The 110,108-nt window shown below is 69.8% G+C and carries 123 protein-coding genes, 2 tRNA genes and 1 pseudogene (1 of these 126 running past the window's edge); 89 read left to right on the forward strand and 37 right to left on the reverse strand.

Annotated features, from left to right (window positions below; genetic code table 11):
• Positions 1-178: 178 nt before the first annotated feature.
• A complete protein-coding gene (locus tag N803_RS13065; RefSeq protein ID WP_035906049.1) occupies positions 179-568 on the forward strand; it encodes a nuclear transport factor 2 family protein in 390 nt (129 codons plus the stop codon).
• Here N803_RS13065 and N803_RS13070 read toward each other — a convergent pair.
• Positions 532-1,446, reverse strand: a complete 915-nt coding sequence (locus tag N803_RS13070) for a hypothetical protein (RefSeq protein WP_052112275.1) — start codon at positions 1,444-1,446, stop codon at positions 532-534. The two genes, N803_RS13065 and N803_RS13070, sit on opposite strands and share 37 nt — an antisense overlap.
• A gap of 117 nt (positions 1,447-1,563) precedes the next feature.
• On the opposite strand from N803_RS13070, the gene N803_RS13075 reads away from it, so the two are divergent.
• From N803_RS13075 to N803_RS13095, 5 genes are read left to right on the forward strand one after another with little or no spacing between them, the layout of a single operon-like run.
• Positions 1,564-2,412 carry an SGNH/GDSL hydrolase family protein gene (locus tag N803_RS13075; RefSeq protein ID WP_052112276.1) on the forward strand — a complete coding sequence of 283 codons (849 nt, stop codon included), beginning with the start codon at positions 1,564-1,566 and terminating at the stop codon, positions 2,410-2,412.
• A 39-nt stretch (positions 2,413-2,451) separates the two neighbouring features.
• A complete protein-coding gene (locus N803_RS13080; RefSeq protein WP_035906050.1) occupies positions 2,452-2,847 on the forward strand; it encodes a nitroreductase family deazaflavin-dependent oxidoreductase in 396 nt (131 codons plus the stop codon).
• Entirely contained in the window at positions 2,844-3,278 is a 435-nt protein-coding gene (locus N803_RS13085; protein ID WP_035906051.1) for a group II truncated hemoglobin, read from the forward strand. The genes N803_RS13080 and N803_RS13085 overlap by 4 nt, the downstream gene beginning before the upstream one ends.
• A gap of 4 nt (positions 3,279-3,282) precedes the next feature.
• Entirely contained in the window at positions 3,283-4,056 is a 774-nt protein-coding gene (locus tag N803_RS13090; RefSeq protein WP_035906053.1) for a fumarylacetoacetate hydrolase family protein, read from the forward strand.
• A gap of 10 nt (positions 4,057-4,066) precedes the next feature.
• Positions 4,067-4,264: a hypothetical protein gene (locus N803_RS13095; protein ID WP_035906055.1), complete on the forward strand. Its 198-nt coding sequence runs from the start codon at positions 4,067-4,069 to the stop codon at positions 4,262-4,264.
• Here N803_RS13095 and N803_RS13100 read toward each other — a convergent pair whose 3' ends face one another.
• Positions 4,265-4,828 (reverse strand): GNAT family N-acetyltransferase, encoded by a 564-nt coding sequence (locus N803_RS13100; RefSeq protein ID WP_035906056.1) that lies wholly within the window; start codon positions 4,826-4,828, stop codon positions 4,265-4,267. It abuts the gene before it with no gap.
• A 117-nt stretch (positions 4,829-4,945) separates the two neighbouring features.
• Here N803_RS13100 and N803_RS13105 point away from each other — a divergent pair, with 117 nt between their 5' ends.
• Entirely contained in the window at positions 4,946-5,302 is a 357-nt protein-coding gene (locus N803_RS13105) for a YciI family protein (RefSeq protein WP_035906058.1), read from the forward strand.
• Complete coding sequence (locus N803_RS13110; protein ID WP_035906060.1) at positions 5,299-6,549, forward strand: RNA polymerase sigma factor; 1,251 nt, start codon at positions 5,299-5,301, stop codon at positions 6,547-6,549. The genes N803_RS13105 and N803_RS13110 overlap by 4 nt, the downstream gene beginning before the upstream one ends.
• Positions 6,550-6,561: 12 nt before the next feature.
• Here N803_RS13110 and N803_RS13115 read toward each other — a convergent pair whose 3' ends face one another.
• Positions 6,562-6,774, reverse strand: a complete 213-nt coding sequence (locus tag N803_RS13115; RefSeq protein ID WP_035906260.1) for a dodecin — start codon at positions 6,772-6,774, stop codon at positions 6,562-6,564.
• Between the two features lie 128 nt (positions 6,775-6,902).
• Between N803_RS13115 and N803_RS13120 the strand changes: the two genes are divergently transcribed.
• The 5 genes from N803_RS13120 to N803_RS13140 all read left to right on the forward strand — a co-directional run bounded on the left by N803_RS13120 (position 6,903) and on the right by N803_RS13140 (position 10,365).
• Positions 6,903-7,787, forward strand: coding sequence for a bile acid:sodium symporter family protein (locus N803_RS13120; protein WP_035906061.1), 885 nt, complete (start codon positions 6,903-6,905; stop codon positions 7,785-7,787).
• Positions 7,788-7,805: 18 nt separating this feature from the next.
• Positions 7,806-9,338 (forward strand): glutamate--tRNA ligase, encoded by a 1,533-nt coding sequence (gene gltX / locus N803_RS13125; RefSeq protein WP_035906062.1) that lies wholly within the window; start codon positions 7,806-7,808, stop codon positions 9,336-9,338.
• Entirely contained in the window at positions 9,335-10,066 is a 732-nt protein-coding gene (locus tag N803_RS13130) for an HAD family hydrolase (protein WP_035906063.1), read from the forward strand. The genes gltX and N803_RS13130 overlap by 4 nt, the downstream gene beginning before the upstream one ends.
• Positions 10,067-10,116: 50 nt before the next feature.
• Positions 10,117-10,191 (forward strand) — tRNA-Gln (locus tag N803_RS13135).
• 101 nt (positions 10,192-10,292) lie between these two features.
• Positions 10,293-10,365 (forward strand) — tRNA-Glu (locus tag N803_RS13140).
• Positions 10,366-10,433: 68 nt separating this feature from the next.
• On the opposite strand, the gene N803_RS13145 is transcribed toward N803_RS13140, so the two are convergent.
• Positions 10,434-10,796 carry a hypothetical protein gene (locus N803_RS13145; protein WP_035906064.1) on the reverse strand — a complete coding sequence of 121 codons (363 nt, stop codon included), beginning with the start codon at positions 10,794-10,796 and terminating at the stop codon, positions 10,434-10,436.
• A 125-nt stretch (positions 10,797-10,921) separates the two neighbouring features.
• A complete protein-coding gene (locus N803_RS13150) occupies positions 10,922-11,665 on the reverse strand; it encodes an IclR family transcriptional regulator (protein WP_035906065.1) in 744 nt (247 codons plus the stop codon).
• Between the two features lie 132 nt (positions 11,666-11,797).
• Between N803_RS13150 and leuC the strand changes: the two genes are divergently transcribed.
• From leuC to N803_RS13165, 3 genes are all read left to right on the forward strand, one after another.
• Positions 11,798-13,228, forward strand: coding sequence for a 3-isopropylmalate dehydratase large subunit (gene leuC / locus N803_RS13155; RefSeq protein WP_035906262.1), 1,431 nt, complete (start codon positions 11,798-11,800; stop codon positions 13,226-13,228).
• Position 13,229: 1 nt separating this feature from the next.
• Positions 13,230-13,817, forward strand: a complete 588-nt coding sequence (gene leuD / locus N803_RS13160; protein ID WP_035906066.1) for a 3-isopropylmalate dehydratase small subunit — start codon at positions 13,230-13,232, stop codon at positions 13,815-13,817.
• A gap of 395 nt (positions 13,818-14,212) precedes the next feature.
• Positions 14,213-14,884, forward strand: coding sequence for an HU family DNA-binding protein (locus N803_RS13165; RefSeq protein WP_035906067.1), 672 nt, complete (start codon positions 14,213-14,215; stop codon positions 14,882-14,884).
• Positions 14,885-14,968: 84 nt separating this feature from the next.
• Here the strand turns inward: N803_RS13165 and N803_RS13170 are convergent, their stop codons facing one another.
• Positions 14,969-15,178, reverse strand: a complete 210-nt coding sequence (locus N803_RS13170) for a hypothetical protein (RefSeq protein WP_035906068.1) — start codon at positions 15,176-15,178, stop codon at positions 14,969-14,971.
• A gap of 9 nt (positions 15,179-15,187) precedes the next feature.
• The gene (gene cofC, locus N803_RS13175; RefSeq protein ID WP_035906069.1) at positions 15,188-15,811 is read right to left on the reverse strand and encodes a 2-phospho-L-lactate guanylyltransferase; all 624 of its coding nucleotides are present in this window, start codon (positions 15,809-15,811) and stop codon (positions 15,188-15,190) included.
• A gap of 15 nt (positions 15,812-15,826) precedes the next feature.
• Here cofC and N803_RS13180 point away from each other — a divergent pair, with 15 nt between their 5' ends.
• Positions 15,827-16,657, forward strand: coding sequence for a lysophospholipid acyltransferase family protein (locus N803_RS13180; protein ID WP_245617262.1), 831 nt, complete (start codon positions 15,827-15,829; stop codon positions 16,655-16,657).
• Positions 16,654-17,652: an NAD(P)H-dependent glycerol-3-phosphate dehydrogenase gene (locus tag N803_RS13185; RefSeq protein WP_035906070.1), complete on the forward strand. Its 999-nt coding sequence runs from the start codon at positions 16,654-16,656 to the stop codon at positions 17,650-17,652. Before N803_RS13180 ends, N803_RS13185 begins: the two co-directional genes overlap by 4 nt.
• A 1-nt stretch (position 17,653) precedes the next feature.
• Here the strand turns inward: N803_RS13185 and N803_RS13190 are convergent, their stop codons facing one another.
• A complete protein-coding gene (locus N803_RS13190; RefSeq protein WP_035906071.1) occupies positions 17,654-18,730 on the reverse strand; it encodes a trans-sulfuration enzyme family protein in 1,077 nt (358 codons plus the stop codon).
• A 65-nt stretch (positions 18,731-18,795) separates the two neighbouring features.
• Between N803_RS13190 and N803_RS13195 the strand changes: the two genes are divergently transcribed.
• Positions 18,796-19,917, forward strand: a complete 1,122-nt coding sequence (locus N803_RS13195; RefSeq protein ID WP_035906072.1) for a D-alanine--D-alanine ligase family protein — start codon at positions 18,796-18,798, stop codon at positions 19,915-19,917.
• A gap of 1 nt (position 19,918) precedes the next feature.
• On the opposite strand, the gene N803_RS13200 is transcribed toward N803_RS13195, so the two are convergent.
• Both N803_RS13200 and N803_RS13205 read right to left on the reverse strand, forming a co-directional pair.
• The gene (locus N803_RS13200; RefSeq protein ID WP_245617264.1) at positions 19,919-20,371 is read right to left on the reverse strand and encodes a DUF3515 family protein; all 453 of its coding nucleotides are present in this window, start codon (positions 20,369-20,371) and stop codon (positions 19,919-19,921) included.
• 1 nt (position 20,372) lies between these two features.
• Complete coding sequence (locus N803_RS13205) at positions 20,373-20,606, reverse strand: Lrp/AsnC ligand binding domain-containing protein (protein ID WP_035906073.1); 234 nt, start codon at positions 20,604-20,606, stop codon at positions 20,373-20,375.
• A gap of 131 nt (positions 20,607-20,737) precedes the next feature.
• Here N803_RS13205 and thiL point away from each other — a divergent pair, with 131 nt between their 5' ends.
• Positions 20,738-21,748 (forward strand): thiamine-phosphate kinase, encoded by a 1,011-nt coding sequence (gene thiL / locus N803_RS13210; protein ID WP_245617265.1) that lies wholly within the window; start codon positions 20,738-20,740, stop codon positions 21,746-21,748.
• 81 nt (positions 21,749-21,829) lie between these two features.
• Here thiL and rpmB read toward each other — a convergent pair whose 3' ends face one another.
• Complete coding sequence (gene rpmB / locus N803_RS13215; RefSeq protein WP_009778186.1) at positions 21,830-22,024, reverse strand: 50S ribosomal protein L28; 195 nt, start codon at positions 22,022-22,024, stop codon at positions 21,830-21,832.
• Between the two features lie 170 nt (positions 22,025-22,194).
• On the opposite strand from rpmB, the gene N803_RS13220 reads away from it, so the two are divergent.
• From N803_RS13220 to mutM, 10 genes are read left to right on the forward strand one after another with little or no spacing between them, the layout of a single operon-like run.
• Entirely contained in the window at positions 22,195-23,853 is a 1,659-nt protein-coding gene (locus tag N803_RS13220) for a DAK2 domain-containing protein (RefSeq protein WP_035906076.1), read from the forward strand.
• A 4-nt stretch (positions 23,854-23,857) separates the two neighbouring features.
• A complete protein-coding gene (locus tag N803_RS13225) occupies positions 23,858-26,065 on the forward strand; it encodes an ATP-dependent DNA helicase RecG (protein ID WP_035906077.1) in 2,208 nt (735 codons plus the stop codon).
• Between the two features lies 1 nt (position 26,066).
• Positions 26,067-26,624 carry a 16S rRNA (guanine(966)-N(2))-methyltransferase RsmD gene (gene rsmD / locus N803_RS13230; protein ID WP_035906078.1) on the forward strand — a complete coding sequence of 186 codons (558 nt, stop codon included), beginning with the start codon at positions 26,067-26,069 and terminating at the stop codon, positions 26,622-26,624.
• 17 nt (positions 26,625-26,641) lie between these two features.
• Complete coding sequence (locus tag N803_RS13235; protein WP_035906079.1) at positions 26,642-27,280, forward strand: hemerythrin domain-containing protein; 639 nt, start codon at positions 26,642-26,644, stop codon at positions 27,278-27,280.
• A 15-nt stretch (positions 27,281-27,295) separates the two neighbouring features.
• Complete coding sequence (coaD, locus tag N803_RS13240; protein WP_035906080.1) at positions 27,296-27,802, forward strand: pantetheine-phosphate adenylyltransferase; 507 nt, start codon at positions 27,296-27,298, stop codon at positions 27,800-27,802.
• Positions 27,765-29,921: an acyltransferase family protein gene (locus tag N803_RS13245; protein ID WP_052112278.1), complete on the forward strand. Its 2,157-nt coding sequence runs from the start codon at positions 27,765-27,767 to the stop codon at positions 29,919-29,921. The genes coaD and N803_RS13245 overlap by 38 nt, the downstream gene beginning before the upstream one ends.
• Positions 29,922-29,980: 59 nt before the next feature.
• On the forward strand, positions 29,981-30,535 hold the full coding sequence (locus N803_RS13250) for a YceD family protein (RefSeq protein WP_425402413.1): 555 nt from the start codon (positions 29,981-29,983) through the stop codon (positions 30,533-30,535).
• Position 30,536: 1 nt separating this feature from the next.
• Complete coding sequence (gene rpmF / locus N803_RS13255; RefSeq protein WP_035906082.1) at positions 30,537-30,731, forward strand: 50S ribosomal protein L32; 195 nt, start codon at positions 30,537-30,539, stop codon at positions 30,729-30,731.
• 11 nt (positions 30,732-30,742) lie between these two features.
• Positions 30,743-31,516, forward strand: coding sequence for a ribonuclease III (gene rnc / locus N803_RS13260; RefSeq protein ID WP_035906083.1), 774 nt, complete (start codon positions 30,743-30,745; stop codon positions 31,514-31,516).
• Between the two features lie 15 nt (positions 31,517-31,531).
• Positions 31,532-32,410, forward strand: a complete 879-nt coding sequence (gene mutM, locus N803_RS13265) for a bifunctional DNA-formamidopyrimidine glycosylase/DNA-(apurinic or apyrimidinic site) lyase (protein WP_035906084.1) — start codon at positions 31,532-31,534, stop codon at positions 32,408-32,410.
• Here mutM and N803_RS13270 read toward each other — a convergent pair.
• Together N803_RS13270 and N803_RS13275 are read right to left on the reverse strand one after the other, a co-directional pair.
• A complete protein-coding gene (locus tag N803_RS13270) occupies positions 32,355-32,801 on the reverse strand; it encodes a DUF1801 domain-containing protein (protein ID WP_035906085.1) in 447 nt (148 codons plus the stop codon). The two genes, mutM and N803_RS13270, sit on opposite strands and share 56 nt — an antisense overlap.
• Positions 32,798-34,777: an acyltransferase family protein gene (locus N803_RS13275; RefSeq protein WP_052112279.1), complete on the reverse strand. Its 1,980-nt coding sequence runs from the start codon at positions 34,775-34,777 to the stop codon at positions 32,798-32,800. Before N803_RS13275 ends, N803_RS13270 begins: the two co-directional genes overlap by 4 nt.
• Positions 34,778-34,852: 75 nt before the next feature.
• Between N803_RS13275 and N803_RS13280 the strand changes: the two genes are divergently transcribed.
• The 3 genes from N803_RS13280 to smc all read left to right on the forward strand — a co-directional run bounded on the left by N803_RS13280 (position 34,853) and on the right by smc (position 39,236).
• Complete coding sequence (locus N803_RS13280; protein ID WP_052112280.1) at positions 34,853-35,176, forward strand: acylphosphatase; 324 nt, start codon at positions 34,853-34,855, stop codon at positions 35,174-35,176.
• Between the two features lie 65 nt (positions 35,177-35,241).
• Positions 35,242-35,529, forward strand: coding sequence for a chorismate mutase (locus tag N803_RS13285; protein WP_035906086.1), 288 nt, complete (start codon positions 35,242-35,244; stop codon positions 35,527-35,529).
• A gap of 125 nt (positions 35,530-35,654) precedes the next feature.
• Entirely contained in the window at positions 35,655-39,236 is a 3,582-nt protein-coding gene (smc, locus tag N803_RS13290; protein ID WP_035906089.1) for a chromosome segregation protein SMC, read from the forward strand.
• Between the two features lie 22 nt (positions 39,237-39,258).
• On the opposite strand, the gene lepB (N803_RS13295) is transcribed toward smc, so the two are convergent.
• Positions 39,259-39,969: a signal peptidase I gene (lepB, locus tag N803_RS13295; RefSeq protein ID WP_035906090.1), complete on the reverse strand. Its 711-nt coding sequence runs from the start codon at positions 39,967-39,969 to the stop codon at positions 39,259-39,261.
• 98 nt (positions 39,970-40,067) lie between these two features.
• Here lepB (N803_RS13295) and N803_RS13300 point away from each other — a divergent pair, with 98 nt between their 5' ends.
• The 5 genes from N803_RS13300 to N803_RS13320 all read left to right on the forward strand — a co-directional run bounded on the left by N803_RS13300 (position 40,068) and on the right by N803_RS13320 (position 44,987).
• Positions 40,068-40,283, forward strand: a complete 216-nt coding sequence (locus N803_RS13300; RefSeq protein WP_035906271.1) for a hypothetical protein — start codon at positions 40,068-40,070, stop codon at positions 40,281-40,283.
• Positions 40,283-42,244 carry a M13 family metallopeptidase gene (locus N803_RS13305; protein WP_035906091.1) on the forward strand — a complete coding sequence of 654 codons (1,962 nt, stop codon included), beginning with the start codon at positions 40,283-40,285 and terminating at the stop codon, positions 42,242-42,244. Before N803_RS13300 ends, N803_RS13305 begins: the two co-directional genes overlap by 1 nt.
• 22 nt (positions 42,245-42,266) lie before the next feature.
• Complete coding sequence (gene ftsY / locus N803_RS13310) at positions 42,267-43,487, forward strand: signal recognition particle-docking protein FtsY (protein ID WP_035906092.1); 1,221 nt, start codon at positions 42,267-42,269, stop codon at positions 43,485-43,487.
• Between the two features lie 82 nt (positions 43,488-43,569).
• A complete protein-coding gene (locus tag N803_RS13315; RefSeq protein WP_156969786.1) occupies positions 43,570-44,046 on the forward strand; it encodes a hypothetical protein in 477 nt (158 codons plus the stop codon).
• Entirely contained in the window at positions 44,043-44,987 is a 945-nt protein-coding gene (locus tag N803_RS13320) for an HTTM domain-containing protein (protein WP_169743094.1), read from the forward strand. Before N803_RS13315 ends, N803_RS13320 begins: the two co-directional genes overlap by 4 nt.
• Here N803_RS13320 and N803_RS18030 read toward each other — a convergent pair.
• Complete coding sequence (locus N803_RS18030; RefSeq protein WP_084764507.1) at positions 44,881-45,273, reverse strand: thiol-disulfide oxidoreductase DCC family protein; 393 nt, start codon at positions 45,271-45,273, stop codon at positions 44,881-44,883. The two genes, N803_RS13320 and N803_RS18030, sit on opposite strands and share 107 nt — an antisense overlap.
• A gap of 170 nt (positions 45,274-45,443) precedes the next feature.
• Between N803_RS18030 and N803_RS13325 the strand changes: the two genes are divergently transcribed.
• The 7 genes from N803_RS13325 to N803_RS13355 all read left to right on the forward strand — a co-directional run bounded on the left by N803_RS13325 (position 45,444) and on the right by N803_RS13355 (position 53,788).
• Entirely contained in the window at positions 45,444-46,880 is a 1,437-nt protein-coding gene (locus N803_RS13325; protein WP_052112283.1) for an ammonium transporter, read from the forward strand.
• Positions 46,877-47,215: a P-II family nitrogen regulator gene (locus N803_RS13330; RefSeq protein WP_035906093.1), complete on the forward strand. Its 339-nt coding sequence runs from the start codon at positions 46,877-46,879 to the stop codon at positions 47,213-47,215. The genes N803_RS13325 and N803_RS13330 overlap by 4 nt, the downstream gene beginning before the upstream one ends.
• Before the next feature lie 91 nt (positions 47,216-47,306).
• On the forward strand, positions 47,307-49,685 hold the full coding sequence (locus N803_RS13335) for a [protein-PII] uridylyltransferase (RefSeq protein ID WP_035906094.1): 2,379 nt from the start codon (positions 47,307-47,309) through the stop codon (positions 49,683-49,685).
• A 22-nt stretch (positions 49,686-49,707) separates the two neighbouring features.
• Positions 49,708-51,306 carry a signal recognition particle protein gene (ffh, locus tag N803_RS13340; RefSeq protein WP_035906097.1) on the forward strand — a complete coding sequence of 533 codons (1,599 nt, stop codon included), beginning with the start codon at positions 49,708-49,710 and terminating at the stop codon, positions 51,304-51,306.
• On the forward strand, positions 51,303-52,133 hold the full coding sequence (locus N803_RS13345; RefSeq protein ID WP_035906100.1) for an alpha/beta fold hydrolase: 831 nt from the start codon (positions 51,303-51,305) through the stop codon (positions 52,131-52,133). The genes ffh and N803_RS13345 overlap by 4 nt, the downstream gene beginning before the upstream one ends.
• A gap of 101 nt (positions 52,134-52,234) precedes the next feature.
• Positions 52,235-52,657 (forward strand): SRPBCC domain-containing protein, encoded by a 423-nt coding sequence (locus N803_RS13350; RefSeq protein ID WP_035906103.1) that lies wholly within the window; start codon positions 52,235-52,237, stop codon positions 52,655-52,657.
• Between the two features lie 42 nt (positions 52,658-52,699).
• Complete coding sequence (locus N803_RS13355; RefSeq protein ID WP_035906106.1) at positions 52,700-53,788, forward strand: amidohydrolase family protein; 1,089 nt, start codon at positions 52,700-52,702, stop codon at positions 53,786-53,788.
• A 24-nt stretch (positions 53,789-53,812) separates the two neighbouring features.
• Here the strand turns inward: N803_RS13355 and N803_RS13360 are convergent, their stop codons facing one another.
• The gene (locus N803_RS13360; RefSeq protein ID WP_035906109.1) at positions 53,813-54,745 is read right to left on the reverse strand and encodes a sulfite exporter TauE/SafE family protein; all 933 of its coding nucleotides are present in this window, start codon (positions 54,743-54,745) and stop codon (positions 53,813-53,815) included.
• Between the two features lie 123 nt (positions 54,746-54,868).
• Between N803_RS13360 and N803_RS13365 the strand changes: the two genes are divergently transcribed.
• The 3 genes from N803_RS13365 to N803_RS13375 are packed head-to-tail and all read left to right on the forward strand — an operon-like array spanning position 54,869 to position 57,900.
• On the forward strand, positions 54,869-55,336 hold the full coding sequence (locus tag N803_RS13365) for an RrF2 family transcriptional regulator (protein ID WP_035906280.1): 468 nt from the start codon (positions 54,869-54,871) through the stop codon (positions 55,334-55,336).
• Positions 55,333-56,904 (forward strand): SDR family NAD(P)-dependent oxidoreductase, encoded by a 1,572-nt coding sequence (locus tag N803_RS13370; RefSeq protein WP_084764509.1) that lies wholly within the window; start codon positions 55,333-55,335, stop codon positions 56,902-56,904. Before N803_RS13365 ends, N803_RS13370 begins: the two co-directional genes overlap by 4 nt.
• A 15-nt stretch (positions 56,905-56,919) precedes the next feature.
• Positions 56,920-57,900: an aminoglycoside phosphotransferase family protein gene (locus tag N803_RS13375; RefSeq protein WP_035906112.1), complete on the forward strand. Its 981-nt coding sequence runs from the start codon at positions 56,920-56,922 to the stop codon at positions 57,898-57,900.
• Here the strand turns inward: N803_RS13375 and N803_RS13380 are convergent.
• Positions 57,846-58,316, reverse strand: coding sequence for a hypothetical protein (locus N803_RS13380; protein WP_035906114.1), 471 nt, complete (start codon positions 58,314-58,316; stop codon positions 57,846-57,848). The genes N803_RS13375 and N803_RS13380 overlap by 55 nt on opposite strands.
• Before the next feature lie 142 nt (positions 58,317-58,458).
• Here N803_RS13380 and rpsP point away from each other — a divergent pair.
• The 7 genes and pseudogenes from rpsP to N803_RS13410 form a co-directional block, all read left to right on the forward strand.
• A pseudogene (gene rpsP / locus N803_RS13385) lies at positions 58,459-58,974 on the forward strand (30S ribosomal protein S16); the annotation flags it as partial.
• 9 nt (positions 58,975-58,983) lie between these two features.
• Positions 58,984-59,115: a sunset domain-containing protein gene (locus N803_RS19225; RefSeq protein ID WP_483790089.1), complete on the forward strand. Its 132-nt coding sequence runs from the start codon at positions 58,984-58,986 to the stop codon at positions 59,113-59,115.
• A 2-nt stretch (positions 59,116-59,117) separates the two neighbouring features.
• Entirely contained in the window at positions 59,118-59,360 is a 243-nt protein-coding gene (locus tag N803_RS13390) for an RNA-binding protein (RefSeq protein ID WP_035906116.1), read from the forward strand.
• 90 nt (positions 59,361-59,450) lie between these two features.
• Positions 59,451-60,005 (forward strand): ribosome maturation factor RimM, encoded by a 555-nt coding sequence (gene rimM, locus N803_RS13395; RefSeq protein WP_035906118.1) that lies wholly within the window; start codon positions 59,451-59,453, stop codon positions 60,003-60,005.
• A 14-nt stretch (positions 60,006-60,019) separates the two neighbouring features.
• On the forward strand, positions 60,020-61,225 hold the full coding sequence (gene trmD / locus N803_RS13400) for a tRNA (guanosine(37)-N1)-methyltransferase TrmD (protein ID WP_035906293.1): 1,206 nt from the start codon (positions 60,020-60,022) through the stop codon (positions 61,223-61,225).
• A 303-nt stretch (positions 61,226-61,528) separates the two neighbouring features.
• Positions 61,529-65,041, forward strand: a complete 3,513-nt coding sequence (locus N803_RS13405; RefSeq protein ID WP_245617267.1) for a hypothetical protein — start codon at positions 61,529-61,531, stop codon at positions 65,039-65,041.
• Between the two features lie 144 nt (positions 65,042-65,185).
• Positions 65,186-65,494: a hypothetical protein gene (locus tag N803_RS13410; RefSeq protein WP_035906119.1), complete on the forward strand. Its 309-nt coding sequence runs from the start codon at positions 65,186-65,188 to the stop codon at positions 65,492-65,494.
• 77 nt (positions 65,495-65,571) lie between these two features.
• On the opposite strand, the gene N803_RS13415 is transcribed toward N803_RS13410, so the two are convergent.
• On the reverse strand, positions 65,572-66,330 hold the full coding sequence (locus N803_RS13415) for an ABC transporter permease (RefSeq protein ID WP_052112284.1): 759 nt from the start codon (positions 66,328-66,330) through the stop codon (positions 65,572-65,574).
• A 70-nt stretch (positions 66,331-66,400) separates the two neighbouring features.
• Here N803_RS13415 and N803_RS13420 point away from each other — a divergent pair, with 70 nt between their 5' ends.
• The 11 genes from N803_RS13420 to N803_RS13465 all read left to right on the forward strand — a co-directional run bounded on the left by N803_RS13420 (position 66,401) and on the right by N803_RS13465 (position 74,618).
• Positions 66,401-66,820 (forward strand): hypothetical protein, encoded by a 420-nt coding sequence (locus N803_RS13420; RefSeq protein WP_035906121.1) that lies wholly within the window; start codon positions 66,401-66,403, stop codon positions 66,818-66,820.
• The gene (locus tag N803_RS18395) at positions 66,817-66,972 is read left to right on the forward strand and encodes a hypothetical protein (protein WP_156969787.1); all 156 of its coding nucleotides are present in this window, start codon (positions 66,817-66,819) and stop codon (positions 66,970-66,972) included. Before N803_RS13420 ends, N803_RS18395 begins: the two co-directional genes overlap by 4 nt.
• A gap of 233 nt (positions 66,973-67,205) precedes the next feature.
• Positions 67,206-67,565, forward strand: a complete 360-nt coding sequence (rplS, locus tag N803_RS13425; RefSeq protein WP_035906122.1) for a 50S ribosomal protein L19 — start codon at positions 67,206-67,208, stop codon at positions 67,563-67,565.
• Positions 67,566-67,620: 55 nt separating this feature from the next.
• Positions 67,621-68,313: a signal peptidase I gene (lepB, locus tag N803_RS13430; protein ID WP_035906123.1), complete on the forward strand. Its 693-nt coding sequence runs from the start codon at positions 67,621-67,623 to the stop codon at positions 68,311-68,313.
• Positions 68,314-68,330: 17 nt separating this feature from the next.
• Entirely contained in the window at positions 68,331-69,209 is an 879-nt protein-coding gene (gene lepB / locus N803_RS13435) for a signal peptidase I (RefSeq protein WP_052112285.1), read from the forward strand.
• A 47-nt stretch (positions 69,210-69,256) separates the two neighbouring features.
• Positions 69,257-70,057: a ribonuclease HII gene (locus N803_RS13440; protein ID WP_035906126.1), complete on the forward strand. Its 801-nt coding sequence runs from the start codon at positions 69,257-69,259 to the stop codon at positions 70,055-70,057.
• Positions 70,054-70,368, forward strand: coding sequence for a DUF2469 domain-containing protein (locus tag N803_RS13445; RefSeq protein WP_035906130.1), 315 nt, complete (start codon positions 70,054-70,056; stop codon positions 70,366-70,368). The genes N803_RS13440 and N803_RS13445 overlap by 4 nt, the downstream gene beginning before the upstream one ends.
• 109 nt (positions 70,369-70,477) lie before the next feature.
• Positions 70,478-70,837, forward strand: coding sequence for a YraN family protein (locus tag N803_RS13450; protein WP_035906132.1), 360 nt, complete (start codon positions 70,478-70,480; stop codon positions 70,835-70,837).
• Positions 70,834-72,381: a YifB family Mg chelatase-like AAA ATPase gene (locus N803_RS13455; RefSeq protein ID WP_084764512.1), complete on the forward strand. Its 1,548-nt coding sequence runs from the start codon at positions 70,834-70,836 to the stop codon at positions 72,379-72,381. Before N803_RS13450 ends, N803_RS13455 begins: the two co-directional genes overlap by 4 nt.
• Complete coding sequence (dprA, locus tag N803_RS13460) at positions 72,378-73,514, forward strand: DNA-processing protein DprA (protein ID WP_169743095.1); 1,137 nt, start codon at positions 72,378-72,380, stop codon at positions 73,512-73,514. The genes N803_RS13455 and dprA overlap by 4 nt, the downstream gene beginning before the upstream one ends.
• A 132-nt stretch (positions 73,515-73,646) precedes the next feature.
• Positions 73,647-74,618, forward strand: a complete 972-nt coding sequence (locus N803_RS13465) for a tyrosine recombinase XerC (protein ID WP_035906298.1) — start codon at positions 73,647-73,649, stop codon at positions 74,616-74,618.
• Positions 74,619-74,628: 10 nt separating this feature from the next.
• Here N803_RS13465 and N803_RS18400 read toward each other — a convergent pair whose 3' ends face one another.
• The gene (locus N803_RS18400; RefSeq protein WP_035906139.1) at positions 74,629-74,847 is read right to left on the reverse strand and encodes a hypothetical protein; all 219 of its coding nucleotides are present in this window, start codon (positions 74,845-74,847) and stop codon (positions 74,629-74,631) included.
• A gap of 138 nt (positions 74,848-74,985) precedes the next feature.
• Between N803_RS18400 and N803_RS18035 the strand changes: the two genes are divergently transcribed.
• Positions 74,986-75,834 carry a DUF3152 domain-containing protein gene (locus N803_RS18035; protein WP_245617283.1) on the forward strand — a complete coding sequence of 283 codons (849 nt, stop codon included), beginning with the start codon at positions 74,986-74,988 and terminating at the stop codon, positions 75,832-75,834.
• 3 nt (positions 75,835-75,837) lie between these two features.
• On the opposite strand, the gene N803_RS13480 is transcribed toward N803_RS18035, so the two are convergent.
• Together N803_RS13480 and N803_RS13485 are read right to left on the reverse strand one after the other, a co-directional pair.
• On the reverse strand, positions 75,838-76,443 hold the full coding sequence (locus tag N803_RS13480) for a murein hydrolase activator EnvC family protein (protein WP_245617269.1): 606 nt from the start codon (positions 76,441-76,443) through the stop codon (positions 75,838-75,840).
• Positions 76,444-76,534: 91 nt separating this feature from the next.
• Positions 76,535-77,695, reverse strand: a complete 1,161-nt coding sequence (locus tag N803_RS13485) for a pyridoxal phosphate-dependent aminotransferase (RefSeq protein ID WP_035906142.1) — start codon at positions 77,693-77,695, stop codon at positions 76,535-76,537.
• On the opposite strand from N803_RS13485, the gene N803_RS13490 reads away from it, so the two are divergent.
• On the forward strand, positions 77,694-78,395 hold the full coding sequence (locus N803_RS13490) for a DNA alkylation repair protein (protein WP_035906144.1): 702 nt from the start codon (positions 77,694-77,696) through the stop codon (positions 78,393-78,395). The genes N803_RS13485 and N803_RS13490 overlap by 2 nt on opposite strands.
• Positions 78,396-78,411: 16 nt before the next feature.
• Here N803_RS13490 and N803_RS13495 read toward each other — a convergent pair whose 3' ends face one another.
• Positions 78,412-79,143: an alpha/beta hydrolase gene (locus N803_RS13495; RefSeq protein WP_084764517.1), complete on the reverse strand. Its 732-nt coding sequence runs from the start codon at positions 79,141-79,143 to the stop codon at positions 78,412-78,414.
• An 87-nt stretch (positions 79,144-79,230) separates the two neighbouring features.
• On the opposite strand from N803_RS13495, the gene N803_RS18040 reads away from it, so the two are divergent.
• Positions 79,231-79,392, forward strand: coding sequence for a DNA alkylation repair protein (locus N803_RS18040; protein ID WP_084764519.1), 162 nt, complete (start codon positions 79,231-79,233; stop codon positions 79,390-79,392).
• Here the strand turns inward: N803_RS18040 and N803_RS13500 are convergent.
• Both N803_RS13500 and N803_RS13505 read right to left on the reverse strand, forming a co-directional pair.
• A complete protein-coding gene (locus N803_RS13500) occupies positions 79,373-79,675 on the reverse strand; it encodes a DUF1232 domain-containing protein (RefSeq protein WP_052112287.1) in 303 nt (100 codons plus the stop codon). The genes N803_RS18040 and N803_RS13500 overlap by 20 nt on opposite strands.
• 18 nt (positions 79,676-79,693) lie before the next feature.
• Complete coding sequence (locus tag N803_RS13505; RefSeq protein ID WP_035906147.1) at positions 79,694-80,959, reverse strand: MFS transporter; 1,266 nt, start codon at positions 80,957-80,959, stop codon at positions 79,694-79,696.
• A gap of 372 nt (positions 80,960-81,331) precedes the next feature.
• On the opposite strand from N803_RS13505, the gene rpsB reads away from it, so the two are divergent.
• Together rpsB and tsf are read left to right on the forward strand one after the other, a co-directional pair.
• The gene (gene rpsB / locus N803_RS13510; protein WP_035906148.1) at positions 81,332-82,231 is read left to right on the forward strand and encodes a 30S ribosomal protein S2; all 900 of its coding nucleotides are present in this window, start codon (positions 81,332-81,334) and stop codon (positions 82,229-82,231) included.
• A gap of 60 nt (positions 82,232-82,291) precedes the next feature.
• Entirely contained in the window at positions 82,292-83,122 is an 831-nt protein-coding gene (gene tsf, locus N803_RS13515) for a translation elongation factor Ts (protein ID WP_035906151.1), read from the forward strand.
• 98 nt (positions 83,123-83,220) lie between these two features.
• Here tsf and N803_RS13520 read toward each other — a convergent pair whose 3' ends face one another.
• Positions 83,221-83,838, reverse strand: a complete 618-nt coding sequence (locus N803_RS13520) for an antibiotic biosynthesis monooxygenase (RefSeq protein ID WP_035906154.1) — start codon at positions 83,836-83,838, stop codon at positions 83,221-83,223.
• Positions 83,839-83,929: 91 nt separating this feature from the next.
• Between N803_RS13520 and pyrH the strand changes: the two genes are divergently transcribed.
• The 3 genes from pyrH (at position 83,930) to N803_RS13535 (ending at position 86,288) form a co-directional block, all read left to right on the forward strand.
• Positions 83,930-84,682 carry a UMP kinase gene (pyrH, locus tag N803_RS13525; protein WP_052112288.1) on the forward strand — a complete coding sequence of 251 codons (753 nt, stop codon included), beginning with the start codon at positions 83,930-83,932 and terminating at the stop codon, positions 84,680-84,682.
• 135 nt (positions 84,683-84,817) lie between these two features.
• A complete protein-coding gene (gene frr / locus N803_RS13530) occupies positions 84,818-85,375 on the forward strand; it encodes a ribosome recycling factor (protein WP_035906156.1) in 558 nt (185 codons plus the stop codon).
• Positions 85,376-85,400: 25 nt separating this feature from the next.
• A complete protein-coding gene (locus tag N803_RS13535) occupies positions 85,401-86,288 on the forward strand; it encodes a phosphatidate cytidylyltransferase (RefSeq protein WP_035906157.1) in 888 nt (295 codons plus the stop codon).
• On the opposite strand, the gene N803_RS13540 is transcribed toward N803_RS13535, so the two are convergent.
• Complete coding sequence (locus N803_RS13540) at positions 86,289-87,137, reverse strand: DUF3626 domain-containing protein (RefSeq protein ID WP_035906158.1); 849 nt, start codon at positions 87,135-87,137, stop codon at positions 86,289-86,291.
• Between the two features lie 52 nt (positions 87,138-87,189).
• Between N803_RS13540 and rlmN the strand changes: the two genes are divergently transcribed.
• Entirely contained in the window at positions 87,190-88,419 is a 1,230-nt protein-coding gene (gene rlmN, locus N803_RS13545; RefSeq protein ID WP_035906159.1) for a 23S rRNA (adenine(2503)-C(2))-methyltransferase RlmN, read from the forward strand.
• A gap of 66 nt (positions 88,420-88,485) precedes the next feature.
• On the opposite strand, the gene N803_RS13550 is transcribed toward rlmN, so the two are convergent.
• Complete coding sequence (locus N803_RS13550) at positions 88,486-88,932, reverse strand: hypothetical protein (RefSeq protein ID WP_035906160.1); 447 nt, start codon at positions 88,930-88,932, stop codon at positions 88,486-88,488.
• 97 nt (positions 88,933-89,029) lie between these two features.
• Between N803_RS13550 and N803_RS13555 the strand changes: the two genes are divergently transcribed.
• Entirely contained in the window at positions 89,030-90,214 is a 1,185-nt protein-coding gene (locus tag N803_RS13555; RefSeq protein WP_035906162.1) for a monooxygenase, read from the forward strand.
• Positions 90,215-90,216: 2 nt separating this feature from the next.
• On the opposite strand, the gene N803_RS13560 is transcribed toward N803_RS13555, so the two are convergent.
• Together N803_RS13560 and N803_RS13565 are read right to left on the reverse strand one after the other, a co-directional pair.
• On the reverse strand, positions 90,217-90,705 hold the full coding sequence (locus tag N803_RS13560; RefSeq protein ID WP_035906164.1) for a GNAT family N-acetyltransferase: 489 nt from the start codon (positions 90,703-90,705) through the stop codon (positions 90,217-90,219).
• Entirely contained in the window at positions 90,702-91,814 is a 1,113-nt protein-coding gene (locus N803_RS13565) for an LOG family protein (RefSeq protein WP_052112289.1), read from the reverse strand. The genes N803_RS13560 and N803_RS13565 overlap by 4 nt, the downstream gene beginning before the upstream one ends.
• Positions 91,815-91,851: 37 nt before the next feature.
• On the opposite strand from N803_RS13565, the gene N803_RS13570 reads away from it, so the two are divergent.
• The 3 genes from N803_RS13570 to N803_RS13580 all read left to right on the forward strand — a co-directional run bounded on the left by N803_RS13570 (position 91,852) and on the right by N803_RS13580 (position 96,504).
• Positions 91,852-93,594 (forward strand): phospholipase D-like domain-containing protein, encoded by a 1,743-nt coding sequence (locus tag N803_RS13570; RefSeq protein ID WP_052112290.1) that lies wholly within the window; start codon positions 91,852-91,854, stop codon positions 93,592-93,594.
• 9 nt (positions 93,595-93,603) lie between these two features.
• Positions 93,604-95,067 (forward strand): NAD-dependent succinate-semialdehyde dehydrogenase, encoded by a 1,464-nt coding sequence (locus N803_RS13575; RefSeq protein ID WP_035906168.1) that lies wholly within the window; start codon positions 93,604-93,606, stop codon positions 95,065-95,067.
• A 141-nt stretch (positions 95,068-95,208) separates the two neighbouring features.
• A complete protein-coding gene (locus N803_RS13580; RefSeq protein WP_245617271.1) occupies positions 95,209-96,504 on the forward strand; it encodes a carboxylate--amine ligase in 1,296 nt (431 codons plus the stop codon).
• A 1-nt stretch (position 96,505) separates the two neighbouring features.
• Here the strand turns inward: N803_RS13580 and N803_RS13585 are convergent, their stop codons facing one another.
• Positions 96,506-97,906: an FtsX-like permease family protein gene (locus N803_RS13585; RefSeq protein ID WP_035906170.1), complete on the reverse strand. Its 1,401-nt coding sequence runs from the start codon at positions 97,904-97,906 to the stop codon at positions 96,506-96,508.
• Complete coding sequence (locus N803_RS13590) at positions 97,903-98,676, reverse strand: ABC transporter ATP-binding protein (RefSeq protein WP_035906317.1); 774 nt, start codon at positions 98,674-98,676, stop codon at positions 97,903-97,905. Before N803_RS13590 ends, N803_RS13585 begins: the two co-directional genes overlap by 4 nt.
• Positions 98,677-98,799: 123 nt before the next feature.
• On the opposite strand from N803_RS13590, the gene N803_RS13595 reads away from it, so the two are divergent.
• Positions 98,800-99,225 (forward strand): hypothetical protein, encoded by a 426-nt coding sequence (locus N803_RS13595; RefSeq protein WP_052112291.1) that lies wholly within the window; start codon positions 98,800-98,802, stop codon positions 99,223-99,225.
• On the opposite strand, the gene N803_RS13600 is transcribed toward N803_RS13595, so the two are convergent.
• The gene (locus N803_RS13600) at positions 99,222-99,869 is read right to left on the reverse strand and encodes a response regulator (RefSeq protein ID WP_035906171.1); all 648 of its coding nucleotides are present in this window, start codon (positions 99,867-99,869) and stop codon (positions 99,222-99,224) included. The genes N803_RS13595 and N803_RS13600 overlap by 4 nt on opposite strands.
• Positions 99,866-101,104, reverse strand: coding sequence for a sensor histidine kinase (locus N803_RS13605; RefSeq protein ID WP_035906173.1), 1,239 nt, complete (start codon positions 101,102-101,104; stop codon positions 99,866-99,868). Before N803_RS13605 ends, N803_RS13600 begins: the two co-directional genes overlap by 4 nt.
• A gap of 218 nt (positions 101,105-101,322) precedes the next feature.
• On the opposite strand from N803_RS13605, the gene N803_RS13610 reads away from it, so the two are divergent.
• Positions 101,323-101,808: a guanyl-specific ribonuclease gene (locus tag N803_RS13610; protein WP_425402414.1), complete on the forward strand. Its 486-nt coding sequence runs from the start codon at positions 101,323-101,325 to the stop codon at positions 101,806-101,808.
• Complete coding sequence (locus tag N803_RS13615; RefSeq protein WP_035906322.1) at positions 101,808-102,152, forward strand: barstar family protein; 345 nt, start codon at positions 101,808-101,810, stop codon at positions 102,150-102,152. The genes N803_RS13610 and N803_RS13615 overlap by 1 nt, the downstream gene beginning before the upstream one ends.
• On the opposite strand, the gene N803_RS13620 is transcribed toward N803_RS13615, so the two are convergent.
• Complete coding sequence (locus N803_RS13620; RefSeq protein ID WP_035906175.1) at positions 102,142-102,558, reverse strand: PIN domain nuclease; 417 nt, start codon at positions 102,556-102,558, stop codon at positions 102,142-102,144. The genes N803_RS13615 and N803_RS13620 overlap by 11 nt on opposite strands.
• A complete protein-coding gene (gene vapB / locus N803_RS13625; RefSeq protein WP_035906176.1) occupies positions 102,549-102,770 on the reverse strand; it encodes a type II toxin-antitoxin system VapB family antitoxin in 222 nt (73 codons plus the stop codon). The genes N803_RS13620 and vapB overlap by 10 nt, the downstream gene beginning before the upstream one ends.
• 108 nt (positions 102,771-102,878) lie before the next feature.
• Here vapB and N803_RS13630 point away from each other — a divergent pair, with 108 nt between their 5' ends.
• The 4 genes from N803_RS13630 to N803_RS13645 all read left to right on the forward strand — a co-directional run bounded on the left by N803_RS13630 (position 102,879) and on the right by N803_RS13645 (position 106,624).
• The gene (locus N803_RS13630) at positions 102,879-103,472 is read left to right on the forward strand and encodes a TIGR03086 family metal-binding protein (protein WP_035906178.1); all 594 of its coding nucleotides are present in this window, start codon (positions 102,879-102,881) and stop codon (positions 103,470-103,472) included.
• Between the two features lie 20 nt (positions 103,473-103,492).
• A complete protein-coding gene (locus N803_RS13635) occupies positions 103,493-103,990 on the forward strand; it encodes an acyl-CoA thioesterase (RefSeq protein ID WP_035906180.1) in 498 nt (165 codons plus the stop codon).
• Positions 103,987-105,177 carry a 1-deoxy-D-xylulose-5-phosphate reductoisomerase gene (gene dxr, locus N803_RS13640; RefSeq protein WP_035906183.1) on the forward strand — a complete coding sequence of 397 codons (1,191 nt, stop codon included), beginning with the start codon at positions 103,987-103,989 and terminating at the stop codon, positions 105,175-105,177. Before N803_RS13635 ends, dxr begins: the two co-directional genes overlap by 4 nt.
• A gap of 82 nt (positions 105,178-105,259) precedes the next feature.
• A complete protein-coding gene (locus N803_RS13645; protein WP_035906187.1) occupies positions 105,260-106,624 on the forward strand; it encodes a M50 family metallopeptidase in 1,365 nt (454 codons plus the stop codon).
• 157 nt (positions 106,625-106,781) lie between these two features.
• Here N803_RS13645 and N803_RS13650 read toward each other — a convergent pair whose 3' ends face one another.
• Positions 106,782-108,527 carry a sensor histidine kinase gene (locus N803_RS13650; RefSeq protein ID WP_052112292.1) on the reverse strand — a complete coding sequence of 582 codons (1,746 nt, stop codon included), beginning with the start codon at positions 108,525-108,527 and terminating at the stop codon, positions 106,782-106,784.
• The gene (locus N803_RS13655) at positions 108,524-109,174 is read right to left on the reverse strand and encodes a response regulator (protein WP_035906190.1); all 651 of its coding nucleotides are present in this window, start codon (positions 109,172-109,174) and stop codon (positions 108,524-108,526) included. Before N803_RS13655 ends, N803_RS13650 begins: the two co-directional genes overlap by 4 nt.
• Before the next feature lie 155 nt (positions 109,175-109,329).
• Between N803_RS13655 and N803_RS13660 the strand changes: the two genes are divergently transcribed.
• The 3 genes in view from N803_RS13660 to ispG are tightly spaced (at most 14 nt apart) and all read left to right on the forward strand, a layout consistent with a single transcriptional unit that may run on beyond the window.
• Positions 109,330-109,716 (forward strand): hypothetical protein, encoded by a 387-nt coding sequence (locus tag N803_RS13660; protein WP_052112293.1) that lies wholly within the window; start codon positions 109,330-109,332, stop codon positions 109,714-109,716.
• On the forward strand, positions 109,713-110,006 hold the full coding sequence (locus N803_RS13665; RefSeq protein ID WP_035906196.1) for a hypothetical protein: 294 nt from the start codon (positions 109,713-109,715) through the stop codon (positions 110,004-110,006). The genes N803_RS13660 and N803_RS13665 overlap by 4 nt, the downstream gene beginning before the upstream one ends.
• Positions 110,007-110,020: 14 nt before the next feature.
• A protein-coding gene (ispG, locus tag N803_RS13670; RefSeq protein WP_035906199.1) for a flavodoxin-dependent (E)-4-hydroxy-3-methylbut-2-enyl-diphosphate synthase crosses the window boundary here: on the forward strand, positions 110,021-110,108 show its beginning. Its footprint extends 1,073 nt past the window's final position; 88 of the gene's 1,161 nt are visible here — the first part of the coding sequence; its start codon is at positions 110,021-110,023; the stop codon falls past the right edge of the window.

Consider the following 110,108-nt stretch of genomic DNA (forward strand, 5'->3'; position numbering starts at 1 on the left):
CCTGGCACGACGATTGGCACGACGCCTGGGCTGACGACACCCACCTCGAAGACCGACCGCTCCCGCAGGATCCGCTGAACGGCTGGATCCCGGACCCACCCGAACACTGGTTCGCCGAACACGACGACGACCATGACTACGACACCGACAACGCCTACGCGGCCTGAGGACGTGACACATGAATGCCATCGAGCAGAACACCGCCGGGGAGCTGTTGGTTCGGTTCGCGACCCACATCGACGACGCGAACTGGGACGGGCTCGCGGACCTGCTGGCGGACGACTTCCGGGCGAGGTACTCCACGACCGGTGAAGAGTTCGACAAACAGGGTTTCGTGGCGCTCAACCGGGACTATCCGGGGAGGTGGCGATTCGAACGCGAGGACGTCGTGGACGCCGGTGACCGTGCAGTGCTGCGCGCACGTGTCTCCGACGCCACCGGAACAAGCGACGAGACCCACTTCGTCGCGACCTTCGCCACGGCGCGAGCCGGCCAGTTGACCGAGATCGTCGAGGTCTGGGCCGAAGTCGCTCAGGTCCCGCTCGATCGACGGCCGACGCCCTCCTGAGCCACGGGGAGAGCGTCGAGGACCTTCAGGAGGCGTGCGCGCAGAACGTTCGAGCGCTCGGAGAAGGCGCGCTGGCGCTCCATGTACTCGGCCTTGCCCGACGCGGTCTCGATCCTGACGGGCGCCACGGCATAGTCCGACAGGTCGTAGGGCGAGGCCTCCATGTCGAGGAGGCGGATCTCCCGAGCGAGGTCGAAGCAGTCCATCGTCAACTCACTGGGAACCACCGGGGCCAGTTTCGTCGCCCACTTGTAGACGTCCATGCCGGCATGCAGGCATCCCGGCTGCTCCATCGCGACCTGTGACTCACGCGTCGGCTGAAGGGCATTGCGCGACACCGCTTCTGGCGTGAAGAAGCGGAACGCGTCGAAGTGGCTGCACGTGATCTGGTGGCGTTCGACGACGGCGTCGGTCTCGGCCTGGCTGAGGCGCAACGGCACCTGCTCGTGGCGCACCTCGCCCTCGCGGGCGCGGTAGACCATCGCCCATTCGTGGAGTCCGAAGCAGCCCAGTCGCGCAGGTCGTGCAGAGGTGGCGGTCAAGAGGGCGCGCACGAAGTCGATGGTGCGTCCCCGAGCCGCGACGAACGAGTCCAGGTCGACCACGACATCGCCGTTCACGACGCGGTAGTGCTTCCACCCGGCCCGATCGAGGTCGCCCGCCCCTGCGAGCCGCACGCCCACTCCCGGATGCCACCGACGCAGCTGCGCCGGCTTGGTCGAGTAGTACGTGAAGAGGAAGTCCTCGATCGGGTGCGGCACGCCCGCACCGCGACGGGCCCGGTGGCCGGCGGTCGCCGCATCGACTCGTTCGGCGTGTGCGGCCTCGCGTGCAGTCCACGTGGCGCGATCGAGGACGGCGGCAACAGCATCAGACATGGCCCCTCAAGGGTAGGCGAGTCCGATCTCCCAACCTGACCCCCAAACGCGCGGCGGCGTGCGACGATCCGGTGAGGTCCGCAGCGTCGCGGGCCGTGACACCTTGGAGCTGGTCCCATGCGTCGATTCCTCACCGTCATCTCCGCAGCGCTGCTCGTCCTCGTCGCGCCTTCGGCCGCGTTCGCCGGGCCGGGCAAGGGCGCGGACAAGCGCGCCGACAAGGCGACGAGCTGGTACCTCGCGCTCGGCGACTCCCTCGCCGCCGGCTACCAGCCGGGTGCGGGCGATGACCGTGCTGGCGGCTATGTCGGGGGAGTGCTCGATGCCCTCCAGGCGTCGGCTCCCAAGGCCAAACTGCGCAACATCTCCTGCTCGGGCGCGACGACGACCTCGATGCTCGGCACGGACCGCTGCACCTACGAGGCCGGATCCCAGGTCGCTGCGGGCGTCGAGTTCCTCAAGGCCCACAAGGACAAGGTCGACCTCGTGACCATCGACATCGGCGCCAACGACGTCACGCCATGCGTCCGCGCCGCCGACCAGGTGACCTGCGCCCTCACGGTGCTCGGGACCATCCAGACCAACCTCACGTCGATCCTCGGCCAGTTGCGTGCCGCGACCGGGCCCGACACCCAGATCATCGTCCTCAACTACTACAACCCGTTCCTCGCGTCGTGGCTCCAGGGGCCCGAAGGTCAGCAGCTCGCCGGATTGACGAGCTTCCTCCAAACCCTCCTGAACAACACCGTCTCCGCAGCTGCAGCCACCGTCCAGGCCGATGTCGCGGACGTCGCCACGGCGTTCCGGTCGACGGACACGACTCCAGTCTCGACGGCATACGGCACGATCCCGACGAACGTCGCGACGATCTGCGCGTGGACCTGGATGTGCACGAAGCAGGACATTCACGCGAACGACGCAGGGTATGCCGTCCTCGCGGCGACCGTGTCCGCTCGCCTTTCCTGACCGGTCGCCTGCGCCGCATCGCCGTCCTACGCTGGCAGCGTGCCGATCCCACACGCCGTCACGAAGTTCAACAAGGCCGTCGGCAACCGGCTGCTCATCCACCTTGCCGGGCACGGCCCCTTCGTCGAGCTCGAGCACGTCGGGCGCCGCTCCGGCCGGACGTATCGGATCCCGCTCAACGCCTTCCGCCACAGCGATGTCGTCACGCTCGCGCTGACCTACGGGTCGCGCACCGACTGGTACCGCAACGTCGTCGCGGCGAAGGGGTGTCGCGTCCGCATGAGTGGGCACTGGCTCACCCTCGGCGCACCCCGTCCCGTCAGCACGGAGGAGGGCATGCGCCGGATGCCGTTGATCGCGCGACCGATCCTCCGCACCGCCCAGGTGACCGAGTTCGTCGAACTGCCCGTCCTGTCGGAGGAGCCCGCGCCATGACCACTGTCTACGAAGCCGCCGGTGGAGCCGACGGCATGCTGCGTCTCGCCGACGCGTGGCATCGCCGGGTCATGGCCGATCCCGTTGTCTCACATGCCTTTTCGCACGGATTCCGGGCGGACCACACCGAACGTCTGGCCGCCTATCTGGGCGAGGCGCTCGGCGGCCCGCAGACCTACACAAAGTCGATGGGCACCGAGTCCGACGTCGTGCGCATGCACTCGGGCAACGGGGTCCACGAGGAGATGGACCGTCTCGCCCTCGTGGCCTGGGACCGGGCGATCGAGGACTGTGGCCTCGATGCCGACCCGGCACTCCGGGCGACGCTGCACGACTACTGGGCGGACGGCATACGGAGAATGGCCGAGCACCACGAAACACCGGACACCGTCCCCGACGGTCTGCCGCTGCAGCGCTGGGTTCTAGGGTGATCCCGTGCGCATCGCGAGATTCACGACAGGTGACGACCCCGTCTACGGGCTCGTCGACGGGGCCGGCGAGAAGATCGCCGAGATCACCGGCGACCCGCTCTACACAAAGATCGAGCTGACGGGGGCGACGCACCTCGTCGAAGATGTGCGCCTGCTCGCGCCGGTCATCCCGCGCAGCAAGGTCATCGGCATCGGCAAGAATTACGCCGAACACGCCAAGGAGATGGGCGGCGAGGCTCCCGAGACCCCGCTCATGTTCCTCATCCCGAACACCGCCGTCATCGGCCCCGGCGACCCCGTCGTCATCCCGCGCATCACCGAAGAGGTGAGCTACGAGGGCGAGCTCGCCGTCGTCATCGGCCGCCTCGCCAAGGACGTGCCGGTCGACCAGGCGCTCTCGACGGTCTTCGGCTACACCGTCGCCAACGACGTCACGGCCCGCGACCTCCAGCGGGGCGACGGCCAGTGGGCACGCGCCAAGGGCATGGACACGTTCTGCCCGCTCGGACCCTGGATCGAGACGCAGCTCGACCCAGCGGCCTGCCGGATCCGCACGACCCTCGACGGGGACGTCGTCCAGGACGGGCCGACGTCGGACATGATCCACGGCGTCGCCGAGCTCATCGCCCACGCCTCGCAGGCGTTCACGCTGCTGCCGGGCGACGTCATCCTCACCGGCACCCCGGCTGGCGTCGGTCCGGTCGTCTCGGGTCAGCGTGTCGACGTCGAGATCGACCAGATCGGCACCCTGAGCAACCCCTTCGTCAGCGCGGAGTGAGGAGTCAGGGATGACCAGGTCGTTCGTCGTGGGACTCAGCATGTCGTGGGGCTTCGGGCTCTTCCTGGCTGGCTTCGCGCTGGCCAACTTCGGTCCGGCGAGCGCGCTGGGGCTTCTCGGCGTCACGGTCATGCTCGGCACCTATGTCTGTCACACCATCGCCGGCTGGGAAGAGCGCGCGGCCGAGGCGTCGCGGGCCGAGTCCTGATCAGCTCTCGGCTCGCCAGGTCGCTCCGTCGAGGTGGTAGCCGACGGTCTCGCTGAGGCGGTGCCCCGCCGGCACCTTGGGGTTCGGCCCTTCCCACCGCAGCGTCATCCCGAGTCGTTTCATCACAGCGGTCGACGCGGTGTTGGACGCAACGGCCCACGACCAGACGTCGGAAAGACCAAGGCGTCGTATGCCGTCCGCGAGGCTTGCGCTCGCGGCTTCCGTCGCGAAGCCGCGCCCCCATGCAGACGGGGCGAGGCGCCAGCCCACCTCGACGCCGCCCGGTGAGGGTGAGCCCTCGGGCAGCGTCCACAGACCGGTGAAGCCGATGAACTCGCCGGTGTCGAGACGTTCGAGAGCCCAAAGGCCGTAGCCGCGCTCGGCGAAGCTCACTCCAATCCGTTCGACGAAGGTCGCCGTCGCAGCGGCGTCCTGGGCATCGGCGAAGAACTCCGTGACCCGTGGATCAGCGTTCATCGCGGCAAACGGAGCCACATCTGACTCGCGCCACCCGCGCAGCAGGAGGCGGTCGGTGTGGAGCAGCGGCGGGGGAGCGGACGGCATACAAAAAATTCTCGTCGACCCTGTCGTATCCCGTCGAGTCCATTCGTGGAGAGGATGAGACGACGTCACAGGGCGCCAGCAGAGGCGGCCCGTCGCTCATCCGACAGGAGAACCACCATGACGCAGTACATGCTTTCGGTCCCCGGCAGCGTTGACGACGAGATGCCCTCCGACGAGGTCATCCAGAAGATGTACGCGGACGTCGACGCCTTCAACCAGAAGGTGCGCGAAGCCGGCAAGTGGGTCTTCGCCGGCGGTCTCGAGCCGATCGAGACCGCGACGACGGTCGACGCCACGGGGGACAAGCCAACCTTCACCGACGGCCCCTTCTCGGAGGCCAAGGAGTTCCTCGGCGGCTTCTGGATCCTCGAGTGCGCCGACCTCGACGAGGCCCTGCAGTGGGCCAAGGAGGGTTCCGCCGCGTGCGGTGGAGCGGTGGAGGTTCGTCCGTTCCAGGCCGAACCGTCCGCGTGACCTCACCCGATTCCGCTGCCGCTCTCGGTGCGGACGCCGTCGCCGACGTCGTCCGCACCGAGTACGGCAAGGTCGTCGCCGGGCTCATCCGACGCTTCGGCGACATCGGCCTGGCCGAGGACTCCCTCGGCGAAGCCGTCCTCATCGCGCTCGAGCGGTGGCCGCAGGACGGTGTCCCACCCAACCCCGCCGGGTGGCTCACGACGACGGCCAGCCGCAAGGCGCTGGACCACCTGCGTCGCGAGAAGGTGCGCGACGAGAAGTACGCCGAGGCAGCCATGCTCACCGACGACACACCCCCGGAAGCCACCGGACCCGTCACCGACGACCGGCTCCGCCTGATCTTCACCTGCTGCCACCCGGCCCTCGCCGAACCGGCCCGGGTCGCGCTGACGCTGCGGCTGCTCGGCGGCCTCACGGTCGGCGAGATCGCGAGCGCTTTCCTCGTGCCCGAGACGACGATGGCGCAGCGCATCACTCGGGCGAAGGCCAAGATCGCCAAGGCCCGCATTCCCTATCGGGTCCCGGAACAGCAGGACCTCGCCGAGCGCCTCGCCGGCGTGCTCGCGGTCCTCTACCTCGTCTACAACGAGGGCTACCTCAGCTCGAGCGCCGACAACGCCGACCGGCAGGACCTCGCCGACGAGGCCATCCGCCTGACGCGTGCCGTCCGCGGCATCAGCGAGGGCATCGGATCGCCGCCCGAGGTCGACGGGCTCCTCGCCCTCATGCTTCTGTCCCAGGCCCGCCGCCCCGCGCGGTTCGCCGACGACGGCACGCTCGTCACTCTGGACAATCAGGACCGCACGCAATGGGACAGCGTGCTCATCGACGAGGGCCACGCCATCGTGCGGGAATGCCTGCGCCGCAACGCTCCCGGGCCCTACCAGTTGCAGGCAGCCATCCAGGCGGTGCACACGGACGCCCTCGAAGCCTCGCTCACCGACTGGGACCAGATCGTGGCGCTCTACGACCAGCTCATGGCGGTGCAGCCAACCCCGATCGTCGCCCTCAACCGCGCCGTCGCCGTCGCCGAGCTCGACGGGCCGCAGGTGGCCCTGGCGGCGGTCGACGGACTGGGCCTCACGGCATACGCACCGTGGCACGCAACCCGAGCGGACCTGCTGGGCCGTCTGGGACGTGACGACGACGCACGACGCGCGTATGCCGCCGCGATCGCGACCACGGACAACCCCGCCGAGCGTGCGTGGCTGGCGACGCGGCGCGAGTCGCTCGGTGGTCGCTGAGCGAGCGCGCTCCTACTTCTCGACGCGGAAGCCGAGCTTGATCCCGACCTGCCAGTCGGCGACCGCGCCGTCGTCGCCGAGGTGGCCGCGGATCTCGGTCACCTCGAACCAGTCGAGGTTGCGCACCGTCGAGCTCGCCGAGGCGAGGGCGTTGGACACGGCGGCCTCGACGCCCTCGGGGGAACTGCCGACGAGCTCGGAGATCGCGTAGACGTGATTGGCCATGAGGGTGCCTCCGGACATCGAGCCGGACGCCGGTCGCCCGGTCCTTGGGCACCAACGTAGACCCAGTACCGGCCCTCAACCTCGCCGAACGTGTGTGGTTGACGATCCGGGGACGCTAGGTTCACGCCATGAATGACAGCGCCCTCATCACGGTCGGACTCCCCATCGCCCTCGCGATCATCATGTTCGGCCTGGGGCTGTCACTGACACCGGGAGACTTCCGTCGCGTGGCCCGGGCACCGCGCGCCGTTGTCGTGGCGCTCGTGGTGCAGGTTGTCATCCTGCCCCTGGTGGCGTTCGGGTTGATCAAGGGATTCGGCCTCGCGCCCCTGCTCGCGGTGGGTGTCATGCTGCTCGCCGCCTCGCCGGGAGGGACGACGGCCAACCTGTTCAGCCACCTCTTTCGCGGAGACGTCGCGCTCAACATCAGCCTGACCGCGATCAACTCGGTCCTCGCCGCCTTCACCATCCCGCTCATCACGAACTTCGCCATCGGCCACTTCGACGCCGAGGGTGACCTCGGCCTGCAGTTCGGCAAGGTCGTCCAGGTCATCGCGATCGTGCTCGTGCCGGTGGCCATCGGCATGTTCGTCCGCAGCCGTGCCTCCGACTTCGCTGCTCGTGCCGACAAGCCGGTCCGCATCTTCTCGATCGTCGTCCTCGTCATCGTCGCCGTCGGTGCCCTGCTCGGGGAGCGTGAGAACCTCGCCGACTACATCCGTCAGGTCGGTCTCGTCACGGGGCTGTTCTGCCTCGCCAGCCTGACCATCGGGTACGTCGCGGCCCGACTGCTCAAGCTCGACGAACCGCAGGCCATCGCCACCTCGATGGAGGTGGGCATCCACAACACGACGATCGCCCTGACCATCGCCCTGAGCGTCCTGGACAGCACCGAGGTCGCGATCCCGAGTGCGATCTACTCGATCCTCATGTACGTCCTCGCCACGGCCTTCGGTTTCGTCATCACCCGGGGTCGCAAGCCGGCGACCGAGAGCGCACGCGCCAGCGTCTGAATCTAGAATCGGGGGACCATGACTGAGCACCCCACCCCCGCAGCCAGCAGCCCTCGACTTCGCGTCGCCCCGTCCCCGACGGGTGACCCGCACGTCGGCACGGCATACATGTCGTTGTTCAACCTCGCGTTCGCGCGACAGCAGGGTGGGCGCTTCCTCCTGCGCATCGAGGACACCGACCGGGCGCGCTTCCGCGAGGACAGCGAGCAGCAGGTCTTCGACACGCTCCACTGGCTCGGGCTCACCTGGGACGAGGGCCCGGACATCGGCGGTCCCTACGCGCCCTACAAGCAGAGCGAGCGCCTCGACACCTACCGTCCCTACGTCGAGCGGTTGCTGGAGGACGGCAAGGCCTATTACTGCTGGTGCTCCGGCGAGCGCCTCGCCCAGATGCGCGAGATGCAGCAGAAGACGAAGCAGCCGACCGGCTACGACCGGCTCTGCCACGGCAAGACGCGCGAGGAGCGCGCCGCCCTGCCCGGGTTCACCGACAAGGACCCGGTCGTCCGCATGCTCATCCCGGACGACGCCCCGCTGACCTTCGACGACCTGATCCGTGGCACAGTCGCCGCGCCCCGCCCGGACGACCAGGTCATCCTCAAGGCCGACGGCTTCCCGACCTACCACCTGGCCGTCGTCGTCGACGACCACGAGATGGGCATCACCCACGTCGTCCGCGGCGAGGAGTGGATCAGCTCGACGCCGAAGCACGTCCTGCTCTACCAGTGGCTCGGTCTCGAGCCGCCGAAGTTCGCGCACATGCCGCTGCTGCGCAACGCCGACAAGTCGAAGATCTCCAAGCGCAAGAACCCGGCCGCGCGCCTCACGTGGTTCAAGGAGGAGGGCTACCTCCCCGAGGCGCTCGTGAACTTCCTTGCGCTGCTTGCGTATCCGCCGGTGCTCGAGGTGGACGGCACGGAGCGCGAGGTCTTCACGTTCCGCGAGTTCAGCGACGGCTTCGACTGGAAGAAGGTCAACCCGGTCGGCCCGATCTTCGACCTCAAGAAGCTCGACTGGCTCAACGGTGTCTACATCCGCGAGCTCGATCTGGGCGACTTCACCTCGCGCCTCCTGCCGTTCCTCGAGCGTGACGAGGTGCTCTCCGGCAACCCGTCGCTCGGGGAGCTCGGTCGGCTCAAGGCCGTGGCCGAGCTCATCCAGACGCGCATCGCCCACCTCACCGAGGCCTCGGCTCTCGTCCGGCCGTTCTTCGTCGCCGATGACGCGCTGGAGATCGCCGAGGATGCCCGCGGTCAGCTCAAGGAGGACGCGGGTCAGGTCCTCGACGCGGCCATCGCGGCGCTCGGCGACATCGACGACGCCGGCACGGGCCCACTCGGGTCGGACAGCGGCTTCAACGCCGCGGCGATCGAGGCATCCCTGCGCGAGTCCATCGTCGAGGGCCTCGGCATCAAGCCGAAGTTCGCGTTCGGGCCGCTGCGCACCGCCGTCTCCGGTCAGCGGATCAGCCCGCCGCTCTTCGAGTCGATGGAGATCCTCGGCAAGACCTCGACGCTCGCACGCCTCCAGGGGCTGCGCGACTCGCTGTGACCTTCGCTGGCGTCCTGCTCGACGCCGACGACACGCTCTACGACACCCGCGCGGCGATGCACCGCGCGGGTGCCGAGGTCGCGCACCGGCTCTGGCCGCACGCCGATCCGGCGCGCCTGGAGTTCGTCGGCGTCCGCTTCCGCGACGACCCGGAGGGGTGGTTCGCGGCCTACACGCGCGGCGAGCTCGACTTCGACGACATGCGCACCCGCCGCATCGACGAGATCGGGCGCTGGCTCGGGTCCGAGGAGGTCGTCGAACCGGCGCGCTTCTTCGCGCTCTACGAGCCGGCTTTCCACGAGGCGCTGGAGGCTTTTGACGACGTCCACCCAACAGTGGCGGCGTTGCGTGAGAGCGGCCGCGCGGTCGGCATCCTGACGAACTCCTCGGCCGACTACACCGACACGAAGCTGGCGGCCTCGGGTCTCGATGGCGTCTTCGACGTCATCTGCTCACGCGACACGCTCGGCTTCGGCAAGCCCGACCCCCGGGCCTTCCATGAGGCGTGTCGTCGTCTCGGCACGGATCCCTCGGAGACGCTCTACGTCGGCGACGACCTGCACACGGATCCGTTGGGAGCCAACGGCGCCGGTATGCCGGCCGCCTGGCTCGTGCGCGACGGTCACGTCGCTGAGGCGGACCGGAAGGTGGTCTCGGCACACGGCATACCGGTCGTCTCCGGCCTCGCAGAGGTGGCCGATTTGGGCGCGGGGGAGGGACGCAGGTAGTATCGCTCCTCGGTTCACCGGCTTGTGAAAACAGGCCAGTGATACCCCCTTGGGGTATGGTGTAATTGGCAACACAGCTGATTCTGGTTCAGTCGTTCTAGGTTCGAGTCCTGGTACCCCAGCCAATCGAGAAGGTCCGCCTCCTCGATTCGGAGAAATCCACACCAGCAGGTATGGTTCATCTCCGTTGCCAGAGCGGCGAAAGTCGCTCGAGGCACGCGCTAGAGGCCCCGTTGTGTAGCGGCCTAGCACGCCGCCCTCTCAAGGCGGTAGCGCGGGTTCGAATCCCGTCGGGGCTACAAGCAGAAGTCCCCGTCACCCTTCAGGGTGACGGGGACTTCTTCATTCTGTGTGCCGGGCGGCCGACTCAGCTCCAGAAGTAGCCGCTCGCCGCGCCGCCAGCGATCTGGCCCATGTAGGACGTTGCGCGGAAGCGGTAGCGGGAGTCCTCGTAGGCGTACTTGAGGCCGTCCTTGCACGTCCAGGTCCTGCCGCCGGCAGCGTCCGTGACCCGGACCGTCGGGCCGACGCCGTTCACTGGCGAGACGACGACGGTGGCCGCGTAGCCGCCCGAGCCGCTGACGCAGATCTTGTCCTCGCCGTCGACGTACTTGACCGCGCCGTGGCGGAACGAGGTCGTGAACGTGTTGGCCTGCGCCGGTGCCGCGGCCGCGACCCCTCCGGCGACGACCGCCGCGATGGCGACTCCGCGAGCGAGTGTCTTCTTCATGGTGGTTCCCCCTTGGTGATTTCCGAGGTGGGCGTGTGCCCACATGAGGAAGTTAGGCAGGGGAGCCAGAAGTGGTCAAGCGCATCGGATGGGGAGAACTCCCCTGTCCCGCAACAGTATTCGGCTCAGGCCGAGTGCTGCTCCTCGGCGGTCTTCGCGTGGCGGGCCAGCACCTCGGTGAGCTTGTTGGCGCCGGCGATGACCGTCGCGGCGTGGAGTCGACCGGGCTGGCGCGACAGTCGCTCGATCGGTCCCGAGATCGAGACCGCAGCGATGACGCGGCCGGAGGGGGAGCGCACCGGTGCCGAGACGGAGGCCACTCCGGCCTCGCGCTCGCCGACGCTCTGAGCCCAGCCGCGCCGGCGCACGCCGGAGAGGGTCGTTGCGTTGAAGGCCGCACCCTGGAGGCCGCGGTGGAGCCGGTCGGGTTCCTCCCAGGCGAGGAGGATCTGGGCGGCCGAGCCGGCGAGCATCGACAGGCTCGCGCCGATCGGGATGGAGTCGCGCAGGCCGACCGGACGCTCGGCGGCGGACACGCAGATCCGGTGGTCGCCCTGTCGCCGGAAGAGCTGGGCGCTCTCGTTCGTGTGGTCGCGCAGCGCGCCCAGGACCGGGCCGGCGGCGGCCAGGAGGCGGTCCTCGCCCGCGGCGGCGGCGAGCTCACCCAGTCGCGGACCGAGGACGAAGCGCCCCTGCATGTCACGGCCCACCAGGCGGTGGTGCTCGAGCGCGACCGCAAGGCGGTGCGCCGTCGGGCGCGCCAGGCCGGTGGCCGTGACGAGCTGGGCGAGGGTCGAAGGTCCGGCTTCGAGGGCGCTCAAGACGATGGCGGCCTTGTCCAGAACGCCGACGCCACTGGTGTTGTCCATGACTTGATACTGCCGTCCCAAGCGGTGAGACGCAAGTCCCGCGTTTCGGACCGCGTGCCAACCTCGTCACAGAGCGAGGTCGCCGACGATTCCGTGGGGCCTCTCCGACCGGGTTTCGTGGAGGTGGTGGCCGTGGGCAAGACCCTGGCAGAGAAGGTGTGGGACGCACATGTGGTGCGACGAGGCGAGGGTGAACCCGACCTCCTCTACATCGACCTCCACCTCCTCCACGAGGTGACCAGCCCGCAGGCCTTCGACGGTCTGCGGCTGTCCGACCGCCCTGTGCGCCGTCCCGATCTCACCCTGGCGACCGAGGACCACAACGTTCCCACCACGCCGGGACCCATCACGGACCCGGTGAGCCTCACGCAGGTCCAGACGCTGCGCCGCAACTGCGACGAGTTCGGCATCAAGCTCTATCCGATGGGTGACGCCGAGCAGGGCATCGTCCACGTCGTCGGACCGCAGCTCGGTCTCACGCAGCCCGGCATGACCGTCGTCTGCGGCGACAGCCACACCTCGACCCACGGCGCCTTCGGCGCCCTCGCGTTCGGCATCGGCACGTCCGAGGTCGAGCACGTCCTCGCGACGCAGACGTTGCCGCTCAAGCCGTTCCGCACGATGGCCGTCACCGTCGACGGGGAGCTGCCCGCCGGGGTCACGTCCAAGGACATCGTCCTCGCGGTCATCGCCAGGATCGGCACGGGCGGCGGGCAGGGTTACGTGCTCGAATACCGCGGCAGCGCCATCCGCAACCTCTCGATGGAGGCGCGGATGACGGTCTGCAACATGTCCATCGAGGCCGGTGCCCGCGCCGGCATGATCGCTCCGGACGAGACGACGTTCGCCTACCTCGAGGGCCGCGACCACGCACCCAAGGGGGAGGAGTGGGATGCCGCCCTCGCCGCGTGGCGGGAGCTGCGCACCGACGACGACGCGGAGTTCGACGCCGAGGTGGTCATCGACGCAGCCTCGGTCACGCCCTTCGTCACGTGGGGCACGAACCCGGGTCAGGGCGCGCCCCTGGGCGATGCGGTTCCGGACCCTGCCCAGATGGAGGACTCCGAGCGGCAGGCCGCCGAGCGCGCTCTCGAATACATGGGCCTCGTCGCGGGCACCCCGCTGCGCAATATCTCCGTCGACACCGTCTTCGTTGGCTCCTGCACCAATGGCCGCATCGAGGACATGCGTGCCGCCGCTGAGGTCGTCAAGGGGCGCAGGGTCGCCGAGGGCGTGCGGATGCTCGTGGTCCCCGGTTCGGCCCGGGTGCGCCTGCAGGCCGAGGCCGAAGGGCTCGACCGCATCTTCACCGAGGCGGGAGCCGAATGGCGCCTGCCCGGCTGTTCGATGTGCCTTGCCATGAACCCCGACAAGCTCGCGCCGGGGGAGCGCAGTGCCTCGACCTCCAACCGCAACTTCGAGGGCCGCCAGGGCAAGGGCGGTCGCACTCACCTCGTCAGCCCGCTCGTCGCGGCTGCCACCGCGATCCGCGGCACACTGTCCAGCCCGTCCGACCTCGAGCCGGTCGCGGCTCCTGCCGAGTTCGCCACCCAGGAGGCCTGAGATGGAAGCCTTCATCACCCACACCGGCATCGGCGTTCCCCTGCGCCGCAGCAACGTCGACACCGACCAGATCATCCCGGCCGAATACCTCAAGCGCGTCACGAAGTCCGGCTTCGAGGACGGACTCTTCGCTGCGTGGCGCTCGGATGAGACGTTCATCCTCAACGACCCGGCGTATGCCGCAGGCTCGGTTCTCGTCGCCGGTCCCGATTTCGGCACCGGGAGTTCGCGAGAGCACGCGGTGTGGGCGCTCATGAACTACGGCTTCCGGGTCGTCATCTCCTCCCGGTTCGCCGACATCTTCCGGGGCAACAGCAGCAAGTCGGGGCTCCTCGCGGCGCAGTGCAGCCAGGACGACGTCGAGCTCCTCTGGAAGCTCCTCGAGAACGAGCCGGGCACGTCGGTCACGGTCGACCTCGAGTCGCGCACCGTGACCGCCGGAGATCTCACGGCCGCGTTCCAGGTCGACGACTACGCCCGCTGGCGCCTGCTCGAAGGCCTCGACGACATCTCCCTGACGCTGCGTCACGAAGGTGACATCACGGCATACGAGTCCGGCCGCCCGGCCTGGAAGCCCGTCACGATCTGAGGCTCTCGCACGGCGACACGCCGTGTGGCAGTGGGGAATTCGCGCGCCGGCGGCGCCACCACTTCTGTGACTCATGTGACTGGTGGGATTGAGCGTGGTTGCGTTCGTGTGCGGCGCCCATGCTTGGTCTGATGTCTCGGGTTCGGTGAATTCGCCTGTTGCACAACCGAATTCGCCTGATACGCCGCGACGTCGGGCTCGCTTGAACCGTCCCGCTGAGCACCAGTCGCGATCCTCGACATGTCTCGAAAGCCCTTGTGGGACAACGGAAACCGGCTCAACGGTGATGGACTCCGCACTCCCACCGTCCTACCGTCGTAACTGGATCAGGCGCCTGCCTGGTCGCCCAACACCTCGTCGGGTCGACCCGACGGCGACACCCTGATGGAGAGACAGTGAACAAGGGAGAACTCGTCCGGGAGCTCGAGAAGCGACTCGGTAGCCGCAAGGCAGCGACCGAGGCCCTCGATGCGGTCCTCGACACGATCGTCCGCGAGGTCGCCAAGGGTGGCAGCGTCGGGATCACCGGCTTCGGCACCTTCGACCGAGTCGAGCGGGCCGCCCGCACCGGCCGCAATCCACGCTCCGGCGAGAGCGTCCGGATCCCCAAGTCCAAGGCCCCGCGCTTCCGCGCCGGTGCCGCGTTCAAGGCCTACGTCAAGAAGCCCTCGACGCTGCCCAAGGCCGCACCCGCGGCCCAGCGCGCCAGCGCCGGAACGGCGGCGGCCGCCGCCAAGACCGCAGCTCCTGCCAAGAAGGCCGCCGCGAAGAAGACCGCCACCAAGGCAGTCGCCAAGAAGGCCCCGGCCAAGAAGGTCGCCACGAAGGCGGCTCCCGCCAAGAAGGCGGCACCCGTCAAGGCGGCTGCGAAGAAGGCCCCCGCCAAGAAGGTCGCCACGAAGGCCGCGGTCACCAAGGCCGTCGCCAAGAAGGCTCCGGCCAAGAAGGTCGCGACGAAGGCCGTCGCCAAGAAGGCGCCCGCCAAGAAGGTCGCCACCAAGGCCGTCGCCAAGAAGGCCCCGGCGAAGAAGGCTCCCGCCAAGAAGGCCCCGGCGAAGAAGAAGTGAGCGGCTGAGCACCGCTCGCACCGCACAGAGACAGGGCCGGCGCCTCAGGCGCCGGCCCTGTCGTCGTCCATCACGAGCGGTGCGTCAGCGGATCGTCTCGCCCTCGCCGATCCCGACGATCCAGAGACGGGTGACCGAGGTGCCGTCGAGTTCCACGCTGACCCGTTGGCCGATCCGCACGTGCCGCAGCGCACTCCCGGCGAAGACCTCACTCGGCCAGGTGACGAGTTGGCCGTCATCGAGCAGCGCGGAGCCGGAACCGGATTCGTCGAAGGTGTGGATGCTTGCCTGCACACCCCGACGCTATCGCCCCAGCGCATGTCGCGTGCGCGGACCCAGCGTCCGCTGCACGGCTCGCTCCGCGAGGGAGGCTTCGTCGTCGACGTCATGGCGAAGCCCCGGCAGGTCGAGGTCGAGTCGTGTGTGCCCCAGGCCTTCGTGACGGGCGGCGCTGCCCGCGCCGAACGACACCTCGGGTGCCACTCCGGCCGTCGTGGCGAGGAGTGCCGTTCCCGTCCCGTCGGCGTCCGGGACGAAGCACGTCGTATGCCGTGATCCGGCTTTCAGTGCTGCCGTGAGTTCCACTGGGGTCAGGGCCGGGTGGTCGCCGAGGAGGACGGCGACCCGCAGGGCGCCATGGCCGAGGGCATGCTCGACGCCGACGAGACAGGCCCCGTCGATCCCGGCGCCCGGATCGGCGACGACGGCGTGCCCCTCGGCGCGGGCGTACTCCGTCTCGTGTGCGTCGCCGGTGACCACCACGACCCGCGCAGAACCGACCACGGACGTCGCCACGGCCAGGGTGTCGTGGACGATGGCGGCGACGAGAGTCGCGTCGTCGAGCGAGGCGCGAAGGCGCGACTTGGCGGAGGGGCCGCCCTTGACCGGCACCACGACCCACCATGCGTGGGGATCGGGTTCGTGCATGGGACGATCCTCCCCATGAGATTCGGTCCACGCCACTCGCCCCCGGCCTACCGATTCGCCGTGACCGTCGTGCGCCCGCTCCTCATGTCCCTGACGAGGCGCAGGTGGAGGGGGCAGGAGCACCTCCCGCGTGACCGCGGATTCGTCGCGGTCTCCAACCACATCTCGCACATCGATCCGTTCGTCTTCGCCCACTTCCTCAATGACGAGGGCATCGTGCCCCACTTCCTCGGCAAGGTGGAGGTCTTCGACATCCCCGTCATCGGGGCGGTCCTGCGCGGCGCCGAGCAGATCCCGGTCTATCGCGAGACGGGGCAGGCCTCGGATGCCTTCCGGGCCGCCGTCGACGCGATCGGCGAGGGCAAGTGCGTGGCGATCTATCCCGAGGGGACGGTCACCCGCGAACCCGATCTCTGGCCCATGAGGGGCAAGACCGGAGCCGCCCGGATCGCGCTCGAGACCGGATGTCCGGTCATCCCCATCGCGCAGTGGGGCGCACAGCAGATCCTCGCGCCCTACGGTCGCGTTCCGCACGTCCTGCCACGGCACACGATGCAGGTCAGCGCGGGCGACCCCGTGGACTTCGATGACCTGCTTGGTCGACCCGTCACGGCCGAGGTGCTCGCGGAGGCGACCGAGCGGATCATGGCGGCCCTCACGAGCCAGCTCGAGGTCCTGCGGGGTGAGACCGCTCCCGAGGGTCGATTCGACCCCAAGATCGAGGGGCTGACCGTGACCGGTCGCCCGAAAGCGGTGCGACCGTCCGACCGTTCCGGCCCGCCACGGGGCGAGCAACCGACACAATGGCCCGACGATCATCGAGGCGAAGCGGAGGATGGCGCGTGACCACAGCAGCGGTATTCGGCACGGGCAGTTGGGGCACGGCGTTCGCGTCGGTCCTGGCCGACTCGGGCACGGACGTGACCATGTGGGGCCGTCGGAGCGAGGTCGTCGACGCGATCAACGCCGGCTGCAACGAGGAGTACCTCCCCGAACTGCGCCTGTCGGAGCGCATCTCGGCCACGGCCGACCCGGCCGAGGCGGCCTCCGGCGCTGACATCGTCGTGCTCGCCGTGCCGTCCCAGACCCTGCGAGCCAACCTCGGTGACTGGGGCTCGACCCTGCCGACGGACGCCGCTGTCGTCTCCCTCATGAAGGGCGTCGAGCTCGGCACGACGCAACGCATGAGCGAGGTCATCGCCGACGCCGGGGGAGTCGAACCCGCGCGCATCGTCGTCGTGTCCGGTCCCAACCTGGCCCGTGAGATCGCGGTCAAGCAGCCTGCCGCCAGCGTCGTCGCGGCGTCGGACGAGCGGATGGCGCAGCGGGTCGCGGACGCCTGCGCTGCGGCATACTTCCGGCCCTACACGCACACCGACGTAGTCGGGACGGAGATCGCGGGGGCGACCAAGAACGTCATCGCCCTCGCCGTCGGCATGGCCGAGGGCCTCGGCATGGGTGACAACTCCAAGTCGTCGATCATCACCCGTGGGCTCGCCGAGACGACCCGTCTCGGCACGGCGCTGGGCGGAGACGCCGTGACGTTCGCGGGCCTCGCGGGCGTCGGTGACCTCATCGCAACCTGCATGTCCCCGCTGTCGCGCAACCACAGCTTTGGTGTCCGGCTCGGTCAGGGCATGACCGTGGCCGAGGTCGTGGCCGTGACGAACCAGACCGCCGAGGGCGTGAAGTCGTGCACGTCCATCCTCGACCTCGCGCGACAGCACGGCGTCGACGTGCCGATCATCGAGCAGGTCAACGCGATGATCACCGAGGGCAAGTCCACCCCGGAGGTCGTCGAGGCGCTCCTGTCGCGGCCACGCAAGGCCGAGACGGGCTGAGTCAGGCCGATCCGAGCGCTGCGTCGAGGTCGCTCCAGAGGTCCTCGACGTCCTCGATCCCGACGGACAGCCGAAGGAGGTTCTCGGGAACGGCCTCCGGCTCGCCGGGCTGGCGACGGCGACGCTCCACCTGGCTCTCGACCCCGCCGAGGCTCGTCGAGTGCACCCAGATCTGGGTGGCCGCCGCGACCCGTTCGGCCGCCTCGACACCCCCGGCCACGTCGATCGAGATCATCGCGCCGAAGCCCGGGTAGCGCACCCGCTCAACACGGTCGTGGTCGGCGAGCCGGGTGGCGAGGATCGTGGCGTTGGCGCTGGCCCGCTCGAGGCGCACCGACAGCGTCCGCAGGCCGCGCAGCGCGAGCCACGTCTCCATCGGCCCGGCGATGGCCCCGTGCAGCTGGCGGTGGCGCCGCATCCGCTCGTGCAGAGCCCGGCCGGAGTCGGTGCGCGCGGTCACGACGGCGCCGAGGAGCAGGTCGCTGTGCCCGGAGAGGTACTTCGTCGCCGAGTGCACGACGATGTCGGCACCGAGCTCGAGCGGTCGTTGGAGCAGGGGAGTGGCAAAGGTGTTGTCGACCACGACGAGGACGCCACGCGCCCGGGCCGCCTCGGCGAGGGTCGCGAGGTCGGCGACCTCGAGCAGCGGGTTCGTCGGGGACTCGATCCACATCACGGCGGCGCCGTCGAGGGCCGCGACGACTGCGGCGGTGTCGGTGATCTCCACCCGGCTCACCGCGACCTCACCGGCCTCCTCACGGTCGGCGAGGGTCACGAGCGTCCCGTTGTAGGCGGCCGTCGGCACGACGACCCGGCCACCGTGAGGCACGAGTGACAGCGCTGCCGCGACGGCTGCCATGCCCGAGGCGACGACGAGCGCCTCGCCGCCCTCGAGGGAGCCGAGTGCCTCCTCGAAGGCGCTCCACGTCGGGTTGCCGCCGCGCGCGTAGTTCACCGGACCGTCCGCGTGGAACGTCGAGGTCATCACGAGCGGAGCGCCGACCTGGGCGCCGGGCTCACGATCGACCCGTCCAAGGGCGACGACACGGGTGGCCGGGCTGAGCTCGTTGTGGTTCACCGGCGCAGCGTATGCCGGGTGCTCGAGGCCGTGCTCGCGTGTCCGCCGGGATAGGGTCGCCTGCGATGAGTACCGAGAAGAGCCGCAAGCTGCGTGTCGCCCTCGTCTTCGGAGGGCGTTCGTCCGAGCACGCCGTCTCGTGCGCGACCGCCGCGAGCGTCATGTCGGCACTCGACCCGGAGCGCTACGACGTCATCCCGATCGGTATCGCCAAGGACGGCAGCTGGGTGCTCGCACCCAACGACCCCGAGCCCCTGCGCCTCGCGCCCGGGCACATCCCGGAGGTCGACGCGTCCGGACCCGGCGTCCTCGTCCCGACGAGCGCCACGGCCCGTCACCTCATCGTCCACGAGGCCGGACAGGCCCCGCGCGAACTGAACGAGGTCGACGTCGTCTTCCCGCTGCTCCACGGCCCGTTCGGCGAAGACGGCACCATCCAGGGGATGCTCGACCTCGCCGATGTCCGCTACGTCGGGTCGGGCGTCACCGCGTCCGCGGTGATGATGGACAAGCACATGATGAAGGTCGTCTTCCAGGCGGCCGGCCTGCCCGTCGGCCCCTACACGGTCATCACCGACCGGGAGTGGCAGCGCGACCCCGAGGCGGCGCTCGACGCGGTGGGCGCGCTGGACTTCCCGGTCTTCGTCAAGCCGGCCCGGGCCGGCTCGAGCATGGGGATCTCCAAGGTCGACCACCGCCAGGACCTGCGGTCCGCCGTCGAGGCCGCGCGCGAGCACGACCCCAAGGTCGTCATCGAGCAGGGCATCGTCGGCCGCGAGATCGAGTGCGGCGTCCTCGACGGTCACGGCACCGATGCGCCGCGCACGAGCCCGCTGGGGGAGTGCATCGTCGTCCAGAACCACGCCTTCTACGACTTCGAGGCGAAGTACCTCGCCGCCGACGACATTCGCCTCGAGGCCCCGGCCGACGTGCCGCCCGAGATCGCCGAGCAGATCTCGCGGATGGCGGTCACGGCCTTCGAGGCAGCCGGTTGCGAGGGCCTGGCCCGCTGCGACTTCTTCCTCACCGAGGACGGCGAGCTCCTCATCAACGAGATCAACACGATGCCCGGCTTCACGCCGAGCTCGATGTACCCGCGGATGTGGGCGGCGGCCGGCGTCAGCTATCCCGAACTCATCGACGAGCTCATCAGCCTCGCGATGGAGCGCCGCGTCGGTCTGCGCTGAGTCAGCGGCAGGCGAGCGAGTTCTGGGGGAGCAGCTCCGCGGCGGCGGTGAAGGCCGGCAGCAGCAGCGGTTCGGGTGCGTAGTCCTTGGGGACGAGCACCTCTATCGCCGGATCGCGACCGAACGTCGTGAAGCGGGTGCCGTCACTCAGTGGGCTGGCCACCCAGCCCATGCCGTCGACCTCGATGCAGTCTTTGGTCGTCGGGCCGAGTGCCGGGAGACCGCACCTCGCGATGATCGCCGGATCCCCGTATGCCGCACCCGCACTCGCGTCGGACACCTCCCGCCGCTCGTGGTTGCCGACGGTCGCGGGCCACGCGGAGGCGACCTCACGGCATACCTCACCGTCGGCGAGGGGAGTGGGCGCGATCTCTACGGCGGACGAACACCCCGACAGCACGACGACGGCGGTGGCGCAGAGCGCCACCGCCGTCGTGCGGGTCAGTCGGGCCACGTCAGACGTGGACCACCGTGCAGGTGAGGGTGCGGGTGATGCCCTCGACCTCCTGGATCTTGGCAATGACGAGCTTGCCGAGCTCGTCGACGGTCTCGGCCTCGACGCGCGCAATGCAGTCGTAGGGGCCGGTGACGTCCTCGGCGAGCGCCACTCCCGGGATCGCTCCGATCGCCTGCGCGACGGCTGCTGCGCGACCGACCTCGGTCTGAATCAGGATGTAGGCCTGAACCACTGGGTGTCACCTCACTGTCGTTGGGCGCGGCATCGGTGCCGCGGTGCCTGCACGGTACCGTGCCCGTGGTCCTTGCGTCTCGGGTGGTTCAGGAGGTGGGAAGTGTGGTCGCACACACGACGATCGGCTCGGTGAGCGAGTCCGATCTCCTGTCGCGGATCATCCCGATGTTCGGGGTGAGCGCGTTCGCGGGACAGGGGGTCGTGGTGCCGCCGGGCGACGACGCCGCGGTGGTGACGGCACGCGACTCCGTGGTCGTGACGACCGACTCGATGGTGCGCGGACGCGACTGGCGCGATGACTGGTCGACCGGGCACGACGTGGGCATCAAGGTCGTCGCCCAGAACGTTTCCGACGTCGCGGCCATGGGTGCGGTGCCGACCGGCCTCCTCGTCTCCGTGGCCGCCGATCCCGAAACCTCGCTCGACTGGGTCATCGACCTCACCCGCGGCATCGCGTTCGGGGCCGAGGACGCCCGCTGCCCCGTCGTCGGCGGAGACCTCTCGTCGGCGCCAGCCGGTGTCGTCATCGTTGCGGTCACGGCGTTCGGCGACCTCGAGGGACGGTCGCCGGTGCTGCGGTCGGGGGCGCGACCGGGTGACGTCGTGGCGGTCGCGGGTGACCTCGGGTGGTCCGGAGCTGGGCTTCGCCTCTACGAACTGGGCTTGGTGGACACCACGCCGTCCCGACCTGCCCGTGACCACACGGACCGGGAGAAGGCGGTGTCGGTGCTCCAGTGGTACCACCGCTCGCCGCGTCCGCCATGGGAGTCGGGGCCTGTCGCCGCCGATGGGGGAGCGACGTCGATGATCGACATCTCCGACGGGCTCGTGCGCGACGGCGGGCGCATCGCCACGGCGAGCGGCGTCGAACTGGCCCTGGACGAGCAGGCTCTGCGCGAGCACTTCCTCGCCGGGCCCATCGAGCTCGCTCTGGGAGCCGAGGACGGCTGGCGTCAGGTCCTGGCCGGGGGAGAAGAGCACTCGCTGCTCGCGACGTTTCCCGAAGGGTCGGTGCCGGTCGACGAGCGCGCGCCGTGGACGGTCATCGGACGCGTCGTCGAGGCAGGTCCGGAGGGGCCTCGGCTCACCGTCGGTGGAGCCGTCCCGAGCGTGACCGGCTGGGACCACTTCGCCGGCTGACCGGCATACGCCACGCGCCGCAGGCATGCGAAAGGGGCGCCGACCGCGAACGGTCGGCGCCCCTTTCCGGGAACAGCAGGGTCAGCGCTTGACCTTGCCCGCCTTGAGGCAGGAGGTGCAGACGTTGAGACGCTTCGGGGTCACACCCTTGTCACCGACAAGAGCCTTGACGCGCTGGATGTTGGGGTTCCAGCGACGCTTGGTGCGGCGGTGCGAGTGCGAGATGCTGTGGCCGAAGCCGGGTCCCTTGCCGCAGACATCGCAGTTGGCAGCCACGGGTGATCTCCTTGAGTCAGATTGCATGCGAAACGGCTGGATTGCCAGCCGTCTCAGGGTCGAGGTTTTCCGGTGCCCGCCCCGGAGGGGGCTCACGCGGAACCGTCCAAGAGTAGCCGAGTTCGGGTGTGGCTCCAAAACGAGGCCGCAGCGCCAGATAGCCTGCCAGCGTGCCAGCCGTTCTCGACGCCGACCGCGCCCGCCTCTGGGGGGCACTGACGCGCGCCGCTTTCGCGGCCCGACGGAGCGAGATCGACGCCCTCAACGTCTTCCCCGTGCCTGATGGGGACACGGGCACCAACCTCTACCTCACCATGGACGCCGCCATCACCGAGGTTGGCCGGCTCCACACGGCAGAGGGGACTCTCGGCACGGCGACCCTCGTCGAGGAGGCGCGCGACCTCGCGAGGGCCCTGCTGTTGTCGGCGCGCGGCAACTCGGGGGTCATCCTCAGCCAGATCATCGCCGGAGTGGCCGAGGTGATCGTCGACGGCGACTACGCCGAGCTCGACGGACAGGCCCTGGCCGCGGCACTGCGTCGCGGAGCGCAGAAGGCCCGCGAGAGCGTCGCCCACCCGCAGGAGGGCACGATCCTCAGCGTCGCGGACGCCGTCGCCGACGCCGCCGACCAGCGAGCCGCCGCCGGTGGCGGCGCGGTCGAGGTCGCACTCACGTCCGTCGAGGCGGCCGAAGCGGCACTGGCACGCACCCCGGAGCAGTTGGAGACCCTCGCGCGAGCCGGCGTCGTCGACGCAGGCGGAGCCGGGTGCCTCCTCATGGTCGAGGCACTGCACCGGGCCCTCACCGGCGACTGGGCAGCCGAAGGGCCCCTGCACCACGCGTCGGACGACCTCATCCCGCGGGCGTCCTGGGGCTCGGCCGCCTTGACCCAGGACCCGCTCGACGCCCTGCACGAGGGGACGGGCGGGCCGGCGTTCGAGGTGATGTTCCTCCTCGACGGGAGCGACCCCGCACGAGTGGCGATGATGCGGACCGCGCTCGACGGCCTCGGGGACTCACTCCTCGTCGTCGGCGGGCCGGACCTCTGGAACGTCCACGTGCACGTCGACGACGTGGGTGCGGCGATCGAGTCCGGAATCCTCGCCGGCCGTCCGCATCGCATCAAGGTCACGCACTTCGCCACCCAGATCGCCCACCAGCAGCCGCAGGAGTTCGCCGTCATCGCCTGCGCGGCAGGGCCCGGCATGGCGTCGATCCTTGGCGAGGCCGGTGCCCACGTCGTGCCGAGCGCACCCGGGGCGCGCGCGTCCGCCGGCCAGCTGCTCGAGGCCATCCGTCGGACCGGAGCCTCGTCGGTCGTGGTCCTCCCCAACGACAAGGACACCCTCATGGCGGCCGAGGTCGCCTGCCGCGCGGCCACCGACGACGGGATCGATACGGCCATCGTTCCGGCCCGCACGGCGGTGCAGGGCCTCGCTGCCCTCGCGGTCGTGGACTTCGACAAGGGGCCGCGCGAGAACGCGATCTCGATGACGAGTGCTGCCGTCGCGACTCGCCACGGCGCCGTGTCCATCGCATCGCGCGAGGTGCTCACGTGGGCCGGATCGGTGTCGATCGGCGACATCCTCGGCATCGTGAGCGGCGACGTGGCGCTCATCGGGGACGACCTCACCGCCACCGCTGTCGAGGTGCTGGACCGGCTGCTGTCGGGCGGTGGCGAGCTCGTCACCCTCGTGACCGGTGCGGACGCGGCACCCGGGTTCGTCGACGCCGTCGAGGAGGCGGTCTCCAGGAAACATCCCGAGGTCGAGGTCGTGCGCATCGACGGCGGTCAGCAGGTCTACCCGCTCCTCGTGGGGGTGGAGTAGCCCGGTGTACTCGGAGTCCACTCCGCTCAGCAAGGTCCTCGGGAAGCGTGAGGCCACGAAGTTCCGGACCGCACGCAACATCTCGACGGTGGGCGACCTGCTCGGCTACTGGCCGCGCCGCTACGAGAGTCCCGAGAGCAACCTCGCGGCCGCAAAGGTCGGCTCCTACATCGTCGCCGTCGCCGAGGTGAAGACCGCGACGACCCGCTCGATGAAGGCCCGGCGCGGGAAGATGCTCCAGGCAGTCATCACCGACGGTTCACGCGACCTCGAGGTGACGTTCTTCTCCTCCCACGGGCACGAGGGGAAGCTCGTCCCCGGAGCCCGGGCGCTCTTCGCCGGCAAGGTGTCGTCCTTCAACAACCGGCTCCAGTTGGCGCACCCCGGCTACTCGCTCCTCAGCGACTTCGACGGCGGCGAGCGACGCGACCTCATCCCGATCTACAAGGCGGTCGGCAACCTCCACACGTGGACGGTCACCGAGTGCGTCCGGATGGTCCTCGACCTGCTCGACGAGACCCCGGAGGCGATCCCCGAGACGATCCTGGACCGCCGCGACCTCATGGACCGCATGGCCGCACTGCGCGGGATCCACACACCGAACACCCACGAGGAGGTCGCCGCCGCGCAGCGGCGCATGTCCTTCGAGGAGGCGTTCGTCCTCCAGGTGGCGCTCGCGCAGCGCCGGCTTCGCCAGGCGGAGGAATCCACGCTCGCTCGCACCCCGAGGCCCGGCGGACTTCTCGATGCGTTCGACGGGCGGCTGCCGTTCACGCTCACGGCCGGGCAGCAGGAGGTGGGGGTGACCCTCGCCGCCGAGATGGCCCGGGACGTCCCGATGCACCGTCTCCTCCAGGGTGAGGTCGGCTCGGGCAAGACCGTCGTCGCGCTGCGCGCCATGCTCGCTGCGGTCGACTCCGGCGGTCAGGCAGCTCTCCTCGCTCCGACCGAAGTCCTCGCCGCCCAGCACCACCGGTCCATCACGGCCATGCTCGGTGACCTCGCCGAGGGCGGCATGCTCGGCGGCAGCGAGTTCGGCACCCGCGTCACCCTGCTCACCGGAAGCATGTCCACTGCGGCCCGGCGCAAGGCGCTCCTCGACATCGCGAGCGGTGACGCCGGAATCGTCGTGGGCACCCACGCCCTCATCCAGGAGCACGTGAGTTTCCAGGACCTGGCCCTCGTCGTCGTCGACGAGCAACACCGCTTCGGCGTGGAGCAACGAGATGCGTTGCGCGGCAAGGCTGCTCACCCTCCGCACGTGCTCGTCATGACCGCGACCCCCATTCCGCGCACGGTGGCGATGACGGTGTTCGGTGACATGGAGACGTCGACCCTGAGCGAGCTCCCGTCCGGGCGAGCGCCGATCACGACCCACGTCGTCCCGGAGGCCAAGCCGGGCTGGCTGCAACGGACCTGGGTCCGGATCGCCGAGGAGTGCGCCCAAGGGCGGCAGGCCTACGTCGTCTGCCCGCGCATCGGCGACGACGACGACCCTGACGAGGAGACCGAGATCTTCGCCCCCGAGTCCGCGGCGGACGCGGACGGCGACGATGGCGGTGACGGTGACGGGGGAGAGGCCGACGCGCCGCCACCGCGCCCGCTGGCCTCCGTCCGAGCCGTGCACGCCGACCTCGTCGCCAACCCGGCTCTCGAGGGTCTGCGCATCGAGATCCTCCACGGCCGGCTCCCCGCGGAGGAGAAGGACGCCTTCATGCGCGAGTTCGCGGACGGCGACATCGACGTCCTCGTCTCGACGACCGTGATCGAGGTCGGCGTCGACGTCCCCAACGCGAGCGTCATGGTCGTCATGGACGCGGACCGCTTCGGCGTCTCTCAGCTGCACCAGCTCCGCGGGCGCGTCGGACGTGGCGGGCTGCCGGGACTGTGCCTCCTCGTCCACGCCGGTGCCCCGGACGCGCCCCACGAGAGACTCGATGCGGTGGCCGGCACGACCGATGGCTTCGAGCTCGCCCGGATCGACCTGCGCCAACGCCGCGAGGGCGACATCCTCGGGTCCTCGCAGCACGGCGTCCGCAGTCAGCTTCAGTTCCTCCATGTCCTCGAGGACGAGGACCTCATCGAGGCCGCTCGCGAGGACGCCCACGACGTGGTGACCCAGGATCCGGACCTGACCACGCACAGCCAACTGGCCGCTCTTGTCGAGGCGCGTGTGGACGCCGAGCAGGCGGCATACCTGGAAAGGGGTTGAGGTGACCCGCATCATCGCCGGAACGGCGGGGGGACGAGAACTGCGCACCCCACCCGGGCGCGGAACGCGACCGACGAGTGATCGCGTCCGTGAGGCGCTCTTCTCGTCGCTCGCCGCTCGCGACGCGCTCTCCGGAGCGCGTGTCATGGACCTGTATGCCGGCTCCGGTGCCCTCGGTCTCGAGGCCGCCAGCCGCGGCGCGTCCGACGTGCTCCTGGTCGAGTCCGACCGGGTCGCGGCCGGGGTGATCCGCGACAACGTGAAGCGCCTTGGCCTCACGGCACAGGTCCTGTCCATGACCGTGTCGTCCGCGCTGGCCGGCCCGGCGCAGACCCGTGACCTCGTCTTCATCGACCCGCCCTACGACCTCGGTGAGGAGGCCCTCGGGCACAACCTCGAGACCCTCGTGGGCCGGGAGTGGCTCGCGGACAGAGCGCTCGTGGTGGTGGAGCGGTCCAAGCGTTCCGCCGAACCCGCGTGGCCGGCCGGACTGGAGGCGGAGAAGGTCAAGAAGTACGGCGAGACGGTCCTCTGGTTTGCCGAGCGCGTGTCCGACTGATCCGACAGGATGGCCACATGAGCGACTACGAGATTCCCCGCCCGACCAACGGTGACGTGCTCGAACTCATCCTCGACGACCACCGTCGCTTCGAGGACCTCCTCCGGTTGGCCCGGCGCAACGACGTCGACCGCGAGGCGGCCCGCACCGCCCTGTGCGAACTGCTCGTGGCCCATGCCGAGGCCGAGGAGGAGATGGTCTATCCAACGCTGCGCCGCAAGCGCGCGATCGGTGCCCACGAGGAGGAGCACGGCGAGGAGGAGCACGCCGAGATCACCGAGGCCATCGTCGGCTTCCTCGAGGCCAAGGGCACCGACACGCAGAAGTACGACTCGGCCCTCGAGGAACTTGCCACCGTGGTGAACCACCACAGCAACGAGGAAGAGCAGACGATCATCAACCCGGCCCGCGAGGACGTCTCCGCCGGGGTGAGGGCCGAGCTCGGGGTCGCCTGGGCGACGCGCCGCAACCAGCTGCTCGAGGAGGGCTGCGCCAGCCTCGAGCAGGTCAGGGCCCTGCTCGAGCGCGCGGAGGACGAGGGCACGATCGCCTCCGAGGAGGCACGCGCCGAGGCCGACGAGATCAAGGAGAAGGCCAAGGAGGAGGCCAAGGAGATCGAGGAGGCTTCCAAGGAGGCGGAGAAGGCCGACGGCTGACCTAGGCTGGCGCGCGTGACTGACCAGCAGATTCGACGAGCCGTCTGTCCCGGATCGTTCGACCCCGTGACCGCGGGCCACGTGGACATCTTCGTCCGCGCGGCCGCTCTCTACGACGAGGTCGTCGTCGCGATCCTGCACAACCCGGCGAAGGTCGGCACCTTCACAGTGGAGGAGCGGATCGGCTTCATCGAGCGCGCCCTTCCCGAGGCGATCGCCTCGTGCGTGCGGGTCGAGGCCTTCGCGGGTCGCCTTCTTGTCGATGTATGCCGTGAGGTCGGCGCCGAGGTCCTGCTCAAGGGTCTGCGCGGGGAGACCGACTACGCCTACGAGGTGCCCATGGCGCTCATGAACCGGCACCTCAGCGGCGTGGAGACGGTCTTCCTGCCGGGGGCACCGCAGTTCGAGCACGTGTCGAGCTCGCTCGTCAAGGAGGTCGCGCGCTTCGGCGGTGACGTGTCCGGTCTCGTCCCCGACGAGGTCCGTGACGCACTCCTGGCTCGTGGTGACGGCGGTCGCTAGGACGGAGCGGGCGCCTCGCCGCGCGGACATCGAGGGTCTGCGCGCCGTCGCGGTGCTGGCCGTGCTCGCCCACCACGCGGGGCTGCCGGTCACCGGCGGCTACGTCGGTGTCGACGTCTTCTTCGTCATCTCCGGCTACCTCATCACGGGGCTGCTCGTGACCGAGCTCTGGTCGACCGGTCGGATCGGGTGGGGCGCCTTCGTCGGTCGCCGCATCCGCCGCCTGTTGCCCGCCGCGCTCCTCGTCCTCGTCGTCACGGCCGTGGTGAGCGCGCTCATCGTCCCCGGGCTGAGGCGCCGCGAGATCGCGACGGACATCGCCGGGTCGGCGGGCTACGTCGTCAACTGGGTTCTGGCCCGTCGTGGCGTGGACTACCTGGCGAGCGACAGCCAACCGTCCCCCGTGCAGCACTACTGGTCGCTGGCGGTCGAGGAGCAGTTCTACGTCGTCTGGCCGGTCCTGCTCATGCTTCTCGCGTTCGTCGTGCGCCGGCTGGGTCGAGGACAGCACTCGGGTGGCCCCTCGCGCGGGCTCGTGTTCGGGGTCCTCGCGCTCCCGGTCGCGGCATCCTTCGGCTGGTCCGTGCACCTCGCCCGGACCTCCCCGGCAGAGGGGTACTTCGTCACGACGACCCGGGCGTGGGAACTCGGCGTCGGAGCCCTGCTCGCCGTGGCCCTCGCCGGGCGCGAGCGGCCAGCGCTCGCGCCACGCTGCTCGGCGGCATGGGGCTGGGCTGCTCTCGGGGTGCTCCTCGTGGTGGTCCTGAGCCTCCCGGAGGGCCTGGCCTGGCCGGGCGCATGGGCGCTGCTCGTCACCCTGCCGACGGCCGCCCTGCTCTGGATCGGCTGGCTCGGGCCGACGCGCGGCCCGGTCGCCGTGCTCGGGACGGCACCCATGCTGTGGGTCGGCGCCCTGTCCTACTCCCTCTACCTCTGGCACTGGCCGTTCGTCGTGCTCGGGGACGCCGTCGCGGTGCGCTTCGACCTCGACTTCCCGGTGGTGGCACCACTCCTGTTGACCCTCGCCTCCGTCGTTCCCGCCTGGCTGTCGTGGCGCTTCGTCGAGACCCCGATCCACCACGGCTCGTGGCTGCGCAGTCGCCCTCGGGCAGTGCTCGCCGCGGGTCTGGCCGCGTCGGCCGTGACGGCCCTGGCCGCGCTACCGCTCCTCCACGTCTCGACGCCGTTCCGCGACCGCCCCGCAATGGGGGACCGGCCGCCCCTCGCCCAACTCGGGGCGGCAGCCGTGCATCCGGGCGACGATGCTGCGCCGGTCGACTCCGTCGAGTGGGTCGTCCCCGACCCGCTGCGCTCCGGTGAGGACCGTCCGGCCGCCGACGTCGACCACTGCCAGGTCGACGACAAGAGCACCACGGCAGTGGCCTGCGTCTTTGGCGAGGCCGGGTCCGGGACGACGATCGCGCTCGTCGGAGACTCCAAGGCGATGCAGTGGCTCCCCGCACTGGAGGAGGCAGCAGCGGCGCGCGGATGGCGGATCGTCACGTTCGGGAAGTCCCTGTGCACGTTCGCCGAGGGCGCCACGGAAGTCGGCGGGACGGCATACCCGGCGTGTGATCGATGGAACGCAGAGGTGACCCGCGCGCTGGAAGCCGAGCGCCCCGACCTCGTCGTGACGTCGGGGAGCGCCCGCGTGGCCTGGGCGGAAGGCGACCGCGTCGCCGGTCGGGAGCGCCTCGTCGAGGGCTACGCCGCGAGATGGCGGCAGCTCGTGTCAGCCGGCACGCCGGTCGTCGTGGTCGGCGACAGCCCCCGCTCGCCGGACGACCTCGACGTCTGCGCTGCCCTGCACCCGGACCGGTTGAGCCGCTGCGCCTTCGATCGGGACGCCGCCATCGGAGGGAGTGGTCTGCCGGTGCAGCGCGAGGCCGCGCAGCAGGTGGAGCGTGGCGTGACGTTCGTGGACCTCACGCCGTGGCTGTGCCCCGGTCGGCAGTGCCCGGTCGTCGTCGGCCACGTGACCGTGCACCGACCCGGAGACCACGTCACCGCGACCTACGCGCGGACGCTCGGTCCCGTGCTCGGCGAGGCAGTGGCGGCTGCATTTGGGGAGGCGGCACCCCCTCCGGTACCTTTGACCTTCGGTCTGCGTCAGCCGTGACGAGGACCGAACCACTCGACCAAGGCAAGGCAATGAACCGTCTCGATCCTCGGTCTCCGATGGTGCTCGACACCAAGGAGGTCGGCCGGCGTCCCGGCTCGATGGCGGAGTTCTCTCGTGAGGTCGAGGCACCAGCCGAATTCGGCACGGAGGTGTTGCGCGTCGCCGAGGGGGAACCCTTGGACGTCGACGTGCGGCTCGAGTCCGTTGTCGAAGGAGTCCTGGTCACCGGTTCGGTGCAAGGCACGGCGACCGGCGCCTGCGTGCGGTGCCTGGATCCGATCAGCCACGAAGTGGACGGCCGGTTCCAGGAATTGTTCGCCTACGCCGATCGCAATGCCCACCACCAAGAGGTGGGCGACGAGGATGCGGCCGAGGAGTACCTCATCGAGGATGGTCTGATCGACCTCGAGCCGGTGCTCCGGGACGCGGTGGTGCCCGCACTGCCGTTCCAGCCCGTGTGTCGCCCGGACTGCCCGGGGTTGTGTTCCGAATGCGGAATCCACCTCGCGGACGATCCGGGCCACGCACATGACGTGATCGACCCCAGGTGGGCGGCTCTCACGGACCTCGCGTCCGAGTCGTCCACGACGCAGACAGAGAAGAGGACCTGACGTGGCTGTTCCGAAGCGGAAGACGTCGCGCTCCAACACCCGCTCGCGCCGTGCGAACTGGAAGGCCACGCCGGTCACCCTGACCGCGTGCCCCCAGTGCAAGGCCCCGACGCAGCCGCACATCGCGTGCCCGTCGTGCGGGAACTACAACGGCCGCCACTACGGCGTCGCCGAGCGCACCGAGCACCAGGGCTGAGCCCACTCCTCATGGGGAGGGGCTCGACCGGCCCTGCGGCCAGAACGCCACAGCGCCCCGTCGCTGAACTCCGCCAGCACCTCGCCGAGGTGACCGGTGGAGACATCGACGAGGCGCTGCTCGGTCGTGCCCTGACCCACCGCTCGTACGCCTACGAGGCCGGAGGGATCCCGCACAACGAGCGACTCGAGTTCCTCGGCGACTCCGTGCTCGGACTCGTCGTCACCGACACGCTCTACACGACGCACCCCGACCTCACCGAGGGGCAGCTCGCGAAGCTGCGGGCTGCGGTGGTCAACATGCGTGCCCTCGCGGCGGTCGGCCGCACCCTCGGACTGGGGGACTACCTCCACCTCGGACGGGGCGAGGAGTCGACCGGCGGTCGCGACAAGGACTCGATCCTTGCCGACACCGTCGAGGCCGTCATCGGCGCGACGTTCACGAGCGCGGGTCTCGAGGCGGCCGGTGCGCTCGTCCACCACATGCTCGACCCGCTGATGGCACGTTCGGCGACCCTCGGAGCGGGCCTGGACTGGAAGACGAGCCTCCAGGAGATCAGCGCCCTGCACAACGCGGGCCCGGTCGAGTACGTCCTCGAGGAGGACGGCCCCGAGCACGCCAAGACGTTCACTGCCCGCGTCCTCGTCGGCGGCGAGGAGCACGGCACGGGCGAGGGTCGCACCAAGAAGGACGCCGAGCAGAAGGCCGCCGCCCAGGCATGGCAGGCCCTGCGCGAGCGTCACGGCGACGGCCTGTCCACCGCGCCCCTGCCCGACATCTCCTGACGGACCGACTCCTTCGTGCCCGAACTGCCCGAGGTCGAAGTCGTCCGCCGTGGTCTCCAGGACCACGTCGTCGGTCGGCGCATCCGCACGGCCTCGTTCACCGGGGCCAGGGTGGCCCGCCGGCACCTGCCCGGTCCGGTCGACCTGGCCGAACGCATCGTCGGTCTCGACATCGCGCAGGCCCGGCGCCGGGGCAAGTACCTCTGGCTCGTTCTCAGTGAGGGTGAGCAGCCGGTGCACGGCCTCATCGCCCACCTCGGGATGAGTGGGCAGCTCCTCGTCGAAGCTGCGGACGCACCGGACGAGAAGCACCTGCACGCGCGGTTCACCTTCGCCGACGGAGACCCCGAGCTGCGGTTCGTCGACCAGCGCACCTTCGGTGGCTTCGCCCTCGACGACCTCGCCGACGATGGTGTGCCGCACCAGATCCGGCACATCGCCCCGGATCCGTTCGAGCCGGCATACGACCAGGCATCGGTCGTGCGACGCGTGAAGGCGAGCGACAGCGCGATCAAGCGGATGCTGCTCCACCAGGGCGTGGTCTCCGGCATCGGCAACATCTATGCCGACGAGGCGCTCTGGCGGGCGCAGGTCCATGGCGAACGCCCGTCGAGCAGCCTGACCAAGCCGACGATCGCGCGGGTCCTTGACCATGCGCGCGACGTCATGGCCGCGGCCCTGCTCGAGGGTGGGACGAGCTTCGACGCGCTCTATGTCAACGTCAACGGGGCGTCCGGCTACTTCGACCGGTCACTGCATGCCTACGGCCAGGAGGGTGAGCCGTGTGCGCGGTGCGGCACGCCGATCCGGCGCGAGCACTTCATGAACCGCTCGTCGTTCAGCTGCCCGAGGTGTCAGCCTCGTCCACGTGGTTCTCGCGCCACCCGGTCCTGATCAGCTCGCGGAGCACGCCCTCGTCGACGTCGGCGAGCCGCTTGAGATAGACGCAGCCCTTGCCGGTCGTGTGCGGTCCGAGACGGTCGAGCACGTCGGTGTTCGTGCCGTAGAACGTCAGGCCGTAGAGGGTGAGGGCGGCCTTGCGCGGTGCGAAGCCGACGGCGAACCACTCCCGTTCCTTGCCGTCGGCCGTCGTGTAGGGCTGGCGCCCGAAGCCGACCATCGAGCCCCACAGGACGGGGTCGGCACCGGTCTCCTCGCGCATGATGTCGAGCAGGGTGAGGGCGTCGTCGCGTCGCCCCGCCGGCTGGACCGCGTCGAGGTGTGCCTCGACCGACGCGTCCGTCGGCTTGGTCGTGCGGTCGCCGTGGTCGGGTGTCGTCGTCATGGCAGCGGGAGTTCCTTGAGGGTGACTTTCGTGCCGGTATGCCGTTCACTCAGGTCCGCGAACGCCTGCCGGATCGTCTTGGAGTAGAGGTGGGCCCCCTTGAGGGAGGGGTGCATGCCGTCGGACTGGAGCTGTCCGGTCGTGTCGACGAGGGCCGCGTCCCAGTCGGCGAGGGCGACGTTGTCGCGGCCTGCCACGAGTTCGCGCAGTTTGGCGTTGTCGGAGGCGATGCGGTTGATCCGACCGTGGAGGGTGACGATGACGACCATGCGCTGGGGGCCGAGGGCGTCGAGGACCTGGCGTGCACGGTCGAGGTCGGTTCCGGCGTTGGTGCCGAGGGCGAGGACGACGGCTCGCCGGTTGCCGTTCCCGCGAGCCTGGACGACCTTGAGGCCCTCGCTCCACTGCCGGTTGGAGCGGGCGTCGATGCGGATGCCCGGGAAGTAGTAGCGCAGGGCGTGCAGGCTCCCGACCATCATGGAGTCGCCGTAGGCATCGATCTCGGCACCCGTCGGCATCGCCCACGACTGGCCACCGGTCGCAGGTTTTCCGCCGGTGGTGGCGGGCTGGGTGCTCGTGGCGGGTGGCGTGGCGCCCTTGGTGGCGGAGGCCCCCGTGGGGGTGGGCGTTGAGGGTGCCGCGGTGGGGATCGTGGCGGTCGCCGCGGCCGCATTGGCGTCGAGGAGCTCTTGGACCCGCGTGCGTGAAGGCGCGGTCACCATGACGGCGGTGAGGGCGATGGCGAGAACCGCGACGGAGGCCCAGACCGCGCGTGCGGTGCGTGTGCCCGACCACCGGATGACGTGGAGGATGTGCCGTCCCGTGCCCCGGAAACCACGTCGGCGCACGGGAGTCTCGATGAAGCGGTAGGACAGGTCAGCGATGGCGGCCGTGACGACGACGCACCACAGGCGGGACCACACGTAGTCGTCGGCACCGCGCGAGGCCCATGACAGGTCGGCCTCGACGATGAGGATGACCGGCCAGTGCCAGAGGTAGAGGCCATAGGACCGTTCGCCGATCCAGCGCAGCACGGGGAGGTCGAGCGCGGACCGCAGGGGGCTGGGTCGCTCCACGACACCGAGGACGAGGACGGTCGTGGCGAGCGATGCCAGCAGGATGCCGCCGCGGAAGGTCAGGGGCGTGGATTCGTCGAGGAGGGCCACGAGGGCCGCGAGCACGATGGCCGCACCGGCAACGACCGGCACGCGGAGGCGCTGCCAGAGGTCGGTCGACGTCCAGGCGCGGTGAGGGGCGGCCCAGGCGAAGGCGAGCGCGGCGCCGAGCATGAGCCCCATGAGGTGGGTGTCGGTGCCGTAGTAGACGCGGGTCGCGCCGAGCTCGGGGTCGTATCGGCTCGCCATGAGGACGGCCGATCCGAGTGCCAGCGCCACGGCGATCCCGGCCCGCGCGCGTGACGAACGGACGAAGAACATCAGCCCGATGGCCACGAGCGGCCACACGAGATAGAACTGCTCCTCGACCGCGAGTGACCAGAGGTTCATCAAGAGCTGCGGCGAAGTGCTGTGGAAGTAGTCCGACCCGGCGCCGATCTCGAGCCAGTTGCTCGTGAAGGTCAGCGCGCCGATCGCCTGCCGGCCGATGCCGACGAGCAGATCGGTCTCGACGAGTCGGGCGAGCAGAATGACGCTCGGCACGAGGACGAGGAGGGCGGGGAGCAGGCGGCGGGCGCGTCGGGTCCAGAAGCCGCGGAGGTCGATCCGGCCCTCGCTCGCGCGCTCGCGCACGAGAAGAGTCGTGATGAGGAAGCCCGAGATGACGAAGAAGACGTCGACGCCGAGGAAGCCGCCGGGCAGCCACCGCGGGTCTAGGTGGAAGGCCAGCACGGCGAGGATGGCGATGGCACGCAGCCCGTCGAGTCCGGGCAGGCGCCCGTCCGGGTGTGCAGCGACGCCGCGCGACGGGGTCGACGTCGTCGTGACCCCGTGCCCGGAGCCAGAGCTCTCCACGGTCATGATTCTCAGGCTATGGAGCCGCACCGACAGGGTCGGGGAGGCGCGCGGGGGAGTGACCGACCTAGCATCGCCTCCATGGAGACCAGCCTCGACCCCGATGCGGAGGGTCTGCGTCCTGTCCGCGTGACCCTGGCCGTCCGGGGTCGCGTGCAGGGTGTCGGCTTCCGGTGGTGGACGCGGGCGCGCGCGCTCGAGCTCGGCCTCGTGGGACACGCCCGCAACACCGCTGACGGTCGCGTCGAGGTCGTCGCACAGGGCTCGCGCGGCGCCGTCAATCGTCTGGTCGACCTCCTCCGCGAGGACCCGTCGACGACACACCGCCCCGGTCAGGTCGTGTCCGTCTCGACCCCGCTGGAGTCCGAGCCCCGTGCGGGAGTGACGGGCTTCGTCGAGAGGTGAGCGGACGGCATACCGGGTCGTGGGACGCACGAACCGCGGCAGGTGCGCCTTCCTAGGATGGAGCGATGAGCGACGTTCCTCCCGAGCTGGCCCGCCTGCGTTCGAGCATCGACAACATCGATGCGGCTCTCGTGCACCTGCTCGCCGAACGTTTCAAGTGCACCCAGCAGGTCGGCGAGCTCAAGGCGAACGAGGGTATGCCGCCCGCTGACCCCGCGCGCGAGGAGCGGCAGGTTGCGCGGTTGCGCGCGTTGGCGGACGACAGCGGCCTCGACCCGGAGTTCGCCGAGAAGTTCATCAACTTCGTCATCGCCGAGGTCATCCACCACCACGAGTCCATCGCGAAGGGCTGAGTCCAGACACTCCAGCCACTCCCGTCACAGGCAACGCAGGTGGCGACCGACGTCCCCGGACGGGGTGTTTCGCGCCGGTACAGTGAGCGGTCAACCAGTCGTCGTCCAGAACCGAGAGCCATCGCGTGTACGTCAAGAGCCTGACCCTCAAGGGGTTCAAGTCCTTCGCCTCGGCCACCAACATGCGCCTCGAGCCCGGCATCACCTGCATCGTCGGGCCCAACGGATCGGGCAAGTCCAACGTCGTCGACGCGCTGGCCTGGGTGATGGGTGAGCAGGGTGCCAAGACCCTGCGCGGCGGCAAGATGGAGGACGTCATCTTCGCCGGGACGGCCGGCCGCCCGCCGCTCGGCCGCGCCGAGGTCAGCCTGACGATCGACAACACCGACGGCGCGCTGCCGATCGACTACGCCGAGGTGACGATCACCCGGACGATGTTCCGCAACGGCGGCTCCGAGTACGCCATCAACGGCACCCCCTCGCGTCTGCTCGACATCCAGGAACTGTTGTCCGACAGCGGAATTGGCCGCGAGATGCACGTCATCGTGGGTCAGGGCCAGCTCGACGCCGTGCTGCGTGCGACACCCGAGGAGCGTCGCGGGTTCATCGAGGAGGCCGCCGGCGTCCTCAAGCACCGCAAGCGCAAGGAGCGAGCCCTCCGCAAGCTCGACGCGATGGAGGCCAACCTCACCCGCGTCCACGACCTCACCGGTGAGATCCGCCGCCAACTCGGCCCCTTGGGACGCCAGGCCGAAGCCGCCCGCAAGGCCGCGGTCATCCAGGCCGAGGCGCGTGACGCCCGGCAGCGACTGCTCGCCGACGACCTCGTCCAGCTCACCGCGACCCTCGAGCAGGAGGTCGCCGACGAGACCGCGCTCATCGAGCGCCGGACCGCCGTCGAGAACGCCCTCGAGTCCTATCGCTCACGTATCACCGAGATCGAGCGACAGGCGACGGACGCCGCGCCCGAGCTCGGGCGAGCCCAGGACCGATTCGTCCGGCTCCAGTCCTTGCGCGACCGCCTCGAGTCCACGGCTTCCGTGGCCCGCGAGCGGGTTCGCCTCCTGGGCCAGGACGACGCCGACGAGACCACCACGGGCCGCGACCCCGAGGAGTTGAGGGCGCAGGCAGCGCAGGCGCGCGAGGCCGAGCAGAAGCTCGTGGCCGAGGTCGCTGCGGCTGCCGCCGAGCTTGCCGCCGCCGTCACCGCGCGGGAGGAGGCCGAGAAGGCGTATGCCGGTGAGCAGGATCGCTTGTCGCGTCTCGCCCGCGCTGCGGCCGACCGACGTGAGGGTCTCGCGAAGCTCGCCGGTCAGGTGGGTGCACGCCGCAGCCGGATCGAGGCCCGAGAGGCCGAGATCGGTCGTCTGCAGGGAGTGATTGCGTCATCGACCGCTCGAGCCGTCGAGGCCGAGAAGGCCTTTTCACAACTCGAGGGAACCGTCGCCCACGACGAAGAGGGTGAGGAGGGCCTCGACAGTGCCTACGAGACGGCGGCCGAGGAGCTCGCCGAGATCGAGGCACGCATCACCGCCCTCGAGGCGACCGAGCGCGAGGCCGAGCGGGACAAGTCGTCGGCGTCGGCCCGGGTCGAGGCGCTGGGCCTGAGCCTGCGTCGCAAGGACGGCGCCGCAACGCTGCTCGCCGCAGCCGAGGCAGATGGCGGCACGGGTGACCACGGCATCGTCGGCACGGTGGCCTCGCTGCTCCAGGTCAAGGGCGGGCACGAGGGCGCCGTCGCGGCGGCCCTCGGTTGGGCCTCCGAGGCGCTCGCGGTCGGTTCCGCCGATCACGCGGCACGCGCTGTCGACCGCCTCCGCCGCGACGACCAGGGTCAGGCGACCCTGCTCGTCGGAGAGACGGCCGTCGCCTCCGATCGTGGGTCGTGGCCCGATCTCGACGGGTCGGGAGTGTGGGCGCGCGACGTCGTGTCGGCCCCGGCGGACGTTCTGCCGGCCGTCGAGCAGTTGCTCGACCGGGTCGCCCTCGTGAGCACCACCGAACACGCCCTTGCCCTCGTCGCCCGAGGTGAAGGCATCACGGCCGTGACCGAGGACGGCGACGTCTTCGCCCCGGGCTGGGTGCGCGGAGGGTCGAGCAGCGGCGAGTCGTTGCTCGAGATCCAGTCGGCGCTCGAGGAGGCGCAGGGGGCCGTCGCTGCCGCCACGACCAAGGGGGAGCAGACCCGCTTCACCCTTGCGAGTGAGCGCGAGCAGGCCGCGTCCGTCACCGAGCGGGTCGAGGCGGCGCTCGAGGCGCTCCACGACAGTGATGCCCGGATGGCCGCACTCGCCGAGCAGCTCGGCGGTCTCCAGACCACGATCCGCACCAGCCGGGCCGAGATCGAACGCACCGAACGGACCATCGCCGAAGCCGAGGCGGCCCTCGAGGCCGATCGGGTCGAGGAGGCCGCTCTGGCGGCGCGCCTCGAGGAGGCCAGTGCCGAGCCCGCCGAGGCCGAGGAGCCGTCGACCGACGACCGCGACGCCCTCGAGCTCGCCGCGAGCCGTGCCCGCACGGCCGAGACCGAGCTCCGCCTCACCCTGCGCACCAAGGAGGAGCGGGCCCGTTCGCTCAAGGGACGTGCCGACTCGCTCGAGGGCGCGGCGCGCAACGAGATCCAGGCTCGCGAGAAGCTCCGCCAACGGCAGGAACGCCGTCGCCGCGAGGCGACGATCGCCGACGCCGTGAGCCAGGCCGCGGCATACGCCACCGATCGGATGGCGACCGCGCTGGAACGGGCCGGTCGACTGCGTGAGGAGGCCGAACGCGCCCGCGCCGAGCGCGACACCGCCGTCCAGGCGTTGCGCGCCGAGATGAGCACCCACCAGGACGAACTGCGCGAGCTCACCGACTCCGCGCACCGCGACGAAGTGGCCCGGGCTCGCCAGATCGCCCGGATCGAGCAGCTCCAGGCCAAGGCGCTCGAGGAGCTCGGCGTCGACCCCGAGGTCCTCATGGAGGACTACGGTCCGCACCAGCCGATCCCGTTCATCGTCGGCCCCGACCACGAGGGCGACGTGCCGATGCCCTCGGCGTTCGTGCGCGAGGAGCAGGAGAAGCGGCTGCGCAAGGCCGAGCGAGGCCTCTCGGCCCTCGGACGCGTCAACCCGCTCGCCCTCGAGGAGTTCGCCGCACTCGAGGAGCGGCACAAGTTCCTGACCGAGCAGCTCGAGGACCTCAAGAACTCCAAGCGCGACCTCCTCGACATCGTCAAGTCCGTCGACGAGCGCGTCGAGCAGGTCTTCACGGAGGCCTTCCACGACACGGCCGAGCAGTTCGAGCGCGTCTTCCAGCGGCTCTTCCCCGGAGGCGCCGGCAAGCTCATCCTCACCGACCCGAGCGACATGCTCACGACCGGCATCGAGGTCGAGGCGCGCCCGCCGGGCAAGAAGGTCAAGCGGCTCTCGCTGCTCTCCGGTGGCGAGCGCTCGCTCGTCGCGGTGGCGCTGCTCGTCTCGATCTTCAAGGCCCGGCCGAGCCCGTTCTACATCATGGACGAGGTCGAGGCCGCGCTCGACGACACCAACCTGGGTCGCCTCATCACGCTCTTCGAGGAACTGCGCGACTCGAGCCAGCTCATCGTCATCACCCACCAGAAGAAGACGATGGAGATCGCCGACGCCCTCTACGGCGTGAGCATGCGCGGCGACGGCATCACGACGGTGGTGTCGCAGCGCATCCGCGACGTCGCCGCCACGGCCTGAGGCACCCGGCGCAATGCCTGCGTCAGTCGTGGGCGTTGACGCGCCCGAAGGTCCCCAACGGCCAGATCCGGAAGACGACCGGGCCGACGACGCGGTTGATCGGCACGAACCGGGCGCACCCGTCGGCATCGGTGCCGCCGCGACAGTTCGCGACCGAGTCGGCCGACTGAGAGCGGTGGTCGCCGAGCACGAGGAGCCGGTCGGTCGGGACCCGGATCTCGGGGAAGCAGCGCGAGGAGCGGGGCGTCGACTCACACGTGAGCTCCGGGCTGCGGAACGCGTGGTCCTCGAAGATGTACGGCTCGTCGAGGGGCTCGTTCTCGACGAGGACCCGCCCCTGCTCGTCGCAGCACTTGACCCGGTCGCCGGGCAGTCCGATGACCCGCTTGACCGTGTATGCCGTGTTGGACGGCCCGATGCCGGTCAGTTCGCCGACCTTGCGGGCCACCTTGACGAGCGGGTTGTCGGACTCGGGCAGGTGCGCCTGCTGCCAGGAATCTCCGTGGGAGAAGACGACGATGTCGCCGCGCTTCACGGCGTCGTTGGTGCGGTTGACGATGATGCGATCACCGATGCGCAGGGTCTGCTCCATCGACTGCGACGGCACCCCGAACGGCTTGACGACGAAGCCCTGGATCAGAGCCACGGCGAGGATCGCGAGCACGATCTCGAGGCCTGCGGGAAGCCTTCGGCGCGGCCGCTCTGGGCTCTGCTCAGGAGGTGTCGCGCTCACTCGCGGCAGACTACGCGGCGTCGGCGCGTGCACGCGCGCCATCTCACTGCCGGGGTGTCGTTTTGCGACGGGGCGCGTGCTGGGAGACCCTTGTGACCATGGTTGCGCTCATCATCGGCATGCTCATCTGCGTCGGATTGGCTCTGGTCGTCGTCGCACTCGTCGCCGTGCCGGCCCGCCGCGACGGCCGGGACCTGCTCACACCCAAGGGTGAAGAGGTCGTGAGCGCGCTCAAGGACCGCCAGCAGGCGGCCCGGCAACGCCTCGAACGCGGCGAGCCCGACGAGGCCGACTCGTCGGCGAGCGTCTCCTGATGCGGTCCGGGATCGACCACTCGGCCCGGGACCCGAAGGTTCGTCCGCAGGACGACCTCTTCGCCCACGTCAACGGTGGCTGGGTCGCCCGCACCGAGATCCCTGCCGACCGTGGCCGCTACGGCTCGTTCGACGTCCTGCGCGAGAGCGCGGAGCAGCAGGTCCGCGACATCATCACCTCCGTCGCCGAGGGCAACCCCGAGCCGGGCACGGTCGCGCGCAAGGTCGGTGACCTCTACAGCTCCTTCATGGACGAGGAGCGCATCGAGCAGCGCGGCGTCGAGCCGCTGGCGCCCTGGTTCGCCGCCATCGACGACGTGGCTTCGCCGCAGGACGTCGTCGTGCTGCTCGGCCGATTCCTCCGCTCCGGAGTCGACGGACTCGTCCACCCGATCGTCAACACCGACGACCGGGACTCGTCTCGCTACGTCGTCTACTTCGAGCAGGCCGGCATCGGCCTGCCCGATGAGGCCTACTACCGCGACCCGCAGCACGAGTCCATCCGGGCGGCCTACCCCGGTCACGTCGCGCGGATGCTCACCCTCGCCGGCCTGTATGCCGGTGACGCGGCCGCTGCTGCCGCCGATCGGATCGTGGAGCTCGAGACCCGGATCGCGGCCTCGCACTGGGACCAGGTGAGCAACCGCGACGCCGTCAAGACCTACACGCTCGTGGACCGGGCCGGTCTCGCCGAGCTCACGCCCGGCATCGACTGGGATGCCTACCTCGCGGCGGCGCAGGCCCCGACCACCGCGTTCGACCAGGTCATCGCGCGGCAGCCGGACCACCTCCGCTCCATCGCGGCCGCCCTGGCCGAGGTCGACGTCGCGACGTGGCAGGACTGGCTCCGCTGGCGGGTCGTCCACGCCCTCGCCGCCTACCTGCCGGGCGCGATCGTCGAGGAGAACTTCGACTTCTACGGTCGGACCCTCTCCGGCGTCCCGCAGATCCGGGACCGCTGGAAGCGTGGCGTCGGGCTCGTCGAGGACGCACTCGGTGAGGCCGTGGGGCAGCTCTACGTCGAGAAGCACTTTCCGCCCCGGGCCAAGGAGCGCATGGTCGAACTCGTCGACAACCTCGTCGAGGCCTTCCGCCGGGACTTCCTCGGGCTCGAGTGGATGCACCTGGAGACCCGGCGCGAGGCCCTGGCCAAGCTCGACGCGTTCACCCCCAAGATCGGCTACCCCGAGACGTGGCGTGACTACTCTGGCCTCGAGGTCGACGCCGACGATCTCGTCGGCAACGTCGCCCGGGCCACCGCCTTCGAGGTGGACCGCAACCTCGCCAAGCTCGGTGGCCCCGTCGACCGCGACGAGTGGTTCATGACCCCGCAGATGGTCAACGCCTACTACAACCCCGGCCTCAACGAGATCGTCTTCCCGGCCGCGATCCTCCAGCCGCCGTTCTTCGACGTGGACGCCGACGACGCGGTCAACTACGGCGGTATCGGTGCCGTGATCGGTCACGAGATCGGCCACGGCTTCGACGACCAGGGATCCCAGTTCGACGGCAAGGGCAACCTGCGCAACTGGTGGACCGACGAGGACCGCGTCAACTTCGACGGCCGCGCCCAGCGCCTCATCGCCCAGTTCAACGACCTCGAGTCGCGCGACGCACCCGGCCACAAGGTCAACGGCGCGCTCACGGTCGGCGAGAACATCGGTGACCTCGGCGGGCTCACCATCGGCCACGCGGCATACCGGATCTCCACAGAGGGTGGCGAGGCCCCGGTCATCGACGACCTCACGGGCGACCAGCGGTTCTTCATCGGATGGGCCCAGGTCTGGTGTGGGGCCGCGCGCGAGGCGGAGGCGATCCGGCTGCTCGCGATCGACCCGCACGCGCCGATGGACCTGCGCGCCAACGCCGTTCGCAACCTCAGCGAGTTCCACGAGGCCTTCGACGTCGTCGAGGGTGACGGCATGTGGGTGCCCGAGGACGAGCGCGTCCGGATCTTCTGACGCCTGATGGGAGGATGGCCGCGTGAGTGCCATCGACACCTTCTGGGAATTCTTCGCCATCGCGGTCGGCCTGCTGGTCGTCCTCGGTGGACTCGCCGCGACCTTCCTCCGTGGACGTGGGGGTGCCACCAAGGAGCTGCCGCGCGAGCAGCCGACCCGGCCGACTGGGTCGGCCCCGTCGGCACCAGCGGAGACCTCGGAGCGTGACGACGCCGGATCCGTCGACACCCTCCCGGCGCCCAGCGAGGACTCGACGGTCGGTGACACCACGGTCGAGGAGACGCTGCCCCCGGCGACCGTCCCCGACCTCGATCGCCCGGAAGCCCCACAGACCCGCCTCCAGCGGCTGCGGGCACGCCTCTCGCGGTCCAACACCGCCCTGGGCAAGGGCCTGCTCGCGTTGCTCTCGCGCGGCGATCTCGACGAAGAGGCCTGGGAGGACGTCGAGGACACCCTCCTCACCGCCGACCTCGGCGTCGAGGCCACGACCGAACTCGTCGACTCGCTCCGCACCCGACTCAAGGTCCACGGCAACGCCGACGAGGCCACCGTCCGAGGCTGGCTGCGCGAGGAGCTCCTGACCCTCGTCGACCCATCGATGGACCGCAGCATCGCGTCGTCCCGGGTCGAGGGCCGTCCCGCCGTCATCGTCGTCGTCGGCGTCAACGGCACGGGCAAGACCACGACGGTCGGCAAGCTCGCGCGCGTCCTCGTCGCAGAGGACAAGGACGTCGTGCTCGGCGCCGCGGACACCTTCCGGGCCGCCGCCGCGGACCAGCTCCAGACCTGGGGCGAGCGCGTCGGTGTCCCCACCATCCGCTCCGACCGTGAGGGTGCTGACCCGGCCGCCGTCGCGTTCGACGCCGTCAAGGGTGCCGCTGAGCTCGAGGCCGACGTCGTCCTCATCGACACGGCCGGCCGCCTGCACAACAAGGTCGGCCTCATGGACGAGCTCGGCAAGGTCAAGCGCGTCATCGAGAAGCAGAGCCCCCTCGACGAGGTGCTGCTCGTCCTCGACGCCACGACCGGCCAGAACGGCCTGCGCCAGGCCGAGGTCTTCAGCGAGGTTGTCGGCATCACCGGCATCGTCCTCACCAAGCTCGACGGCACCGCCAAGGGAGGCATCGTCGTCGCGGTCCAGCGCAGGCTCGGCGTCCCCGTGAAGCTCATCGGGCTCGGAGAAGGCCCGGACGACCTCGCGCCCTTCGACCCCGCCGGATTCGTCGACGCCATCATCGAGTGACACCTGCGCGGATCGTCGCGGTGACCCACGACGATCCGCGCGGTTGGCCGCGCGAGGTGCGCGGACGGCATACCCTGTGTCGGTGAATCAGGGGGACAACGGGTCGGGAGTGCTCCGGCTCAGTCGCATCGGACGGGCGTGGCGCGCCGCCGTCGTCGTGGCTCTCATCGCGCTCTTCTGTGCGGGATCGCTCGTCGGGAACGACCACTGGTGGCCGTTCAGCCCATGGCGGATGTTCGCGACGTCGCAGGCTGCGACCGGCTCGGTGTGGTCGACCGGGATCGAGGTGCGCACGGCGGATGAGCCGGGGGAGTGGGTCCGGGCTCCGCTGACGCCGGAGAACGTCGGGGTCAACCGTGCCGAGGTCGAGGGGCGGATCCCGCAGATCGAGGCCGACCCGGCCCGGCTGGGCACCCTTGCAGAGAGCCACGCGAAATTGCGCCCGGGCGCCGCGGCGTGGATCGGCCTGCGTGTCGTCCGGCACAAGATCGTCGTCGTCGACCGCGAGCCCACCGGTGAGGTCGAGACCGAGGTCCTCGCCGAATGGGCGGCGTCATGAGCGTCATGGGCCGGCTCTCCGCCTGGCTGTTCACTCCGATGCCCCTTGCGCGGGTGGCCGTGCTCCGGTGGCTCGTCTACGCCTTCGTCATCATCGACGTGCTCCTGCTCCACACGAGCGGCTGGTACCACGGATTTGCTGACCCGGTCTGGTACGAACCGCTCATCATGGGTGAGGTCTTCCGCCTCCCCGCGGCGTCCGTCCTGCTCGTCGAGACGCTCAAGTGGGGGTGTGTGCTCGGCGCTCTCGCAGCGCTGACCGGCAAGGCCCCTCGAGTGCTCGGCTGGACCGTGGCGGTGTGCTGGATCTGGTACCAATACGTCGCCTTCAGCTACGGCAAGGTCGACCACGACCGGGCCGACTTCGTCGTGGCGCTCGCCCTGCTGCCCACGGTGGGGCTGGCCCACCTGTCGGACCGGCGGCGATCCGAGGCGGCCGGGATGGCCCTGCGCGCGATCCAGATGGCGGCGATCGCGACGTACTTCCTCTCGGCATGGGCCAAGTTGCGCTTCGGCGGCCCCGAGTGGGTCAACTCCGCGACGATGGTGCGCGCGGTGGTCCGGCGCGGGACGCCGTGGGCGCAGTGGCTGCTCGAGATCCCGTGGACCCTGCATTGGTTCCAGTGGGTGCTCATGGCGGCCGAACTCACCGCCCCTGTGATCTTCCTGCTCTCCGAGAAATGGCGGCGCCGGGTCGTCGCCGCGTGGTTCGCGTTCCACGCCATGACGTATGCCGCGATCACGATCGCGTTCTGGCCGCACCTCGTGATGATGCTGGCCTTCCTCCCGCTGGAGGAGTATGCCGACCGGTTGCGGTCGTGGTGGACCCGCCGGTTCAGCTCGGGCGCTGCGCCGCCGGGAGAGAGCAGGCCGGCGTCCCGCCCGGGAGCCGGTGTCGGTTGCGCGCGACCCAGCGATAGACGACGCCGGCGAGGGCGTTGATCCCCGGCACGAGGATGACCGCGCCCAGAGGCTTGAAGGGCGCTCGTCCGGCGAGGAGCACTCGCGCCACCGCGTCCTGCGCGGAGCTGATCCGACCATCGGCCGCCACCCACTGCAGCGCCTCGTCGGACTGCTCTGGGGTGAGGCCCAGTGCGTCGAGGTCTGCGTCCTGGTAGGCGCTCACCGCAAAGTCCGCGCCGCGGCGTCGGACCGAGGTGGTGACGAACCTCGAGAGCTTCGTGCACACGCCACAGTCGCCGTCATAGATGAGCACCGAGGTCGTCATGCCTCCAGTGTCGCACCGGCGCGCCGAGCGCCGAACGGGGGCGGACGGCATACGCCGTAGTGATCCGGGACCACGACGAAACGTGATTCTTACAGCCGCGGGGAACGTGCAACATCGACGTAACACAACGACGCGGGACGTGAAACGGGCGGATCGCAGGATCTCTCGCCATGAGCCCATCACTCCTCCCGCTCGCGGAGACTCCCACGATCGACGCCTCGGCGACGGCCTTCGTCCTCATCTGCGCTTCCCTGGTGCTGTTGATGACTCCGGGCCTCGCCCTCTTCTACGGCGGCATGACGCGCGCCAAGTCCGTCCTCAACATGATGATGATGTCGTTCGGCGCCATGGGCGTCGTCGGCGTCATCTACGTGCTCTGGGGCTACTCGATGTCCTTCGGTGGCGCCAACCTCGGCGGCATCATCGGCAACCCCTTCGAGAACTTCGGCCTCAAGGGCGTCGTCGGTGACGCCGCCGGCGCGACCCTGGACGCCAACGGCACCGCCGTCGTCGACGTCTTCGGTGCCGACGTCTGGATCCCCGAGGTCCTCTTCGTCGGGTTCCAACTGACCTTCGCGATCATCACCGTTGCCCTCATCAGCGGAGCGATCGCCGACCGCGTGAAGTTCTCGACGTGGTTGGTGTTCTCCGGCCTGTGGGTCACGCTGGCCTACTTCCCGATCGCCCACATGGTGTGGGGCGGAGGTCTGCTCAGCGGATCCGAGGACGGTCTTGCCGCTCTCCTCTTCGGCGCGACCGACGGCGTGGCCAACGTCCTGCCGATCGACTTCGCCGGTGGCACGGTCGTCCACATCAACGCCGGTATCGCCGGTCTCGTGCTCGCCCTCATCGTCGGCAAGCGTCTCGGCTTCGGCAAGACCGCCATGCGTCCCCACAACGTCCCGCTCGTCATGCTCGGCGCCGGTCTGCTGTGGTTCGGCTGGTTCGGGTTCAACGCGGGCTCCGAGCTCGCCGCCGATGGTCTGTCGGCCCTGGTGTGGGTGAACACGACGGTGGCGACCTGCGCCGCGATCCTCGGCTGGCTCGTCGTCGAGAAGGTGCGTGACGGCCACGCCACCTCGGTCGGTGCCGCCTCCGGTGTCGTCGCCGGTCTGGTCGCCATCACCCCGGCCTGTGGCGCCCTCTCGCCGGTCGGCTCGATCATCCTTGGTCTCGTCGCCGGTGCGCTCGCCGCCCTGGCCGTCGGCCTGAAGTTCAGGTTCGGCTACGACGACTCACTCGACGTCGTCGGCGTCCACCTCGTCGCCGGTCTCTGGGGCACCGTGGGTGCCGGTCTGCTCGCCACGTCCGGCGGACTCTTCTACGGTGACGGCATCAAGCAGACGGTCGTCCAGATCGTCATCGCCCTCGCCTCGCTGATCTTCTCGGCGATCGTCACCGCGATCATCGGACTGGCCCTCAAGGTCACCCTCGGGTGGAGGATCTCCGACGACGACGAGGTGGCCGGCATCGACCAGGCCGAGCACGCGGAGTCGGGCTACGACCTCGTGTCGCGAGGTGGCCGCCTCGGCACCACCTCGACCCCCGCCCTCTCACACGACGCTCGCCACCACGAGGAGCTCACCTCCGAAGGAGCCAAGGCATGAAGCTCATCACCGCCATCATCAAGCCCCACCAGCTCGACGCGGTGAAGGAGGCCCTGGAGGCCTACGGCATCTCGGGCATGACGGTCAGCGAGGCGTCGGGCTACGGCCGGCAGCGCGGACACAGCGAGGTCTACCGCGGCGCGGAGTACACCGTGGACTTCGTCCCGAAGATCCGCGTCGAGGTCCTCGTCGACGACATGGACGCCTCGAGCGTGGCCGACGTCATCCTCAAGGCGGCCCAAACGGGCCGGATCGGCGACGGGAAGATCTGGACCGTCCCGGTCGAGGACGTCGTCCGGGTGCGCACCGGAGAACACGGCTCCGAAGCCATCTGATCACCCCGACTTCCTGCCCCGTTGGGACGGCGAGCGCCAGCGAGTTGTCCCAACGGGGCAAGAAGTCGGAGACGGGGAGTGAGAGGACGACATGGGTGAGGGCGTGAACGTGTGTGACGTCGCGGCACGACGGCTCGACCTCGCGGGCACTCGGGCCTTCGAGACGGTCGGCTCGGGAGTGGAGCGCCGCGAGCGCCTCGCGGAGTTCAACCGCACCTGGATCGGTGGGCTCTGGGAGGAGGCGACTCGCGGTCAGCGCGTGGACGGTGTTGCGCTCGCGGCCGTCGGCAGCGTCGGGCGTGGGGACGCCGGGCCGCTGTCGGACTACGACCTGGTCCTCCTGCACTACGGCCGGACGCTCTCCACGGAGGAGATCACCCGGCTGGCCGACCGCATCTGGTACCCGATCTGGGATGCGGGGGTGCGCCTTGACCACAGCGTTCGCACCGTGAACCAGTGCCGCACGGTCGCCGCGGACGATCTCACCGCGGCTGTCGGGCTCCTCGACATCGCACCGCTCGCCGGCGACCGCGAAGTGGTGGCCGCGGCCCGGGCCACGGTGAGCCACGACTGGCGAGCGAACGCCCGCAAGCGCCTGCCCCAGCTCACCGAGGCGATGGCGGTCCGCCACCACCGGCACGGCGACCTGGCGCAGTCGATCGAGCCGGAGCTCAAGGAAGCCCACGGTGGGCTGCGCGACATGACGATCCTCAAGGCCCTGGCCGAGGCGTGGCTGGCCGACCGCCCCCGGGGTGAGGTCGACGCGGCTCACGGACTCCTCCTCGACGTGCGCGACGCCGTGCATGTCGTCACGGGCCGGGGACGGGACCGCCTTGGGCGCGAGGACCACGACGCCGTTGCCGCCCTCCTCGGCTACGGCGACCCGGACGACCTGCTCGCCGACGTCTCCGATGCTGGCAGGACCATCGCGTATGCCGTGGACGGCACCGTCCGTCGGGCCGGCCAGTCCCAGCGCGCTCGCGTCCTGCGGGTGGGGCCGCGGCGCCCACAGATGACCCCACTGGGTTATGGCCTCTTCGAGAGTGACGGCGAGGTCGTGCTCGGATCCGGGCGGCTCGTCGACAGCGACCCGAACCTGCCGCTGCGTGCCGCGGTGATCGCGGCCCGGGCCAACCTGCCCATTGCCCCGACGACCCTCGAGAACCTCGCGACGAAATGCGCTGACCTCCCCACGCCGTGGACGCCTCTGGCGCGAGGCCTGCTCAGCGACCTCCTCGCCTCCGGTCCGGGACTCGTGACCGTCTGGGAGGGCCTGGACCAGCAGGGCATCGTCGAGAAATGGTTGCCGGAGTGGGCTGCCGTGCGCTCGCGCCCGCAACGCAACGCCGTCCACCGGCACACGGTCGACCGCCACCTCATCGAGACGGTGGTCCACGCGACCGGTCTGCTGCGCGGGGTCGGTCGGGCCGATCTGCTGCTCCTCGCTGCCCTGCTACACGACATCGGCAAGGTGCCTGGTGCCCACGACCACTCTGCGACCGGCGCCCCGATCGCCGAGGCGGTCATGCGTCGCCTTGGGCACTCCGATGACGACGTCGCGACCGTCGTGTCGCTCGTGCGCGAGCACCTCACCCTCATCGAACTCGCCACCCGCCGCGACCACTCGGACCCCCTCACGATCGATGCGGCGCTCGCAGCGGTCGACGGCGACCGGGAGCGCTTCGAACTGCTCGTCGCGCTGACCGAGGCCGATGCCGTGGCTGCCGGGCCCAAGGCCTGGACCGATTGGCGGGCCGCGCTCCTGGGTCAGCTCGCCACGGCGGTGCGGGCTCGCCTGGATCCGGCCACGCCAGCGTTCGGCGAGGCCGAACCCTCCCTGGTGCCCGATGACCTCGTCACGACCCTCGCCGCGGGTGAGCCCTTCGTCGACGTCGTGCCCAACGGTGGCTCGTATCGCATCGACATCGCCGACCGCGATCGGCTCGGACTCTTCGCCGACACGGCCGGCCTCCTCGCCGCCGAGGGCCTCGTCGTCCGCACCGCGGTCCTGCGCACCGTCGAAGGAGTCGCCGTGAACGAGTGGCACGTCGAGAGCCCGAGCGACGCAGTGCCCGAGAAGGACCGCCTCGTCCGCGGCCTCATGCGGCTCGCCACCGGTGATCGCGGTCCACTCAGCCTGCTCGATCGTCGACGCCAGTTCGCGGCCCGGCCGAGCGGTGCGTCGACGATCGGCACCCCCGGACAGCCGCGCGCCCTGGTCGTCCCGGGCGCGAGCACCGACGCCACGGTCATCGAGGTGCGCGCCCACGACCGTCCCGGGCTCCTGCACGAGCTCGGCATGGCCTTCGCGAAGGCAGGAGTTTCGGTGCGCTCCGCGCACATTGCCACGTATGCCGGCCAGACTCTTGACACCTTCTATGTCTCGGACTTCTCCGGTCGCCCTCTCGAACCGGCGAAGGTGGCGCAGGTCGTCGCGGTCGTCATCGACACGTGTGACGGGACCACCTGAGCGCGGCAGTTAACCTTGTCCGGTGTTCAACAGCCTCTCCGACCGCCTGACGTCGACCTTCAAGAATCTCCGCAGCAAGGGGCGCTTGACCGAGTCCGACGTCAACAAGACCGTCCGCGACATCCGCCTGGCGCTGCTCGACGCCGACGTGGCCCTGCCCGTCGTCAAGGAGTTCACGTCTGCCGTCCGTGAGCGCGCCCTCGGTGCGGAGGTGTCCCAGGCGCTCAACCCGGGCCAGCAGGTCGTCAAGATCGTCAACGACGAGCTCGTCGACATCCTCGGCGGTGAGACGCGCACGATCCGCTTCGCCAAGAGCGGGCCGACGGTCATCATGCTCGCCGGCCTCCAGGGTGCGGGCAAGACCACGCTCGCGGGCAAGCTCGCCTACTGGCTCAAGGAGCAGGGCCACACGCCGATGCTCGTAGCGGCCGACCTCCAGCGACCCAACGCCGTCACGCAGCTCCAGGTCGTCGGCGAGCGGGCCGGCGTTCCAGTCTTCGCGCCGGAGCAGGGCAACGTCGGTGGCCACGACGCGGTCGGGCCCACGGGGGAGGGGACCCGCAGCTTTGGTGACCCGGTCGCGGTGTCTCGGGACGGCATACGCGAAGCCGTGTCCAAGCACCACGACGTCGTCATCGTCGACACCGCCGGCCGGCTCGCCGTCGACGCCGACCTCATGGCGCAGGCCGGTCAGATCCGCGAGGCGATCAACCCCGACGAGGTCCTGTTCGTCATCGACGCGATGATCGGTCAGGCGGCCGTCGAGACCGCGACTGCGTTCCTCGACGGCGTCGACTTCACCGGTGTCGTCCTCTCCAAGCTCGACGGTGACGCCCGCGGTGGTGCGGCGCTGTCCGTCGCCGGAGTGACCGGCCGTCCGATCATGTTCGCCAGCACCGGCGAGGGCGTGAAGGACTTCGAGGTCTTCCACCCCGACCGCATGGCCTCGCGCATCCTCGACATGGGTGACGTGCTCACCCTCATCGAGCAGGCCGAGAAGGCGTTCGACCGTGGCCAGGCTGCCGAGATGGAGCGCAAGTTCCTCGCGGCCGAGGACTTCACCTTCGACGACTTCCTCCAGCAGACTGCGGCCATCAAGAAGATGGGCTCGCTCAAGTCGATGCTCAAGATGATGCCGGGCATGGGCCAGATGGCGTCCCAGCTCGACAACCTCGACGAGCGCGAGTTCGACCGCGTCGAGGCCATGGTCCGCTCGATGACGCCGTTCGAGCGCAACCACCCGAAGCAGATCAACGGCTCTCGCCGCGCCCGCATCGCCGGCGGTTCCGGTGTGACCGTGTCCGAGGTCAACCAACTGCTCGAGCGCTTCGGTGAGGCGCAGAAGATGATGAAGCAGCTCGCCCGCGGCGGTGGCATTCCGGGCATGCCCGGCATGGGTGGCGGCAAGAAGGCGCGTCAGCAGCAACAGCAGGTGCGCGGCAAGAAGTCGAAGTCGGGCAACCCCGCCAAGCGCGCCGCCGAGGCCAAGGCGGCGGCCGAGCGCTCGTCGTCCAAGCCCGCGGGTTCGGCGTTCGGTGGCGGCGCCGCCGGTGGGCTCGACCCCGCTGCCATGGACCCGTCCCAGTTGCCGAAGGGCTTCGAGAAGTTCCTCGGCAAGTGAGCGCCGAACCGGCCGTGACCGACCCGCTGCACACGCTGTCGGTCGGCACTGCCGGTCCGCGCATCGCGTTCCTGCACGGCCTGTTCGGTCAGGGCCGCAACTGGTCGACGATCGCCAAGGGCCTGGCTGGGCCGTCGCTCGACGGAGTCCGCGCGACGCTCGTCGACCTTCCTGATCACGGTCGCAGTCCGTGGTCGGCCGGCTTCTCCTTCGAGGGGTATGCCGTGTCCGTCGCCTCGACCTTGCGCGCCATCGACGCCGGGCCCTGGATCGTCGTGGGGCACTCGCTCGGCGGCAAGGTCGCCATGACCCTGGCACTGACCGAGCCCGACCTCGTCTCGAAGCTCGTCGTCGTCGACATCGCACCCAAGAGCTACGGCAACCTCGACCGGTTCACCGGCTACATGGACGAGATGCAGCGGCTACCGCTGGGGGAGCTGCGCGATCGAGCGGACGCCGAGGCGCGATTCGACGAGCAGGATCCCGGGGTCAAGGCCTTCCTTTTGCAGAACCTCCGGAGGGAGGGTGCAGCCTGGCGCTGGCAGGCCAATCTCGACCTGTTCACCGCCGACGGGGCGCGTGGCGACGAGTCCGTCATCGCCGACTTCCCCTTCGAGCCGGGGGAGGTCGAACCGTTCGACGGCCCGGTGCTCTGGATCAAAGGTGGCGAGAGTCGCTACATCAAGGACGAGGACTCCGAGCGCATGCGCGGTTTCTTCCCCCGGGTGCGGCTGCTCACGGTCAAGGGTGCCTCGCACTGGGTGCACAGTGACGCGCCCGCGGTCGTCACCGAAGCGCTGCGTCGTGTCGTGCAGTCGGAGTCCTGACTCGCGAAACTGGGCCGCTCAGCCTGTTGCCCTGTGGCTCCGGAAGGAGTCTGCTGGTCCCATGGCGTCCGTCCGGGCGTCACCGTGGATGGAGGTCAGGTATGAGCAGTGAGGTCGACGCGCTTCCGGAGGAGATCGACGACGAACCACAGGTGGGGGTACGGGCCACCGCGGCCTTCCCGGCAGAGCCGGGCGCGGTCTGGACGCACCTGACGAGCACGGCCGGGGCAGAGGCACTCCTCGGCGAGGGCGCACGCTTCGGCAGCAAGGGCGAGCCGTGGCGGGCCGGGGACGGGTCCCACGGCGTGGTCCGCAGCTTCCACCCGATCGAGCAGGTGCGCGTCACGTGGCACCCGCACGAAGACGGCCCGCTGAGCATGCTCGACGTGCAGCTGAGCCCCGAGGGCGACGGCACCCGGGTCAACGTCTATCACGAGGGCCGCGGCATCGTCGGTGACCCGCGCGGCGACCATCAGCACTGGCAGGATGCGCTCGAGCGACTCGGTCAGGGCCTGTCGAGCTGACGGTCCCGTCGCCCACCCCGGGCCATCGCTAGGGTCGGAGGCATGACGGGTTCGGTGCTGCACCTGGTGGGAGAGGTCCTCGTCGGACCGGAGGACGTGCGACCCGAGGCGTGGGTCATCGGGGGTCGACTGACCTTCGAGCGACCGACCGGTGCGGGGCACGACGTCGAGACGCTCCGTGGCTGGTTCGTGCCCGGGATGGTCGACGCCCACTGCCACGTCGGCCTCGATCGCCACGGAGCCGTCGACGACGCGACCGCCGAGCAGCAGGCCACGACCGACCGCGACAACGGCACCCTGCTCATCCGGGACGCCGGGTCACCTCTCGACACGCACTGGGTCGACGAGCGCGACGACCTGCCCAAGATCATCCGGGCCGGACGCCACATCGCCCGCCCCAAGCGCTACATCCGCAACTTCGCCTGGGAGGTCGAGCCCGAGCAGCTCGTCGAGCGCGTGCGGATCGAGGCCCGCGCCGGCGACGGCTGGGTCAAGCTCGTCGGCGACTGGATCGATCGGGAAACCGGCGACCTCGAGCCGTGCTGGCCCGCCGACGTCCTCGCCGAGGCCATCGCCGCCGCGCACGAGGAGGGTGCCCGCACGACCGCGCACTGCTTCGGGCCGGACTCACTGCGCGACTTCGCGGCGGCAGGCACCGACTGCATCGAGCACGCCACCGGACTCGAGGCCGACACGATCGATTCCTTTGCGGCACAGGGGGTTGCCATCGTCCCGACGCTCGTCAACATCGCCACGTTCCCGGCCATCGCCGAGCCCGCGAGGGAGAAGTTCCCCGACTACCACCGGCGGATGCTTGATCTGCACGCCCGACGCTACGAGACGTTCGGCGCGGCGCGAGAGGCCGGCATACCCATCTATCTCGGAACCGACGCGGGCGGTTCGATCGCCCACGGACTCGCGGCGCAGGAAGCCGTCGAGCTGTCCCGGATCGGGTTCAGCAACACCGAGGTGCTGGGCGCGGCGACGTGGGGGGCGCGCGAGTGGCTCGGGCGGCCGGGTCTCGAGGAGGGTGCCGACGCAGACTTCCTCGCCCTCGATCGGGACCCCCGACAGGACATCACCGCGCTGGGCGAACCCAGCGCGGTGGTCCTGCGCGGTGTGACCTGGTGAACCAGGCCCGGTGAACCGGAAAGGTCAGACGGGGTCCGCCTCGAGCTCGCGCTCCCGAACCGGGGCCTCGTCGAAGGTGGCCGGAGCCAGGTCGCGCTCGGCGCGGTGGGCGCGGACGGACCAGGCGACGGCGGCGGCCCACACTGCGTAGATCGCGGCGTACGCGATCCACCGGGTCCCGGAGGAAGCATCGATCCAGTCCGACTTCAGCAGCGTGCGGGCGTTGGTGATGACGATGACGCCGCCGACGAGCGAGCCGAGGACGCGCGGCGGAATGTGCCGGACGAGCCACGCGGCGATGGGAGCGGCGATGAGGCCGCCGAGGAGCAGTGCCCCGACCCAGGCGAAGTCGATGCCCTGGCTGCCGAGAGCGAGGAGGAAGCCGAGGCTCGCGGCGACGGAGACCAGGAACTCGCTGGTGTCGATCGAGCCGATGACCTTGCGCGGCTCCAGGCGTCCGCTCGCCAGGATGGCCGGCGTGCCCACGGGTCCCCAGCCGCCGCCTCCAGTGGCGTCGACGAAGCCGGCGACGAGTCCCAGCGGAGCGAGGAAACGCTTGCGGAGAGGGTGCCCGAGGCGGTCGGTCCGCAGGCCGCGCACGGTGAACCGGACGAGGACATAGAGGCCGAGGGTGAGCAGGATGAGGGACATCACCGGGGCCGCGACGGAGGTGTCGAGGCTGGCAAGGAAGGTGGCGCCGGCGAAGGCGCCGAACGCACCGGGGATACCGATCTTCGCGACGACGGGCCAATTGACGTTGCCGAACTTCCAGTGGGACGCACCAGAGGCGAGGGTCGTGCCGATCTCGGCGAGATGGACTGTCGCCGACGCAGCCGCCGGGTTCGTGCCGATGGCAAGCAGCAGCGTCGTGGACGTGACGCCGTAGGCCATGCCGAGGCTGCCGTCGACGAGTTGGGCGCCGAGGCCGACGAGGGCGAGAAGGACGAGCTTGCGCATGGGTGGTCCTGTCGAAGGAGTGGAGCCGGCATATCCGACTGGTTGAGTAGGAGTTTGGATGCCCAAGCGTTATGGAGCAAGTAACAAGACGTTATGTCTCACATCGTGGGAGAGAATGTGCCCGTGGACATCTCGGCGCGCACGGAGTACGCGGTGCGCGCGATGCTCCTGCTGGCCCAGGCCGCCTCTCGGGATGCGGGGCCGGTGAGCGTCGACGGACTTGCCACGGCCCAGTCCTTGCCGCGCAAGTTCCTCGAAGCCATCGCCGCGGACCTGCGCGCCGCCGGGCTCGTCACGAGCACGCGTGGCGCCCGCGGCGGCTACGCTCTGGCGCGACCCGCGGAGGACATCGCCCTCGGCGACGTCTTTCGCGCCGTGGACGGACCCCTCGCGGAGGTGAGGGGACTGCGTCCGCACGAGACGGCATACGACGGCGTCGCCGAGCACCTCCCCACCGTGTGGGTCGCCGTGCGTGCAGCCTTGCGGGCCGTCCTCGACGAAACCTCGCTCGCCGATGTCCTGAGCGGCGACCTGCCCACCACCGTCCGTGACCTCACCGCCGACCCGGAAGCCTGGATGAACCGCGCATGACCGATACCCCCGACACTCCTCGTCGCACGCTCCCCGTCGACGTCCACCCGACGGACAACGACCCGGCGGACTTCGGCCCCGGGCTGGATCCCGACGACCTCGCCACGGTGCTGCGCGTCCTCGAGTCGCTGCCCGAGCTCGAGGCCGGACACCCCGATCTCCAGACGGTCAAGCGGGCGACGGGGCGGATGTACAAGCAGGTCCGCAAGGCCCGCCGACGCGAGGCCAAGCGGCCGCAGATCGAGCACGACGAGGCGATCCTCGCGAAGACCGCGACCGGCTCGCCCATGCGCATCGACGACGAGACCAAAGGCATCCTGCTCGAGGTCCCGCCGGCCGGCACGATCGCCGGGGAGCTCCTCGAGCCGCGCGGCTGCTACATCTGCAAGGCCGACTACACGACCGTCGACGCGTTCTACCACTGGCTCTGCCCGGACTGTGCCGCCAAGAGCCACCTCAAGCGCAACCAGCGCGTCGACCTCACGGGCAAGCGCGCGCTGCTCACCGGCGGCCGCGCCAAGATCGGCATGTACATCGCGCTCATGCTCCTGCGCGACGGCGCCCACCTCACGATCACGACGCGCTTCCCGCACGACGCCGCGCGGCGCTTCGCGGCCCAGGAGGACAGCGCGGACTGGATCGACCGTCTCAAGGTCGTCGGCATCGACCTGCGCGACCCCACCCAGGTCGTCGCGCTCGCCGACGAGGTCGCCGCGGCCGGCCCGCTCGACATCCTCATCAACAACGCGGCCCAGACCGTGCGCCGCTCGCCCGGGTCCTACTCGCACCTCGTGGACGGCGAGAAAGTGCCGCTGGAGCGCAACGTCCGCTACCCAGAGCTCGTGACCTTCGACCGGATCAGCGAGGCCCACCCGGCCAACCTGCTCGGCACGCTCGCGCAGCACCAGATCGCGCACCACGAGGGCGAGTCCGACGAGGAAGCGGCCCAGTCGCTGGCCCAGCGCACGGCGGCTTCGATGACGGAGATGGCCCTTACCGCCGGCCACGCGAGCCTGGACCGGCACCTGGCGGGGACCGCAGTCGACGCCGGCGGCCTCCTGCCCGACGTCCAGACCAACAACTCGTGGACCCAGGTCGTCGACGAGGTCGACCCGCTCGAGCTCCTCGAGGTGCAGCTGTGCAACTCGACGGCGCCGTTCATCCTCGTTTCCCGGCTCCGTCCGTCGTTGCGAGCAGCGGTGCAGGCGGGGGCGCGTCGCGCCTACGTCGTCAACGTGTCGGCGATGGAGGGCCAGTTCACCCGCCGCTACAAGGGCGCCGGCCACCCGCACACCAACATGGCCAAGGCCGCGCTCAACATGCTCACCCGCACGAGCTCGGGCGAGATGTTCGAGAAGGACAGGATCCTCATGACGGCCGTCGACACCGGCTGGATCACAGACGAGCGACCGCACCACGAGAAGCTCCGCATCGCCGCCGAGGGGTGGCACGCACCGCTCGACCTCGTCGACGGCGCTGCGCGCGTCTATGACCCCATCGTGCGGGGCGAGGCCGGAGAGGACATCTACGGCTGCTTCGTCAAGGACTTCGAGCCCAGTCCCTGGTGAGAGTGGGTATGCCGCATGGTCGCCTTCGCTGAGTGGGTCCGGTCCGAATTCGGGCTCGGCACAGGCCCGCTCACGTTCGTGGTCGGTGGGCGAGGTGCTGTCGGCGAGGTGTATCGGCTCTCGGTTGGTGGCGTCGAGTTCGCGGTGAAGCGACCGTTCCGCGGGGTCGATGTCGATGCGATCCGGCGGGAGGCGCTCCTGCTCGATCACCTTGCGGCGCAGGGGATCGACGTCCCGACGCACGTCGTGGCGTCGGGCGGTCGGCTCGTTGTCGAGGTGCCGAGCGACCTCGGCGGCGGCAGCGCCCGCGTCAGCCACTGGGTCGAGGGTGAGCCCGTCGGCAACGGTGGCTCTGCTGTGGCCGAGCAGCTCGGAGCCCTTCTCGCACAGCTGCATCGGGCTGGCCCATCGACCGATGAGGTGCCGCCGAACTGGTACACGACGATGGTCCCCGCCGACGAGTGGGCGGCCCTCGTGCAGCGTTCCGTCGGCCAGCCCTGGCACGAAGCCCTCGTGGCACGGGAAGGCGACCACGCGGCATACCGGAGCGTTGTCGACCGGGCCGGCCCGGGAACGGGGCCGTTCGTCCTCGGGCACCGCGACTTCCACCCCGACAACGCGGTCATCGCTCCGGACGGCAGTCTGCGTGCGCTCGACTGGGAGTGCTGCGGACCGCTCGATCCCACACGGGAACTCGCGAAGACGCTCGTGCAGTGGCATGTGTTGGGGGAGGTCATTGACGAGGACGCTGTGGCGCGGACTGTCACTGCGTATGTCGAAGCGGGCGGGACGGGAGTGGTGAGGGCGATCGACGACTTCGCGATGGTCATGTGCACCGAGACCAACTTCCTCGCCAGCCAGATCAGGCTGGCCCTCGCCGACGCCGCGCCCGACGAGCGCAGAGCCCAGGCGCGCGGTGAGATCGAGGAGTCGCTGGCCGGCTACCTGCCGAGCCTCGCCGCGCTGGAGCGGGTGCTCGACATCGCCACGGCATAGAGGACGACCGACACACCCGCGATGAGGGCAGCGGCACCCATCCACGGCGCAGCAGCGACCCAGTCCACGGAGTCGGGGTCGATGACCCGGCCGTGCGACGTGCAGACCGTGGGCTGGTTCGATCCGCCAGAGCACGAGAGCTCGTCGAAGCGGGCCGACCCGGCGACCGTCCAGCCGAGCCACGCCACCCCCACAGCGAAGGCCACTCCCAGGCCGGCCAGCGCGGGCCAGCCGTCCGGCCGCCGAGTGGTCAGGACGATCGAGACGACGAGCAGCACCACCGCGACCGGGAGGACGAAGATGCCGATCGAGAACATCCCCATGAAGGTGAGGACGAAGGCGAGGCCGGTGAGCACCCACAGGCCGAAGAGGACGGGCACCCCACGAGCGTCCCACCGCTCGATGGTCAGGACCACCCCCACAGGTCTGGCAGAATGGTCCGCTGTACACCTTCTGGCTGGCGCCGATGTCGGCCGGATGCCTACCTCGGGCATCGGTACCCCGCGTGTTTGCTCCCGCGGTCTCGCCGTGCCCACAACCTGAACGGAGACCACACTCGTGGCCGTCAAGATTCGTCTCAAGCGGATGGGCAAGATCCGCACCGCCATCTACCGTGTCGTCGTCATGGACTCGCGCACCAAGCGCGACGGTCGTGCGATCGAGGAGATCGGCAAGTACGACCCCAACCAGGAGCCGTCGCTCATCGAGATCGACATGGACCGCGCCAACTACTGGCGTGGCCAGGGCGCGCAGCCGACCGAGGCCGTCGCCGCGCTCCTGAAGATCATGGACGAGGGCACCCTCAAGGTCGCCGAGCCCAAGGCCAGCAAGAAGGACCTCTACGAGGCCGCTCTCGCTGCTGCGGGCAAGGGTGACGGTGCCGACACGTCCGGCGCCACCACCGCCAAGAAGAAGGCCGCCAAGAAGGCCGACGCTGCCGAGGCTCCGGCCGAGGAGAAGGTCGAGGAGGCCCCCAAGGCCGAGGAGACCACCGAGGCTCCGGCCGAGGCTGCTCCGGTTGCCGACCTTCCCGAGGGCGCGGCTGCCGCGCTCGAGGATGGCGCCGCCCCCGAGGGCTACACCATCAAGGGCAACAAGGACTCGATGAAGTACCACGAGCCGGACGGCCAGTGGTTCGAGCAGACCGTTGCCGAGGTCTGGTTCAAGACGGCTGCCGACGCCGAGGCCGCCGGCTTCGTCAAGGCTGGGTCCTGACCGTGCTCGAGGAGGCGCTGGAGCACCTCGTCACCGGGATCGTCGACCACAAGGACGACGTCCAGGTGAAGCGCAAGGAGCTCCGTCGCGGCGAGATCATCGAGGTTCGGGTGCACCCGGATGATCTTGGTCGCGTCATCGGCCGCTCCGGCCGCACCGCCAGTGCCCTGCGCACCGTGCTCACCGCCCTCGCGGGTGGTCGCCCCGTCCGGATCGACATCGTCGACACCGACCGGGTGCGCTGAGCCCGACGCCTGACACCGAACGCGCCGCGTCCCTCCGGGGCGCGGCGCGTTCGTGCGTCCAGCCACACCCCGCCTGAGAGGATCAGACCCATGGCCAGCAACTCCGACGCCCTCCTCGTCGCCCGCATCGGCAAACCCCACGGACTCCGTGGCGAGGTGACCGTGCAGGTGCACACCGACGACCCGATGGGGCGCTTCGTCGCGGGTCAGGTCTTCGACACCGAGGCGGCCCCGGGGACAGGCGTGCCGCGCCGTCTCACACTCGCCACGGCCCGGAAGCACCGCGAGATCTGGCTCCTAGGCTTTGCCGAGATTCCCGACCGCACCGGCGCCGAGTCGCTGCGTGGGACGCGTCTGCTCCTCGATGTCACCTCCGCCGACATCGAGGGCGAGGAGGACGAGGACGAGGGCTTCTACGAGCACGACCTCGTCGGGCTCGCTGTGCACGACCCTTCGGGTGCCGCCCTGGGTGAAGTCACCGGGCTGCTCGTCGGTGCCGCGCAGGACCTGCTCGAGGTGCGCCTCAGCGACGGCCGCGACGTGCTCGTGCCGTTCGTCGAAGCGATCGTGACCGAAGTGGACCTCGACGGCGGTCACGTCGTCGTCGACGCCCCGGCCGGCCTGTTCGACCTCGACGAGGCGTGAGGGGCGAACGCACCATGCGCCTGGACGTCGTCTCGATCTTCCCGGACTACCTCGCACCACTCGACCTCTCGCTCATCGGCAAGGCCCGCCGGGACGGCCTGCTCGACCTCACGGTCCACGACCTGCGCGACTTCGCCCACGATCGGCACCGCACCGTCGACGACACGCCCTACGGAGGGGGCGCCGGGATGGTCATGAAGCCACAGCCGTGGTCGGAGGCGCTGGATCACGTTGTGGCACAGGGCAGTTCGGCGTTCCCCGGAGCCGCAGAACGCGTTCCCACCCTCATCGTCCCCGGTCCCGGTGGCGAGCCGTTCACGCAGCAGATCGCCAAGGACCTGGCCGAGGAGCCCTGGCTCGCGTTCGCCTGCGGCCGCTACGAGGGCATCGACGAACGCGTCTACGAATGGGCGGGGGAGCGCATGCCCGTGCGCATCCTCTCGCTCGGCGACTACGTCCTCAACGGGGGAGAAGTCGCGGTGCTCGCCATGGTCGAAGCCATCGCTCGGCTCCTCCCCGGTGTCATCGGCAACGCCGAGTCGCTCATCGAGGAGTCGCACGAGGACGGCCTGCTCGAGTATCCCGTCTACACCAAGCCCGCCGAGTGGGACGGCCGCGCCGTGCCCGAGGTGCTGCTCGGCGGCAACCACCGGGCCATCGCGGAGTGGCGTCACGAGCAGCGGGTCCAACGGACTGCGGCGCGTCGTCCGGACCTGCTTCCGCCGGTTGCTGCGGCCGCGGCGCTCGCCGACCTCGAGGAGCGGGTCGCGACCCCCGCCGATGCCCCCGACCTCCAGGTGCTCACCCGGGCCTGCTGGGCGCCGGAGTTCGCCCGCTACGGCATGTTCGGGGCAGGCGAGGAGGACCTCGAAACGGTGCGGGACGGCATACAGGAATGGGACACGCGCGTGTGGCGCCGAGACGGCACCCTGATCGCCTCCGTCCGCGTCCGACCGCACCCGACCCGGGAAGCGACGTGGCAGATCGGGCGGCTCATGGTTGCGCCGTATCTCCAGGGCCGTGGCCTGGGACGCGAACTGCTGGCGTATGCCGAGTCGCTGGCTCCCGAGGACATCCGCACGTTCTGGCTCAACACCGGTGCGAAGTCGACGGAGAACCTCCGGATGTATCGCAAGGCGGGGTATCGCGTGCGCCCGGGTGAGGGCGAGTTCCCCGGCACCGTCGACCTCACGAAGCGGCTGGTGTCGGCGGGGGACTGATTCCCCGGTTGGGCTGACGAACGGACCTCACCCCTCCTACACTCGTAGCGCCACAAGAGTGCTTGTGGTGGTCCACGGCCGGACGATGGCACCGGCGCCCAGGGGGAATCTCCGGGGGCGTCCGGGGCGCGCAGGATCTCGTCGGCGCAGTTCTCGCGGATGCGCCCACCGAACGTCTCGTTCCTCGCCCATTCATGCGCTGTCCGCCGTGTCCCACGTCGATCCCTCGACGACTCGATGCCTCCGTGCGTCTGGCCCCCGTGGGCAGCGTTCCTCCTGTGCTCCACTCGAGAGAGGGAACCCATGCCCATCACGCGAACTCCGCTGCGGCGGTTGGCCGTTGTCGCGAGTGCCCTGGCGCTCGCGGCGACCGGAGCCGGCCCTGCCCTCGCCGCCCCCGCACTCGGCCCCGTGACCTCGTCGGCCGCTGCGGCTCCCACGGCGGCTCCTTCGGCATCGAGTCCCGGCCAGCAGGCCGCGTCCAAGGTGCCGTCCATCGTCAGCCAGCGGGCCGCCAAGGTCCGGACAGCAGCCAAGAACGGACACTCGCTCGGTGCAGCATCCCGGCGAGTCCTGAGTGACGACCTGCTCGCGGTCGATGCCGACGCCCGGCTCGATCTCGAGATCCACGCACTCACGACCCTCAGGGGCCCCGAACGCGCCGACCTGACGCGACTTGGGGTGCGGGTCCTCAGTGGTTCGGACCAGTGGGTCCGACCGTCCAAGGTGAAGGCTCTGCCTGCGGCCGGTGTCCTGCGGGCGCTCGTGCCCTATGACAAGGTTGATGCCGTCGCCGGACTGAGCTGGGTGGCTGCGGTGCGGCCCACCGAGATGTCGCCGCCCGACGCGGGGTCCTTCCTCAGTGAGGGCGTCTCGCTGCACCGAGCCGACGACGCCCAGGCCATCGGAGTCGATGGTGGCGGGGTGTCCGTGGGAGTCATCTCCGACGGCGTCACCAGCATCGCGGCCGCCCAGGCGCTCGGGGACCTTCCCGCGGGCGTCACCGTCCTCAACGCCGGTGGTGGCGACGAGGGCACCTCGATGCTCGAGATCGTGCACGACATGGCGCCCGGAGCGGATCTGCTCTTCCACGGCACAGGCGGAGGAGTCGCCGGACACGTGACTGCCCAGAACGCTCTTGCGGCGGCTGGCGCCGACCTCATCACCGAGGACATACCGTTCGACGGCGAGCCGGCCTTCCAGAAGGGCCTGGCCGCGACCAACGCGGAGACTCTGGCGGCTTCCGGTGTGTGGATGAGTTCGTCGGCCGGCAACCTCAACGACAGCCACGCCCCACGCGTGGCGGCCACCAGCACGGGGACGTTCCCCGACGGCGCGGCCGCGGCGCCAGCGGGATGCCCGGGGATCAACGCCAACGCGATCGCCCTCAACGGGACCGACACGACGTTCGACGTCAGCGTGGCCGCCGGTGCATCGATCGGTGCGACGCTCCAGTGGAGCGAACCCCGCGCGATCTTCCCGACGGCGGGTGCCGGTGGGTTCACCAACCTCGACCTCTACATCCTCGATGCCGGTGCTGCCAATTGCCTGGCCTCGAGCACGGGTGCACAGGGTGGTGGCGCCGGGGACACGATCGAGCAGGCGTCCTGGACCAACGGCGGCGCCGCCGCCGCGACGGTCAAGCTCGTCGTCAACCGGACCGGTGCGACCGGTGCCAAGGGTGTCCCGACCCTCGACCTGCGCTGGCGCGGGAACGCCGGCGCGATCGACGCCACCGGCGATGCCGGATCCCTCAACCCGGACAGCAACTACACCGACTTCGCCACCTCGGCCGGAGCGGTGAACGGTGGAGCGAGTCAGGATCCGGGAGCGGTCGGGCTGGAGAACTTCAGCGGCCAGGGCCCTGTGACACTCCTCGGCAGCACGGTGTGCTCGATCAGCTACCCGTGCCCTGCCTCCGCCCCGGCGGGACAGAACCAGAGCGTCATGGGTGCTGCCGGACGCACCGTCATCGCACCGACCTACTCGGCTGCCGATGGTGTGTCGGTGAGTGGTGTGGGTGACTTCGGTGCGGGCAGCTGTCCCGCCGTCGCCCAGGGCGATTGCCGCTTCTTCGGCACCTCGGCGGCCACACCGTCGGCTGCCGGTGTCGCGGCCCTCGTCCTCGACGCATCCGGTGGTCCCGGCTCGCTCACCACGAGCCAACTCACCGCGGTGCTGGCCGCCAACGCCCGCGACCGAGGCCCTGCCGGTGCCGACAACGCCTGGGGCGCCGGCGTGCTCGACGCCTTCTCGGCAGCGACGAACCGAGCCGACCTGCGGGTGGCAAAGAACTGCCTCCCCGACGGTGACGCCCCGGCTGGGGTGGCGCACCCGTGCACCATCACCGTGACGAACGACGGCCCGGCCATCGCACGCGCCGTCACCGTCAGCGATCAGGTCCTCGGCAGTGGCAGCTTCACGCTGGCCACCACGTCGAGCGGATGCACGGCGCCTGCGGGTCCGCAGACCGGTTCGGCCACCGCGACGTGCGCGCTCGGTGACCTCGCCTCCGGGGCCTCCGTCGCCGTCGTGATCAGTGAACGCTCCGACGAGCCGCAGGATCTCGCCGACACTGCGACGGTGGGCGCGGGCACGCTCGACCCGAACCTCGGCAACAACGTCGCGTCCGACACCCTGCACGTCGCCGGATCGGCCGACGTCGGCATCACCAAGACGGCGCCGGCGACCGCTCTGGCGGGCAACCAGATCACCTGGACGAGCACTGTCACCAATGACGGCCCGTCGACGGCCACCTCCGTGGTCGTTCGGGACGTGCTGCCCGCAGCGGTCAGCGTCGTGTCGGTGACCGGGAGTGGTGGTGCTTCCTGCACGGCCGGAGTGCCGGGTCAGGCGAGCCAACCGACGACGTGTTCGTTCGGCAACCTTCCGGCGGGTGCCTCACGCACCATGACCGTCGTCGCCACGATCAACCCGACCTTCAGCGGGTTGATGCACAACGACGCTGTGGTCGCCTCGTCGACTCCGGACCCGGACACCTCCGACAACTCCGCGACCGTCACGACGACGGTCTCGGCCGAGGCGGACCTGTCCCTGACCCAGGTCGACAGCCCCGACCCGATCCTCGCCGGGCGGACCCTCACGTGGACGGTCACCGTCCGCAACCTCGGTCCGTCCACCGCGAGGGAGGTCGCGCTCGTCGACGCCCTGCCCGACGAGGTGACCTTCACCTCGGCGTCGGCCACCTCGGGTTCGGCGACGTGCGCCTACACGGCGGTACCGGTCGACCCGCCGGCCCACCGCGTCGACTGCAACCTCGGCACCCTCGCACCCAGCGACGGGCCGACGACCGTGGTCATCCGCGGCGTGGTGAAGTCCGGAACCCCGGCGGGAACGATCGCCAACACGGCGTCGGTCTCGAGTGCCACGACCGACCCGGCTGGGGCCAACAACGCGGCGACGGCCCAGACGACCGTCGGCACCTCCGCTGATCTGGTGATGTCCTTCGTGGCGGACAAGGACGTCTACAAGCCGTCCTCGACGATCGTCTACACGGCGTCGGTCACCAACAACGGTCCTTCCGACGCACAGTCGCCCGTCGTGACCGTGGCCCTGCCCGACATGAAGGCAGCCGTCTACGTCTTCGACACGGCCGGTTGTTCCAAGAGCGGGCAGACGTTGACGTGCACCCGTCCGACCTCGCTGGTCGCCGGAGGCACGTGGACCTTCAACGTCCACCTGCTCGTCAAGGGCAACAAGGGCGTGGTGACCTCCACCGCGTCGGTCGCGTCGGCGACGACGGACCCGGCACCGGGCAACAACCTGGTGACGCGGTCGGTCAAGATCGGGAAGTGAGGGACGGAGCCGATCACCGCGTGGCCCGTACCGCTCCGGTGCGGGCCACGCGCCTGCTCGGGCCACGTGCCGCCCAGGACCCATCTGCTCGGGCGGGCCCGTCGAGCCTGGGTTCCGCACGGACGAGCGCCCCTCGGCTCGGACGTGTGGTCGGCAGTCCTGGCCGCCGCGCAGGCACAGGGATACGGGATCATCCGCGTGCTGGACACGCACACGCTCGAGCTGAGCGCTTCGCCCCGTTGGAATGCCCGGGTCTACCTCACGATTCGCGCCGGGCCGGACGGTGTCGACGCCGGAGTCGTCACCGTGTGGGCACGAGTGGAGGGCTGGAACCCGGCTCGAGCCCGCCGTATCGCCAACGCGGTGCTGCGGGCCATTCCGGGCGTGCACAATCCGGGTGACGAACCGCAGGGGCCTTCGCAGACCGGATCGATCCGGTCATCGAGCGAGTGAGTGGTTCGCGAACCGGATTGTGCAGCGTCGTGTCAGGCGGGCCAGGCGTCTGAGGCGGGTCAGGCAGAGCAGGCAGGTCAGGGGCGGAGTCGCTTGGTCAGGTCCTCGGGCAGGAGTTGCGCGCCCCGGATGAGCCGCCCCGCGACGACCGCGGTGGTGGTCTGCGCGGCCATGATGCCGAGCAGCACGAGCACCTGCGCGGCCGCGGCCTGCGCGGGCGAACCGCCTCCGAGCAGTACCCCGATGAAGGCCCCCGGGAGCGTCACGACACCTGCCGTCTTCACCTGGTCCAGCCCGGGGATGAGCGCCTCCGGCAGGCGCCGGTCGACGATCTCGCCGATCGACTGGCTCCGCGTGAGCCCCAGGGACAACCCCGCGTCGTACTGCCCCGTCTCCTCGCGCAGCGCCGCAAAGGCGCGCCGCCCCACCAACGTGTGACCGTTCATCGTGTTGCCCAGGATGATGCCGACGACCGGGATGAGCGCGATGCCCTCGAGGGGCACGGTCCGCGTGAGCAGGATGATGGCGACGACCGGGAGCAACCCGGCGAGCATCGCCACCGTCGCCCAGGGCCACGCCCTCGTCGCCTCGACCCGTCGCGTCGTCGTGAAGACCGCGACGCCGAACATGAAGCACAGGAGCAGCACCGACAGCAGGAGGTTCTGCGCCACCGCGGTGATGACAAGCGCTGCCAGCCCGAGCTGCGCCACGGCCCGCGCGGCGGCCACGAGAGTGGAAGCCGGCCGCGGAAGCCGCCCCACGGCATACATGACCAACGTCAGCACGAGAAGGGCGACGCACGCAATGGCGACCGGCCACCCGGGATCGATGCTCACACGCACACGCTAGGGGTTGCAGCCCCCCGGGCGTCGGACCCCGGTGCCAGACTGGGGCCGGGAGGTGGCCATGGAGTGGTGGAGTGCGGCGCTGGCGTTCATCGGCGCGGGTGTGGGGTCATTGGTGTCCTATCTCGTGGCTCGGCGCGACATCGCCCAGCGTGAGGCGGAGGCGCGCGCGGACGTCGGCCAGCGGGTTGAGCAGGGGCACCTCGAGGAATGGGGGCGGCGCTTCACCATCGCGCTCGACGGGGTGAGCAGCGAGAGTCCCCGGCGACGATCCCTGTCCCGCGTGCTCCTCGTCGAGCTCGGGCAGAGCGCGCTGGCCACTGACCAGGAGAAGGCGCTCGTGCTCTCGGTCCTCGACGCCGGTGCCCGAATGGACGGCGACGGCGACGACGTCACCCGGTTCCGGGCGGGGATGCTGGTGGACGAGGTCGTCTACGTGGAGGACACTGGAGAGGACGACGACGAGGGAGGAGTGCCGTGAAGGACAAGCTCGTGGTCAAGGTGACCCGTGACCAGATCCAGTCCGCGCGCGCCCTGATCGAGTTCGCGGGCGGCGAGGACAAGGTCGATCCGGTCATCGTCCGCATCGCTCGCGCACAGCGGCCGCCGCGTCAGGCGCGCACCGCTTCCTGATTCACCGTTCGCCTCCGGAGTCGTGTTCGGCTGCGCCGATTTCTCGGTATGCCGTGTGCTCTGGCAAACTTGATCCTCGCGTCCGTCGAACGACGCCCCCGCCACAGGGGGAGTGCCGATCCGCAGTTCCACTCGGGTCATCCGGCATGAGGCACGACGACGCACCACCATCGGACAAGCAACACCATCCTGCGTGGGTGACCTGTGGCACCGCACGAGAAAGCGAAGCAGTCATGCAGCGTTTCGACGAGATCGACAAGGCCTCCCTCCGTGAGGACGTCCCGGCCTTCCGCGCCGGCGACACCGTCAACGTCCACGTCAAGGTCATCGAAGGCACGCGCTCGCGTGTCCAGGTCTTCAAGGGCATCGTCATCCGTCGCCACGGCGGTGGCCTGAGCGAGACCTTCACGGTCCGCAAGGTCTCCTTCGGCGTTGGCGTCGAGCGCACCTTCCCGATCCACACGCCGGTCATCGACCACATCGAGGTCGTCACCCGCGGTGACGTCCGTCGCGCGAAGCTCTACTACCTGCGCGACCTGCGCGGCAAGGCCGCCAAGATCAAGGAGAAGCGCGAGACCACCCCGGCGAACTGACGTTCCCGGAGCGACGGTCACGTCACTCTCAGGCACGGCGACTAGCATCGTCACGATGACATCGCCGGCCACCCACGACACCGACCCGGTTCCCGCCACCACGGCAGGGGCCGGGTCGAGTCATGCCCGCCGGATCACGGTCCTCCTGGCCGTCGGCGTCCTGACCGTGATGCTCGTGCGCGCCCTGCTCCTGCAGCCGTATGCCGTGGCGACCGACTCCATGTCACCGACGCTCACGCAGGGGGAGAGGGTGCTCGTGGCCAAGGTGGGTGCCCCTGCGGTCGGTGACGTGGTGGTCGCCGACGTGACGACAGCGTGGCCGGGGCCGGACCGCTCGACGCACACGGGTGACGGATTCATCGGGCGTGCCCTCGGTTCGGCCTCCGGGGCCGTCGGCATCGACCTCGGTGAAAAGTCGGTCCTGGGTCGAGTCGTGGCCGTCGGCGGCGACGAGGTCGCGTGCTGCACGTCGGGTCGGTTGACTGTCGACGGGCACGAAGTCGGCCCACGGCTCGCCGAATCCGCCGCACCGTTCCGCCTCACCGTCCCCGATGGCCGATACTTCATCCTGAGTGACACCGCCGCCTCGGCATCGGACTCGCGCACCCACGTCGGTGCCGGCTCCGAGTCGACGGACGGCACGATCGCCGCGGACGCCATCATCGGTACGGTCGTCACGCGCATCTGGCCGCTGGGTCGGATGGGCGGTTTGTCCAGCCCCACCCCGTCGACCACCCACGAGCCCTGAGAGCACGGATACCAGTGATGACGAGCCACGAGGCCCGGTTCGACCCGGGCCAGTTCGACCCGGATGCTCCCCAGGAGGTCCCGGGCGACACCCCCGGTTCGACGGAGTCCGGCGGACCCGAGGGACCCGAGGGACCCGGTCGAGGTCGTGCCGCGGTGGGGGCTGCCGGCGCGGCGATTCGGGAGTTCGTCGTCGTCGTCGCCATGGCGCTGGCGCTGTCGTTCGTCGTCAAGACGTGGCTGATCCAGGCGTTCTACATCCCCTCCGGGTCAATGGAGGACACGCTGATTCTCAACGACCGCGTCATCGTCAACAAGCTCGTCCCCGACGTCGTCGACCTCCAGCGCGGCGACATCATCGTGTTCGAGGATCCGGGCGAGTGGCTGTCGACGATGCCCGAGGTGAGTCATGGACCGATCCGTGACGGCGTCGAACGGGTCCTGTCGTTCGTGGGTCTGCTCCCCAACACCTCGGACAACCACCTGATCAAGCGCGTGATCGGCCTGCCGGGGGACCACATCGTCTGCTGCGACGCTCAGGGACGACTCACCGTCAACGGTGTCCCGATCTCCGAGCCCTACGTCAAGCCCGACGTCGCCAGTTCGATCACGTTCGACATCACCGTGCCCGAGGGCAAGGTGTGGGTCATGGGTGATCACCGGAGTGACTCCGAGGACTCCCGCTTCCACGACCCGTCCGGGACGGGCGCCGAGGGCTCGGTCCCGATCGACCGCATCACCGGACGCGCGGTCGCCCTTGTCTGGCCGTTCGACCGCGCCGGGTGGCTCGGGCGCAGCGAGTCGACGTTCGCCGACGTCCCGGCGCCCGGTGCGTCGTCGCCCGCGTCGCCCAGTCCCTCGGGCACGTCGTCGGGCACCTCCTCCACCAGCCCCTGACCCCTCGCTCCACCGTTTCGCCACCCAGAAAGTCCGCACCACCTGCCATGCCCCCCATCCGCCGCTCCGGCAAGCCGAATCTCCGCGTCGAGCGGGCGCTCCAGCGCGATGGCTACCGGTTGCTCGCGGGGATGGACGAGGTGGGGCGTGGCGCGCTGGCCGGACCCGTCACCGTCGGCGTCGTCGTCATCGACGAGACCTGCCGGTCGGCGCCACAGGGCGTCCGGGACTCCAAACTGCTCCAACCCCATGTGCGCGAGGCGATGGTGCCGCGGATTCGGCGGTGGGCTCTTGCGCATGCCGTCGGACACGCATCGCCGGCCGAGATCGACGAGATCGGCATCATCGCCGCGCTGCGGTTGGCCGGTCGCCGGGCGCTGGCCATGCTCGACGTCGTGCCCGACCTCGTGATCCTGGACGGGAACCACGACTGGCTCACCCAGCCCGACGAGGTCGGTCTGCTGGCTTTCGCCTCCGACGAGGGGGCGCACACTCCACCGGTCACGACCATGATCAAGGCCGATGTCAAGTGCTCGTCGGTCGCGTCGGCGAGCGTCCTCGCCAAGGTGGCGCGTGACCGGATCATGGTCGACCTCGCTCCCGAGCATCCGGCCTATGCGTGGGAGCTCAACAAGGGCTACTCCGCCCCCGAACACCTCGACGCCCTGCGTGCTATGGGCCCCTGCGACCTGCATCGTCGATCGTGGCGGCTGCCCGGAACGATGGACGAGGATGGGCAGATCGTCGGACTGGCCGACGCCACGGAGCCGACACCTGAGAGGGTGGGGGCACCGGACCTCGTTCCGGCCACCGCTGCACGAACCGATCACGAAGGTGGGGATGCATGAGCGCCGAGGATCTCGAGAAGTACGAGAGCGAGATGGAGCTCGCCCTCTACCGCGAGTACCGCGATGTCGTCGGCCTGTTCTCCCACGTCGTCGAGACCGAACGCCGCTTCTACCTGTGCAACTCCGTGGACGTGAAGGTGCGCAGCGACGGTGGCGAGGTGTTCTTCGACGTCACCATGCAGGACGCGTGGGTGTGGGACATCTACCGGCCGGCGCGATTTGCCAAGCAGGTCCGGGTGGTGACCTTCAAGGACGTCAACGTCGAGGAGCTCGCGAAGTCCGAACTGCAGTTGCCCAAGGGCGATTTCTGATTCGCTGAGCACGGTTCGTCGTCCACAGGCGGGCTGATCGGCTCTCGTCGTCCACAGATGTGGCGGCGTCGGTGGCGGACGCTGTGGTGGCCCGCCGAGGCTGTTCGGCATGGACGAACACCTGGCGCTCGGCGCCCACGGCGAAGCACTTGCCGCCCGCTTCCTGCGTGATCGCGGCATGCAGATCCTCGAGCGCAACTGGCGCTGCCCCGAGGGGGAGATCGACGTCATCGCCCTCGACGGCGACTGCGTCGTCGTGTGCGAGGTCAAGACCCGCCGCGGCACCGGTGTCGGTGACCCGCTCGAGGCCGTGACCCGGGAGAAGGCCCTGCGTCTGCGCCGACTCGCCGCCGCCTACCTCCGGTCGCGTCCCGACGCCGTCCCACGGGTGCGGATCGACGTCATCGGCATCATCGCTCGGCGCGGTCAGCGACCCCTCATCCGGCACCTCCGGGCGGTGGAGGCGTGAGCGTGCGGCTTGGGCGGACCCTGAGCGTGGCTCTCTCCGGGCTCGACGGACGGCTCGTCGACGTCGAGGCGCACATCTCCGCGCAGCTGCCCCACTTCAGCGTCACCGGGCTGCCCGACAAGGCGTGCGGCCAGGCGCCCGACCGGGTGAAATCGGCGGCGGCCACGAGTGGCAGTCCGCTGCCCGCGTCCCGCATCACGGTGAACCTTTCGCCCGCCTCGCTCCCCAAGCAGGGCACCGGCTTCGACGTCGCCATCGCGCTCGCAGTATTGGCGGCGCACGGAGTCATCGACGGCAGGCGGATTGCACGGGTCGTCCATCTGGGCGAACTCGGCCTCGACGGTCGGGTGCGGGGTGTCCGCGGCATCCTGCCGTCCGTGCTCGCCGCTGCGCGTGCGGGCATCACCCACGTCGTCGTGCCGCCCGAGAACGTGGCGGAGGCGCAGCTCGTCGACGGGGTCGTCGTGCACTGTGCGCCCTCCCTCGCGACACTCGTGGCCTGGTATGCCGCGCGGGCCGGTGTGCATCCGCTGCCCGTTGCCGCGCCGGCCACGGACGATCGTCCCGCCACCACGAAGACGCCCGACCTCGCCGACGTGGTGGGCCAGCCCGAGCCGCGGCTGGCCATCGAGCTCGCCGCCGTGGGTCAGCACCACATCCTCATGAACGGTCCGCCCGGGGTGGGCAAGACGATGCTCGCCGAGCGGCTCGTCACCGTTCTCCCGCCGCTGTCGCGCGAGCGCGCCCTCCAGAACCACGCCATCAGGTCCCTGACCGGTGACGAAATCCGGGCGAGCGAGCTCGACCTCACCCCGCCCTTCGTGGCGCCGCACCACAGTGCATCGATGGCGGCGATCACCGGCGGCGGCTCGGGCGTGGTCCTGCCCGGCGCCATCTCCCGTGCTCACGGCGGTGTTCTCTTCCTGGACGAGGCCGGGGAGTTCAAGACCTCCGTCCTGCAGCAGTTGCGCCAACCGCTGGAGTCGGGCGAGGTGACGATCGCCCGGGCCAAGCAGCTCGTGCGCTACCCAGCGCAGTTCCAGCTCGTCATGGCGACGAATCCCTGCCCGTGCGGGCAGGCGTGGGGCAAGGGCATCGATTGTGTGTGCAGCGCTCTGGAGCAACGGTCCTACAAGGCCAAACTGTCGGGACCGCTCGTGGACCGCATCGACATCCAGGTGGTCGTGGAGCCGGTGTCGCGGGCCGCCTTCGGGGACGACGGTGCGGGGGAGTCCAGTGCCGTGGTGCGGCAGCGGGTCCTGCAGGCGAGAGGCGCGCAGGTCGAGCGGTGGGCGAAACATGGGTGGGAGACCAACGCCCAGGTTCCCGGGCACGCACTGCGGCGTCGACCGTGGCGACTGCCGGGGGATCGGACGGCGGCCCTGGACCGTGCCCTCGACATCGGGGTGCTGACGCTGCGCGGATACGACCGCACGCTGCGACTCGCGTGGTCCTGCGCGGACCTCGGGGGCCGGACGTCACCTGCGCTGGCCGACATCGAATTGGCCTACACCCTTCGGGGCGTGGGGAGGGAGGCAGCGTGAGCAGCACGGCGAGGTTCGTGGTCCCCGGGGACGACGACCGTGAGCAGGAACGATGGGCCCGCGTGGCGTGGAGTCGTGTCGCCGAGCCGGAGACCGTGTCCGTCCGCGATTGGATCGCCCAGGAGGGTGCCGCGGAGTCCGTCCGAAGGCTCGTCTCCGGATCGCTGGCATCGGACGGTCGCTACGACCAGCGCGTCGCCACCCTCGACCTCGACCAGGCGCGTCATGCTCTGGACCGGCTCGACGTGCGCGTGCTCATCCCTGGCGACGAGGAGTGGCCCGAGGCTCTGGACGACCTGCCCTGCCCGCCGGTGTGTCTCTATGTCAAGGGCACCGGTCACCTGAGCATGACCGTCGGGAGCGTCGCTGTCGTGGGATCGCGCGCGGCGACCTCCTACGGCCTGCGGGTGGCCGCCGAGCTCGGCGAAGAGCTGGTGGACCGTGGAGTGGCGGTCGTGTCGGGCGCGGCGTTCGGGATCGATGCGGCGGCCCATCGCGGCGCGCTGGCCGGCGGTGGACCGACGGTCGCAGTGCTCGCCCGCGGGCTCGACCGGGCCTACCCGCAGGCGCACGCAGGCCTGCTCCGCGAGATTGCCGACGGTGGGGCCGTGGTGAGCGAGTTGCCGCCGGGTTGGGCGCCCTATCGGCAGCGCTTCATCGCGCGCAACCGGATCATCGCTGCCCTCGGAGTGGGCACGGTCGTGGTCGAGGCAGGGCTGCGGTCCGGCTCGCTCAACACCGCCAAGGTGGCCCGCGAGCTCGTGCGTCACGTCGCGGCGGTGCCGGGTCCCGTGACCTCGGTCCAGTCCGCTGGTTGCCACAAGCTCCTGCGCGAGACCGGAGCCACGCTCGTCACCGACGCCGCCGAAGTCCTCGACCTGATGGGACGTCTCAGTCTCGACTCGGTCGGCCTTGCGAGGGCGCCCGTCACCCCGGAGTCCGAACTCGACCCCACCGCGAGCAGCGTGTGGTCTGCCGTCCCGGTGCGCCGAACCACGGACCTGGCCGGGCTGCAACGCCTCACGGCGCTGGACCCGGCGACCCTGCTGAGTGTCCTGGGACGACTCGCCATGCTCGGGCTCGTCGAACGAGTCGATGGGGGGTGGCGCAAGATCCCGGCCTCGCGCCGCTGACCGTCCACGGCTCCGTCCCGCCTGCGAGTGTCAGGAGGTTGACGGACACACCCTTGTTCGTCGCCCGGGTGGTTGATCCCGCTGGCGCCTGATGAGACGGTGCGGGGTGTGACAGCCAGCCGCACGGTCGTGATGGACGCCTTCGAGCGTCATCTCAGACTGGAGCGTGGGCGGTCTCCACACACGGTGAAGGCCTACCTCGCGGACCTGCGCGACTTCTTCAGCCACCTCGACGGTGACGTCGGCGGCGCAGGCGAGAGCGACGGTGCAGGCGAGGCCGGCAGAGCCAGCGGGGCGGGCGAGGACGTGGCCGGCACCCCCCGGGCCGAGACCGAATTGAGCGAAGTGCGGCTGGCCGACCTCCGGGCATGGCTGGGGGTCCTCGCGGCGGGCGGCGCAGCGCGTTCGACGATCGCGCGTCGGTCCGCCACGCTGCGGACGTTCTTCGCCTGGGCCACGCGTCAGGGGCATGTGGAGCTCGATCCGGCGCTGCGGCTCGTGGCGCCGAAGCGGCACCGCACCCTGCCGCCGGTTCTCGCCAGGGATCACGCCTCCGCGTTGCTCGACGTCGCCGCGGTCGCTGCCGATGACGACGATCCGGTGCACGTCCGCGATCGCGCCATTCTCGAGCTCCTGTACGCGACAGGGATCCGCGTGGGGGAGTTGACCGGCCTGGACGTTGACGACGTGGACCACGCCGCCTCTGTGATTCGCGTCATAGGCAAGGGGAACAAGGAGCGGCGCGTTCCGTTCGGCAAGCCGGCGGCGCAGGCCCTTGACCAGTGGTTGTCCGCCAGCCGCTCGCGGCTCACCACGCCGGAGAGCGGGCCGGCTCTCTTTCTGGGCCGACGGGGACGGCGAATCGATCCAAGACAAGTGCGTACCCTCGTCCACGACATGTTGACCCACGTACACGATGCGCCGGACCTCGGCCCGCACGGACTGCGCCACAGCGCCGCCACACACCTCCTTGAGGGTGGGGCCGATTTGCGCATGGTTCAGGAGCTGCTCGGCCACGCATCCCTGGCGACGACCCAGATCTACACCCATGTGTCCATCGAGCGCCTCGCGGCCTCCTACGCACAGGCCCACCCTCGTGCCTGAGAACTTCGACTCACCCGACTGGGTCAGCGAGCCGCGCTCTTCGCTCCTCGACGACGAGGGCCAGCCGGTCCTTCGTCGATCCGATCTGAAGCGTGGCAAGTCCGATCGCCGTCGGCGTGGCAGCCGTCGCACCGAGGATTCGTCGTCGCGGCGTTCGGCGGAGTCGCGTCGCGATCGCCGCCGCACCGAGCAACGGGACACACGAGTGCGGGACCGTCAGGAGCACCACCGCGGGGACCTGGGTCGAGGATCCGTTCGGCCCACTCCTGAGCTGGAGTCGTGGAGCCGCGCCGATCGTCGCGGACGGGCAACGTCCGGTGGTGGGCGGCAGGGCTCGACCCCGGACCACGACGTGCCGGACGTGGAAATGGTCCCCCCGACGCGGGCCCTCCAACGCCAGGGCCGTGGCAGTGGGGGAGCCGTGCCACGCACGCAGGCAAGCCCTGCCGTCTTCGCGCGCCGCCGCGTTCTCGCGGCGCTCGCCCTGACCACTGCCCTTGCAGTCTTCCTCTGGTCGTTCTGGCCCAGCCAGGAGTCGAGTTCGCCCGAACGGGCCGCAGCAGATCTCGCGGCCGCGGCACTGCGTCAACGCACCGACCCGGCTCCTGCGGCCGAAGAGTTGGCCTCGATCCCGGCGACCACGCCCCACGCCGGTTCGCAGCCCGTGCCACAGAAGGGCAGTGGAAAGGTCACGTCCGTGGCCCTGCCGACGATCGCCGTCCCCGAGGTCAACCCGAATCGGACCGTCAGGGTGGGACTGCAGGTCGAGAGAGGCGCTGGCGTCAATGCCAGCGAGGCCGCCAAGATCATCGCGGCGACGCTGGGGGACGCGCGGGGCTGGCAGACGCGCGACAAGGTTCGCTTCCGGGCCGTGTCCCCCGCGGCGGTCGCCGAGGGCAAGGTCGACATGACGATCGTCCTGGCCAGCCCGGAGCTCACGGACAAGCTGTGCGCCCCGCTCGAGACCCAGGGCCAGGTGTCCTGCTTCAACCTGCGCAAGGTTGTCCTCAACGTCCGCCGCTGGACCGAGGGCGTGCCGGGCTACGGAACGAACCTGGCGGCGTACCGGCAGTACATGGTCAACCACGAAGTGGGTCACGGCCTCTACCACGGTCACGTCGCCTGCCCGGGCGCCGGCCAGCCCGCGCCCATCATGCTCCAGCAGACCAAGGGTCTCGACGGCTGCGCGCCAAACCCCTGGCCCACCGTGGGCTGAACCTCACCGATCCGCCTCGAGCGGCAGCAGGATGACGCGGGTGCCGCCGAGCAGCGGTCGTGGATCGAGGTAGGCCTCCCCGTCGAGGGCCCCGAGGTGCAGGCACGCGCCACCACAATGCGTGCGTCCGAGGACGCGGCCGATGGGTTGCCCCTCGACGACCACGTCCCCTGATGACACGTTCGCGTCAACGGGCTCGTAGGTGCTCCGCAGCCCCGAGGCATGCGTGACACTCACCGTCCCGCGACCCGCGATGACACCGACGTGGGTGACGGTGCCCGCATCGACCGATCGCACTTCCTGGCCCTGACTCGCGCTGAGGTCGATCCCGCGGTGCCCGGCGCCCCAGGTCTCCCGGGGCCGGACGAACCGGGCCAGGACCGTGGGGCGAGGGGAGAGCGGCCACGACCACGTCCCCCGGAGTGTCGTCGGGTCCGCGGTGGCTCCTGCGGAGGCGGTCGGGGCGAGCGCGCCGGGAACGGTTGTTGGCGAGATGTCAGGGGTGACCCCCGGACCGGCAGGGAGTCCCACGCCGGGGACGAGACTTCCGGCGGCCGCGAGGGCAAGCAGGAGCTGGCCCAGCGTCGCCATCGTGCGTGGGGTGGTCATGCCACGACCCTGAGCCCCGCAGCCGCTCCCCACCAGACCACGAGCGCAATCTGTGGACAACCAGACGCTTCCACCCAGCCTGTGGACGCACTCAGCCGCGCAGTCGCGACAATCGCCGCGCCGCCTCCCGGAGCACGTCGTCCTGCTTGCAGAACGCGAACCGCACCAGCGTGCGGGCCGCGTCTTCGTCGTCGTGGAACACCGACACCGGCACACCGGCGACACCGGCCCGCCCAGGCAGCTCGCGGCAGAACTCCAGCGCATCGGTGGCACCCAGCGGCGCCGCATCGGCGACGACGAAGTACGTCCCTCCCGGCACGGCCACGTCGAGCCCGATCCCCGTCAGGGCCTCGACCAGCAGGTCACGTTTCGCCGACATCGAACGGGACAGGCCGGCATACACGGCGTCGTCGAGACCCAGCCCGAGCGCGACCGCCGGCTGGAACGGCCCCGACCCGACGTACGTGACGAACTGCTTGACCGTCCGCACCGCCGCGACAGCGGCCGCCGGACCGCTGACCCAGCCGACTTTCCACCCGGTGACCGAAAACGTCTTGCCGGCAGACGAGATCGTCAGCGTGCGGTCCCACATCCCCGGCAGCGTCGCGACCGGCACGTGCTCGAGTCCGTCGAAGACCAGGTGCTCATAGACCTCGTCGGTGACGACCCACGCGTCGTGCTCCCTCGCGAGCGCGCAGATCAGCTCGAGCTCGGCGCGGGTGAAAACCTTGCCCGTCGGGTTGTGCGGGGTGTTGAGCAGCACGAGCCGTGTCCGCGACGAGAAGGCGGCCCGCAGTGACTCCTCGTCGACCGCGAAGTCGGGAAACCGCAGCACCGACGTCCGACGGACGGCGCCCGCGAGGGCGATCGACGCGGCATACGAGTCGTAGTACGGCTCGAACGTCACGACCTCGTCTCCCGGCTCGCACAGGGCGAGGATCGTCGCGGCGATCGCCTCGGTCGCTCCCACCGTCACGAGCACCTCGCGGCGCGGGTCGACGTCGAGATCGTAGAACCGCTTCTGGTGCGCGGCGATGGCGTCGAGCAGCTCGGGGACACCGGGGCCGGGCGGGTACTGGTTGCGACCAGCGTCGATCGCCACCTTCGCGGCGTCGAGGATCTCCTGCGGGCCCTCCGTGTCCGGGAACCCCTGACCGAGATTGAGCGCGCCGTGCTCGTTGGCCAGCGTCGTCATCTCTGCGAAGATCGTCGATCCGAAGCCCTGCATCCGTTGCACGAGAGGCGAATCCATGTCGGCAGGCTACGACGGTTCCGAGCTCGTCGACGCGATCCGCGCGGCGTTGCGATCGGGCGCCAACCCCGAGCGCGCGGTCGAGCAGCAGCGCTACATGAAGAGCGCTATGCCCTTCCTCGGCCTCACCTCACCCGAACGCACCGCGACTCTGCGTCCGCTCCTCGCCGATCCCGCCCTGCGGATCGAGACCCGCTCGGGCTGGGAACGCTCGATCCGATCCCTCTGGGACGGGGCCGAGTTCAGGGAGGACCGGTATGCCGGTCTCGCACTGCTCCGCCACCGCACCTATCGCTCGTGGCGCGATCCGGACGTCATGCCGTTGGTCGAGCAACTGGTCGTGACGGGTGCGTGGTGGGACCTGGTCGACGAGTTGTCCAACGTCGTTGGGGAGGTGCTGATCGTCGACCCTGAGGGGGAGGGGCTCCGGATGCGGGCGTGGTCCGAACACGACGACCTGTGGCTCCGGCGGTCGGCGATCATCAGTCAGCTGCGCCACCGGGAGCGGACGGACACCGACCTCCTCGACGAGGTCATCGAGCCCAACCTCGACGACCGCGAGTTCTTCATCCGCAAGGCCATCGGGTGGGCGCTGCGGCAGTACGCCCGGACCGACCCGGACTGGGTGCGTGCTTTCGTCGAGCGCTACGACTCACGGCTGAGCGGGTTGAGCCGTCGCGAGGCCCTCAAGCATCTGTGAGCTGATGTGGCAGCCGTCAACCAGCCTGCGTCGCGACAAACTCATCGAGCGCCGTGGTCACTGTCGGCGACGCCAGGAGGGCGGTGCCGTGGTCGCTGGAGTCCTGGACCACCAACAGGTCCTTGTCCGCGGATCCCAGCGAAGCCAGGTCTGCCTTCGTCTCGGCCAGGGGCACATCAGGATCCGTTGCCGCGATCACGGACAGCACGGGCACAGTGACCTTCGGAAGGTGTTCGGCCAGAGGGGTTGGGTCCTGCCGATTCCACACCTTCGCGCAGCTGAGGACGCCCACCGCGGAAACGTCGGGATTCTGTGCCGCGTCGAGGAGGGCCAGGCAGCCGCCGCGCGAACCACCCACGACGACCACCTCGGATGAGCCGGCCCCGCGTACCTGGTCCACCACGGCGTCGAGCTCGGCGACCCGGTCCTCGACGGGACCGCCTGCCGTCGCGTAGTCCCAGGCCGCGACTCGGTGCCCGGCCTTCACGAGAGAGCTGGCGTAGTCGTACCAGTCACACGCGGTCCCGTCGGCGGTGTTCGCGAAGACCACGGCCAGCTCGCCGTCACCGGCGGTCATGCCTGCGGGGCCGCCGGGCGCCAGGGCGGACCACTCATCGCTGTCGACGCACGTCGGCAACGTGGACGTGCTGGGTGCGGGCGACCCGGACGCTGCGGCGTTCGGATCTCCCTCACCACCGCAGCCGGTCACCAGGATCAACGCAAGCAGTGCCAGGAGGAGTCGACGCATCGGTCCACCGTCGTTGACCCGCGACGGTGGATCAACGCGGATGGCGGATCGTGACCGCGTTGTGATGACGGCTGAGCACGGCTTGGTATGCCGTCCGCCCACGTCTGCGAGGATCCGCGCCTCCGCAAGGCCATCGGATGGGCGCTTCGGCAGCACGCCCTCACCGAGCCGGCGTGGGTGGTCGAATTCGTCGACCGTCACACTCAGCGTCTCGCGGGTCAGGGGCGGCTCAGTCGCGCTTTCGGCTGAAGTCGACGCCGGAGTCGCGCAGCACCTTGCGCGCCCGAGCGACCCGCAGCGCGAAGAGCACCGCCAGGCCCACGACCCCGGCGTCGTCGGCCAGTCCGAGCGGTCCGAGCACGGCCTCGGGGACGACATCGACGGGCACGACGAGGTAGAACCCGGCCATGGCCAGCGCGACGACTCCCCGCGGCGGGATGCGGTAGCGCCACATGAGGAACCCGACGACGAGCAGGAAGGCCCCGAGGATCACGCCGATCCCGATGAGCACCACCCGCAGCACGTCGTCCATGCGCCCCAGTGTCCCGTGTCAGGCAGCCGGAGAGGGGGCAGCGGTGGCATCCGGATCGTCGTCGCCGGCGTGCGCGATCGAGTCGAGCTGCCGCCACATCAGGATGAGCGTGAGCCCGGCCCCGACGAAGGCGAACCAGAACGGTGCCGCGATTCCCCAATGCGTGGCGATGAGCCCACCGAGGGCCTGGCCGACGAGCAGCCCCGCCGTGAGTCCGAACCAGTAGACCGAACCGACCCGTCCCTGGAACTCCAGGGGCGTGGCGCGTTGCCGCACCGTCGTCGAGACCGACCCCCACACGAAGGCGTAGCAACCGAAGACGAACATGAGCACCATGGCGAGCCACTGCGCCGTGGTGAGCGCAAACGCCAGGTGCACGACGACCTCGAGCGTGAGGCATACCTTCATGAGAGTCGCGAGCGAGGCGCGCGCCTGGAGGGCGTCGAAGACGAGGACCGCGACGATTCCGCCGGTCGCCGACGCCGTTGAGAGCAGGCCGAATCCGACCGGCCCCACGCCAAGGCGCTCCTGCGCCCAGAGGACGAGGACACCCCACGGCGCACCCCATGTGAGGTTGAAGACGAAGATCACGATCGACAGCGTGCGCACGGCGTGGTTGCCGCGGATCCAGCGCAGGCCCTCAAGGATGTCGTGGCGGATGTGGGTGTCCGGGCGCTCCGACCGGTCGGTGCGCGGGATGTCGATCCGGGTGAACAACCATGCGGCCAGGAGCACCGCCGCGGCCTGCGCACCGAACGGGAGCGCCATTCCGGCAGCGAAGAGGAAAGCCCCGATCGGGGGACCGACGAGGTTGTTGGCGACGAGGTACCCGGCCATCATCCGCGCGTTGCCGACGGCCAGGTGGTCGCGGTGCACGATGAGTGGCAACACCGATCTGGTGCCCGCGTCGCTGAACTGCTCGGCCACACCCACGAGGAACAGGGCGCCCAGGACGACCCAGATGCCGACGACGTCCGTGACGATCGTGGCCACGAGCGTCCCGATGACCAGAGCTCGCAGGACGTTCGCAACGACCACGAGGCGATGGCGACTGATGCGATCGGCCAGCGCACCGGCATACAGGGAGAAGACCAGGCTGGGCACCTGCTGGACGATGACCGCGGCAGCGATCAACGAGGGGTTGCGGGTCAGTGAGGCGACGAGCAGGGGACCGGCGGCGAGCGCGATGCCGTCGCCGAGGTTGCTGGCCCAGACCGACGCAAGGTTCCAGCGGAAGGGTCGCCCGAGCCGGGCCGGCGCGATGATTTCCCCCAGACGAGACACGAAGGGCGAGCCTACGCGGGAGGCGAGCGCCCGGCATACCGGAATGTCGCGTGTCAGGAGAGCGCGACTTCTTGCCCGGGTGGGACAACTTGCTGGCGCTCGCCGTCCCAGCAGGGCAAGGAGTCGGGGCGCGGCGTGGATTTCGTCCAGGGACCCCGGCACGCGTAGGATTGAGCGCGGTTTTCGTGTGCCCGCACACGGGAGCCAAATTCGCGCGACTCGCCACCACTGACTGGACCACCACGAAGCGGGGCGCACCACGACAGTCCGACTGCCACGAGGCAGACGGCGGGGTGCGTCGAGTCGCCAGGCAGGTACCCACAATCCGTGGGTCACCGACGCAACTGAAACAACGCACAAGGAGAACACGGCATGGCCGTCGTCACCATGCGCCAGCTCCTCGAGAGCGGCGTCCACTTCGGGCACCAGACCCGTCGTTGGAACCCGAAGATGAAGCGCTTCATCATGACCGAGCGCAACGGGATCTACATCATCGACCTGCAGCAGTCGGTGACCTACATCAACAACGCCTACGAGTTCGTTCGCGAGACGGTCGCCCACGGTGGCTCGATCCTCTTCGTCGGCACGAAGAAGCAGGCGCAGGAGCCCATCGCCGAGCAGGCGACGCGCGTCGGCATGCCCTACGTGAACCACCGCTGGCTCGGTGGCATGCTCACGAACTTCCAGACGATCTCCAAGCGTCTGACCCGCCTCATCGAGCTCGACGAGATCGACTTCGACGACGTCGCCGGCTCGGGCCGCACCAAGAAGGAGCTCCTGCTCCTCAAGCGTGAGCGCGACAAGCTCGACAAGACCCTCGGTGGCATCCGCGGCATGTCCAAGGTGCCGTCCGCCGTGTGGATCGTCGACACCAAGAAGGAGCACCTCGCGGTCGACGAGGCGCGCAAGCTCGGCCTCCCGGTCATCGCGATCCTCGACACGAACTGCGACCCCGACGAGGTCGACTACAAGATCCCCGGCAACGACGACGCGATCCGCTCCGTCACGCTGCTGACGCGCGTCATCGCCGACGCTGTCGCCGAGGGCCTCATCGCCCGCTCCGGTGGCAACGCCGCTGCTGACGCCGAGGGCGCCGGCGACGAGCCGCTCCCCGAGTGGGAGCGCGAGCTCCTCGGTGGCGACGCCGAGGCCGCTGTCGAGGCCCCTGCCGCTGAGGCCGCTCCGGCCGAGGCCGAGGCCGCTCCGGTTGCGGTCGAGGCTGACGCCGCTCCGGCGGAGGCTGCTGTCGAGGCTCCGGCCGAGCAGGCCTGACGCACTCCGCTCTCCCTTTCCTGTAGATCCGTCTTTCAAGAGAAAGAAGCGCACACACACATGGCGAACTACACCGCCGCTGACATCAAGGCGCTCCGTGAGGCCACGGGCGCAGGCATGCTCGACGTCAAGAAGGCTCTCGACGAGGCCGACGGCGACCAGGCCAAGGCCACCGAGATCCTGCGCGTCAAGGGCCTCAAGGGTGTGACCAAGCGTGAGGGTCGCACGACCTCCAACGGTCTGGTCATCGCCAAGGCCGAGGACGGCGTGGGCACGCTCGTCGAGGTCCTCTGCGAGACCGACTTCGTCGCCAAGGGTGAGAAGTTCATCGCCCTCGCCGACCAGGTCTTCACGCAGGCCGTGGCCGTCAACGCGTCCAACGCCGACGAGCTGCTCGACAGCACCCTCGCCGACGGCCAGACGGTCAAGGAGCTGCTCGACGCGTCCAACGCGACGATCGGCGAGAAGATCGAGGTCAAGCGCGTTGCTCGCGTCGAGGCCCCGGTCGTCGCTGCCTACGAGCACAAGACCAGCCCGGACCTGCCCGCCCAGATCGGTGTCCTCCTGGGCGCCGACGGTGGCGACCAGGTCGTTGCCCGCGACGTCGCGATGCACATCGCCGCGTTCAGCCCGACCGTCCTCACGCGTGACGAGGTCGACGCCGAGACGGTCGAGAACGAGCGTCGCGTCGCCGAGGCCACGGCCAAGGAGGAGGGCAAGCCCGAGGCTGCGCTCCCGAAGATCGTCGAGGGTCGCGTCAACGGCTTCTTCAAGGAGAACGTCCTGCTCGAGCAGCCGTTCGCGAAGGACGCCAAGAAGTCCGTCGCCAAGGTCCTCGAAGAGGCCGGCGCCACGGCGACGTCCTTCGCGCGTTTCCGCGTCGGTGGCTGACCTGCTGGTCTGACCCCCGCTGGCAACAGCATCCGGTATGCCGTCCGCTCACCAGAGCGGGCGGCATACCTGCGTTTGTGGCCGCTTGCGTACCGACGTCAGTCGGAGGGAGTTCGGGTGAGCCAGGGCTGGAAGAGCTTCGTCACGCGAGGCAGCAATAGGTAGGTCATCCACGGCGTCGCGATGAGCGTCGTGAGCAGCACCCGGAGGACCACCGGCCAATGGTTCGTCAACGGCCCGAGGAGATAGGCCAGAGCCAACGAGGTCGGGAAGAACGCCAGCCAGATGACTGTCGCCTGCTTCCAGCGCGGCGGGGCGGCAGGGGCAGCTGGAGCCTGGAGGTCGTCGACGGCGCGCTCATCGGGCTCGTCGAACCAGCCCTCGATGCCGGTGCGGTGCTCGACTCGCGTGTCCTCGACGAGGTTCGTGCCGGCCGCGAGCCAGCGATTGCGCTCGGTCGATTCCTGCCACCGGGCGAGGGACTCTCGGCTGTCGAAGCGATAGAGCATGTGCCAGTCGGTCGAGCTCGTGGAGGGACGCACCCAGCCCGAGCCGAGGAAGCCGGGGAAGTGCGTGGCCATCTGCGTTCCGGCGTCGGCCCACGCCCGCATGAGGAGCTCGTCCTCCGGTCGGACCCGGCGCGTGATCGCCACCGTGACCGGGCCCGAGGAGTCGCCGGGCGTCGCGGCAGTGGTCGATGCAGGGGTGTCGCTCACGGGTCACAGTGTGCCAACCCGAGGGCCGGACGCCCACTCGCAGTGTGGGAGGATTCGGGGCACCGCCAGCAGACACAGCCGAGGAGGCACGGTGACCACTGACGTCCAGACGCAGCTCGCTCCCACCACCACCGGAGAGCGCGCTCGACGGGTGCTTCTCAAGCTCAGCGGGGAGGTGTTCGGCGGCGGCAAGATCGGCGTCGACCCCGAGGTGGTGCGTGGCATCGCGGCCCAGATCGCGACCGCGATCCGCAGCGGGGCTCAGGTCGCCATCGTCGTCGGTGGAGGCAACTTCTTCCGCGGCGCCGAGCTCCAGCAGAAGGGCATGGAGCGCTCGCGCGCCGACTACATCGGCATGCTCGGCACGGTCATGAACTGCCTGGCACTGCAGGACTTCCTCGAGAAGGAAGGCATCGACACCCGCGTGCAGACCGCGATCACCATGGGTCAGGTGGCCGAGCCCTACATCCCGCGCCGGGCGATCCGCCACCTCGAGAAGGGTCGGGCCGTGATCTTCGGTGCCGGTGCCGGCATGCCCTACTTCTCCACCGACACCGTCAGCGCGCAGCGCGCCCTCGAGTGCCAGTGCGATGTCGTGCTCATGTCCAAGAGCGGCGTGGACGGCGTCTACGACTCCGACCCGCGCACCAACCCCGACGCTGCGAAGCTCGAGACCGTCACCTACGCGCAGGCGCTGCAGCAGGGCCTCAAGGTCGTCGATGCGGCGGCGTTCAGCCTCTGCATGGAGAACGGCCTGCCGATGCGCGTGTTCGGCATGGAGGGCGAGGGCAACATCACCCGGGCTATCCAGGGCGAGAACATCGGGACGCTCGTCACCGCGTGACCCGCGCCCGTCGGCGACGCGGACCCCATCGTCGTCGCGGAGGCCGTGTGGCACGCCGCAACGGGAATCTTTGACAGACTGGACCTCGCCGCACCACTGGGCGGCACGGCATACGAACGAAAGAGGCGTGACCACATGATCGACGAGACCTTGCTCGAGGCCGAGGAAAAGATGGAGAAGGCCGTCGAGGTCGCCAAGGACAACCTGGCCGGCATCCGCACGGGTCGAGCCCACCCCGGGATGTTCAACAAGGTCGTCGTCGACTATTACGGTGCGCCGACCCCGCTGCAGCAGCTCGCGTCGTTCCAGACCCCTGAGGCGCGCACGATCCTCATCACCCCCTTCGACAAGGGCGCGATGAACAACATCGAGAAGGCGCTGCGCGACGCGGACCTCGGCGTCAACCCGTCCAACGACGGCAACATCATCCGGTGTGTCCTGCCGCAGCTCACCGAGGAGCGCCGCAAGGAATACATCAAGATGGCGCGCAGCCAGGGTGAGGACGCCAAGGTCTCCATCCGCAACATCCGCCGCGCCGCCAAGGAGTCCCTCGAGAAGCTCGTCAAGGACGGCGAGGTCGGCGAGGACGAGGGCGCGCGCGCCGAGAAGGACCTCGAGACCACGACGAAGAAGTACGTCGACACGATCGACGAGGTGCTCAAGAGCAAGGAGTCCGAGCTGCTCGAGGTCTGACCTCGACCCGCAGGCTCGGGCTCACATGAGCGATCCATCCACGTCCGGAGGTGACGCGCCGACGCGCACCTCGCGTTCGGCGTCGAAGTCCCCGGCGAAGACGCCGACCAAGGCGGGGCGCAATCTCCCGGCGGCCATTGGCGTCGGCGTCGTTCTGGGCGCTCTCGTCGTGGCGTCGCTCGCCTTCGATCGACGGGTCTTCCTCGGCGTCGTCATCGTCGCCATGGCCATCGGGGCCTGGGAGATGCGTCGGGCCGTCCGGCAGGCGGGCTTCGACGTGCCGCTCGTGCCGGTGGTCATCGGCGCGGCCTCGATGGTGCTGTCGGCCTATTTCCGGGGACCGGAGGCGTTGCTCCTGACGTTCGGGCTCACGTGTGTCGGGATTCTCGTCTGGAGGGTCGCGGACGGGCTGGACGGTGCCATCCGCGACATTGCCGCGGCGCTGTTCGTCGCGATGTACCCATGCTTCCTCGGCGGTTTCGCCGCCCTGCTGCTCTCGGCCGACGACGGGCACCTGCGGATCGTCCTCTTCGTCCTCGTGACCGTCGCGTCCGACATCGGCGGCTATGCCTTCGGCGTCTTCCTCGGCAAGCACCCCATGGCTCCGTCGCTCTCACCGAAGAAGTCGTGGGAGGGCTTCGGCGGATCAGTGTTCTCGTGCGCCCTGGTCGGCGCCATCGCCATCGTCACCCTCCTCGACGGGACCTGGTGGAAGGGCGCCGTCATCGGCATGGTTGTCGCGGCCGCCGCGACCATCGGCGACCTCATCGAGTCGAGCATCAAGCGCGACCTCGGCGTCAAGGACATGGGCACGCTGCTGCCCGGCCACGGCGGCATCATGGACCGGCTCGACTCGCTCGTGGTCTGCATCCCTGTCGTGTGGGCGCTCCTGCTCTGGGCGCTGCCCGCCTGATCACCCGGTCGGTGACATCTCGGGACTGCCGAAGCGCGCGACGTAGTGCCAGACGCGCTTGAGCGACTGCTCGTCGTAGATGCCCGCGCGAGATGCGTCCCCGATGATCGCCGGGTCGAGGCTGCCGTCGCGTGCGAGCCGCTCCCCGAGCTCGACGAACTCCGGGCCGCGGTAGTCGGGGTGGTGGCGCATCTCCTCGACGGAGAGTCGGAATCCACCGTGCCACTCGAGAGGGCATCCCAGCGCCGTGGCCATCGCCTCGACGGGCGTGCCCCTGTAGCAGGGGTCAAGCACGAGCGCCTCGACATCGCGATCGAGCCGCACCGGCCCATGGACCTGTGCCTCGATGTAGTCGTCGAGCGGCTCCTGGTCGTCCACCTCGGCCATGGCGACGAGGGCGGACAGCCGGTGCATCACGCCGAAGTGCTGGGGGTCGAGCCAGCTGTCCGGATAACAGAACGTTGTGCGGGCCAGAGTCTCCACGGAGAGTCGAAAGTGTGCGGAGCCGAACCGGGGCGACCCTCCGACCCGCCGTTCTCGGAAGTTGAGAGAGCCGTACTTCGGCCGCGACTCGGCGCCCTCACGGTCGTACGCGCCACCGAAGATCCGGCTCTCCCAGATCCACCGGCTCCCGCCTTCATGCGCGGTCAATCCGCCGTTGCTCGTCCCCGTCTCGAACTGAGACCGGTACAAGCCGTCGTGCGCCATGGCCTCGAGGATGGGGACATCGCCGCGATTCCTCACGAACCGGTCCGGGTGGAAATGCACCGTGACGCGATGTGTCGGGTCGACGGGCTCTCCCGTCGCAAGGGCTGCGACGTGTGCGAGAGCGCGGTCTTGCGGTGACATGAGGGCAAGTATGGTCACGAGCGCCCCTATCAACAGTGGGAGACTGGTGCCGATGACTTCTCTTCCTGAGCCCACGGTCGGCCGCCCGCAGCCCGGCCAGCTGACGTTCACCGCGCCGCGCCGGGGCAAGCCGCCGCGTCACCTCGCCGACCTCACCCCTGCCGAGCGCAAGGCCGTCGTCGAGGAGATGGGGCACAAGGGCTTCCGTGCCAAGCAGCTGTCGACGCACTACTTCGAGCGGCTCGTCGAGTCGCCCGAGGAGATGACCGACCTGCCCAAGGCGGTGCGCGACCAGCTCGTGTCCGACCTCCTCCCGCCGCTCCTCACGCCGGTCCGGACGCTCGAGGCCGACCGTGGCGCGACGCTCAAGTCGGTGTGGCGCCTGCACGACGGTGCCCTCGTCGAGTCGGTGCTCATGCGCTATCCCAGGCGCGTGACGATCTGCATCTCGAGCCAGGCCGGTTGCGGCATGAACTGCCCGTTCTGCGCCACCGGGCAGGCGGGCCTGACCCGCAACATGTCCGCCGCCGAGATCGTCGAGCAGGTCGTCGACGCCAACCGCAAGCTGCGTCACGGCGCCCTGCCGGCCATCGGTGCCACGCACCCGGCCGAGGCCGGACTCGGTGACGAGGCCGACGAGGACTACAGCGGCGACGGCGACACCACGACCGGGGCCGGCCCCCAGCGCGTCTCCAACGTCGTCTTCATGGGCATGGGCGAGGCTCTGGCCAATTACAAGGCGGCGCTCGGCGCGATTCGCCGTCTCACCGACCTGGCACCCGACGGTCTGGGCATGAGCGCCCGCGGCATCACGATGTCGACGGTGGGCCTCGTCCCCGGCATCGACAAGCTCGCCGCCGAGGGCATCCCGGTGACGCTCGCGCTCAGCCTGCACGCCCCGGACGACGAGCTGCGCGACGAGCTCGTCCCGATCAACACCCGCTGGAAGGTCGACGAGGCGCTCGACGCGGCTTACCGCTACTACGAGGCGACCGGTCGCCGCGTGAGCATCGAGTACGCCCTGATCAAGGACATCAACGATCACGCCTGGCGCGCCGACCTCCTCGGCAAGAAGCTCGTCGAGCGCGGCAAGGGCTGGGTCCACGTCAACCCCATCCCGCTCAACCCGACGCCCGGTTCGAAGTGGACGGCGTCGCGCCGCGGCGTCGAGCAGCAGTTCGTCGAGCGGCTGCGCGCCCACGGCATCCCGACCACGGTGCGCGACACCCGTGGCTCCGACATCGACGGGGCCTGCGGGCAGCTGGCGGCCGCGACTGCCTGACGCGGTCACCGAAGGGGACCGGCCGGCATACGCCGAAAGATTCTGTATGCCGCCCGCTCGCCCTCGTCAGGCGGGGTTGCCTCGTTGATCGCGGAAGCGAATCGGGGTGGGCAGGTCCTCGCGGTTCAGGCTCCACACCTCGACCTGGACGGGAGCCACGGCACAGTCCACGCCCTCGTCGCGTTCGATGACGAACGTGAGCACCTCGTCGTCGAGCTCCAGATGCGACGTCTCGGTGCACTTGCCGTACGAGCCCAGGACGATGACGTAGCGACCGAGGTCAATGCGCTGGATGGTGGACAGTTCCGCCCGGGGGATGGATGGCGGCAGGTGGTCGAGGAGCTCGTCGCGCTTCTGCGACGTGTCGATGAGGTGGGTCCGCAGCGATGGCGGCGTCGGGCCCACGGGCGAGAGCTCTGGGTGGTCGTTCTCGCTCCACCGGACGACCAACTCGCTCGCAGGCTCGGTGGGTCCGAAAACTCCGCAGCCAGCGAGGGCCACGGCGGTGGTCATGGCGGCGAGGAGCGCTCTCGGTCTCATGATCGTGTGACGTTGGTGGGCGGTCCTCGGTTCCGCGAGCGGCCGCGGACCGCACGACTATCCTGACGTCATGCGCCTGCGTTCAGCTGCGGTCGGCATCGTCGCCGCCCTCACCCTCTCCGCCTGTGGTGGTGCCCTGCCCGACAACCTGCGCGGCGACGACTCGCACAGCTCGACCCACGGTGCGTCCGCCTCGGTCGCGCCGGCCAAGGTCAAGCCGGAGCCGCCGGACGTCGCCCTGCGCGCCGGTGAGAGCTTCCAGGAGCTGTCGATGGCGGCGAAGTACACGCCGAAGGCGCCCTACGGCACCGGCACCGACGACTACCGCTGCTTCCTCGTCGACCCGAAATTCGCCCAGGACATGATCGTCAGCGGCGTCAAGGTCATGCCGGACAACCCGGCTGCGGTGCACCACGTCATCCTCTACAAGGTCGACGCAGCCAACGTCGCGGCGGCCCACGCCAAGGACGAGGCCGACCCCGGCGACGGATGGACCTGCTTCGGCGGGACCGGCATCAACGCGGGCCCGGGAGCGCAGCTCAACAACGCCGAGTGGGTGGGCGCCTGGGCTCCGGGTGGCGGTGAGCGCGTCATGTCCGAGGACATCGGCATCCCGCTGGCCAAGGGCACGCAGCTCGTCATGCAGATGCACTACAACCTCCTGGCTGGCGGCGGCGCCGACCAGAGCAAGGCGCGTCTGCGACTCACACCGGCGAGCGCGGGCCAGAAGACTCCCCTCGAGACGATGCTGCTCCCGGCCCCCGTCGAACTGCCCTGCCGCAAGGGCACACCGGGCGAGCTGTGTGCCCGCACCCCCGCTGTGGCCGACATTCGCAAGCGCTTCGGCGAGCAGGTCGCGACGGCCGACCTGCTCCACCTGCTCTGCGGCGAGATCAAGCCCGGACCGACCCAGTCGTGCACCCGCCCGATCAACGAGACGTCGACGATCCGCGCCGTGTCCGGCCACATGCACCTGCTCGGCAAGTCGATCACGGTCGACGTCAACAAGGGGACACCGCAGGCCAAGCGCGTCCTCGACCTCCCGGTGTGGAACTTCGACGACCAGGGAGCCATCCCGCTCAAGAAGCCCGTGACCGTGAAGAAGGGCGACAAGATCACTGTCACCTGCACGCACGACCAGGCGATGCGCGATGTGCTTCCGGCCTATGAAGGCACGAAGGAGCGCTACGTCGCGTGGGGCGAGGGCACGACCGACGAGATGTGCCTCGGCATCGTCCTCATGACCAGAGGCTGACCTCAGAGCAGGAACTCGAGATCGACCTCGTCACGCAACGGGATGCCGTCGAGGCCGGTCTCGGGGATCTGCGGTTTGAGCCTGCGCGCCTCGGCCACTGCGCCCACGCGCAGCGCGCTCAACCGGAACCCGGCCTGTTGGTAGAACCACAGCGCTCGGGTGTTGTCGTTCGTCGTCGTGACGCGGACCCGCGTCGCGCCGACGTCCCGGGCGCTGTCGATGAGTGCCCGGAGCAGTGCCGACCCGACACCTCCGCGGTCGAACGCGTTGATCGTCACGAGGTCGACCGTGTCGTCGCCCACGTGGTAGGTCAACAGACCGACGAGCTCGGTGCCCCGTTCGGCGATCCAGCCGGGGAGTCGGCTCGCGTCGACCCGGCCGAGCGTGCCCAGGGCGACGTGGATGTCGTGCCACTCCCGCGTGAGGATCTCCGCAACGACGTTGTGGTCGGCGTCGGTCACCGGTCGCAGGGTCAACTCCGTGTCGGTCATGTCGTCCTCCCACGAGCGAGGACGACCTCCGCGGCTTCCTCGACAGTGTCGACGAGGTGCACGGCCTGACCCATCCCGCGGTCCCGACCGAGTGCCTCGATGGCGTGCCACACCGGCACCTCGCGCGACCAGTGGTCGGTGCCGACGAGGACAAGGGGCGGCAACGGATGCTCCGCCTCGGCGTAGTACAGCGGCGTGATCGACTGGAAGATCTCCTGCACGGTCCCCGCCGCCCCGTGCAGCACGATGAGCCCTGCGGTCGAGCGCGCAAGCAGCCCGTCCTCGCGGATGGCGTTGCTGAAGTACTTCGCGATGCCGTTGCAGAACACGTTGGGCGGCTCATGACCGTAGAACCACGTCGGGATACCGATGGAGCGAACTCCGTTGTCCCGCAATGGTTCTGACACCAGGTCGTCATGGACGGCCAGGGCCGACGTGGCCCAGTCCGCGATCGAGGGACGGAAGGACGGTATGCCGGCCAGTCGCTTCACAGCGTCCGTGACCTGATCCTCGGTGCGGCACAGCGCGCCCAGGTTCGCGGCCTCCATCGCGCCCGGGCCACCGCCGGTTGCGACGACGAGTCCTGCGGAGGCGAGCCGATGTCCGAGACGGGCGGCGCCGGCATACGCCTCGCTGTCGCGCGTCAGCGCGTGTCCGCCCATGACCCCGACGACCGGTGCATTGCCGACGAACTCGGTCAGGGCGTCACTGACGGAGTCGTCGTGGATGGCACGCAACAGCGTGACGAAGACGTCGTGGTGCAGGTCGGCCTCTCGCGACCACGCGTAGGCGCGCGCATCGGGAGTCTGGTCGTATCCGTAGGGGGCGAGACCGGCATACAGCTCGTGGGGTTGGTAGAGGGACGCGCGATAGGGGTTGACCGGGGCGTGCGGGTCCGTCGGGAAGACGAGGGCACCGTGGAGGCGCAGGTGCTCGTCAAGCTCGGGGGAGAGGCGGCCGCCGAGGACGACGAGGCCCTCGAGGTCGGTGCGGGCGAGGAGCCGCTCCTCGTGCCGGGTCAGGTCGAGGTCCTGAAGCCGCAGGCCGCTCAGCGGTGCGCCACTGCCCAGAGCCTCACCGAGGTCGCGCAGGTTCTCGATCTCGTTCATGGTTCCCATCCTGCCCCGCTGGCCCTAGCGTTGAAGCATGCGCGCGCATGCCGTGTCGGGTGGGCTGACCGTCCACGCGATCGGGGGTACCAACACGGTGCTTCTCGGCTGGGACCTCGAGGACCCCGCGGGGTGTCTGGGGTTCGCCGTGCGTCGCACCGATCTCGGACCGTCGCCCTCGCGACGGCGCACCGGTGAGACGGTGTGGTTGCGTGGCATGAAGACGTTCGGGACGGTCGTCGCGGACCCGCCGCCGGGGAGTGACTGGTCGACGCGCGACCATCCCATCCAGGGGTTCCAGTGGGGCGACTACACGGCGCGCCCCGGGCACACCTACCGGTATGCCGTTGTCGCCCTGGGCGGGGAGCCCGCGGCTCTCGTGGAGCTCGCCGAGACCAGCGTCAGGGTGCGTACGGAGGTCGAGGACGACGGCGTGCACGGGGTGTGGTTCAACCGGGGCGTCGCCGGGTCGCAGGCGTTCGCCAAGCGGTTCTGCGGGTGGATGCCGGCGCGTGCGATCGCCGACGCCGAGGAGTCTCCGGCGATGGTGTGGCTGTCACGAGGACTGGGGGAGGCGTTCGTCGCGTTCTGCGAGCAGGCGAGCGGGACCGGGTTCGGTCTGCGCGGCGCCTTCTACGAATTCACTTGGGAGACAGGGCTGTTGGCGCTGGCGGCGGCCCGGGATCGTGGCGCCGACGTCGAGCTCGTCGTCCATGGGCGCGACCGCGACGGCGCAAGATCGGACGACACCACCTCGACGCAGGCGAAGGCTGCGGCCGCGAAGTACGGCCTCGACACGGGTGACACCATCCGGTGGCGCGACGCCGCGAACTCGTCCGCATTGCACCACCACAAGTTCCTTGTGCTGCTCGAGGGCGACACCCCGGTCGCGGTGTGGACTGGTTCGACGAACCTCACCCGCGGTGCCGTCTTCGGTCACTCCAACGTGGGCCACGTCGTGCGCGACCCCGCCGTGGCCCGCCAGTTCCTCGACGAGTGGGAACGCCTTCGGGACAACGAGACCACGGCCGAGCTGCGCCTTGCCCACGAGGCGTCCAACACCGTCGTCGAGGTGACCCCACCGCAACGGGGGTCGACCGTGGTCCTCGCGCCACGTCATACGAAATCGACTGTCCTGCACTGGTTTGCCGACGTCTTCGACCACGGCGCGACCAGCGCGCACATCACCGGTGCGTTCGGCCTCAACGAGCTGTTCCGCGACACCCTGCGCGTGGCGAAGCCGACCACCGTTCGCACCGTGCTGCTCGACAAGTGGCCGCCGCGCGAGCAGGCCGTCCCTCGCACCGACCCCAACGTGCGCATCTCCACGGGTGCGCACATCACCGGTGGCGGGCTGGCGCAGTGGGCCGAGGAATCGCTGACGGGCTTCAACACGCACGTGAAGTACGTGCACACCAAGATCATCCTCGTCGACCCGATGGGCGCCGACCCCGTTGTGCTCACGGGCTCGGCGAACTACAGCGCGGCGTCGACGGTGAGCAACGAGGAGAACACGCTCGTGCTGCGCGGCGGCGGTCGAGGCCCGGCCTCGTCACGCGCCGCGATCCGTCGCGTGGCGGACATCTACCTCACCGAATACCACCGCCTCTTCATGCACTTCGTCTTCCGGGCCTGGTTGGAGCGACGCGAGATGGTCACGGGCGCGCGGCAGGAGCCGGGTCACCTCGTCGAGTCGGACGCGTGGACCGGGCCCTACTACCGCGCTGGGTCCTGGCAGGAGCTGCAGCGGCGGGTGTTCTCCGGGCAGGCGGCTGACTAGGGTCGAAGCATGGCCGCAGTGACTCAGAAGTCCGTGCTCTCATCCGTCCCCACCCAGCTCCTCATCGGGGGTGAGTGGCGCGGTTCAGCGAACGGGGCGACCTTCCCCGTCGAGGATCCCGCGACAGGGTCCGTGCTCGTCGAGGTGGCCAACGGAACGATCTCCGACGGGGGCGCGGCACTGGATGCAGCCGTTGCGGCACAGGCGGATTGGGCCGCGACGGCTCCACGAGAGCGCGGCGAGATCCTGCGGCGCGCGTTCGAGGTCCTCACTGCTCGGGCCGACGAGTTCGCGATGCTCATGACGCTCGAGATGGGCAAACCGCTCGCCGAGGCGCGCGGCGAAGTCGCCTACGGGGCCGAGTTCTTCCGGTGGTTCAGTGAGGAGGCCGTGCGGATTCACGGCCGGTATGCCGTCAATCCCGCCGGGGGATCGCGTCTCCTCACGATGCAGAAGCCCGTGGGTCCCACGTTCATGATCACGCCGTGGAACTTCCCGCTCGCGATGGGGACGCGCAAGATCGGGCCGGCGATCGCGGCCGGCTGCACGATGGTCGTCAAGCCGGCGCACGAGACGCCCCTGTCGATGCTGGCGCTCGCGGCACTGCTGGAGGAAGCCGGCCTGCCGGCGGGAGTCCTCAACGTCGTCACCACCGCCGACACTGCGGCCGTCTCCGAGCCGATCATCCGCGACCCGCGGCTGCGCAAGCTGACCTTCACCGGGTCGACGGCCGTCGGTCGGCTTCTCGTCGAGCAGTCGGCGGAGCAGCTGCTGCGAGTGTCGATGGAGCTCGGCGGCAACGCACCGTTCCTCGTGTTCGAGGACGCCGACCTCGACGCGGCCGTCGACGGCGCGATGCTCGCGAAGATGCGCAACATCGGTGAGGCCTGCACGTCGGCCAACCGGTTCCTCGTGCACCAGTCGGTGGCGGGCGAGTTCGCCAAGGCCCTGGCTGCTCGGATGGGCGGGCTCATGGTGGGGAAGGGGACCAAGAAGGGTGTCGAGGTCGGGCCGCTCATCACGGCCAAGGCACGCGAGGGCGTCGACGAACTCGTGCAGGACGCCGTGTCGCGAGGGGCTCGGGTGCTCACCGGTGGTGAGAAGGTCGCCGGGCGTGGACACTTCTACGCGCCGACAGTCCTGGCCGACGTGCCCTCCGACGCGCGGGTGCTGGCCGAGGAGATCTTCGGTCCGGTCGCACCCATCACGACCTTCACCGACGAAGCCGAGGCGATCCGGCTCGCCAACTCCACCGAGTACGGCCTCGTCGCCTACGCCTACACGCGCGACCACGCCCGGGTGCTGCGGGTGAGCGAGGCTCTCGAGTTCGGGATGGTCGGCATCAACACCGGCATCGTCTCCAACGCGGCTGCCCCCTTCGGTGGGGTCAAGCACTCGGGGTTCGGGCGCGAAGGCGGCTTCGAGGGCATCCACGAGTACCTCGAGACCACCTACGTCTCCCTCAACCCCTGACACCTGGCTCCATCGTTCGACCCGCCAGAAATGGCGGGCGATCGACGCAACGTTTTCCCCCGGCTCCCGCGTCTTGTTCCACACAGGGACAGTCGAGCTCGAGGGGGAGTCATGGTTGGCACGGGGAACGGTGCACGGGGCGTGAGTCGCTCGGGGAACGGCGCGGTGGGGACGGAGCGCTTCACACCGCTCATCGTGGGAGGTGACATCGGCGCGTACTCGCTCGCCCGGTCATTCCACGACGGCCACGGGATGCGATCCGTGGTCGTCTCCCGCCTCGCGGGGTGGCATGTCGCCGACTCGGCGATCATCGACCACGTACTGTGTGAGGACCCCGGCGACCCGGAGGTCCTGGTCGACACCTTGCGCAGCATTGCGGCGCAACGCCCGGGTGAGCGCTTCCTGCTGCTCGGGTCGGCCGATGCCGCGGTCACGTCGATCGTGCGGATTCGCGACGAGCTCAAGGGTCTTGACAGTCGGTGGGTGGCGCCCTACGTCGGGATGGAGCAGCTCCGGGCCGGGACCGAGAAGCAGAACTTCGCCCGACTGTGCGAGGACCTGGACGTCGGCCACCCACGAACGGTGACGATCGATCTCGGCTCCTCCGGGGACCTCGACGTCGACCTGCCGTTCGGCTTCCCCATCGTCGTCAAGCCGGCTGTCGGCTCGAGATGGAAGGAGGCTCCCTTCCCCGGCCAGAAGAAGGTCCATGTCGTCGGTTCCCGGGACGAGGCCATCGCCCTCGTGAACCGGGCGCGAGCCTCTGGCTATGACCACCACCTCGTCCTCCAGGAGTTCATCCCCGGTGACGACCAAGGCATGCGGATCCTCACCTGCTACTGCGATTCCGACTCCCGAATCCGGTTCGCGTCGTGGGGCCGCACTCTTCTCGAGGAGCACACGCCCGGAGCGCTGGGAAACCCAGCGGCGATCCTCACCGGGGTGAACCCGGAGGCCGTCGAGCAGGCGCAACGGATCTGTTCCCGGTTGGGGTGGACGGGCTACGCGAACTTCGACCTCAAGGTCGACCCCCGTGACGGGCGCACGCTGTTCCTCGAGCTGAACCCCCGTCTCGGCCGGTCCAACGGCTACATCGAGGCGGCGGGCCGCAACCCGGTGTCCTGGTACGTCCGGGACCACTTCGATGGGGGACTCGGCGATGAGCCGGGCGCCGTCGTGCAGGCACAACGCGAGGCGCTCTACACGGTCGTGCCGCTGTCTCTCGTCAAGCACTACACCACGCTCCCGGACGCACGTGCGGCCCTCGACCGCGTGCTCGCCACAGGGGCTGTGCTCAACCCGCTGATCAATCCGCGAGTTGAGCACAGCCCCAGGCGCTGGGCCCACATCGCCGCCGCCATGGCGAACTACGTGCTCAAGTTCCGACGCCACTACCAGCCCGCCCCGGCAGGCACCCAGTCACGGGTGTGGGCGTGAGTCAGGCGTCGATGCGCAGAGCCTCGACGGGGGACACGGCGACGGCTCGACGCGCCGGGCGTTGGGACGACACGAGGACGAGCACGACGCCCGCGACAGCGATGCCGACAAGGGCACCGACCGGCATACCCCAGACGAGACCTGCGGTCTCGGCACCGACGAGCGACTGCGCACCCGCCGTCCCGTAGACGATGCCGAGCACCGCCCCGAAGACCACCGCGGAGGCGGACAGAGCGACGGACTCCTTCGTGATCATCGAACGCACCTGGCGTCGAGTGAACCCGAGCGAGCGGAGCAGCCCGATCTCGCGATGGCGCTGGATGACGGTGAGCGACATGGTGCTGACGAAGCCGACGGCCGCAATGATCGCCGAGATGACGATGATGCAGATGAGGATGATCGTCGTGACCTCGTAGACCTGGTCGGCCTGGGCGCGCTGGGCCGGGTCGAGCTCCCACGAGGTGATCGACTCGCGCAGTGCCGACATGCCCGACGCGAAGGTCGTGACGAGGGCAACGCCGATGACCAGCCCCATCGTCGATCGCGTCGTCCGCAGCGGGTCGAGCAGGGCGTTGCGCCGGGCGACGACGCTCGACGGGTCGCGGCCGAGCACCGAACTCAGGGTGGCGACGACCCGCGGGATGACGAACCGTGCACCGATGAGGAACCCGGTCCCCGACCCGGCAGCACCGACGAACGCGAGGAGGAACCCTGCGCCGGGGTTGGACTCACCGACCACGGCCCCGAGGAGCAGGACGGCGAGGCCGCCGACGATTCCGATTCCTGCGAGGAGCGCCCGGATGACCGAGGTGCGGTGCGGTGCGGGGGTGTAGGCGGCCGTGCCGGCGAGCGCCGCCGCCGGCGACACACGCAGGATCCCGCGCGACCCGAACCAGCCGGCGATCATCGCCGACAACGTGATCGCGACGAACGCCACGACGAGCTGCACGTCTCCGAGCGCGTATTCGGCCTCCGGCAGGGTGTCTCGCGCGACGAGCACCATCCGGACGAGGTGCGTGAGGAGGGTGCCCAGGACGATGCCGGCCACGGCACCCATCCCACCGACAGCGGCCGTGCTGCGCATGACCGACGTCCGCAGCTCCCGACCGCGGGATCCGAGGAGTCGGAGCAGCGCGATGTGCCGCAGTCGCCCCGAGATGACCGTGTCGACGGCGCCGACGATGACGACCGTCCCGACATACAGCGCGATGAGGATGAAGACTCCAGCGACGATGCCGAGGAGGAGTCCGACTGACCCGCCCGACGCCTCGCTCATCGTCGTGAGGATCGACGAGGTCATGATGAGGACGGCGGCGTACGCGCCGCACAGTCCCGCGACGAGCCCCACGGTGCCGAGTTCACGCAGGCTGCCGAGGGTGAGGTTGCGGTTCGGGCCAGTCATGCCGCACCGACCTCGAAGCCGATGAGGAGGTCGGAGATCTCCTGCGGTGTGAGCGGTCCGTGATCGCCGACGAGGTGACCGTCGGCGATGACGAGGATCCGGTCGGCGTACGACGCGGCGACGGGGTCGTGGCTGACCATCGCGATCGTCTGACCGTATTCGCGCGCCGCCGTGCGCAGGAGGGTGAGCACCTCGCGCGACGACCGGGAGTCGAGGTTGCCCGTCGGCTCGTCGGCGAAGATGATCGCCGGTCGCGAGGCCAGGGCGCGGGCGATGGCGACGCGCTGCTGCTGGCCGCCGGAGAGTTCGCTCGGCCGGTGGCTGATCCGCTCCGCGAGGCCGAGCGTCCCCACGAGATGCTCGATCCACCGCCCCTCCTCGGCACTGACCCGGCGACCCGCCAGCTCGAACGGGAGCAGGATGTTCTCGTGGGCCGACAGCGTCGGGACGAGGTTGAACGCCTGGAAGATGAAGCCAACTTCGCTGCGCCGCAGCAGGGTTCGCGCGTCGTCGCCCAGGTGGGTCACGGGCTGTCCGGCGAGCATCACTTCACCGCTCGTGACGTCATCCAGGCCGGCCGCGACGTTCATGAAGGTCGACTTGCCCGAGCCTGACGGGCCCATGATCGCCGTGAACCCACCGCGGTGGATGTCGACGTCGATCTCGTCGAGGGCGGCCACCCTGCCGGTGCCCTCGCCATAGATCTTCGACACGCGCCGCATCGACACGACGGGCTGAGTTGGGCTGTGCTGGAACGTTGTTGAGGTCATGGTGCCGAGTCTTCCGAGCGCAGCCGCTCGCCACATCGGGCTCACGAGCGATCCTGCATCCATCCAGAGATGTATGCCGTGTGGTCACCTCGCCGTCCGGCTCCGGTCCGTAGGGTGGTCGCCATGACCGACGCACCGCAGCCCCGATCCATCGACCAGCTCGCCGAGGTCGTGCGGACGTCGGGGGCCGACGTCCAGGCGCAGAGTGCCCTGTGGAGTGCCGTGTTCGCGCTGGAGAAGTGGTGGTTCATCGCGCAGGGCACGATGCCCGACGTCGCACCCGTCGTCGCGTCCGTCGATGGCGTGCCCTCGCTCCTGGCCTTCACGGAGGGTCCTCGCGCGCGGGAGTGCGCGCTGTCCATGGGGTTCACCGAGGAGGAGGCGGGGCAGGTGCTTGCGATCCCGCCCCAGAGTGTCCTCGAGACGATCGATCACCTGGCGGCACAAGGCGTTCAGCGTCTCGTCATCGACCAGGGCGTGACCGGCTTCTTCGCTCCGCTCACGCAACTGCGCGCCATCCACGACTTCATCGGTGGTGGCGGCGCCTAGAGCAGGCCGTGCTCGTAGGCGTAGACGACGAGCTGCACCCGGTCGCGCAGTGCGAGCTTGGTGAGGATTCGTGAGACGTGGGTCTTCACCGTGGCCTCGGAGAGGAACTCGACCTCGGCGATCTCGGCGTTCGACAGACCCTGTGCCGCACGCAGCAGGATCTCGCGCTCGCGGGGGGTGAGGCGGTCGTACTCCGCACCCGGCGCCGCCGTCGCCCGCTCCCGGAACCGCTCGAACACGGCGCGCGTCGCACCCGCGGCGACGACCTGTGTGCCCTCGGCGACGGTGCGGATGGCAGCGAGCAGCAGCTCGGGTCGCGTCTCCTTGAGGACGAACCCGGATGCACCGGCTTCGATGGCGTCGGCGGCGAGCTCGTCGAGGTCGAAGGTCGTGAGCACAAGGACGCGGGGAGCGTTGTCCCCGAACCGATCCAGGATCCGACGCGTCGCCTCGACCCCGTCGACGCGGGGCATGCGCACGTCCATGAGCACGACGTCGGGCCGGGTGGACTCGACGAGCGCCACGGCCTCGTCGCCGTCGCCGGCTTCACCCACCACCTCGAGGTCGTCCTGGCTGCCGACGACCATGGCGATGCCGGCGCGGAAGAGTGCCTGGTCGTCGACGAGGGCGATGCGGGTGGTCATGCGGTGCCTTCGGTCGTGGTGCCGTCTGTCGCAGTGTCGCCCGTCGCCCCTGGAATCGCTTCGTATGCCGGCACGTGCGCCCTGACGACCCAGAGGTCTCCTTCGCGTCCGGCCGAGAACGTCCCGCCCGCCACCGTGGTCCGCTCCGCCATCCCGACCAGGCCGTGCCCAGAAGGCACGGCGCGACCACTGCGATCCCGGTCGGGCAGGTCGACTCCCGAGACGTGGTTGGTCACGGTGAGACGGTAGCCGTCGGTCCAGTCGATCTCGGCGCGCACGGGCTGGTCGAGGTCACCATGCTTGAGGGCATTGGTCAGCGATTCCCCGAGGAGTCGGTGGGCGGTGAGGGCCAGCAGCGGGGAGTCGTCTCGCTCACCCCGCTCGACGAGCTCCAGGTCCATGCCGGAGGCGCGCATGCGCCCCACGAGCTCGGCCTGCTGTTCGTAACCAGGTGTGCTCGGCTGCAGCGCGGGATCACGCAGCTGCGCGACGATCGTCCGGAGGTCGGCGATGGCCGTGCGTGCCGTCTCGCCGATGACCGAGAGTGCCTGCTCGGCACCAGCAGGGTTGTCCCGCAGCGCATATCGCGCGCCATCACTCTGCGCGGCGACCACGGCCCACGAGTGCGCCACGACGTCGTGCATGTCGGCGGCGATGCGACGTCGTTCCTGCTCGACGTCGTAGAGATCGCTGATCCGTCGCCGCTCCACCGCTTCGATCTGCGCGTCGATGCGGGCCTGCACAGTCTGCCGGCTCTGCCACCTCAGCAACCCGGCCAGCCAGCCGCCCCCGACGACGAGTGCACACATCGACCCGAGCCCCACGGCGGTCGCCCACCCACCGCTCCGGCTGAACTCCCCGGCTCCTCGGGTCGCGCCATAGGCCGCGGCACCCGCGACCGCCAGACCGGCGGCAGCCAACCCGAACCGGCGCACGCGCGCATCCCGGTGGGACCCGAGGGTGAAGAAGAAGGCGGCGTACGCGACGTTCGCGAGGTAGGCGATGTCTGGTCCGACGACCTGCAGGACCGCCGCCCCGAGGGCGATCACGGACGTCAGCTGCCACGAGACGCGACGCACGGCCAGGCCCACCGCGAGGACGAGCGCCGCCACCCCCGGCACGGTGCCCTGGCCGATGTGGATGGCGAACATGAACAGACCGAAGAGCGCAGCACCGACGACGTCGACCGCGACCTGCCGCCGGCTCGGCCGTCGGTCACCCCACACGTCGGTCATGCCACCAAGGCTAGGTGCCCGCGAACCGCGCGGCATCCGCCCCGGGAACGACCGGCGTACATCGTTCGGCGTAGGCCTCCCACCTTCTGCGCCGGTCGTCCGACCGGCGCAGAAACTGGTGACCGGCGTCCGCATGCCAGCGCCGTTCACCACGACGAGCGCCGGTGGCGCGACCGGCGCAGAAGGCTCTGAGCAACCCTTTGGGCATGATGGGGACCGTGACCTCCCTTCCAAGCGGACGCGGCTCGACCCTGACGTGGCTCGCGCCCCTGCTCGTCATCGCCCTCGTGGTCGGCCTGTGGTGGGTCGCCACCCGCGACACCAGCACCACGGACTCCAGCTCGCAGGGCACCCGGGCGACGGCGACCACGGAACCGGGCGGGACGGCATACCCCTCTGACGCGAACACGCCCGACTCGGGACTGGACACGATCGCGGAGTCCCGACTGCCCAAGGAGGCGAAGGCGACGCTCGCGCTGATCCGCGCGGGCGGGCCGTACCCGTACGACCAGGACGACAAGACGTTCCAGAACCGCGAAGGGATCCTGCCGCAGCAGAAGCGCGGCTACTACCGCGAATACACCGTCGAGACACCCGGATCCGACGATCGTGGCGCCCGTCGGATCGTTGGTGGGCGCGATGGTGACAGGTACTGGACCGACGACCACTACGACAGCTTCCGGCAGATCCAGGAGGGCCAGTGATGCGCGTTCTCGGCGACAAGGTCGATCTCGACGGGCTCATCGCCGACGCCGTCGAGGAGGGCCGCCAGGTGCAGGTCGTGCGGGGCGGTGCGACGAAGCAGGCCACGCTCGAGGCGTTCTCGGACGCCCTGAATTTCCCCGAGTGGTTCGGCATGAATCTCGACGCCCTTGCGGACTGTCTCGACACGCTCGCCCGGGACAGCGAGGGGGAGTGGGAGATCGTCTGGGACGACGCCGCCGCCCTGCGGGAGGCCGACCCGCGGGCCGCCGCTGGCATCGAATCCGTGCTCGCCGACCTCGACGAGGACCACCCGGCCGTGCACATCACGATCATCAACCGCTGACGCGAAGGCGCTCCATCGGCTGGGCCGTCAGTCCGGCGACGATGTCGAAGTCCTTGTCGACGTGCAGCACCGTCAGTCCGGCAAGTTCGGCGGTGGCTGCAATAAGCAGGTCAGGGATCGAGGGGGCTCGGTGGTGGCCCCTGCCGGCCAGGAGCATCTGGACCTCCAGGGCTCGGTCCTCGATGGCGGGAGTCAGGTACTCAACCGGCATCATCGCGAGCGGTGGTGAGGCGAACGCGGACCGTGCGTCCGGGGCCGTTCGCGCCGAGTAACCCACCTCCAGCCGCGTGACGCTGGCCAGGCGGACGAGTCCGCGCTCAATGCGCTCGGCCCAGACCTCGGCGTCAGAGCTCTGGCCCAGACGGACCAGGGCAGACTTGTCGATGAGCCAGGCCGTCACTGCCACGCGTCGCCCATCACCTCGTCGTCCAGAAGGTCGGCGAACCGGTCCCCGAAGGCGATCAGGTCCTGTGCCGAAATGCGGAGGTTCGCCGTGGCTGCATCGGCCGCGAGTCGCCGGCGAATGTATTCGGCTCTGGAGAGGCCGAGGCGCGATGCGTGCGCGTCGACGCCGCTCAGCACAGCGTCGGGGATGTCCCGGATGAGCACGTCAGCCACGGTGCAGCTCCTTCGATGTGGGTGGGTGTGGATATCTCAGGATATCATCACTGCTGACGGCGGGCGGTTGTCGGGCAGCTGTCGGGGGGTTGTGGGACGGTGAAGGGCATGACGAACCCACCCGACCTGCGCCCCGCCGCCGACCGGCTCAGCGACATCGTCCGTCGCGTCGACGATCGCCACCTCGACCGGCCCACGCCCTGCGAGGGCCGCACCGTGTCGCAGCTCCTCGCGCACCTCGACGGTCTGACCCGGGCCTTCCGCGCCAGCGCAGACAAGGAGCTCGGCCCGCTCACCGACAGCAACCCCGACGCCGCGGGCTGGCCCGAAGCGGGCTCGACGTGGCGCGAAGACATCCCGACCCAGAACGGCAGGCTCGCCGACGCCTGGCAGCGGCCCGAGGCGTGGATCGGCATGACCCGCGCCGGAGGGTTCGACGCTCCGGCCGAGGTCATGGGCCTCGTTGCTCTCGGCGAGATCACCTTCCACGGCTGGGATCTCGCCCGGGCGACCGGCCAGGAGTTCGAGCCGGACGAGGCGACGACGCAGGCTCTCGCCGCCTATGTCGAGGGTTTCGACCCTGCCGGGACACCCGGCACGTTCGGCCCGGCGGTCAACCCCATGACGGCTCGCACCGACTTCGACCGGGTCATCGCCCGGACCGGTCGCGACCCGCGTTGGCGGGCTCCCGACCGCGCCTGACGCGCTGGCAGGATGGGGCCGTGACGACACCGAGCGAGACCCGCGTCAACCTGTCCGAAATCATGCGCGCGACCGAGGCGAACCTCCTCGGCACCGTGCACGGTGGCAACATCATGAAGGCGGTCGACAGCTGCGCCGGAGTCGTGGCCAACCGCTACGCCGGAGGACCTGCCGTCACGGCGGCCCTGGACGAGATGTCCTTCCTCACGCCCGTACGCGTCGGCGACATCCTCCACACGAGCGCGCAGCTCAACTGGGCCGGACGGTCCTCCATGGAGGTCGGCGTGCGCGTCGAGGTCGACCGCTGGGACACCCACACGGATCGGGTGCACGTCGCGAGTGCCTACCTCGTCTTCGTCGCCGTCGACGAGCACGGCAAGTCCAAGGCCGTGCCGCCGCTCGACCTCGAGACCCCCGAGGAGAAGCGCCGCTTCCGTGAGGCCGAGATCCGCCGCGAGCACCGGCTCGCCAGCCGTGCCGCCATCGAGGCCCTGCGCGCCGAGGGTGACGACGCGTGAGCGCACGTTCGGTCTCGCTCCTCGGGTCGACGGGTTCGATCGGTACGCAGGCCCTCGACGTCATCGGCCGCAACCGGGACCTCTTCACCGTCACCGCGATCAGCGCTGGCAGCAACGTCGACCTCATCGCCCGCCAGGCCGTCGAGTTCGAGGTGCCTCTGGTCGCCGTCGCGTCCGGCTCGCCTGACGACGTGCGCACCGCGATCGGTGCGTATGCCGGTGAGCTGGGGCGGACGGCATACGCACCAGAAATCGTGGTCGGGGAGGAGGCCGCCGAGACGGCGGCCGCGGTCGGGGCCGACGTCGTCCTCAACGGCATCACGGGATCGATCGGTCTGCGGCCCACTCTGGCGGCGCTTGCCGCAGGGTCCACCCTCGCGCTGGCCAACAAGGAGTCGCTCATCATCGGCGGCGACCTCGTGCGCGCGGCCGCGCACCCCGACCAGATCGTGCCGGTGGACTCCGAGCACTCGGCGATCGCGCAGTCGCTGCGGGGCGGACGGTCCGAGGAGGTGCGGCGACTCGTCGTCACGGCGAGCGGCGGCCCGTTCCGTGGACGATCGCGCGCGGAGCTGGCCGACGTCACGCCCGAGCAGGCGCTCGCGCACCCGAACTTCTCGATGGGGCGGGTCATCACGACGAACTCGGCGACCCTCGTCAACAAGGGCCTCGAGGTCATCGAGGCGCACCTGCTCTTCGACATCCCGTTCGACCGGATCGACGTCGTCGTGCACCCGCAGCAGCTGATCCACTCCATGGTCGAGTTCCGCGACGGGTCGACGATCGCGCAACTCGGGCCGCCGAGGATGCTCGTGCCCATCGCGCTCGGGCTGTCCTGGCCGGAGCGGCTCGACGACATCGACGAGCCGTGTGATTGGTCGATGGCGCAGTCGTGGGACTTCGCTCCGCTCGACGACGAGGCCTTCCCGGCCGTGCAGTTGGCCCGGCGGGTGGGGGAGGCCGGGGGCACGTTCCCCGCCGTCTACAACGCCGCCAACGAGGTCGCAGTCGACGCGTTCCATGACGGACGCATCGGGTTCGTCGACATCGTCGACTCCGTCGAGCGGGTCGTCGATGCGCACGCCGAAGCGCATACTGGGAGTGATTTCGACGCGTCGACCGTTGAGGGAGTGCTCAGCGCCGACGCATGGGCCCGGGGGCAGGCCGCCACCGTGCTCGGGCTCTGACGCCAGGCAGCGTCGCACCCATCACCCGCTCGCTCCGCCCGACCACCGCCGCAAGGCACTGATGTTCTGAGGTTCGCAACAGATGACCGTTCTCGCATACATCGTGGGCGTGCTCGTCCTCGCCTTCGGCGTCGCCGCGTCCATCGCGCTGCACGAGATCGGCCACTTGGTGCCGGCGAAGAAGTTCGGCGTGCGCGTCACCCAATACATGGTGGGTTTCGGGCCGACGGTGTTGTCGCGTCGACGCGGTGAGACGGAGTACGGCATCAAGGCCATCCCGCTCGGCGGCTACATCCGGATGATCGGCATGTTCCCGCCCCGGGCCGGCGAGGACCCGTCGATGGTGCGCGTGTCTTCGACCGGGCGCTTCAGCCAGCTCGCGGACGAGGCCCGCAAGGCTTCCCTCGAGGAACTGCGCCCCGGCGACGAGAACCGCGTCTTCTATCGACTGCCGGTGCTGCGCAAGATCATCATCATGCTCGGCGGCCCGTTCATGAACTTCGTCATCGGAACGGTCCTGCTGACGATTCTCGTCACGGCGCACGGCCTCCAGAGCGTCCAGGAGGGCGCCCGGGTTGCGAGCGTGGCTCAGTGCGTCAAGACGGTCGAGGAGGTGCGGAGCGACCCCAGTTGTACCGGCGCCGCCGACACCCCGGCCAATGCCGCCGGAATCCTGCCCGAGGACGAGATCCGCAGCATTGACGGACAGGCCGTGAAGTCCTCGGCCGACGTGGGGCGGTTGATCCGGCCCCGGGTCGACAAGCCGACCGAAATCGTCCTCCTGCGTGACGGCGTCGAGAAGACCGTCACGGTCACGCCGATCCTCAACACGCTCCCGGCCTATGACGACCAGGGGCAGCCGATCCTCGATGCCAACGGCGAGCAGAAGATCATCGAGACCGGCTACCTCGGTGTGTCATCCGGTGCGGTGCTCGGCTACGAGACGCAGCCGTTGACAGCTGTGCCCGGAATCGTCGGCGAGAGCCTGTGGCGCACGGCCGGTGCCGTCCTCAAGATCCCGCAGAAGATGGTCGGCGTCTGGAACGCCGCGTTCAGCGGTCACGAACGCGATGCCGAGAGCCCGATGTCGGTCGTGGGTGTCGGCCGCGTCGCCGGTGACGTGTCCGCGGGCAAGCTCGACGGACTCGTCGGGGAGTCGTGGAGTGACAAGGCCTGGTTCCTCGTCATGCTCATCGCCTCGCTGAACTTCATGCTGTTCGTCTTCAACCTCATCCCGCTGCTGCCTCTCGATGGTGGACACGTCGCGGGCGCGGTCTGGGAGGGCGTGAAGAAGGGTTGGGCGAAGCTGCGCGGCAACCCCGACCCGGGTCACGTCGACGTCGCCAAGGCACTACCCGTTGCGTATGCCGTGTCGCTGGGTCTGTTGGTCATGTCGGCTCTGCTGATCTATGCGGATGTGGTGAACCCGATCAACCTCGGCGGCTGACGAAGAAGTGGAGGAGGGTTGGGACGACGGAGGAGTCCCGGCCCGGGGGAACGGATGAGGAGCCGCCGCAACGGGTACGGCGGCTGACGAAGAAGTGGAGGAGGGTTGGGACGACGGAGGAGTCCCGGCCCGGGGGAACGGATGAGGAGGCCGCCGCTCAGGCTCGGCGGCTAACGAAGGAGTGGGGGAGTTCCGCATGGACTCGACCGCCCTGAGGCGTGGGCTGCGCGCTCACCTGACCACCCATCTCTGCGGCCCGTTCGTGCATGGACGTGAGACCCACCCCGGGGACCCATTCGCTGTTCGGTGATCCAGTGTCGGTGACCTCCACGACGAGGACGTCGTCCTCGCACCGAAGGGTCACCGTCGCGGAAGTGCTGTCGCTGTGGCGTGCGACGTTCGTGAGTGCCTCGACGATGATGCGGTACGCCGCGACCTCGGCTGCGGCTGACAGTGGCGGCAGTTGCGCTGCGGCGGTGGTGACGGCGAGGTGCGTGCCGTCCCTGGCTCGCAGGGTGTTCACCTGCTGACGAACGGCTCCGACGAGCCCGAGTTCGTCGAGGGCGGGTGGACGCATCGCATAGACGAGTTGGCGCACCTCCGAGATGGCCGAAGTCGTCTCGGCCCGCAACGTTCGCAGGAGGGCCTCTGAACTGCTCGGGTCACTCCGGACGGTGTTGCTCGCGGCGTCTGCGGTCATCGCGATGCCGGAGAGGCGTGGGCCGAGCCCGTCGTGCAGGTCGCGGCGCAGGCGTCGGCGCTCGTCCTCGAGCGCGCGGACGCTCTGCGCCCTCGACTCCCTCAGATCCTCTGCCAGCGCCTCTGCGCGGAGGAGCTGGACGAAGACCGGAGCGACGAGCCGCAGGACCTGTTGGTCGGGTGCCGGCACTGCCACGTCGCCGGGTCGCAGTCCCACGACGAAGTTCGCCCCCTCGAGGGACAGCGAGCGGGTCTCGTCCGCAGGTTCCCCCGATGTCACCTCGCCCGCGGCGGGGACGACCAGCGACAGGTATGGCAGGGCCAGTTCGGCGCGCACGGCGTCGAGCGCCTGAGTGGAATCGGTCCAGGGCCGAGTCGCGAGATGCGTGGCGGCCGTGAGCGGATCGGGCCTCGGCCCGAACAGGAGGTGGTCGAAGACTCCGCGGAGCGCCCCTTGCAATGGGTGCAGTCCGAGGGCGGCAATCGCTCCGACAGTGGCGAGGACCCCGATGGCCGGCGGGGTGCCGCCGAGGATCTCGAGGAACGAGCTCACCAGCACGAGAGCGGAGAGATAGACGATGCCGGCGACGACGAAGACGACGACGCGCACCACGAGAGTGCGGACGTCGATGATGTCGGGCAGGGCCACGCCCACGTACATCGACGGCGCGAGCAGGGTCCACAGGAGGGTTCCGGCGGCGGCGCCCGCCGGGGTCGGGGAGAGGAAGAGCAGGAAGCCCGAGGCGAGCGCGACCGCCCCGCCGACCAGCGCCACCCACACGAGGGCCCGCCGATCCTGCTCCCGGGCGTGCTCTATCCGCCACCACGTGTGCGCGATCAGCACAGTGACGGTCGCGATGCCGAGTGACCCCAGTGCGGTGTCGTTGTGTGACTGGAGCGCTCCGAGCGCCGTGGCTCCCATGACGGTCGTGGCGGCGATGAAGTCGGCCGGATTGCGCCACGTCCATCGCGGGTAGAGCACCACCCCCAGCAGGAGCAGCCCCGCGCTCACGATCCACAGGCCGACGGCAGCGTCGCTTCGATCGCGCGAGTCGAGGACGGTGCCGATGAGGCATCCGAGACCGGCGGCGACGAGGCATCCGGCGGCGTTTCGGGTGGCCCCTTTGACGAGCAGTGCCGTCCCGCCGCAGAGGAGGGAGAGCCCGACCGCAGTGAGCGCCGCGAGAACCGGGTAGGGCGTCACGACGGAGAACCCAGACCTCCGTCGCGAGCCACGATGATCGCGGCGGAACGGTCGGCCACCTCGAGTTTGGCGAAGATGCTCGTGAGGTGGTTGCTCACCGTCTTGGGGGAGAGATACAGGCGCTCCGCGATCCTGGCCGTGGGAAGCCCCGACGCCAGGAGGTCGAGCACGGCGCGCTCGCGCTCCGTGAGCTGCGGGAACGGATTCGTCTCGGGCTGCGGCGCCTCGGCGAAGAACGCGAGCATGCGTGCAGCCACCCCAGGACCGAAGATCACCTGACCCGTCACGACAGCCCTGATGGCCCCGAGGATCTCGTCCTGACTCGCACCCTTGAGGAGGTACCCGCGGGCCCCGGCCCGCATCGCCGTCAACACCGTCGCGTCGTCGTCGTACATCGTCAACATGAGCACGGCCGTCGCGGGCTGGACCGCACGGATCCGGCGCGTGGCCTCGACACCGTCGACACCCGGCATACGGACATCCATCAGGACGACATCGGGACGCAGGATCTGCACTTCGCGCACGGCGTGTTCGCCGTCGGCGGCTTCTCCGACCACGATGAGCCCCTCGAGTGTCCCGATGAGGGCGCGCAGACCGCTCCGCACGACCGGGTGGTCGTCGGCGATGAGGATCCGGATCGACTCCACGACCCCATCATGAGGGGCAGAGTGGCTCCGTGACCCGGGAACACTTTCCTGCGTGGTCGGGAAGCCGCCGGCACCACGAAGGGAACTCAGCGTCTGGAAACAGGAAGCGCACGTCGCGCAGCGTGGAGGCATCCACTTCCGACACAGGAGCAACCATGAAACCGTCGTCCACCCGTCAGAAGGTCGGCCTCGTCCTCGCCGGCCTGCTGAGCTTGAGTTCCATTCCGTCCGTTCTCGCGCCCACCCCTGACGGCGAGGTTGGAGCCCCCTTCGGCATCCTCGTCCTGTCGTCCGTCCTCGGCGTCGTCGGCCTCGTGGCCGTGGTCGTCGCCTGGGTGCGTTCGAGCGGCACCGCGATCAGGGTGGCGGCAGGCTGCCTGATCGTCACTCTCCTGGGGTCGTTGCCGGCGTTCTTTGTCGACGTGCCGGCGATCGTCAGGTTCGGCACGGCCGCGTCCGCTCTCGTCACCGTCCTCACGATCGCACTGATGTTCTCCGGCGTCCGCGGCAACGCGGTCGGCGCGGAGGGGAGCGCGTCATGATCGCCATCGTCACGCTTCTGGTCGCGTTCCCGGTCGGCTACTTCTTCCGCAGCCGGCTGGCAGCAAACACCGTGTATGCCGTTGCCTATCTCTGGGCGTTCGTCTTCCAGAGCGTCTATCTCCTGCTTTCGGTCGGCCAGCCCGAGGCCGCGTTCACTTCGGGCGACTTCCCGTGGGACTACGGGCTGGTCACGGCTGCCGTCTTCGGAGCCGGTTTTGCCCTCGTGGCCGCGGGGCAGTGGGCACGATCCCGCCGCGGGGCTGCCGCGTCGGCGGTCCAGGAGGCGTGAGGGATACTGGAGGCATGACTGTTGGTCTCGGAATGCCGTCCCTGCCCGCCCCTGTGCTGGCGCCGCGTCGCAAGACCCGCAAGATCCAGGTTGGCAAGGTCG

Source organism: Knoellia subterranea KCTC 19937 (assembly GCF_000768685.1).
Classification (GTDB): Bacteria; Actinomycetota; Actinomycetes; order Actinomycetales; family Dermatophilaceae; genus Knoellia; species Knoellia subterranea.

What these genes read in the sequence shown, in the direction of transcription:
- N803_RS13065 (WP_035906049.1), top strand. Translation starts at nt 179, where the DNA reads ATGAATGCCATCGAGCAGAACACCGCCGGGGAGCTGTTGGTTCGGTTC.
- N803_RS13350 (WP_035906103.1), top strand. Translation starts at nt 52,235, where the DNA reads ATGAGCAGTGAGGTCGACGCGCTTCCGGAGGAGATCGACGACGAACCA.
- N803_RS13145 (WP_035906064.1), bottom strand. Translation starts at nt 10,796, where the DNA reads ATGAAGAAGACACTCGCTCGCGGAGTCGCCATCGCGGCGGTCGTCGCC.
- N803_RS13560 (WP_035906164.1), bottom strand. Translation starts at nt 90,705, where the DNA reads ATGACCGACACGGAGTTGACCCTGCGACCGGTGACCGACGCCGACCAC.
- gltX (WP_035906062.1), top strand. Translation starts at nt 7,806, where the DNA reads ATGACTGAGCACCCCACCCCCGCAGCCAGCAGCCCTCGACTTCGCGTC.
- N803_RS13285 (WP_035906086.1), top strand. Translation starts at nt 35,242, where the DNA reads ATGAGCGACGTTCCTCCCGAGCTGGCCCGCCTGCGTTCGAGCATCGAC.
- N803_RS13615 (WP_035906322.1), top strand. Translation starts at nt 101,808, where the DNA reads ATGCGCGTTCTCGGCGACAAGGTCGATCTCGACGGGCTCATCGCCGAC.
- N803_RS13195 (WP_035906072.1), top strand. Translation starts at nt 18,796, where the DNA reads ATGAGTACCGAGAAGAGCCGCAAGCTGCGTGTCGCCCTCGTCTTCGGA.
- N803_RS13150 (WP_035906065.1), bottom strand. Translation starts at nt 11,665, where the DNA reads ATGGACAACACCAGTGGCGTCGGCGTTCTGGACAAGGCCGCCATCGTC.
- N803_RS13540 (WP_035906158.1), bottom strand. Translation starts at nt 87,137, where the DNA reads ATGTCACCGCAAGACCGCGCTCTCGCACACGTCGCAGCCCTTGCGACG.
- N803_RS13320 (WP_169743094.1), top strand. Translation starts at nt 44,043, where the DNA reads ATGAGCGTCATGGGCCGGCTCTCCGCCTGGCTGTTCACTCCGATGCCC.
- N803_RS13645 (WP_035906187.1), top strand. Translation starts at nt 105,260, where the DNA reads ATGACCGTTCTCGCATACATCGTGGGCGTGCTCGTCCTCGCCTTCGGC.
- N803_RS13375 (WP_035906112.1), top strand. Translation starts at nt 56,920, where the DNA reads ATGGTCGCCTTCGCTGAGTGGGTCCGGTCCGAATTCGGGCTCGGCACA.
- rplS (WP_035906122.1), top strand. Translation starts at nt 67,206, where the DNA reads ATGCAGCGTTTCGACGAGATCGACAAGGCCTCCCTCCGTGAGGACGTC.
- N803_RS18040 (WP_084764519.1), top strand. Translation starts at nt 79,231, where the DNA reads ATGCCGTCCGCCCACGTCTGCGAGGATCCGCGCCTCCGCAAGGCCATC.
- N803_RS13100 (WP_035906056.1), bottom strand. Translation starts at nt 4,828, where the DNA reads ATGCCGTCCGCTCCCCCGCCGCTGCTCCACACCGACCGCCTCCTGCTG.
- N803_RS13660 (WP_052112293.1), top strand. Translation starts at nt 109,330, where the DNA reads ATGAAACCGTCGTCCACCCGTCAGAAGGTCGGCCTCGTCCTCGCCGGC.
- N803_RS13275 (WP_052112279.1), bottom strand. Translation starts at nt 34,777, where the DNA reads ATGACCGTGGAGAGCTCTGGCTCCGGGCACGGGGTCACGACGACGTCG.
- N803_RS13270 (WP_035906085.1), bottom strand. Translation starts at nt 32,801, where the DNA reads ATGACGACGACACCCGACCACGGCGACCGCACGACCAAGCCGACGGAC.
- N803_RS13595 (WP_052112291.1), top strand. Translation starts at nt 98,800, where the DNA reads ATGACCGACGCACCGCAGCCCCGATCCATCGACCAGCTCGCCGAGGTC.
- N803_RS13605 (WP_035906173.1), bottom strand. Translation starts at nt 101,104, where the DNA reads ATGACCGACGTGTGGGGTGACCGACGGCCGAGCCGGCGGCAGGTCGCG.
- N803_RS13360 (WP_035906109.1), bottom strand. Translation starts at nt 54,745, where the DNA reads ATGCGCAAGCTCGTCCTTCTCGCCCTCGTCGGCCTCGGCGCCCAACTC.
- N803_RS13335 (WP_035906094.1), top strand. Translation starts at nt 47,307, where the DNA reads ATGGGTGAGGGCGTGAACGTGTGTGACGTCGCGGCACGACGGCTCGAC.
- N803_RS13120 (WP_035906061.1), top strand. Translation starts at nt 6,903, where the DNA reads ATGAATGACAGCGCCCTCATCACGGTCGGACTCCCCATCGCCCTCGCG.
- N803_RS13075 (WP_052112276.1), top strand. Translation starts at nt 1,564, where the DNA reads ATGCGTCGATTCCTCACCGTCATCTCCGCAGCGCTGCTCGTCCTCGTC.
- N803_RS13280 (WP_052112280.1), top strand. Translation starts at nt 34,853, where the DNA reads ATGGAGACCAGCCTCGACCCCGATGCGGAGGGTCTGCGTCCTGTCCGC.
- N803_RS13405 (WP_245617267.1), top strand. Translation starts at nt 61,529, where the DNA reads ATGCCCATCACGCGAACTCCGCTGCGGCGGTTGGCCGTTGTCGCGAGT.
- N803_RS13665 (WP_035906196.1), top strand. Translation starts at nt 109,713, where the DNA reads ATGATCGCCATCGTCACGCTTCTGGTCGCGTTCCCGGTCGGCTACTTC.
- N803_RS13180 (WP_245617262.1), top strand. Translation starts at nt 15,827, where the DNA reads ATGAGATTCGGTCCACGCCACTCGCCCCCGGCCTACCGATTCGCCGTG.
- N803_RS13590 (WP_035906317.1), bottom strand. Translation starts at nt 98,676, where the DNA reads ATGACCTCAACAACGTTCCAGCACAGCCCAACTCAGCCCGTCGTGTCG.
- rimM (WP_035906118.1), top strand. Translation starts at nt 59,451, where the DNA reads ATGGCCAGCAACTCCGACGCCCTCCTCGTCGCCCGCATCGGCAAACCC.
- N803_RS13300 (WP_035906271.1), top strand. Translation starts at nt 40,068, where the DNA reads ATGGTTGCGCTCATCATCGGCATGCTCATCTGCGTCGGATTGGCTCTG.
- N803_RS13535 (WP_035906157.1), top strand. Translation starts at nt 85,401, where the DNA reads ATGAGCGATCCATCCACGTCCGGAGGTGACGCGCCGACGCGCACCTCG.
- lepB (WP_035906123.1), top strand. Translation starts at nt 67,621, where the DNA reads ATGACATCGCCGGCCACCCACGACACCGACCCGGTTCCCGCCACCACG.
- N803_RS13490 (WP_035906144.1), top strand. Translation starts at nt 77,694, where the DNA reads ATGTCGGCAGGCTACGACGGTTCCGAGCTCGTCGACGCGATCCGCGCG.
- leuD (WP_035906066.1), top strand. Translation starts at nt 13,230, where the DNA reads ATGGAAGCCTTCATCACCCACACCGGCATCGGCGTTCCCCTGCGCCGC.
- N803_RS13450 (WP_035906132.1), top strand. Translation starts at nt 70,478, where the DNA reads ATGGACGAACACCTGGCGCTCGGCGCCCACGGCGAAGCACTTGCCGCC.
- rnc (WP_035906083.1), top strand. Translation starts at nt 30,743, where the DNA reads ATGGGGAGGGGCTCGACCGGCCCTGCGGCCAGAACGCCACAGCGCCCC.
- N803_RS13465 (WP_035906298.1), top strand. Translation starts at nt 73,647, where the DNA reads ATGGACGCCTTCGAGCGTCATCTCAGACTGGAGCGTGGGCGGTCTCCA.
- N803_RS13630 (WP_035906178.1), top strand. Translation starts at nt 102,879, where the DNA reads ATGACGAACCCACCCGACCTGCGCCCCGCCGCCGACCGGCTCAGCGAC.
- N803_RS18030 (WP_084764507.1), bottom strand. Translation starts at nt 45,273, where the DNA reads ATGACGACCTCGGTGCTCATCTATGACGGCGACTGTGGCGTGTGCACG.
- N803_RS13480 (WP_245617269.1), bottom strand. Translation starts at nt 76,443, where the DNA reads ATGACCACCCCACGCACGATGGCGACGCTGGGCCAGCTCCTGCTTGCC.
- N803_RS13585 (WP_035906170.1), bottom strand. Translation starts at nt 97,906, where the DNA reads ATGACTGGCCCGAACCGCAACCTCACCCTCGGCAGCCTGCGTGAACTC.
- rpsB (WP_035906148.1), top strand. Translation starts at nt 81,332, where the DNA reads ATGGCCGTCGTCACCATGCGCCAGCTCCTCGAGAGCGGCGTCCACTTC.
- N803_RS13085 (WP_035906051.1), top strand. Translation starts at nt 2,844, where the DNA reads ATGACCACTGTCTACGAAGCCGCCGGTGGAGCCGACGGCATGCTGCGT.
- trmD (WP_035906293.1), top strand. Translation starts at nt 60,020, where the DNA reads ATGCGCCTGGACGTCGTCTCGATCTTCCCGGACTACCTCGCACCACTC.
- rlmN (WP_035906159.1), top strand. Translation starts at nt 87,190, where the DNA reads ATGACTTCTCTTCCTGAGCCCACGGTCGGCCGCCCGCAGCCCGGCCAG.
- N803_RS13325 (WP_052112283.1), top strand. Translation starts at nt 45,444, where the DNA reads ATGAGCCCATCACTCCTCCCGCTCGCGGAGACTCCCACGATCGACGCC.
- N803_RS13105 (WP_035906058.1), top strand. Translation starts at nt 4,946, where the DNA reads ATGACGCAGTACATGCTTTCGGTCCCCGGCAGCGTTGACGACGAGATG.
- lepB (WP_052112285.1), top strand. Translation starts at nt 68,331, where the DNA reads ATGACGAGCCACGAGGCCCGGTTCGACCCGGGCCAGTTCGACCCGGAT.
- N803_RS13355 (WP_035906106.1), top strand. Translation starts at nt 52,700, where the DNA reads ATGACGGGTTCGGTGCTGCACCTGGTGGGAGAGGTCCTCGTCGGACCG.
- N803_RS13420 (WP_035906121.1), top strand. Translation starts at nt 66,401, where the DNA reads ATGGAGTGGTGGAGTGCGGCGCTGGCGTTCATCGGCGCGGGTGTGGGG.
- N803_RS13570 (WP_052112290.1), top strand. Translation starts at nt 91,852, where the DNA reads ATGCGCGCGCATGCCGTGTCGGGTGGGCTGACCGTCCACGCGATCGGG.
- N803_RS18035 (WP_245617283.1), top strand. Translation starts at nt 74,986, where the DNA reads ATGGTCCCCCCGACGCGGGCCCTCCAACGCCAGGGCCGTGGCAGTGGG.
- frr (WP_035906156.1), top strand. Translation starts at nt 84,818, where the DNA reads ATGATCGACGAGACCTTGCTCGAGGCCGAGGAAAAGATGGAGAAGGCC.
- N803_RS13565 (WP_052112289.1), bottom strand. Translation starts at nt 91,814, where the DNA reads ATGAACGAGATCGAGAACCTGCGCGACCTCGGTGAGGCTCTGGGCAGT.
- N803_RS13330 (WP_035906093.1), top strand. Translation starts at nt 46,877, where the DNA reads ATGAAGCTCATCACCGCCATCATCAAGCCCCACCAGCTCGACGCGGTG.
- N803_RS13445 (WP_035906130.1), top strand. Translation starts at nt 70,054, where the DNA reads ATGAGCGCCGAGGATCTCGAGAAGTACGAGAGCGAGATGGAGCTCGCC.
- cofC (WP_035906069.1), bottom strand. Translation starts at nt 15,811, where the DNA reads ATGCACGAACCCGATCCCCACGCATGGTGGGTCGTGGTGCCGGTCAAG.
- tsf (WP_035906151.1), top strand. Translation starts at nt 82,292, where the DNA reads ATGGCGAACTACACCGCCGCTGACATCAAGGCGCTCCGTGAGGCCACG.
- N803_RS13070 (WP_052112275.1), bottom strand. Translation starts at nt 1,446, where the DNA reads ATGTCTGATGCTGTTGCCGCCGTCCTCGATCGCGCCACGTGGACTGCA.
- N803_RS13500 (WP_052112287.1), bottom strand. Translation starts at nt 79,675, where the DNA reads ATGGACGACGTGCTGCGGGTGGTGCTCATCGGGATCGGCGTGATCCTC.
- N803_RS13095 (WP_035906055.1), top strand. Translation starts at nt 4,067, where the DNA reads ATGACCAGGTCGTTCGTCGTGGGACTCAGCATGTCGTGGGGCTTCGGG.
- N803_RS13575 (WP_035906168.1), top strand. Translation starts at nt 93,604, where the DNA reads ATGGCCGCAGTGACTCAGAAGTCCGTGCTCTCATCCGTCCCCACCCAG.
- N803_RS13600 (WP_035906171.1), bottom strand. Translation starts at nt 99,869, where the DNA reads ATGACCACCCGCATCGCCCTCGTCGACGACCAGGCACTCTTCCGCGCC.
- N803_RS13440 (WP_035906126.1), top strand. Translation starts at nt 69,257, where the DNA reads ATGCCCCCCATCCGCCGCTCCGGCAAGCCGAATCTCCGCGTCGAGCGG.
- N803_RS13550 (WP_035906160.1), bottom strand. Translation starts at nt 88,932, where the DNA reads ATGACCACCGCCGTGGCCCTCGCTGGCTGCGGAGTTTTCGGACCCACC.
- N803_RS13305 (WP_035906091.1), top strand. Translation starts at nt 40,283, where the DNA reads ATGCGGTCCGGGATCGACCACTCGGCCCGGGACCCGAAGGTTCGTCCG.
- N803_RS13495 (WP_084764517.1), bottom strand. Translation starts at nt 79,143, where the DNA reads ATGCGTCGACTCCTCCTGGCACTGCTTGCGTTGATCCTGGTGACCGGC.
- N803_RS13485 (WP_035906142.1), bottom strand. Translation starts at nt 77,695, where the DNA reads ATGGATTCGCCTCTCGTGCAACGGATGCAGGGCTTCGGATCGACGATC.
- N803_RS13250 (WP_425402413.1), top strand. Translation starts at nt 29,981, where the DNA reads ATGGTGCTCGACACCAAGGAGGTCGGCCGGCGTCCCGGCTCGATGGCG.
- N803_RS13555 (WP_035906162.1), top strand. Translation starts at nt 89,030, where the DNA reads ATGCGCCTGCGTTCAGCTGCGGTCGGCATCGTCGCCGCCCTCACCCTC.
- N803_RS13235 (WP_035906079.1), top strand. Translation starts at nt 26,642, where the DNA reads ATGAGCGACTACGAGATTCCCCGCCCGACCAACGGTGACGTGCTCGAA.
- N803_RS13115 (WP_035906260.1), bottom strand. Translation starts at nt 6,774, where the DNA reads ATGGCCAATCACGTCTACGCGATCTCCGAGCTCGTCGGCAGTTCCCCC.
- N803_RS13370 (WP_084764509.1), top strand. Translation starts at nt 55,333, where the DNA reads ATGACCGATACCCCCGACACTCCTCGTCGCACGCTCCCCGTCGACGTC.